The 115,343-nt window shown below is 70.9% G+C and carries 101 protein-coding genes, 1 tRNA gene, 1 CRISPR repeat array and 1 riboswitch (2 of these 104 running past the window's edge); of the genes, 26 read left to right on the forward strand and 76 right to left on the reverse strand.

What is annotated here, in order from left to right:
- Together KLK06_RS22950 and KLK06_RS22955 are read right to left on the reverse strand one after the other, a co-directional pair.
- Window positions 1–1,148, reverse strand: partial view of an ABC transporter ATP-binding protein gene (locus KLK06_RS22950; RefSeq protein WP_214637630.1) — the 5' portion only. It extends 637 nt beyond the left edge of the window; only the first 1,148 of its 1,785 coding nucleotides appear in the window; it begins with the start codon at window positions 1,146–1,148; the stop codon falls past the left edge of the window.
- Window positions 1,145–2,926: an ABC transporter ATP-binding protein gene (locus KLK06_RS22955; RefSeq protein ID WP_250905873.1), complete on the reverse strand. Its 1,782-nt coding sequence runs from the start codon at window positions 2,924–2,926 to the stop codon at window positions 1,145–1,147. Before KLK06_RS22955 ends, KLK06_RS22950 begins: the two co-directional genes overlap by 4 nt.
- Before the next feature lie 114 nt (window positions 2,927–3,040).
- Here KLK06_RS22955 and KLK06_RS22960 point away from each other — a divergent pair, with 114 nt between their 5' ends.
- The 3 genes from KLK06_RS22960 to KLK06_RS22970 all read left to right on the forward strand — a co-directional run bounded on the left by KLK06_RS22960 (window position 3,041) and on the right by KLK06_RS22970 (window position 5,427).
- The gene (locus KLK06_RS22960; RefSeq protein ID WP_214637632.1) at window positions 3,041–3,670 is read left to right on the forward strand and encodes a TIGR03085 family metal-binding protein; all 630 of its coding nucleotides are present in this window, start codon (window positions 3,041–3,043) and stop codon (window positions 3,668–3,670) included.
- 172 nt (window positions 3,671–3,842) lie between these two features.
- Entirely contained in the window at window positions 3,843–4,004 is a 162-nt protein-coding gene (locus KLK06_RS22965) for a hypothetical protein (protein WP_214637633.1), read from the forward strand.
- A gap of 61 nt (window positions 4,005–4,065) precedes the next feature.
- Window positions 4,066–5,427, forward strand: coding sequence for a glutamine synthetase family protein (locus KLK06_RS22970; RefSeq protein ID WP_214637634.1), 1,362 nt, complete (start codon window positions 4,066–4,068; stop codon window positions 5,425–5,427).
- Here the strand turns inward: KLK06_RS22970 and hisF are convergent.
- The 9 genes from hisF to hisD are packed head-to-tail and all read right to left on the reverse strand — an operon-like array spanning window position 5,424 to window position 11,419.
- Complete coding sequence (hisF, locus tag KLK06_RS22975; RefSeq protein ID WP_214637635.1) at window positions 5,424–6,185, reverse strand: imidazole glycerol phosphate synthase subunit HisF; 762 nt, start codon at window positions 6,183–6,185, stop codon at window positions 5,424–5,426. The two genes, KLK06_RS22970 and hisF, sit on opposite strands and share 4 nt — an antisense overlap.
- The gene (locus KLK06_RS22980) at window positions 6,182–6,574 is read right to left on the reverse strand and encodes a Rid family hydrolase (RefSeq protein WP_214637636.1); all 393 of its coding nucleotides are present in this window, start codon (window positions 6,572–6,574) and stop codon (window positions 6,182–6,184) included. Before KLK06_RS22980 ends, hisF begins: the two co-directional genes overlap by 4 nt.
- A gap of 28 nt (window positions 6,575–6,602) precedes the next feature.
- Complete coding sequence (priA, locus tag KLK06_RS22985) at window positions 6,603–7,325, reverse strand: bifunctional 1-(5-phosphoribosyl)-5-((5-phosphoribosylamino)methylideneamino)imidazole-4-carboxamide isomerase/phosphoribosylanthranilate isomerase PriA (RefSeq protein WP_214637637.1); 723 nt, start codon at window positions 7,323–7,325, stop codon at window positions 6,603–6,605.
- On the reverse strand, window positions 7,325–7,654 hold the full coding sequence (locus KLK06_RS22990; protein ID WP_214637638.1) for a hypothetical protein: 330 nt from the start codon (window positions 7,652–7,654) through the stop codon (window positions 7,325–7,327). Before KLK06_RS22990 ends, priA begins: the two co-directional genes overlap by 1 nt.
- Window positions 7,647–8,282, reverse strand: a complete 636-nt coding sequence (hisH, locus tag KLK06_RS22995; protein WP_214637639.1) for an imidazole glycerol phosphate synthase subunit HisH — start codon at window positions 8,280–8,282, stop codon at window positions 7,647–7,649. Before hisH ends, KLK06_RS22990 begins: the two co-directional genes overlap by 8 nt.
- The gene (locus KLK06_RS23000) at window positions 8,276–8,431 is read right to left on the reverse strand and encodes a hypothetical protein (protein WP_214637640.1); all 156 of its coding nucleotides are present in this window, start codon (window positions 8,429–8,431) and stop codon (window positions 8,276–8,278) included. Before KLK06_RS23000 ends, hisH begins: the two co-directional genes overlap by 7 nt.
- Window positions 8,428–9,021, reverse strand: a complete 594-nt coding sequence (hisB, locus tag KLK06_RS23005; RefSeq protein WP_214637641.1) for an imidazoleglycerol-phosphate dehydratase HisB — start codon at window positions 9,019–9,021, stop codon at window positions 8,428–8,430. The genes KLK06_RS23000 and hisB overlap by 4 nt, the downstream gene beginning before the upstream one ends.
- On the reverse strand, window positions 9,018–10,100 hold the full coding sequence (locus tag KLK06_RS23010) for a histidinol-phosphate transaminase (protein WP_308168394.1): 1,083 nt from the start codon (window positions 10,098–10,100) through the stop codon (window positions 9,018–9,020). Before KLK06_RS23010 ends, hisB begins: the two co-directional genes overlap by 4 nt.
- Entirely contained in the window at window positions 10,097–11,419 is a 1,323-nt protein-coding gene (gene hisD / locus KLK06_RS23015; protein ID WP_214637642.1) for a histidinol dehydrogenase, read from the reverse strand. The genes KLK06_RS23010 and hisD overlap by 4 nt, the downstream gene beginning before the upstream one ends.
- A 134-nt stretch (window positions 11,420–11,553) precedes the next feature.
- Between hisD and ligD the strand changes: the two genes are divergently transcribed.
- Window positions 11,554–12,543: a non-homologous end-joining DNA ligase gene (gene ligD, locus KLK06_RS23020; protein ID WP_214637643.1), complete on the forward strand. Its 990-nt coding sequence runs from the start codon at window positions 11,554–11,556 to the stop codon at window positions 12,541–12,543.
- On the opposite strand, the gene KLK06_RS23025 is transcribed toward ligD, so the two are convergent.
- Window positions 12,540–13,850 (reverse strand): MFS transporter, encoded by a 1,311-nt coding sequence (locus tag KLK06_RS23025; RefSeq protein ID WP_374197141.1) that lies wholly within the window; start codon window positions 13,848–13,850, stop codon window positions 12,540–12,542. The two genes, ligD and KLK06_RS23025, sit on opposite strands and share 4 nt — an antisense overlap.
- On the opposite strand from KLK06_RS23025, the gene KLK06_RS23030 reads away from it, so the two are divergent.
- Both KLK06_RS23030 and ybaK read left to right on the forward strand, forming a co-directional pair.
- Window positions 13,758–14,501, forward strand: coding sequence for a helix-turn-helix transcriptional regulator (locus tag KLK06_RS23030; protein WP_214637645.1), 744 nt, complete (start codon window positions 13,758–13,760; stop codon window positions 14,499–14,501). The genes KLK06_RS23025 and KLK06_RS23030 overlap by 93 nt on opposite strands.
- A gap of 20 nt (window positions 14,502–14,521) precedes the next feature.
- A complete protein-coding gene (gene ybaK, locus KLK06_RS23035; protein ID WP_214637646.1) occupies window positions 14,522–15,016 on the forward strand; it encodes a Cys-tRNA(Pro) deacylase in 495 nt (164 codons plus the stop codon).
- On the opposite strand, the gene KLK06_RS23040 is transcribed toward ybaK, so the two are convergent.
- Together KLK06_RS23040 and murA are read right to left on the reverse strand one after the other, a co-directional pair.
- Window positions 14,997–17,249: a transglycosylase domain-containing protein gene (locus KLK06_RS23040; protein WP_308168395.1), complete on the reverse strand. Its 2,253-nt coding sequence runs from the start codon at window positions 17,247–17,249 to the stop codon at window positions 14,997–14,999. The genes ybaK and KLK06_RS23040 overlap by 20 nt on opposite strands.
- 57 nt (window positions 17,250–17,306) lie before the next feature.
- Entirely contained in the window at window positions 17,307–18,617 is a 1,311-nt protein-coding gene (gene murA / locus KLK06_RS23045) for a UDP-N-acetylglucosamine 1-carboxyvinyltransferase (RefSeq protein WP_308168396.1), read from the reverse strand.
- Between the two features lie 75 nt (window positions 18,618–18,692).
- On the opposite strand from murA, the gene KLK06_RS23050 reads away from it, so the two are divergent.
- Window positions 18,693–19,190: a hypothetical protein gene (locus KLK06_RS23050; protein WP_308168397.1), complete on the forward strand. Its 498-nt coding sequence runs from the start codon at window positions 18,693–18,695 to the stop codon at window positions 19,188–19,190.
- Between the two features lie 19 nt (window positions 19,191–19,209).
- Here the strand turns inward: KLK06_RS23050 and KLK06_RS23055 are convergent, their stop codons facing one another.
- Window positions 19,210–20,577, reverse strand: a complete 1,368-nt coding sequence (locus tag KLK06_RS23055; RefSeq protein WP_214637649.1) for an amidase — start codon at window positions 20,575–20,577, stop codon at window positions 19,210–19,212.
- Window positions 20,578–20,911: 334 nt separating this feature from the next.
- Here KLK06_RS23055 and KLK06_RS23060 point away from each other — a divergent pair, with 334 nt between their 5' ends.
- Window positions 20,912–21,790 carry an SGNH/GDSL hydrolase family protein gene (locus KLK06_RS23060; RefSeq protein WP_308168398.1) on the forward strand — a complete coding sequence of 293 codons (879 nt, stop codon included), beginning with the start codon at window positions 20,912–20,914 and terminating at the stop codon, window positions 21,788–21,790.
- Between the two features lie 74 nt (window positions 21,791–21,864).
- Here KLK06_RS23060 and KLK06_RS63110 read toward each other — a convergent pair whose 3' ends face one another.
- On the reverse strand, window positions 21,865–22,770 hold the full coding sequence (locus KLK06_RS63110) for a chorismate mutase (protein WP_214637650.1): 906 nt from the start codon (window positions 22,768–22,770) through the stop codon (window positions 21,865–21,867).
- A gap of 285 nt (window positions 22,771–23,055) precedes the next feature.
- Here KLK06_RS63110 and KLK06_RS23070 point away from each other — a divergent pair, with 285 nt between their 5' ends.
- Genes KLK06_RS23070 through KLK06_RS23095 form a run of 6 tightly spaced genes read left to right on the forward strand, consistent with a single transcriptional unit; the run spans window position 23,056 to window position 29,702 of the window.
- Window positions 23,056–24,780 carry a serine/threonine-protein kinase gene (locus tag KLK06_RS23070; protein ID WP_214637651.1) on the forward strand — a complete coding sequence of 575 codons (1,725 nt, stop codon included), beginning with the start codon at window positions 23,056–23,058 and terminating at the stop codon, window positions 24,778–24,780.
- Between the two features lie 10 nt (window positions 24,781–24,790).
- Window positions 24,791–26,422, forward strand: coding sequence for a serine/threonine-protein kinase (locus tag KLK06_RS23075; protein ID WP_214637652.1), 1,632 nt, complete (start codon window positions 24,791–24,793; stop codon window positions 26,420–26,422).
- 5 nt (window positions 26,423–26,427) lie between these two features.
- Window positions 26,428–27,273 carry an AraC family transcriptional regulator gene (locus KLK06_RS23080; RefSeq protein WP_214637653.1) on the forward strand — a complete coding sequence of 282 codons (846 nt, stop codon included), beginning with the start codon at window positions 26,428–26,430 and terminating at the stop codon, window positions 27,271–27,273.
- Between the two features lie 11 nt (window positions 27,274–27,284).
- Entirely contained in the window at window positions 27,285–27,947 is a 663-nt protein-coding gene (locus KLK06_RS23085; RefSeq protein WP_214637654.1) for an AzlC family ABC transporter permease, read from the forward strand.
- Window positions 27,944–28,255 carry an AzlD domain-containing protein gene (locus KLK06_RS23090; RefSeq protein ID WP_214637655.1) on the forward strand — a complete coding sequence of 104 codons (312 nt, stop codon included), beginning with the start codon at window positions 27,944–27,946 and terminating at the stop codon, window positions 28,253–28,255. Before KLK06_RS23085 ends, KLK06_RS23090 begins: the two co-directional genes overlap by 4 nt.
- Window positions 28,256–28,265: 10 nt before the next feature.
- Window positions 28,266–29,702, forward strand: a complete 1,437-nt coding sequence (locus KLK06_RS23095; protein WP_214637656.1) for a serine/threonine-protein kinase — start codon at window positions 28,266–28,268, stop codon at window positions 29,700–29,702.
- Between the two features lie 7 nt (window positions 29,703–29,709).
- On the opposite strand, the gene KLK06_RS23100 is transcribed toward KLK06_RS23095, so the two are convergent.
- The 3 genes from KLK06_RS23100 to KLK06_RS23110 are packed head-to-tail and all read right to left on the reverse strand — an operon-like array spanning window position 29,710 to window position 31,563.
- Entirely contained in the window at window positions 29,710–30,639 is a 930-nt protein-coding gene (locus KLK06_RS23100; protein ID WP_214637657.1) for an RluA family pseudouridine synthase, read from the reverse strand.
- Entirely contained in the window at window positions 30,632–31,210 is a 579-nt protein-coding gene (gene lspA, locus KLK06_RS23105) for a signal peptidase II (RefSeq protein WP_308168399.1), read from the reverse strand. Before lspA ends, KLK06_RS23100 begins: the two co-directional genes overlap by 8 nt.
- On the reverse strand, window positions 31,174–31,563 hold the full coding sequence (locus KLK06_RS23110) for a TraR/DksA C4-type zinc finger protein (protein ID WP_214637658.1): 390 nt from the start codon (window positions 31,561–31,563) through the stop codon (window positions 31,174–31,176). Before KLK06_RS23110 ends, lspA begins: the two co-directional genes overlap by 37 nt.
- A gap of 437 nt (window positions 31,564–32,000) precedes the next feature.
- Between KLK06_RS23110 and ileS the strand changes: the two genes are divergently transcribed.
- A complete protein-coding gene (gene ileS, locus KLK06_RS23115; protein ID WP_214637659.1) occupies window positions 32,001–35,147 on the forward strand; it encodes an isoleucine--tRNA ligase in 3,147 nt (1,048 codons plus the stop codon).
- 184 nt (window positions 35,148–35,331) lie between these two features.
- Here the strand turns inward: ileS and KLK06_RS23120 are convergent, their stop codons facing one another.
- From KLK06_RS23120 to mraZ, 18 genes are all read right to left on the reverse strand, one after another.
- Window positions 35,332–37,650, reverse strand: coding sequence for a hypothetical protein (locus tag KLK06_RS23120; RefSeq protein ID WP_214637660.1), 2,319 nt, complete (start codon window positions 37,648–37,650; stop codon window positions 35,332–35,334).
- A gap of 41 nt (window positions 37,651–37,691) precedes the next feature.
- Window positions 37,692–38,567, reverse strand: coding sequence for a DivIVA domain-containing protein (locus KLK06_RS23125; RefSeq protein ID WP_214637661.1), 876 nt, complete (start codon window positions 38,565–38,567; stop codon window positions 37,692–37,694).
- A gap of 107 nt (window positions 38,568–38,674) precedes the next feature.
- Window positions 38,675–38,968 carry a YggT family protein gene (locus KLK06_RS23130; RefSeq protein WP_214637662.1) on the reverse strand — a complete coding sequence of 98 codons (294 nt, stop codon included), beginning with the start codon at window positions 38,966–38,968 and terminating at the stop codon, window positions 38,675–38,677.
- Between the two features lie 80 nt (window positions 38,969–39,048).
- Window positions 39,049–39,549: a cell division protein SepF gene (locus KLK06_RS23135; protein ID WP_214637663.1), complete on the reverse strand. Its 501-nt coding sequence runs from the start codon at window positions 39,547–39,549 to the stop codon at window positions 39,049–39,051.
- Window positions 39,550–39,691: 142 nt separating this feature from the next.
- A complete protein-coding gene (locus tag KLK06_RS23140) occupies window positions 39,692–40,414 on the reverse strand; it encodes a YggS family pyridoxal phosphate-dependent enzyme (RefSeq protein WP_308168400.1) in 723 nt (240 codons plus the stop codon).
- A gap of 312 nt (window positions 40,415–40,726) precedes the next feature.
- Window positions 40,727–42,163, reverse strand: coding sequence for a cell division protein FtsZ (gene ftsZ / locus KLK06_RS23145; protein WP_214637664.1), 1,437 nt, complete (start codon window positions 42,161–42,163; stop codon window positions 40,727–40,729).
- Between the two features lie 454 nt (window positions 42,164–42,617).
- A complete protein-coding gene (locus KLK06_RS23150) occupies window positions 42,618–43,280 on the reverse strand; it encodes a cell division protein FtsQ/DivIB (protein WP_214637665.1) in 663 nt (220 codons plus the stop codon).
- A gap of 195 nt (window positions 43,281–43,475) precedes the next feature.
- Window positions 43,476–44,876 (reverse strand): UDP-N-acetylmuramate--L-alanine ligase, encoded by a 1,401-nt coding sequence (gene murC, locus KLK06_RS23155; RefSeq protein WP_214637666.1) that lies wholly within the window; start codon window positions 44,874–44,876, stop codon window positions 43,476–43,478.
- A complete protein-coding gene (murG, locus tag KLK06_RS23160) occupies window positions 44,873–45,949 on the reverse strand; it encodes an undecaprenyldiphospho-muramoylpentapeptide beta-N-acetylglucosaminyltransferase (RefSeq protein ID WP_214637667.1) in 1,077 nt (358 codons plus the stop codon). The genes murC and murG overlap by 4 nt, the downstream gene beginning before the upstream one ends.
- Before the next feature lie 12 nt (window positions 45,950–45,961).
- Entirely contained in the window at window positions 45,962–47,257 is a 1,296-nt protein-coding gene (gene ftsW / locus KLK06_RS23165) for a putative lipid II flippase FtsW (RefSeq protein ID WP_308168401.1), read from the reverse strand.
- Window positions 47,254–48,633, reverse strand: coding sequence for a UDP-N-acetylmuramoyl-L-alanine--D-glutamate ligase (gene murD, locus KLK06_RS23170; protein WP_250905877.1), 1,380 nt, complete (start codon window positions 48,631–48,633; stop codon window positions 47,254–47,256). Before murD ends, ftsW begins: the two co-directional genes overlap by 4 nt.
- Window positions 48,618–49,676, reverse strand: a complete 1,059-nt coding sequence (mraY, locus tag KLK06_RS23175) for a phospho-N-acetylmuramoyl-pentapeptide-transferase (RefSeq protein ID WP_214637668.1) — start codon at window positions 49,674–49,676, stop codon at window positions 48,618–48,620. The genes murD and mraY overlap by 16 nt, the downstream gene beginning before the upstream one ends.
- The gene (gene murF / locus KLK06_RS23180) at window positions 49,673–51,331 is read right to left on the reverse strand and encodes a UDP-N-acetylmuramoyl-tripeptide--D-alanyl-D-alanine ligase (protein WP_250905878.1); all 1,659 of its coding nucleotides are present in this window, start codon (window positions 51,329–51,331) and stop codon (window positions 49,673–49,675) included. Before murF ends, mraY begins: the two co-directional genes overlap by 4 nt.
- Window positions 51,328–52,860 (reverse strand): UDP-N-acetylmuramoyl-L-alanyl-D-glutamate--2,6-diaminopimelate ligase, encoded by a 1,533-nt coding sequence (locus tag KLK06_RS23185; protein WP_214637669.1) that lies wholly within the window; start codon window positions 52,858–52,860, stop codon window positions 51,328–51,330. Before KLK06_RS23185 ends, murF begins: the two co-directional genes overlap by 4 nt.
- 40 nt (window positions 52,861–52,900) lie before the next feature.
- Window positions 52,901–55,450 carry a penicillin-binding transpeptidase domain-containing protein gene (locus KLK06_RS23190; protein ID WP_308168402.1) on the reverse strand — a complete coding sequence of 850 codons (2,550 nt, stop codon included), beginning with the start codon at window positions 55,448–55,450 and terminating at the stop codon, window positions 52,901–52,903.
- Window positions 55,447–55,971 (reverse strand): hypothetical protein, encoded by a 525-nt coding sequence (locus KLK06_RS23195; RefSeq protein ID WP_214638082.1) that lies wholly within the window; start codon window positions 55,969–55,971, stop codon window positions 55,447–55,449. The genes KLK06_RS23190 and KLK06_RS23195 overlap by 4 nt, the downstream gene beginning before the upstream one ends.
- A complete protein-coding gene (rsmH, locus tag KLK06_RS23200) occupies window positions 55,955–56,926 on the reverse strand; it encodes a 16S rRNA (cytosine(1402)-N(4))-methyltransferase RsmH (protein WP_214637670.1) in 972 nt (323 codons plus the stop codon). The genes KLK06_RS23195 and rsmH overlap by 17 nt, the downstream gene beginning before the upstream one ends.
- Before the next feature lie 214 nt (window positions 56,927–57,140).
- Window positions 57,141–57,572, reverse strand: a complete 432-nt coding sequence (gene mraZ, locus KLK06_RS23205; RefSeq protein WP_214637671.1) for a division/cell wall cluster transcriptional repressor MraZ — start codon at window positions 57,570–57,572, stop codon at window positions 57,141–57,143.
- 407 nt (window positions 57,573–57,979) lie between these two features.
- Here mraZ and KLK06_RS23210 point away from each other — a divergent pair, with 407 nt between their 5' ends.
- Genes KLK06_RS23210 through KLK06_RS23220 form a run of 3 tightly spaced genes read left to right on the forward strand, consistent with a single transcriptional unit; the run spans window position 57,980 to window position 62,708 of the window.
- The gene (locus KLK06_RS23210; RefSeq protein ID WP_374197143.1) at window positions 57,980–59,023 is read left to right on the forward strand and encodes an AAA family ATPase; all 1,044 of its coding nucleotides are present in this window, start codon (window positions 57,980–57,982) and stop codon (window positions 59,021–59,023) included.
- A complete protein-coding gene (locus tag KLK06_RS23215) occupies window positions 59,020–60,282 on the forward strand; it encodes a DUF58 domain-containing protein (RefSeq protein WP_214637673.1) in 1,263 nt (420 codons plus the stop codon). Before KLK06_RS23210 ends, KLK06_RS23215 begins: the two co-directional genes overlap by 4 nt.
- A complete protein-coding gene (locus tag KLK06_RS23220) occupies window positions 60,279–62,708 on the forward strand; it encodes a DUF3488 and transglutaminase-like domain-containing protein (protein WP_214637674.1) in 2,430 nt (809 codons plus the stop codon). Before KLK06_RS23215 ends, KLK06_RS23220 begins: the two co-directional genes overlap by 4 nt.
- Window positions 62,709–62,782: 74 nt before the next feature.
- On the opposite strand, the gene KLK06_RS23225 is transcribed toward KLK06_RS23220, so the two are convergent.
- From KLK06_RS23225 to KLK06_RS23235, 3 genes are all read right to left on the reverse strand, one after another.
- The gene (locus KLK06_RS23225) at window positions 62,783–63,178 is read right to left on the reverse strand and encodes a DUF3040 domain-containing protein (protein ID WP_214637675.1); all 396 of its coding nucleotides are present in this window, start codon (window positions 63,176–63,178) and stop codon (window positions 62,783–62,785) included.
- A 203-nt stretch (window positions 63,179–63,381) separates the two neighbouring features.
- A complete protein-coding gene (gene dinB / locus KLK06_RS23230) occupies window positions 63,382–64,623 on the reverse strand; it encodes a DNA polymerase IV (protein WP_214637676.1) in 1,242 nt (413 codons plus the stop codon).
- Window positions 64,624–64,665: 42 nt separating this feature from the next.
- Window positions 64,666–65,385: a methyltransferase domain-containing protein gene (locus tag KLK06_RS23235; protein WP_214637677.1), complete on the reverse strand. Its 720-nt coding sequence runs from the start codon at window positions 65,383–65,385 to the stop codon at window positions 64,666–64,668.
- Window positions 65,386–65,616: 231 nt separating this feature from the next.
- On the opposite strand from KLK06_RS23235, the gene KLK06_RS23240 reads away from it, so the two are divergent.
- Window positions 65,617–66,330 (forward strand): hypothetical protein, encoded by a 714-nt coding sequence (locus KLK06_RS23240; RefSeq protein ID WP_214637678.1) that lies wholly within the window; start codon window positions 65,617–65,619, stop codon window positions 66,328–66,330.
- A gap of 325 nt (window positions 66,331–66,655) precedes the next feature.
- On the opposite strand, the gene nusB is transcribed toward KLK06_RS23240, so the two are convergent.
- Genes nusB through KLK06_RS23255 form a run of 3 tightly spaced genes read right to left on the reverse strand, consistent with a single transcriptional unit; the run spans window position 66,656 to window position 68,702 of the window.
- Window positions 66,656–67,066, reverse strand: coding sequence for a transcription antitermination factor NusB (gene nusB / locus KLK06_RS23245; protein WP_214637679.1), 411 nt, complete (start codon window positions 67,064–67,066; stop codon window positions 66,656–66,658).
- A 1-nt stretch (window position 67,067) separates the two neighbouring features.
- Window positions 67,068–67,628, reverse strand: coding sequence for an elongation factor P (gene efp / locus KLK06_RS23250; protein WP_214637680.1), 561 nt, complete (start codon window positions 67,626–67,628; stop codon window positions 67,068–67,070).
- Window positions 67,629–67,652: 24 nt separating this feature from the next.
- On the reverse strand, window positions 67,653–68,702 hold the full coding sequence (locus KLK06_RS23255) for a Xaa-Pro peptidase family protein (protein ID WP_214637681.1): 1,050 nt from the start codon (window positions 68,700–68,702) through the stop codon (window positions 67,653–67,655).
- Window positions 68,703–68,804: 102 nt separating this feature from the next.
- Here KLK06_RS23255 and KLK06_RS23260 point away from each other — a divergent pair, with 102 nt between their 5' ends.
- Window positions 68,805–70,682 (forward strand): glycoside hydrolase family 9 protein, encoded by a 1,878-nt coding sequence (locus tag KLK06_RS23260; protein ID WP_214637682.1) that lies wholly within the window; start codon window positions 68,805–68,807, stop codon window positions 70,680–70,682.
- Window positions 70,683–70,704: 22 nt separating this feature from the next.
- Here KLK06_RS23260 and KLK06_RS23265 read toward each other — a convergent pair whose 3' ends face one another.
- From KLK06_RS23265 to KLK06_RS23280, 4 genes are all read right to left on the reverse strand, one after another.
- Entirely contained in the window at window positions 70,705–72,306 is a 1,602-nt protein-coding gene (locus KLK06_RS23265) for a serine/threonine-protein kinase (protein WP_214637683.1), read from the reverse strand.
- A gap of 232 nt (window positions 72,307–72,538) precedes the next feature.
- The gene (locus KLK06_RS23270; protein ID WP_214637684.1) at window positions 72,539–72,844 is read right to left on the reverse strand and encodes a hypothetical protein; all 306 of its coding nucleotides are present in this window, start codon (window positions 72,842–72,844) and stop codon (window positions 72,539–72,541) included.
- Window positions 72,845–73,051: 207 nt separating this feature from the next.
- Window positions 73,052–73,508: a CRISPR direct-repeat array (repeat unit 28 nt; unit sequence GGTTCACCCCCACGGGCGTGGGGAGCAC).
- A 622-nt stretch (window positions 73,509–74,130) separates the two neighbouring features.
- Window positions 74,131–74,207: transfer RNA gene (locus tag KLK06_RS23275), tRNA-Met, on the reverse strand.
- A gap of 59 nt (window positions 74,208–74,266) precedes the next feature.
- Complete coding sequence (locus tag KLK06_RS23280) at window positions 74,267–75,307, reverse strand: LLM class F420-dependent oxidoreductase (protein WP_214637685.1); 1,041 nt, start codon at window positions 75,305–75,307, stop codon at window positions 74,267–74,269.
- Window positions 75,308–75,411: 104 nt separating this feature from the next.
- On the opposite strand from KLK06_RS23280, the gene KLK06_RS23285 reads away from it, so the two are divergent.
- Window positions 75,412–76,299, forward strand: coding sequence for an endonuclease/exonuclease/phosphatase family protein (locus KLK06_RS23285; RefSeq protein ID WP_214637686.1), 888 nt, complete (start codon window positions 75,412–75,414; stop codon window positions 76,297–76,299).
- On the opposite strand, the gene KLK06_RS23290 is transcribed toward KLK06_RS23285, so the two are convergent.
- From KLK06_RS23290 to KLK06_RS23340, 11 genes are all read right to left on the reverse strand, one after another.
- Window positions 76,288–76,851, reverse strand: a complete 564-nt coding sequence (locus KLK06_RS23290) for an NTP transferase domain-containing protein (RefSeq protein ID WP_214637687.1) — start codon at window positions 76,849–76,851, stop codon at window positions 76,288–76,290. The two genes, KLK06_RS23285 and KLK06_RS23290, sit on opposite strands and share 12 nt — an antisense overlap.
- Entirely contained in the window at window positions 76,848–77,939 is a 1,092-nt protein-coding gene (locus tag KLK06_RS23295) for an XdhC/CoxI family protein (RefSeq protein WP_214637688.1), read from the reverse strand. Before KLK06_RS23295 ends, KLK06_RS23290 begins: the two co-directional genes overlap by 4 nt.
- A complete protein-coding gene (locus KLK06_RS23300) occupies window positions 77,932–79,002 on the reverse strand; it encodes a VWA domain-containing protein (RefSeq protein WP_214637689.1) in 1,071 nt (356 codons plus the stop codon). The genes KLK06_RS23295 and KLK06_RS23300 overlap by 8 nt, the downstream gene beginning before the upstream one ends.
- Window positions 78,995–79,861: a MoxR family ATPase gene (locus KLK06_RS23305; protein WP_214637690.1), complete on the reverse strand. Its 867-nt coding sequence runs from the start codon at window positions 79,859–79,861 to the stop codon at window positions 78,995–78,997. Before KLK06_RS23305 ends, KLK06_RS23300 begins: the two co-directional genes overlap by 8 nt.
- A gap of 93 nt (window positions 79,862–79,954) precedes the next feature.
- Entirely contained in the window at window positions 79,955–80,407 is a 453-nt protein-coding gene (locus tag KLK06_RS23310; protein WP_308168403.1) for a PH domain-containing protein, read from the reverse strand.
- 20 nt (window positions 80,408–80,427) lie between these two features.
- A complete protein-coding gene (gene ribH / locus KLK06_RS23315) occupies window positions 80,428–80,898 on the reverse strand; it encodes a 6,7-dimethyl-8-ribityllumazine synthase (RefSeq protein WP_214637691.1) in 471 nt (156 codons plus the stop codon).
- Window positions 80,895–82,112 (reverse strand): bifunctional 3,4-dihydroxy-2-butanone-4-phosphate synthase/GTP cyclohydrolase II, encoded by a 1,218-nt coding sequence (locus KLK06_RS23320; RefSeq protein ID WP_250905880.1) that lies wholly within the window; start codon window positions 82,110–82,112, stop codon window positions 80,895–80,897. The genes ribH and KLK06_RS23320 overlap by 4 nt, the downstream gene beginning before the upstream one ends.
- Entirely contained in the window at window positions 82,109–82,768 is a 660-nt protein-coding gene (locus KLK06_RS23325; protein ID WP_214637692.1) for a nicotinamide mononucleotide transporter family protein, read from the reverse strand. Before KLK06_RS23325 ends, KLK06_RS23320 begins: the two co-directional genes overlap by 4 nt.
- Entirely contained in the window at window positions 82,765–83,355 is a 591-nt protein-coding gene (locus KLK06_RS23330) for a riboflavin synthase (protein WP_214637693.1), read from the reverse strand. Before KLK06_RS23330 ends, KLK06_RS23325 begins: the two co-directional genes overlap by 4 nt.
- The gene (ribD, locus tag KLK06_RS23335) at window positions 83,355–84,587 is read right to left on the reverse strand and encodes a bifunctional diaminohydroxyphosphoribosylaminopyrimidine deaminase/5-amino-6-(5-phosphoribosylamino)uracil reductase RibD (RefSeq protein WP_308168404.1); all 1,233 of its coding nucleotides are present in this window, start codon (window positions 84,585–84,587) and stop codon (window positions 83,355–83,357) included. Before ribD ends, KLK06_RS23330 begins: the two co-directional genes overlap by 1 nt.
- Before the next feature lie 102 nt (window positions 84,588–84,689).
- Window positions 84,690–84,820: riboswitch (FMN riboswitch) on the reverse strand.
- 115 nt (window positions 84,821–84,935) lie between these two features.
- Entirely contained in the window at window positions 84,936–85,745 is an 810-nt protein-coding gene (locus KLK06_RS23340; protein ID WP_214637694.1) for an oxygenase MpaB family protein, read from the reverse strand.
- Between the two features lie 267 nt (window positions 85,746–86,012).
- On the opposite strand from KLK06_RS23340, the gene KLK06_RS23345 reads away from it, so the two are divergent.
- From KLK06_RS23345 to KLK06_RS23365, 5 genes are read left to right on the forward strand one after another with little or no spacing between them, the layout of a single operon-like run.
- On the forward strand, window positions 86,013–87,014 hold the full coding sequence (locus KLK06_RS23345) for an ABC transporter permease (protein ID WP_214637695.1): 1,002 nt from the start codon (window positions 86,013–86,015) through the stop codon (window positions 87,012–87,014).
- Between the two features lie 9 nt (window positions 87,015–87,023).
- Entirely contained in the window at window positions 87,024–88,811 is a 1,788-nt protein-coding gene (locus KLK06_RS23350; protein ID WP_214637696.1) for an ABC transporter substrate-binding protein, read from the forward strand.
- A 53-nt stretch (window positions 88,812–88,864) separates the two neighbouring features.
- Window positions 88,865–89,845: an ABC transporter permease gene (locus tag KLK06_RS23355; protein WP_214637697.1), complete on the forward strand. Its 981-nt coding sequence runs from the start codon at window positions 88,865–88,867 to the stop codon at window positions 89,843–89,845.
- Complete coding sequence (locus KLK06_RS23360) at window positions 89,845–90,858, forward strand: ABC transporter ATP-binding protein (RefSeq protein WP_214637698.1); 1,014 nt, start codon at window positions 89,845–89,847, stop codon at window positions 90,856–90,858. Before KLK06_RS23355 ends, KLK06_RS23360 begins: the two co-directional genes overlap by 1 nt.
- Window positions 90,855–91,886, forward strand: a complete 1,032-nt coding sequence (locus KLK06_RS23365; protein ID WP_214637699.1) for an ABC transporter ATP-binding protein — start codon at window positions 90,855–90,857, stop codon at window positions 91,884–91,886. The genes KLK06_RS23360 and KLK06_RS23365 overlap by 4 nt, the downstream gene beginning before the upstream one ends.
- Window positions 91,887–92,188: 302 nt before the next feature.
- Here the strand turns inward: KLK06_RS23365 and rpe are convergent, their stop codons facing one another.
- The 18 genes from rpe to carB form a co-directional block, all read right to left on the reverse strand.
- Window positions 92,189–92,857 carry a ribulose-phosphate 3-epimerase gene (gene rpe / locus KLK06_RS23370; protein ID WP_214637700.1) on the reverse strand — a complete coding sequence of 223 codons (669 nt, stop codon included), beginning with the start codon at window positions 92,855–92,857 and terminating at the stop codon, window positions 92,189–92,191.
- Window positions 92,858–93,049: 192 nt separating this feature from the next.
- Window positions 93,050–94,753, reverse strand: coding sequence for an RsmB/NOP family class I SAM-dependent RNA methyltransferase (locus tag KLK06_RS60055; protein ID WP_250905881.1), 1,704 nt, complete (start codon window positions 94,751–94,753; stop codon window positions 93,050–93,052).
- A gap of 8 nt (window positions 94,754–94,761) precedes the next feature.
- Entirely contained in the window at window positions 94,762–95,691 is a 930-nt protein-coding gene (gene fmt, locus KLK06_RS23385; RefSeq protein ID WP_214637701.1) for a methionyl-tRNA formyltransferase, read from the reverse strand.
- A 2-nt stretch (window positions 95,692–95,693) separates the two neighbouring features.
- Window positions 95,694–96,242, reverse strand: a complete 549-nt coding sequence (def, locus tag KLK06_RS23390) for a peptide deformylase (RefSeq protein ID WP_214637702.1) — start codon at window positions 96,240–96,242, stop codon at window positions 95,694–95,696.
- 36 nt (window positions 96,243–96,278) lie between these two features.
- Complete coding sequence (locus KLK06_RS23395; protein WP_214637703.1) at window positions 96,279–97,604, reverse strand: hypothetical protein; 1,326 nt, start codon at window positions 97,602–97,604, stop codon at window positions 96,279–96,281.
- Window positions 97,605–97,642: 38 nt separating this feature from the next.
- Entirely contained in the window at window positions 97,643–99,148 is a 1,506-nt protein-coding gene (locus KLK06_RS23400; protein ID WP_214637704.1) for a hypothetical protein, read from the reverse strand.
- A 49-nt stretch (window positions 99,149–99,197) separates the two neighbouring features.
- Window positions 99,198–101,783 carry a primosomal protein N' gene (locus KLK06_RS23405; protein ID WP_214637705.1) on the reverse strand — a complete coding sequence of 862 codons (2,586 nt, stop codon included), beginning with the start codon at window positions 101,781–101,783 and terminating at the stop codon, window positions 99,198–99,200.
- A 99-nt stretch (window positions 101,784–101,882) separates the two neighbouring features.
- The gene (locus KLK06_RS23410) at window positions 101,883–104,162 is read right to left on the reverse strand and encodes a LuxR C-terminal-related transcriptional regulator (RefSeq protein ID WP_214637706.1); all 2,280 of its coding nucleotides are present in this window, start codon (window positions 104,160–104,162) and stop codon (window positions 101,883–101,885) included.
- A gap of 137 nt (window positions 104,163–104,299) precedes the next feature.
- Window positions 104,300–105,487 (reverse strand): methionine adenosyltransferase, encoded by a 1,188-nt coding sequence (metK, locus tag KLK06_RS23415; protein WP_214637707.1) that lies wholly within the window; start codon window positions 105,485–105,487, stop codon window positions 104,300–104,302.
- A gap of 118 nt (window positions 105,488–105,605) precedes the next feature.
- Complete coding sequence (locus KLK06_RS23420) at window positions 105,606–105,974, reverse strand: hypothetical protein (protein ID WP_214637708.1); 369 nt, start codon at window positions 105,972–105,974, stop codon at window positions 105,606–105,608.
- Window positions 105,975–106,000: 26 nt separating this feature from the next.
- On the reverse strand, window positions 106,001–107,218 hold the full coding sequence (coaBC, locus tag KLK06_RS23425; protein WP_214637709.1) for a bifunctional phosphopantothenoylcysteine decarboxylase/phosphopantothenate--cysteine ligase CoaBC: 1,218 nt from the start codon (window positions 107,216–107,218) through the stop codon (window positions 106,001–106,003).
- 8 nt (window positions 107,219–107,226) lie between these two features.
- On the reverse strand, window positions 107,227–107,496 hold the full coding sequence (rpoZ, locus tag KLK06_RS23430) for a DNA-directed RNA polymerase subunit omega (protein ID WP_214637710.1): 270 nt from the start codon (window positions 107,494–107,496) through the stop codon (window positions 107,227–107,229).
- 5 nt (window positions 107,497–107,501) lie between these two features.
- Window positions 107,502–108,074, reverse strand: a complete 573-nt coding sequence (gene gmk, locus KLK06_RS23435; protein ID WP_250905957.1) for a guanylate kinase — start codon at window positions 108,072–108,074, stop codon at window positions 107,502–107,504.
- Between the two features lie 139 nt (window positions 108,075–108,213).
- Window positions 108,214–108,537: an integration host factor, actinobacterial type gene (gene mihF, locus KLK06_RS23440; RefSeq protein ID WP_214637712.1), complete on the reverse strand. Its 324-nt coding sequence runs from the start codon at window positions 108,535–108,537 to the stop codon at window positions 108,214–108,216.
- Window positions 108,538–109,610: 1,073 nt separating this feature from the next.
- Complete coding sequence (pyrF, locus tag KLK06_RS23445) at window positions 109,611–110,309, reverse strand: orotidine-5'-phosphate decarboxylase (RefSeq protein WP_214637713.1); 699 nt, start codon at window positions 110,307–110,309, stop codon at window positions 109,611–109,613.
- Window positions 110,306–111,283, reverse strand: coding sequence for a dihydroorotate dehydrogenase (locus tag KLK06_RS23450; protein WP_308168405.1), 978 nt, complete (start codon window positions 111,281–111,283; stop codon window positions 110,306–110,308). Before KLK06_RS23450 ends, pyrF begins: the two co-directional genes overlap by 4 nt.
- A gap of 108 nt (window positions 111,284–111,391) precedes the next feature.
- Window positions 111,392–112,258, reverse strand: coding sequence for a dihydroorotate dehydrogenase electron transfer subunit (locus KLK06_RS23455; protein ID WP_246652320.1), 867 nt, complete (start codon window positions 112,256–112,258; stop codon window positions 111,392–111,394).
- Between the two features lie 40 nt (window positions 112,259–112,298).
- Window positions 112,299–115,343, reverse strand: partial view of a carbamoyl-phosphate synthase large subunit gene (gene carB, locus KLK06_RS23460; protein ID WP_214637715.1) — the 3' portion only. The gene runs 252 nt beyond the window's last position; the window shows 3,045 of its 3,297 coding nt (coding positions 253–3,297); the start codon falls outside the window, past its right edge; the stop codon is at window positions 112,299–112,301.

A 115,343-nucleotide genomic window follows, 5' to 3' on the forward strand; every position in this document is an offset into this window, starting at 1 on the left:
GCGATGCGCGAGCGCGGCGGGATCGACAGCGTGACCTCGCGCAGCACGGGGACGCCGCCGGGGTAGTGGAAGTGCACGTCCTCGAAGGCGACGGAGATCGGGCCGCGCGGCAGTTCCACGCCGGAGTCGCCGGGGTCGGCCACGTCCGGCGGGGTGTCGAGGACGCCGAGGATGCGCCGCCAGCCGGCGACCGCGTTCTGGGCCTCGTTCAGCACCTCGGTGGCGGTCTGCAGGGGCGAGACGAACAGCGTGACGAGGAACAGGAACGCCACCAGCCGCCCGGCCGTGATCTCGCCCGACAGCCCGAGCCGGACCCCGAGCAGGACGATCCCGGAGATGGCCACGGCGGCCACGATCTCGGTCAGCGGGAACACGAACCCGACGATCGTCTGCGCCTTGATCTGCGCGGCCCGGTTGGCGTCGACGGCCGTGTCGATGCGGTCGGCGGTGCGCCGCTCGGAGGCGTACGCCCTGATGACGGTGGCGCCGACGACGGACTCGCTGACGGCGGCGAGCATGTCGCCGGTACGCTCGCGGACGGTGGTGTAGGCGCGCGACAGCCAGCGCTGGAAGCGCGGCAGCGCGATCACCAGCGGGATGAAGCAGACCCAGACCAGCAGCGTGAGCTGCCAGGAGTAGACGAACATCAGCACGCTGGCCACGAGCACCTGGCCGAACGCCACGATGATCATCAGCCCGCCCCACTGCATGAACGTGCTGATCTGGTCGACGTCGTTGGTGACGCGGGAGACCAGGGCGCCGCGGCGCTCGGTGTTCTGGGTGAGCACGGACAGGTCGTGCACGTGGCGGAAGCCGCGGACCCGCAGGGTGGCCAGTGAGGACTCGGTCGCCTTGTAGAGGCGAACGTTCATGACATATCCGGCGATGGCGGTAAGGATCACCGCGGCGGCGCACAGGGCGACGGCCCGCCAGATGTACGGCATGTCAGGGGTGCCGCCCTTGAGGCCGGTGTCGATGGTCTGCTGCACCGCGATCGGCACGATGATCTTGCCGACGGTGGCGATGACGGCCAGCGCCAGCGTCCCCATCAGGCCCCTGCGGAACTCCGGCGTGAGCGAGAACCCCTGGCGGATCGTGGCCAGCGCGGATCGCTCGGCGTTGCCGCGGATCCCCTGCTCCACGCTCATGCGCTGACCTCTTCCTCTTCGATCGTCTCGATCTCGATGGCGGCCCGTTCGGCTTCCTCCCGCTCGTAGGCGGTCACCAGGTTCCGGTAGCCCTCGCAGCGCCCCAGCAGCTCCTCGTGGCTGCCCCGGTCCATGACGCGTCCCCGGTCCAGGTAGACGATCTCGTCGGCCAGCGCGATCGTGGCCATCCGGTAGGCGACGACCACGACGCTCGACGCCGCGTCGCGCAGGCCGTACAGGATCTTGGCCTCGACCTGCGGATCGACGCTGGAGGTGGCGTCGTCGAGGATGAGCAGGCGCGGGCGGCGGACGACCGCGCGGGCCAGGGCGAGCCGCTGGCGCTGGCCGCCGGACAGTGACGTGCCGCGCTCGCCGACGCGCGTGTCGATGCCCGAGGCGAGCCTGCCGACGAACGCGTCGGCCTGGGCCACGCGCAGCGCCGCCCACACCTGCTCGTCGTCGATGTCCAGGCCGAGCGCGATGTTGCCGCGCACGGTGTCGTCGAACAGAAACGTCTGCTGCGGCACCAGCGCGACGGACTCGGCCAGCGCGCCGTAGGCGAGCCGCCGCACGTCGACGCCGTCGAGCAGCACCTGTCCCGAAGCCGGGTCGACCAGCCGCACGAGGAGCTGGATCAGCGTCGACTTGCCGGACCCGGTCGGTCCCACCAGCGCGATGGTACGGCCGGCGGGCACGCCGAAGGTGACGTCGTGGAGCACCGCGTCCGTGCCGTAGGCGTAGGAGACGCCCGACACCTCCAGCTCGGCGGGCCGGGACTCGCTCAGCGCGACCTCGCCGTACTCCATCGACCCCTCGGCGTCCAGCACGGCCTGCACCCGCTGCCAGCCGACGACGCTGCGCGGCAGCTCGGCCAGCACCCAGCCGAGCGCCCGGATGGGAAAGGACAGCAGCGTGAACAGGTAGGCGACCTGCACCAGCTCGCCCGAGTCGATCGAGCCGGTGGACAGCCGCAGCGCGCCGACGCCGAGCACCGCGAGCACGCCCAGCGTGGGCAGCGCCTCCAGCATGGGGTCGAACAGCCCGCGTACCCGGCCGACCGCGATGTTGGCATCACGCAGCTCGTGCGCGCGCCGCCGGAAACGCTCGGTCTCCGTCGCCTCCCTGCCCAGGGTCTTGACGACGAGCGCGCCGTCGAAGCTCTCGTGGGCGATCTCGCTGACCTCCGCGCGCAGTTGCTGGGCGCGGGTGGCGAGCGGGCTCAGCCGGCGCTGGTAGACCAGGTTCAGTACGGCGATCGCCGGGAAGATGAGGAAGCCCACCAGGGCGAGCATGGGATCGGTCAGCAGCATCCCGATCGCCGCGGTGAACAGCATGACGATCACGCCGACGGCCATGGGCAGCGGCGCCAGCGGCGCCCAAGCCGCCTCGGCGTCGGCACTGGCGTTGGACAGCAGTTGCCCGGTCGGGTGCCGGTGGTGCCACGACAGCGGCAACTGCAGATACTGCCGGGTGACCGCGCGCCGCGACCGGGCCTGCATCCGGTACTGCAGCAGCCCGGCCAGGATGCGGCGGCCCGCCACGCCGACCGACTTGAGCAGCGCCGCGCCCATGATGAGCAGCATCCCGGTCCACAGCGCGCCCGCCGCGGTGTCGCCCTTGTCGAAGGCGGGAAGTACGACGTTCTGCGTGGCCCAGCCGAGCGCCCAGGCGGAGGCCACGGTCATGCCTCCATACAGCGCGCTGGCCAGTACGGCCGCGGCGAACACCGCCTTCTCCGCGCGGACGGCCACCCCAAGGACGCGCAACCCTTGACGCATGACAGCCGAGGTGACCTTGCTCGCCACTCGTAAAGTTTCCTTTCCCCGCCTATTTCTACATATGTGACTATCACGGCTGATCATCACGTTATTCCCGCGGGTAGGGTTGGCGGCGTGACTCACGCTCGCAGCGAACGCGCCGCGCTATGCGACCTGCTCGACCGGCTCGGCCCGGACGCCCCGACGCTCTGCACGGGCTGGAACACCGCCGATCTGGCCGCCCACCTGGTCCTGCGCGAGCGCCGGCCCGACGCGGCGGGCGGCATCGCCCTCAAGCCACTGGCCGGCTACACGGCCTCGGTGCAGGAGGGGCTGAAGGCCAAGCACTCGTTCCCCGAGCTGGTCGATCTGGTCCGCACGCCGGGCGGCGTGTACGGCCTGCTCCCCTTCCTCGACGACGCCGTCAACACCCTGGAGTACTTCGTCCACCACGAGGACGTGCGCCGCGCGCAGCCGGAGTGGGAGCCCCGCGAGCTGCCCGCCGACCTGGAGCAGATCATGTGGAAGCGGGTCGCCAGCGGCAGCAGGCTGATGCTGCGCAGATCGCCTGTCGGCGTGGTGCTGCACCGCCTGGGCGGCGGCGTCACGCTGGGCGGCGCGCGCCAGGGCCCGAAGGTGGAGGTGACGGGCCGGGCGGGCGAGCTGGTGCTGTTCTGCTTCGGGCGCCAGGAGCACGCGAGGGTCGAGCTGAGCGGCGATGCCGACGCCATCGCCCGGCTCAAGAACGCCAGACTGGGTATGTGAACGGTACGCCAAGTTTCAGGGTTCGGTTAGGGGCCCGGCCGACACCTCTTAGCCTTACCATGGCGTGAGAATCGAGCCCCCCGGTTAGGATCAAGGAACGTCTTCACAGAAGATGCCAAGGATCGCCCAGATCCGGGTATATACGGCTGGGAATGGACTGCAGGAGGCCCCCATGCAGGTCAAGAAGGTGGTCACGTACGTTCTAGTGGCGTTCGTGATCTTCTACCTGTTCACCCGGCCGGCCCAGGCCGCATCCGCGGTCAACGGCGTGTTCGACGGGATCGTCCACGGCGCCAACCAGTTGGCCGTCTTCTTTACTAATGTGTTGACCTGACGTGTGGTTCTGTCTGCGCTAGACGCTTCCCCACGATGCCAGATCGTGTTACGCAGGCAGAATGAGAGATCGTCCGAGCGCCACCAAGATCAATCAGCCTGATCCCCACGTCCGGCGGGTCCTCGAACGCGCCGAGCTCGAGGGGATCGAGCTGATCCGCTTCCTGTACGCCGACCACGGAGGCGTCATCCGTGGCAAGGCGGCATCCCGGTCGCGACTCGCCGAGCGACTCAACACCGGGATCGGGCACACGGTGGCCATGATGGCGATGAACATGCTCGACCAGTTGCAGGAAGTCGAGCACCTCGGTCCGGTGGGCGAGGTGCGTATCGTCCCCGACCCCTCCACCTTCGTCCCCCTTCCCCACGCCCCCGGCGCCGCGGCCATGCTGTCCGATCTGCGCAACCCGGACGGCTCCCCCTGGGAGGCCTGCGCCCGTACCTTCCTCAAGGACGCCGTCGAGACGCTGGCGGACGCGGGCTACACGCTGCTGGCCGCCTTCGAGCCGGAGTTCACGCTCGGCCGCCGGCTGCCCGACCCGGCGGGCGGCTACGACCGGCTGGTGCCTCTCGACGACGCTCTCTGCTACGCCGGCACCGGCTTCGACACCGCCCACGACTACACGATCAAGCTGATCCGCGCCCTGGAGACGCAGGGCCTGCGGGTCGAGCACTATCACCCCGAGCTGGGCCCGGGCCAGCAGGAACTGTCCGTACGGCACGCCCCCGCGCTACGCGCCGCCGACAACCACGTCCTCTACCGCGAGACCGTGCGCGGGGTCGCGATGCGCATGTCGATGTGGGCGTCGCTGGCCCCCAAACCGCTGGCCGACCAGGCGGGCAACGGCGCCCACCTGCACCTGTCGCTCTGGAACGACACCCAGAACATGTTCGCCGACGACAGCGAGCTGCGGGAGTGCTTCATCGGCGGGCTGATCGCGCACCTGCCCGCCCTGACCGCGCTGACCTGCGGCAGCGTCAACAGCTTCCGGCGGCTGGCACCGCGCACCTGGGCCAGCGCGTACGCCGTCCACGGCCTCGACAACCGGGAGGCCGCGATCCGGATCTGCTCGCCACTCGGCGAGAGCGGCGAGCCGAACCTGGAGCTGAAGCCCTCCGACTCCTCGGCCAACCCCTACCTGTCGCTCGGCGCGGTCATCCACGCCGGGCTCGACGGGATCCGCCGCAAGCTGGACCCGGGCGAGGCCGTCGACGTCGACCCCGACACGCGGCCCGGCCGCTACCGGCGCCTGCCCGCCTCGCTGGACGAGGCGCTGGACGCTCTGGAGGCCGACGAACTGCTCATGGAGGCGCTCGGCCCGCTACGGCGTAGCGCCTATCTGGCCGTCAAGCGGTCCGAGGCCGCCGCGTTCGCGGCCCAGGACGCCCCCTATGAGCTGTTCCACCACATGCGAGTGTTCTAGCGGACCGGATATCCGGCCACCCGCAGCGTGTCCTTGACCTCGGAGATCTTCAGCGTCCCGAAGTGGAACACGCTCGCCGCCAGCACCGCGTCGGCGCCGGCCGCGACCGCCGGAGGGAAGTCCGCCAGCCGCCCGGCGCCGCCGCTGGCGATCACCGGCACCCGGACCGCGGCCCTGACCGCGTGCAGCATCTCGAGGTCGTAACCGTCGAGCGTGCCGTCGCCGTCCATCGAGTTGAGCAGGATCTCACCGACGCCGAGCTCCTCACCGCGCGCGGCCCACTCGACCGCGTCGATGCCGGTGCCGCGCCGGCCGCCGTGCGTGGTCACCTCGAAGCCGCTCGCGGTGCCGGGCGCCCGGCGCGCGTCGACCGACAGCACCACGCACTGCGCGCCGAAGCGCCGCGACGCCTCGGTGAGCAGCTCGGGCCTGGCGATCGCGGCGGTGTTGAGCGACACCTTGTCGGCTCCCGCACGCAGCAGCGTGTTGACGTCGTCGACCGTGCGGATGCCACCTCCCACGGTCAGCGGGATGAACACCTGCTCGGCGGTCCTGCGCACCACGTCGAGCATGGTGTCGCGCTCGCCCGACGAGGCGGTGATGTCGAGGAAGGTCAGCTCGTCGGCGCCTTCGGCGTCGTAGCGTCTGGCCAGCTCGACCGGGTCGCCCGCGTCGCGGAGGTTCGCGAAGTTGACTCCCTTGACCACGCGCCCCGCGTCCACGTCCAGACACGGGATCACCCGTACGGCTACCGTCATGCCCGCAACGCCTCTATCTCGATCTCGACCAGCATCTTCGGATCGACCAGCCCGGCGACCCGCACACCGGTGCAGGCGGGGCGTACCCGCCCGAACACCTCGCCGATCGCCCGCCCGACCTGGTCGAAGTGGCCGTGCTCGACCACGTAGTAGCGGACCATGACCACGTCCTCCCTGGTCAGGCCGCCCATCTCGACCGCTTCCAGGGCGATGTCCATGGCGGTCCTGCTCTGCAGGTAGGCGTCGCCGTCGTGACGTACCTCGCCGTCGACGGTGGCGGTGCACCCTGACACGATCACCCGATCGCCGACGACCACCGCCCGTGCGTAGCCGTACCTCTCCTCCCAGATGCCTCCGGAGAACACCCGTCCGGTGCTTTCCATACTCATGTTGCCCATCACGCCCCCTCCCGAGGAACTAAGCGCGTACCGCGATCAGTGCGCTCTCCAGCGTGAAAGCCTGAGCGTAGAGGGCCCGGCCCACGATGGCACCCTCCACTCCGTCCGGCACCAGGGAAGCCAGCGCGACCAGGTCGTCGAGCGAGGAGACGCCGCCGCTGGCCACGACCGGCTTGTCGGTGCGCTTGCAGACCTCGCGCAGCAGCTCGAGGTTGGGGCCGCGCAAGGTGCCGTCCTTGGTGACGTCGGTGACCACGTAGCGGGGGCAGCCGTCGGCCTCCAGCCGGTCCAGCACCTCCCACAGGTCCCCGGCGTCCTGGGTCCAGCCGCGGGCGGCGAGCGTGGTGCCGCGCACGTCGAGCCCGACGGCGATCTGGTCGCCGTGCTCGGCGATGATCCGGCGGCACCACTCGGGGTTCTCCAGCGCGGCCGTGCCGATGTTCACCCGGCGGCAGCCCGTGGCCAGCGCCGCGGCCAGCGAGGCGTCGTCGCGGATGCCGCCCGACAGCTCCACGTTCACGTCGAGCCGGCCGATCAGGTCGGTGATCAGCTCCCGGTTGGAGCCCCGGCCGAAGGCGGCATCGAGGTCGACCAGATGGATCCACTCCGCGCCCGCCTCCTGCCAGGCCAGCGCCGCGGCCAGCGGCTCGCCGTAGCCGGTCTCGGTCCCGGCCTCACCTTGGACGAGGCGTACGGCCTGGCCGTCCGCGACATCCACGGCAGGGAGCAATACGAGCGACATCAGGTCCTCCGGTCGAAAGCAAGAGTCATGACAACAGGCGCCAGCAGCAGGGAAAACACGAAAACCGTCAGGCTGAGGAACGGCGAGCCCCAATAGAGCCATGCCACCACCTGCACCAGCACGAAGACCAGCCCGAGCACGGCGTTCTGGCCTCGGCGGCGGCGGGCCAGCAGACCGCCCTGCCGGGCGATCCGGACCGGGCGCGGGATCAGCCGGGCCAGTAAGGCGCGGCGGCGCGCGGCGCGCGCCTGCCGTTGCTCGTTGAGCCGGACCGCGCGCGCCCGTTCGGCCTCACGCTCGGCCCGGCGGCGCGCCCGCTCCTTACTCAAGGGTGCCGAGCCAGTTGGACAGCAGCGCCGCCCCGGCGTCGCCGGACTTCTCCGGATGGAACTGGGTGGCCATCAGCGGGCCGTTCTCCACGGCCGCCACGAACGGCACCCCGTGCTCCGCCCAGGTGACCAGCGGGTCGGCGAAGCCCTCACCTGCCCGCAGCTCCCAGTCGCGCACGCCGTAGGAATGCACGAAGTAGAAGCGCGTCGCCTCGTCGATCCCGTCGAACAGCACGCTGGCCGCGGGTGCCTTGACGGTGTTCCAGCCCATGTGCGGCAGGACGGGCGCGTCGAGCCGCTCGACGGTGCCCGGCCACTCGCCGCAGCCCTCGGTCTCGACCCCATGCTCCACACCCCTGGCGAACAGAATCTGCATGCCGACACAGATGCCGAGCACCGGGCGGCCACCGGCCAGGCGCCGGCCGATGATCCGCTCGCCGTAGACGCTCCTGAGGCCCGCCATGCACGCCTCGAACGCGCCGACGCCCGGCACGACCAGGCCGTCGCAGTCGAGCGCGGCGGCGAAGTCGGACGTGACGGTCACGTGCGCGCCCACCCTGGCCAGGGCCCGCTCCGCGGAGCGCAGATTGCCCGATCCGTAGTCGAGCACGACGACGTTCTTCACCACCACATCACCCCCGCCGTGATCGCCAGCGCGGCGCCGACCGCGCAGGCGGCGGCACCGAGCTTGAGTCCCTGCCTGGCCAGCGAGAACACGCCGCCGATGAGGAACAGCCCGATGAACACCATGGCGATGGCGATCATGTTTCCGGTCATAGGACACCCTTGGTGCTCGGCACGCCCGTGGCGCGCGGGTCGAGCTCCGACGCCTCGCGCAGCGCCCTGGCCAGCGCCTTGAACTGGGCCTCGACGATGTGATGGGCATTGCGGCCGTAGGGCACGCGTACGTGCAGGCAGATCGCCGCCTGGGCGACGAACGACTCCAGGACGTGGCGCGTCATCGTCGTGTCGTAGTCGGGGCCGATCATCGGCGCCATGCCCTCGGGCTCGGTGTGCACCAGATAGGGGCGGCCCGACAGGTCGACGGTCACCTGGGCGAGCGACTCGTCCAGCGGGCACGACGCATTACCGAACCGCCTGATGCCCGACTTGTCGCCCAGAGCCTCGCGGAACGCGGCGCCCAGCGCGAGCGCCGTGTCCTCGATCGTGTGGTGCGAGTCGATGTGCAGGTCGCCCTCGGTCTTGACGGTCAGGTCGAACAACCCGTGCTTGCCGAGCTGCGCCAGCATGTGGTCGAAGAAGCCGACCCCCGTCGACACGTCAACCCGGCCCGTGCCGTCGAGACCCACCTCGACCAGGACCGACGTCTCCTTCGTTGCGCGCTCGACGCGGCCTACACGACTCACAGGACCCCCTCCAGAGCGGCACGGAACGCCGCCATCTCCTCACCGGTGCCGATCGACACCCGCAGCCATTCTGGCGGTCCCACCTCACGGATGAGCACGCCGCTCGCCAGCAAGGCCTCCCACACCTTCCGCCGGTCGGGAAAACGCCCGAACAGCACGAAGTTGGCGTCAGAGTCGGCCACGGTCAACCCCTTGCTTCGCAACCACTCCACGATGTCGTCCCGCTCCTGCCGGAGCGTGTCGACCGTGCCGAGCAGCTCGGCCCGGTGCCGCAGCGCCACGCGGGCCGCCGTCTGCGTGAGCGTCGACAGATGGTATGGCAGGCGCACCAGCAGCAGCGCGTCGATCACGGCCGGGTGCGCGGCCAGGTAGCCGAGCCGGGTGCCGGCCATGGCGAACGCCTTGGACATGGTCCGGGTGACGATCAGCCTCGGGTGGGCGGGCAGCAGGGTGAGCGCCGAGGGCGTGCCCTGCCGGGCGAACTCCGCGTAAGCCTCGTCGACCACGACCATGCCCGGGGCCACGTCGAGGACCCGGCTGATCGTCTCCATCGGCAGCGCGGTGCCGGTCGGGTTGTTGGGCGAGGTCAGGAACACGATGTCGGGCCGGTGCTCCTCGACCGCGGCAACCGCCTTGCCCGGATCGAGCGAGAAGTCGGGCTCACGGACGCCCGAGATCCACTCCGTGCTGGTGCCGGTGGTGATGATCGGGTGCATCGAGTAGGACGGCTCGAAGCCCAGCGCAGTGCGTCCGTAGGAGCCGAACGCCTGCAGGATCTGCTGAAGGATCTCGTTGGAGCCGTTGGCCGCCCACACCTGGTCCTTCGTCAGGCCGTGACCCAGGTAGCCGGCCAGCTCGGTGCGGAGCGCCTCGGCGTCCCTGTCGGGGTAGCGGTTGAGCTCGCCCGCGCTCGCCCGCACCTCCTCGGCCAGGTCGGCGACCAGGGCCGGGGAGGGCGCGTAGGGGTTCTCGTTGGTGTTGAGCTTGATGGGCACGTCGATCTGCGGAGCACCGTAGGGCGTGCGACCCCGGAGGTCGTCGCGGATCGGAAGGTCGTCGAGATTCACGTGCTGATTCACTGGGTCTCTTTTCGCGATGGAACCTGCCAGTCGAAGCGGGCGCGGATGGCGGCGCCGTGCGCGGGGAGGTCCTCGGCGTCGGCGAGCACCGTCACGTGCTCGGCCGCCCCGGCCAGCGCCTCGCGCGTGTAGTCGACGACATGGATGCCGCGCAGGAACGACTGCACCGACAGGCCGCTGGAGTGACAGGCGCAGCCCCCGGTGGGCAGCACGTGGTTGGACCCGGCCAGGTAGTCGCCCAGGGACACCGGTGCGTACGGGCCCACGAAGATCGCGCCCGCGTTGCGGACCCGCGCCGCGACGGCCGCCGCGTCGGCGGTCTGGATCTCCAGGTGCTCGGCGGCGTAGGCGTCGACGACCTTGAGGCCGTCCTCGATGCTGTCGACCAGCACGATGCCGGACTGCCGGCCGCCGAGCGCCTCGGTGATGCGCTGGGCGTGCCGGGTGGCGTTGACCTGCCCCGGCAGCTCCTTCTCGACGGCCTCGGCCAGCCGGACGCTGTCGGTGACCAGCACGGCCGCCGCGATCACGTCGTGCTCGGCCTGGCTGATCAGGTCGGACGCCACGTGCACCGGGTCGGCCGTCTCGTCGGCCAGGATCGCGATCTCCGTCGGTCCCGCCTCGGAGTCGATGCCGATGCGCCCCTTGAGCAGGCGCTTGGCGGCGGCCACCCAGATGTTGCCGGGCCCGGTCACCATGCTGGCGGCCGGGCACTCCTCGGTCCCGTACGCGAACATCGCCACGGCCTGGGCGCCGCCCACGGAGTAGACCTCCTCCACGCCCAGCAGCGCGCACGCCGCCAGGATCGTGGGGTGCGGCAGGCCGCCGTGGTCCTTCTGGGCCGGGCTCGTCACGGCCAGCGACGCCACGCCCGCTTCCTGGGCCGGGACCACGTTCATGACCACGCTCGACGGGTAGACGGCGCGCCCGCCCGGAACGTAGAGCCCCACGCGGTCGACCGGCACCCACCGCTCGGTCACGGTGCCGCCCGGGACGACCTTCGTCGTGACGTCAGCGCGACGCTGATCGCGGTGGACCAGCCTGGTGCGCCGGATCGCCTCCTCCAGCGCGGCCACGACCTCCGGCCGCAGTCGCCGCAGCGCCGCGTGGATCGCCTCCCGCGGGACGCGGGCCTGCTGGATCTCGACACCGTCGAACCTGGCGGTCAGCTCCCGTACGGCTGCCGCCCCGCGATGGCGCACCTCGTCGCAGATGGGCCGCACCTTCTCCAGGGCGGCCTCGACGTCGAGATCGGCGCGGGGCAGCACGTCGCGCAGGTTCGCCGGGAGGGAACCGCGCATGTCAATACGGGAAATCACCATCCCAGTTTACGGAGTCCCACCCCTGAATCCGGTTCTGTCCATCATCCGGGACGCAGACCGTCTCCCTATTTGACCATCTGCAGACCTCCGCCCCCTGGTGCCGATCATGAGGCAGGGGTATGCCAGGGGTCATGGCCCAGCTGCCGGTCTACGCGCCGATGCTGGCTCAGCTCGGCTCCCTGCCGTCGGTCCGCGGGGACGAGTGGGCCGTCGAGATGAAGTGGGATGGCGTGCGCGCCCTCGTCTACCTGGAGGAGCGCGGCGTACGGCTGATGTCGCGCAACGGCAAGGACGTCACCGTGGCCTACCCCGAACTGCAGCTGATGGCCGGGGCGAGCGGCGGGCGGGCGGCGGTCGTCGACGGGGAGATCGTGGCCTTCGACGAGGCGGGCCGGCCCAGCTTCGGCGCGTTGCAACCACGGATGCACCAGCGCCACCCGGCCAAGGTCGCCGAACTCGTCAGGGCCGTGCCGGTGACGTTCATGGCGTTCGACCTCCTGCACCTCGACTCCACCAGCACCGTCAGCCGGCCGTACACCGAACGCCGTGAGCTTCTGGAGCAGGTCCTGACGCCCGGATTCCGCTGGCAGGTGCCGGTGTGGTTCCACGATCACGCCGAGCGCGCGCTCCACTCCTCTCGTCAGCTCGGGCTGGAGGGCGTGGTGTGCAAGCGCCTGTCGTCGCCGTACCGGCCGGGCAGGCGCAGCGCCGAGTGGACGAAGGTCAAGAACCTCACGGTCGTCGAGGTGGTCATCGGCGGGTGGAAGGCCGGCGCGGGCCGGCGGGCGGGCACGATCGGCTCGCTGCTGCTCGGCGCGCACGACCGGGACGGGCGGCTGCTGTTCGTCGGCCACGTGGGCACCGGCTTCACCGAGGCGATGCTGAACGACCTGTACGAGCGCCTCACCCCGCTGGAGCGGCCCGAGCCGCCGTTCGACGTACCGGTGCCCCGCGAGCACGCCCGCGACGCGCACTGGGTCGAGCCGCGCCTGGTGGGCGAGGTCCGCTACGCCGAGATGACCGGCGACGGCCGCCTGCGCCACCCCGCGTGGCGCGGGCTCCGCCCCGACCGCGAGCCGGACGAGGTCCGGCTGGACAGCGGCGACTGGGCCACCGGCTAGTCACCGGAGGCTGAGCTGCGCGCGGGGCTCGGCTCCGCTACGACCGGAGCGGGGTCCTTGAGCGTGCGGGCCAGCAGCCAGGACAGGGCCGGAAAGACGATCAGGCAGGCAAGCGCGACCCGTAGCGAGAAGGCCTCCGCCACCGCCCCGACCAGCGGGCTGGTCAGACCGCCGGCACTCACCGCCAGGCCGAGCGTGACGCCGCTGGCCGTGCCCAGCCGGTTGGGCAGGAAGTCCTGCCCCAGCGTCACATGCAGCGAGAACGGCGCGTACAGGGTGATCGAGGCGGCCGCGATGAAGACGTAGGCGGAAAGACCCGGCGCGAGCACCACCCCGGCGACGGCGGGGACGGCCGCCGCGTAGGCCACGCGCATGGTGCGGACCCGGCCCCAGCGGCCCGCGAGCCGGCCGCCGAGCACCGTCCCCACGGCACCCCCGGCGAACAGCACGAACAGCGCCACCGCCCCCGCCGCGCCACCACCCATGTAGAGGGCGACGAACGCGCTCAACCCCACGTACGCGATCGACCGGAAGACGATCACCAGCGTGAGCCGGACGAACGACGGCCAGTCGTCACGCCCGGCGGACCGCGTGCCCGCCCGAGCCCGCTCACCGTGACGGGAGAGCGAGCGGATCACGGTCAGCGTGAGCAGGGCGCCCACCACGGCCGGCACGACCAGGAGCGGCGAGGCGCCGAGCCCCCACAGCGACAGCAGCGGCGTGACGATGATCGGCGCGGTGGCGAAACCCAGCGTGCCGCCCAGCGAGAACCAGCTCATCCGCACATGACTGCCCTCACTGGCGATCCTGGCCAGGCGGGCCGACTCCGGGTGGTAGGCCGCCACGCCGAGACCCGACAGCGCCACCGCCAGCCAGGTGAGCACGTACCCGTCGGTGACCCCGCTGAGCGCCACCCCGAGCCCGGCCGTGAGCATGCTGACCGGGATGAGCCACGGCATCCGCCGGCGGTCGGTCAGCGCGCCGAAGACCGGCTGCACGATCGAGGACAGCAGCGTCGCGGCCAGCACGATGCCCGACGCGGCGACGTACCCGTAGCCGCGCTGCGCCACGAGGAAGGGCACCAGAGCCGGGACCGCCCCCTGGTACACGTCCACACCGGCATGGCCCACGGCCAGCATCACGATCCTGTTCGCCTTCACGTTCCGATCGTCGCCCCGTGACCAGGTGGCCCGCTTCCGATAAAATGCCAACCCATGATGGAAATCCGCCATCTTCCGGAAGCGCCCACCGGGATACGGCCGCTGGCGCCGGGCACCGGGATCGACGCGCACCGCCACGACACCCACCAGATCGCCTACGCCTGCCAGGGCGTCCTGTCGGTGACGACGAGCGCGGGCACCTGGGTGGCCCCGGCCAACCGGGCCGTCTGGGTCCCGGCCGGCACCGTCCACGAACACCGCGCGCACGGCGACACCGACCTGCGGGTCGTCGGCCTGCCCGTCGCCGACAACCCCCTGGACCTCCGGCGGCCCGCCGTACTCGCCGTCGGCCCGCTGCTCCGCGAGCTGATCATCGCCTACACCCAGGACCCCGACGACGGCGGCGCTGAGCGGCTGCGGCTGCGGGCCGTCCTGCTGGACCAGTTGCGCCGCTCCCCCGAGCAGCCGTTCCACCTGCCCACGGCCAGGGACCCGCGGCTGGCCGCCGTCTGCGCGATCCTGCACGACGACCCGGCCGACCGCCGCACGCTCGCGCAGCTCGGCAGGCAGGCCGGCACCAGCGACCGCACGCTCGCCCGGCTCTGCCGCGGCGAGCTGGGGATGACGTTCCCGCAGTGGCGTACGCAGCTTCGCCTGCATCACGCGTTGCTGCTGCTGGCCGACGGCACCGCGGTCACCACCGTCGCGCACCGCTGCGGCTGGTCCTCCGCCAGCGCGTTCATCGACGCGTTCCGGCGGGCCCTGGGGTACACCCCGGGCCGCGCCTTTACATTGTAGATTCGCTACAATGGCGTCCTGTGAGCAGAGCGAAAGCCCCAGGGGGCACCCCGGCCACGGTGGCGCTGGCGAAGGCCAAGGCGGAGTTCACCCTTCACCCGTACGAGCATGACGCCAACGCGCAGGCCTATGGCGAGGAGGCGGCCGACGCGCTCGGCGTGCCGCACGAGCGGATCTTCAAGACGCTGGTGGCCGAGGTCGAGGGCGGGCTCGCGGTGGCGGTCGTGCCGGTGTCGGGCAAGCTCGACCTCAAGGCGCTGGCGGCGGCGCTCGGCGCCAAGAAGGCGGCCATGGCCGACGCGGCGAAGGTCGAGCGCGTCACGGGTTACGTCGTCGGCGGCATCAGCCCGCTCGGCCAGCGCAAAAGGCTGCCGACCGTGGTCGACGCGTCGGCTCTGGAGTTCGGCACGATCTACTTCTCCGCGGGCAAGCGGGGGCTGCAGATCGAGACCGCGCCGGCCAACCTGATCTCGCTGACCGGTGCCGTCACCGCCGCTATCGGAAGCCCCAGTTGAGCCTGTGACGTCGATGGCGCTGTCCCGGGACGTCACGGCGATGCCGTGGTTCCAGGAAGTCGCGGCGACGCCACCGTGGTCCTCCGAACGTGAAGCGCTGACGGTGGGCGATCGTCCGGTGCTTGCGGTTCTCCTCCTCGCGGCGCTCCGCCTCCAGAGCCTCCTTCAGGCCCGGCGTGAACCCGCCACCGAAGCGGGACATGTCAGGACCGGGGAAACCCGACGGACGGGTCCGCCGCAGAGCCGCCCGCATCGAGTCGATCCAGATCGGGCCCGGTAGCGACGCGCCCTGCACGGCCCCGTAGTAGTCGTCGCCGATCTCGATGTCCCGCAGGGGGTAGCGGTAGGCGCCCCTGATGTCGCCGACGCTGACCGCCGCCGCCAGATCCGGGGTGTAACCGGCGAACCACGCCGAGGTGTAACCGTTGTTCGTGCCCGTCTTGCCCGCCGCGGGGCGGTCGAGGCTCTGCCCGCGCATGGTGCCCTGGGTGAAGACGCCGCTCAGCACCCAGTTGACCGCGTCGGCCACCTCCCGCTCGATGGCCTGCTCGCAGGCGGGCGGCACCTGGGTGCGTTCGCCGGCCCGGCCGGTGATCTCCACGATCGCCAGCGGCCGGCAGTACCTCCCCCTGGCCGCGAACGCCGCGAACCCCGCCGCCACCGTCACCGGGTCCATCTCGTTCACCCCGAGCGTGAACGTGGGCACCTCGCGCAGCGGCGTCCCGTCGGCTCGGGAGATGCCCAGCGCCTTGGCGGTCTTGACCACGTTGCACAGGCCGACCTTGCGCTCCAGCATCATGTAGAAGATGTTGACCGACTTCCAGGTGCCGGTCTCCAGGCTGTGCGGGCCGCCGGTGCCCTCACCGCTGGCGTTGTAGACGGTCGTGCGCGGGTCGTTGACGCGCCTGCCCTGGCAGTCGCGATAGCCCTGATCGGGCGTCAACTGCCCGGGAGTCTGGAACCCGTCGCCGAACCGCCACCCCTGCCGCAACGCCGTGGCCAGGGTGAACACCTTGAACGTGGAGCCCGCCTGGAACCCCTGCCCGCCACCGTGCAGCACGTCGGCCGCCAGGTTGAACGTGGTCCTGGCCCCGTTCTTCCGGTTGCCCGGGTTGCGGCCGAAGCGCTTGCTGGCCGTCATCGCCGTGATCCGCCCGGTGCCCGGCTCGACCATGGCCTCGGCGGCCACCTCGGTGTCCTCGGGCCGTACCCGCTGCTGGATGGCCTGCTCGGCGGCCCGCTGCGCCAGCGGGTCGAGGCTCGTACGGATCACCAGCCCGCCCCTGCTCATCCTGGCCTGCCGCTTGGCCGCGGTGTTGCCGAACGCCGGGTTGGTCAGCAGCTCCCGCTGAACGTAATAGCAGTAGTACGGGTAGGCGCTCTGCGCGCAGCCGCCCGGCTCCGGCCGCAGCCGCAGGCCGAGCCCGGTCCGCTGGGCCGCGGTCGCCTCCTGCCGGGTGATCAGGCCCACCTCGGCCATCCGGTCCAGCACGATGTCGCGCCGCTGCCGCAGCCGGGCCTGCTGCCTGTCGCCCAGCGAGGGATCGGTCGAGTACGGCACGCGGACGGCCCCCGCCAGCGTGGCCGCCTGGGTCAGGGTGAGGCGAGCGGCCGTGGTCGAGAAGAACCGCCTGGCGGCCGCCTCGACACCGTGGGCGCCGGCACCGAAGTACGCGATGTTCAGATATTTCTCAAGAATCTCGTCCTTGCGGTACTTCTCCTCCATCGCCAGCGCGTACCGCAGCTCAGTGATCTTCCTGCTCAGGTTGGGCGCGCGGGCCCGGTCGCGCTCGGCGTCGGTTCGGGCGCCCTCCACCAGGATGTTCTTCACCAACTGCTGGGTGAGGGACGAGCCGCCCTGCTTGATGCCGCCCGCCTGCGTGTTGGTGAGCAGCGCCCGGATCGTGCCCTTGACGTCGAGGCCGCCGTGCTCGTAGAACCGGGCGTCCTCGATGGCCACGATCGCCTGGCGCATCACGGGCGCCACCTGGTCGAGCCGGATCGTCGTCCGGTTGGCCTCGTAGAACTGGGCGAACTGCTTGCCGTTCCGGTCGAGGAGCCTGGTCACCTGGGAGAGCGGCTCCTCACGAGGCGCGGGCGGCAGGTCGACGAACGTCAAGGCGACGTTCTTGGCGGACAGGCCCGCCCCGGTCACCACCGGCGCGGCCAGCGCCGCCGCCAGGAAGCCACCGATCGCCCCGGCCACGGCGAGCACGCCGACGGATCTGAGCACAGTCACTCAGATGATCTGCGGCCCGGGGAACACCGGCAAACACCGGCTTCCCCGTCTTTACTGTTGTCTGCGGATATTCAGACCAAGTGACGCGAACTGCTCGAACGGCTGGTGATAGCCGCGCTCGATGTGGTTGACGCCGCGCAGCGTCGAGGTGCCGTCGGCCACCGCGGCGGCCAGCACGGCCGAGAACCCGGCCCGGATGTCGGGCAGCGTCACGTCCGCGCCCCGCAGCTGCGACACGCCCCGCACGACGGCCGAGTGCCTGGCGTTGGTGTCGTGGTAGCGGCAGGCCGGGCCGCCCAGGCACTGGTCGAACACCTCGATCTCGCAGCCCATCTTCTGCAGCGCCGGGACGTACACCAGGCGGTTCTCGAAGACGGTCTCGTGCAGCACCGACATGCCCTGGCTCTGCGTGAACAGCACCATGAGCGGCGTCTGCCAGTCGGTCATGAACCCGGGGTGCGTGTCGGTCTGCACGGCCGCGGCGCGCAGCCCCTCGGGCGGCGCCGTGGCGCACAGGTACTCGTCGTTGATGGCGAACTGGGCGCCCATCCTGGCCAGCGTGGTGATCGCGGTGACCAGCCGGTCCTGCGGGCAGCCGTGCACGCGCACCTCGCCGCCGGTGATCAGGCCCGCGGCGAGGTACGAGAACGCCTCGATGCGGTCGCCCGCCAGCCAGATGGAGGCTCCGTGCAGCCGCTCGACGCCCTCGATGACGATCCTGCGGTCGGGCGAGAGCTCGATCCTGGCGCCCATCCGCTGCAGGAACAGCGCCAGCTCCACGACCTCGGGCTCCATCGCCGCGTTCTTCAGCACGGTCTTGCCCTCGGCCAGCACGGCGGACATGAGGATCGTCTCGGTCGCGCCGACGCTCGGATACGGCAGCTCCAGCCGGGTCCCGTTCAGGCGCTTGGCCTTGGCGAAGATCCCGGTGTCGCCCACCTCGACCTCGGCGCCCATCGCGCGCAGCGCCTCGACGTGGAAGTTCACCGGCCGCCGGCCGATGGGGTCGCCGCCGACCAGCGGCACGAACGCCTCCCCCGCCAGGTGCAGCAGCGGGCCCAGCATGAGGATGGGGATGCGGTTGAGCCCGGTGAAGGCGTCGGGCACCCGCGGTCTGATCTCCGGGCCCTGCCCGATGCGGATCTCCGACGGGGTGATCTCCACGTTGATGCCCAGCGCGTCGAGCATCGCCGCGGTGATGCCGACCTCTCCGACCTCGGGAACGTTGTGGATGATGCTCTCCCCGGTGCCCAGCATGGCCGCGACCATGTGCTTGGACACGGCGTTCTTGGAGCCGCGTACTTCGACGTCACCCCTGAGGGGGCCGGAGGGTTCGATCAGCCAGACCTTGTCTTCAATCACGACGTGAGCCTAGCCGGGAGATACGATCGATCCCATTAAGACGTGAATGTGAGGGGGAGCTGCGTGGCGAGGCATGTGCGCGCATTTGCGGTTACTGTCCTCACGCTCGCCGCCCTGGCCGTACTGGCCGGGTTGCTGTGGTCACACCTGTCTCCCCGCGCGCCGTACCAGGTCACGGCGGACGGGCCGATGCTGGCGGACCCGTCCACACAGGCGCTGATCAGCGCTGACGGATGGTACGCGGTGATCACCGGCGGGCTCGGGCTGGCCTGTGGCGCGCTCGCGTGGTTCCTCGGCCGGCGGCACCAGCTCGCCGTGCTGCTGGGGCTCGGCGCCGGCGGGGTGCTGGCGGCGTTCCTCACGCTCTGGGTGGGGTCGACGTTCACGTTCGGGGTGGTGGTCGTGGAGGCGGCGGCCGCGCCCGGGGTGAAGATCGTTCCCGGGTCGCTGACGCTGACGGCCACGGGGGTGATCGTGGCCTGGCCGCTGGTCGCGGTGGCCTTCTTCGGGCTGATGGAGGGCATGCACGGGTATCGCGAGTCGCCGCTGCGCAAGCCGTACGGACTCGACTGACGCGGTTCACCGTCAGCGCTCAGAGGGGCGGGCGGCGCTGGCCGTGTTCGGTGGCCTGCTCGAAGGCGCGGGCCGCGCGCAGCACCATGGCGTCGGCGAACGGCCGGCCGATGATCTGCACACCGACCGGCAGCCCCGACGGCGTGAACCCGGCGGGGACGGACGCGGCGGGCGCGTGCAGGACGCTGATCCAGTAGGCGGACCGCATCCATGCCAGGTAGTCGGGCAGCAGCACCCCGTTGATCTCACTCACGTAGGGGTCCTCGACGGGGAACGGCGGCACCTGGCTGACGGGCGCGATCAGCACGTCGTAGGTGTCGAAGAAGGCCGCCATCCGGTGGTAGAGGCCGCTGCGCAACCGTTCGGCCCTGGCCAGGTCGGCGCCGGTGACCTGGCGGCCCTGCTCGACGTTCCAGCGGGTGTTGGCGCCCAGCCCGTCGAGCTCGCCGAAGGCCAGCGCGTAGTACCACGCCCGGTAGACGCGGAAGGCGTCGTCGGCGTCGGACAGGTCCAGTTCGACCTGCTCGACGCGCGCGCCGAGCCGCTCGAACACACCGGGCGCGGTCGCTGTGACCGCCGCCGTCTCGGGGTCCACCGGCAGCCCGCCCAGGTCAGGGCTCCAGGCCACGCGCAGCCCCGCGACGCCACGCTCGTCGGGGGTGAAGTCCTCGGTGATCGAGTACGGCGACCGAGCGTCGAATCCCGAAACAACCGACATCATCAGCGTCAGGTCGTCGACCGTCCTGGCCATCGGCCCCTGAACGGACAGCGTGTACCAGGCCGCCTGCTCCGACAGGGCGGGCACCCGGCCCGGCGTCGGCCGCAGCCCCACCACGTTGCAGAACGAGGCCGGGTTGCGCAGCGACCCGCCCATGTCGGATCCGCCGGCCAGCGGCACCATCCCGGACGCCAGCGCCGCCGCCGCCCCGCCGCTGCTGCCTCCGGCGGACCTGGTCAGGTCGTAGGGGTTACGGGTGGCCCCGAACACCTCGTTGACGGTGTGGGAGCCGGTGCCGAACTCCGGCGTGTTGGTCTTGCCCACCAGGATCGCCCCGGCCGCCCGGAGCCGCTCCACGATCACGTCGTCCTTGTCGGGAACGTGGTCGGCGTAGAGCGGCGAGCCGTAGGTGGTGCGGATGCCCTTGGTGTCGACGAGGTCCTTGTGCGCCACCGGCACCCCGTGGAGCGGCCCCGTCGCCTCGCCGGCGTCGGCCGCCCCGGCCGCCTCGAGCGCCTGCTCGGCGACCAGCGTCACGATGGCGTTGACCTGAGGGTTGACCTGCTCGATGCGGTCGAGGTGGGCCTGGAGCAGCTCGACGGCGCTCACCTGGCGGGTCTTGACCAGGTGGGCCATCTCGGTCGCGGTCAGGTAGTGCAGTGCGGTCACGTTCCGATTGTCGCTCAAGCCCCCAGGCAGGCGGGACCGAGGAGCCGCTCGGGAATCGGGATCCTCACCCTCAGGGACGGGGCCGCGTCGATCACTCGTCGATTAGGCTTCCTGGCGGACTTGTCGCCACGTTGTCGCCGCTCGGGAGGCCGCGCTGAACGGGACGAGATGGAAGATCGTCCAGGTCGCCGCGGCCGCGCTCCTCGGCGCCGCGCTGGCCCTGGCGGGGGCTCCCCTGGGCCTCTACACGTCGCTGGCCTGCGCCACCATCGGCGCGGGCTGCCCCGCCGGGCCACCCCACGGCCGGCTCCCGGTCCTGACCCGCCTGACGCCGGTGCAGGCCGCGCAGAACGGCACGTACGTGGCGCTGGGCGACTCCTACTCCTCCGGCGAGGGCGTCTACGACCGCGCCGCGCGGCCGATCAACAGCGGCGCCGACCGCTGCCACCGCTCGCCGGGCTCCTACGTCCCGCTCGTCGCGGGCGCCCACCGGTTCGGCGGCGGCAGCGCCTTCTGGGCCTGCAGCGGCGCCACCACCGGCCAGCTCTTCTCCGGCCAGTACGGCCAGCAGCCGCAGATCGAGCGCGTGGGCGCCGCCGCCAGCCTGGTGACGCTCAGCATCGGCGGCAACGACGCCGGCTTCACCAGCGTGCTCACCGGCTGCATAGTCAAGCTGCCCTGGTCCTCGGCCTGCCTCGACCAGCAGTCCGAGGTGACCAAGCGGATCGCGGCGCTGCGGCCGAGCATGACGAAGGTGCTGCGGGAGCTCAGGAGCCGGGCCCCGAGCGCGCGCATCATCGTGCTCGGCTATCCCCGTCCGTTCCCCGCCGCGCCCCCGGACGGGATCGACAACCTGACCGTCGAGGACCAGCTCTGGCTCAACGGCATGACGCGGCGGCTGAACGACGTCGTGGCGCGGGTGGCCGCGGAGTTCGACCGGGAGATCGTGGCGTTCGGAGGTGCGGGGAGCGTCGAGTACATCGATGCCTACGACGCGTTCGACGGGCATGAGACGGGGCGGCCCGACCCGTACCTGAACGGGCTGGCGCTGGACCTGGACGAGCTCGTCGTCAACAGCCGCAGCTTCCATCCGACCGGGGCGGGGTACCGGCGGTTCGCCGAGCTGATCAACGCGCGGATCGCCGCCGGGCCGGGGCGGTCGATGAACAACTTCCGCCTGACGACCCCGAACCCCACCGACGGCCGCTTCTAGCCGGTCGCTTCCACCGGCGGCGGGGGGCAGCGCAGCCCTGGTCAGCAACTCGGTGGCGGCGTTGGTCGGTGGCTCTAGTCGGTGGCCGATCCTTCCTCGGCAAGGCTCAGGCCCGCCTCGATGACGGCGTTCATGATCGGGGCCAGCCGGGCCTCACCCAGTGCGGGGGCGCGATTGGCCATCCGGGCGACGAGCGCGCGCTCACGCCCCATGTCGCGGCCCGCGAAGCCGCCGACCGGCTTGAGGGTCTGGACGATCCCGGCGAGCGCGGCGCGGCGTTCCAGCAACGTGGCCAGCGCCGCGTCCACCCGGTCGATCGCCTGCCTGCACTCGGGCAGCGTGGCGGGGGTCTCGGGACGGACCAGCGGACCGACGAGCGTGACCGCCTCCTCCGCCAGCCGTGCGCCCGCCTCACCGGCGGACCCGCGCTCATCGCTCCGGTGAGCCGAACCGCTCTCCGGCCCGTCCCCCGGAGGGCGGGACACGATCAGGCCGTCGGCGCCCGCCGCCACCACCGCCGCGGACAGCCCGACGTCCCCGCTCACGTCCGCCAGCACCGGCCGCCCCGACGCCGCCCGCGCGGCCCGCAGCAGCCCCAGGTCCAGCCGTCCCGTCTCGCACAGGATCACCCGGTCGTCGCACTCCAGGGCGCAGTAGTCGGCCAGCCCGAGCCACTCCTCCAGCGTCGCCGACGCCCGGCGCTCCACCACCACCGGCAGCCCCAGCCCGGCCACGGCCCGCACCAGCGGGATGTCGCGCGTCCACGCCGATCCGATGACCACCCCGTCGGCCGCCCCGGCGATCGCCGGCAGATCGGCCGCCGAGCCCGGCTCGACCAGCGTCACCCCGTCCCGCGCGCGCCACATCTCGGCGGCCCCGCCCGGCCCGCGCAGGCTGATCCGGCTGATCACCACGGCCGGGCCGTCGCCCACCCGCAGCCCGCCCACGGCGACCACATGCCGTTCCAAGGTCGATGACATTTCGGCTCCCCACATCGGCCGGCTCCCCTGGAACCGGCGGGAAATCAAAAAAGGCAGAGACGACGGCGTCTCTGCCTGTTGCCGACTCCGGGTGGTCGCTAGCCGACCGGCTCTCCCGGAGCCGGCTCGGTAAACGCGTAGCGACAAGTCATGTATGAACCCTACACCCGGTCCTCCACCTGCTGGACTCCGCTTCTCACATAGCGGACTAGCCTTCAGGCGAGTCGCCGTTGATCCCTCGCTATGGGAGTATTTCTTGGCCTAGAGGAGGGTACGAGGCCGTTGATGTCGGATCGCAAGCGGGACGGACGCCGCATCGCCGGTCGTTACCAGCTGCAGGAACCCATCGGCAGGGGTGGCATGGGCATCGTCTGGCGAGCCCATGATGAGCTTCTCGATCGCACGGTCGCGGTCAAAGAGGTCAGATACGCCGCCGCCCTGGGTGACGAAGTGCAGCTGCTGAACCGGCGCACGATGCGCGAGGCGAGGGCCGCGGCCAGGTTCGAGCACCCCAACGTGATCGTCGTCCATGACGTGATCGAAGAGGACGGACGTCCCTGGATCGTTATGCAGCTCGTCCAGTCACGCTCCTTAGGAGCAGTGATCAAGCAGGACGGGCCACTGCCGCCCAAACGGGTGGCGGAGATCGGCCTGGCCGTACTCGACGCGCTGCAACGCGCGCACGAGGCAGGCGTCCTGCACCGGGATGTCAAGCCGGAGAACGTGCTGCTCGCCGATGACGGCCGGGTGGTGCTCACCGACTTCGGCATCGCGACGCTGGAAACGGAGACGCAGCTCACGGTGACGGGGCTGGCGGGCACTCCGGCGTTCATCGCGCCCGAGCGGCTCAAGGGGCTGCCCGCACGGCGCGAGTCAGATCTGTGGTCGCTCGGCGCGACCCTGTACACGGCGGTGGAAGGCCGCTCGCCACACGAGCGTGGCATGGCGCTGGCGACCATGCACGCCGTACTCACCGACGAACCAGACCCGGCGCCCCACGCCGGGCCGCTCTCCGGCGTGATCAGCGGCCTGCTGACCAAGGAGCCGGTGCAGCGCCTCGGTTACGAGGAGACCGGCGAGTTGCTGCGGGCCGTCATCACGCAGCAACGGTCACGGATGTCCCCGATGTCGGCGCCCGCGCCGACATCGGTGATCCCGCCCGTGGACGACACCCCGACGGACCCCAACCTGGTGGTGGCCGCCCCCGTACCCGAGACCGGTGCGCGGCTCACCCCGGCGACCGGCGCACATCCCGAGGAACCCCTCCAGTCCACCCGGAACGCCGTCAGACACGACGGCCGCCGGTGGGGCCCGATCGTCGGCGTGATCGTCGCGGTCGTGCTCGTGGCCGGCCTGGGCGGCTATCTCGGCCTGCGCTCGGCCAAGACCAGCCCGGAAGACGGCGACACGAAGTCCGCGTCCGTCACCTCATCTCCCAAGGAGTCCGCCAAGCAGCCGACGGCCAGCGCCGACCCGACGAAGAATCCGCCCAGCAGCGCCCCGCCGTCCACCCCACCCCCGTCTCCGACCGCGACGCCGACGGCGAAGCCCACCAAGCCGGCCGCCTCGGTGCCGAAGGGCTGGAAGATGTACACCAACAAGAAGCTGAAGTTCTCCGTCGCGCTGCCGAAGGGCTGGACGAAGTACAGAAGCGGCAGCAACCAGATCGCCTTCCACGGCAAGGGCGCGGGCAGCAACGCGTACATCATGTTCGAGATGACGGAGCACCCCGGCAAGGACCCCGTCAAGGATTGGAAGCAGCAGGAGCGGACCGCCAAATACGGGTTCGGCGGCTACAAGAAGCTCAGCATCAAGGCGGTCGACTACATGGAGGGCGCCGCCGACTGGGACTTCACCTGGAACACCAACACCGGCCCGACCAGGGTCCGCAACCGCGGCTTCATCGCCAACGGCCGCGGCTACGCGATCTACTGGCACAACCTGTCCAGCCGGTGGAAGAAGGACAAGCACTTCTTCGACACGTTCGCCGCGACCTTCATCCCGAAGTAGGCTTTTCTAGGTGGAAAGGCAGGTCAGCAACCGCTACCGGCTCATCGAACCGCTCGGCGAGGGCGGCATGGGCGTGGTCTGGCGTGCCTACGACGAACTGCTCGACCGTACGGTCGCGATCAAGGAGGTCCGCTACACCGGCGTCGGCGACGACAAGCGGGCCGAGCTCAATCGCAGGACCATCAGGGAGGCCAGGGCGGCTGGCCGCCTCGACCACCCCTCGGTGATCGTCATCCACGACGTCGTCGAGGAGGACGGTCGCCCGTGGATCGTCATGCAGCTGATCCGCTCGCGGTCACTGGCCGAGGTGATCCGCGAGCACGGGCCGCTGCCGGTCGCGCAGACCGCGCTGATCGGCGGCCGGGTGCTCGACGCGCTACGGGCCGCGCACGCGACCGGGGTGCTGCACCGCGACGTGAAGCCCGAGAACGTGCTGCTCGCCGACGACGGCCGGGTGGTGCTCACCGACTTCGGCATCGCCTCGCTGGAGGCCGAGGCCGGTCTGACCGCCACCGGGGGCCTGGTGGGCACGCCCGCCTACATGCCGCCCGAACGCCTCAACGGCGAGCCCGCCCGGCCCGAGTCCGACCTGTGGTCGCTGGGCGCGACGCTGTACGCGGCCGTCGAGGGCGTGCCGCCGTTCAAGCGTGACTCGTGGGCGGCCACGGTCGCGGCGGTGCTGCGCGACCTGCCCGGGCAGCCGGCCAGGGCGGGCGTGCTGGGCCCGGTGATCATGGGCCTGCTGCAGAGGGACCCGGCCGCGCGAATGTCCGCCGACGAGGCCGCCCACCTGCTGCGGGCCGCCGCGTCCGAGCCCGCCCCGTACGGATATGTCGGACCTACGACGCCCCATCCAGGTATGCCGGGACCTGGCATGCCTGCCGTGTCCGGACACGGCACGTCTGGCCCTGGCACGTCCTGGTCGGGCGTGACCGGGCCTGGCATGCTGGGGCCTGCGGGGACCGTTTCCCTACGGGCCCGGCGGCGTGGGTGGTTCCTGGCCGTGCCCGCGGCCGTGATCGCCGTCGCGGCGCTGGGCACGGGCGGCTGGTACGTCGTCACCACCTCCCAGTCGCCCTCGACGAGCACCCCCACCCCGGCACCCACCTCGACTTCCGCCCCCACCCCCAGTCGCGAGACGACGTCGTCCACCCCCGAACCGTCCGCGACCCCCACCGCGCCACGCCTGCCCGAGGGCTGGCGCCCGCTCGCCAGCTCCGCAGGGCGCTTCTCGATCGGCATCCCCCAGGGCTGGCAGGCCAAGAAGAACCCCAGCAGGGACAGCGTCACCATCACCGGCCCCGGCACGCCGGGCATGCTGATCGTCGAGTGGACCGTCCCCGAGAAGCCTCGGACCGACCCCGCGCTCCGCTGGGCGGAGCTGGAGAAGGAGATCCAGGCCAAGGGCGAGTTCGATGGCTACAAGCGGATCGGCATCAGGCCCACGACCTACCTCGGCCGGCCGGCCGCCGACTGGGAGTTCACCCGGCTGCGCGGCGGCACGCTGATCCACGTGATCAACCGGGGCTTCCGCACCGCCGACGGCCGCCACTTCGCCCTCTACTGGGACACGACCGACTCGCGCTGGGACCAGGACCGGCACTACTTCGACCAGTTCGTCAAGACGTTCAGGCCGGAGTGAGAGACATGGAGCCGGAGCAGGCGCACTTCTGGCGGCACCCGGCGGTGCCCCAGGTGGACCTGCTCAAGGCCCGATACGTCACCCACCGCTTCGCCCGGCACGTCCACGACGGCTACGCGATCGGCCTCATCCTCCAGGGCGTGGAGGAGTTCGACTACCGGGGCAGCCTGCACCGGGCGGGCGCGGGCGAGGTGGTGCTGGTCAACCCGGACGCGGTGCACACCGGCCAGGCGGGCATGGCGGGCGGCTGGTCGTACCGGATGCTCTACCCGTCGGTGGAGGCGCTCGCGGGGCTCGCGGCCGAGCTCGGCCTGCCGTACGCGACGCCGTACTTCCCCGAGCAGGTGGTGCGGGACCCGGCGGTGGCGGCGCTGCTGAGCCGGGCGCATCTGACCGCCGAGCGCGGGGACGCGCTGGCCGCCCAGTCGCTGATGCGGGACTTCTTCGCCCGCCTGCTGATCCGGCACGCCACGCCGCGCCCGTCCGCCGTGCTGCCCGCCGAGGGCGGGCGGGCGGTCGCCGAGGCGCTGGACCTGCTGCACGAGAGTCTGGTGGACCCGCCGTCGCTGGACGATCTCGCGCTGACCGTCGGGGCGCGGCCGTTCCCGCTGCTGCGCGCGTTCAAGGCGGCGACCGGCCTACCGCCGCACGCCTACCTGACCTCGCTGCGGATCCGCCAGGCGCGCCGCCTCCTGGACTCGGGCGTACGGCCGGCGCAGGTGGCCGCCGAGGTGGGCTTCACCGACCAGGCCCACCTGAACCGCCACTTCAAGCGCATCGTGGGCGTTCCACCCGCGGCCTACCAACGGGCGGCAGGAACGTACAAGACTGGCGATACCCACTTCACCTAGCGTCACGTGGCATGGAACAGACAACACACCGTTCCGCCGCCGTACGGGACGGTCTTGGCGTGGGCCTGGCCGTGGGGCTGTCCGGGCTCGCCTTCGGCGCCGCGGCGATCACTGCGGGCCTCAGCGTGGCGCAGGCGTGCGTGCTGAGCCTGCTGGCGTTCACCGGCGCCTCGCAGTTCGCCCTGGCCGGTGCGGTGGGCGCGGGCGGCGATCTGATGGCGGCCGCCGCCGGCGCGCTGCTGCTGGGCGGCCGCAACACCCTCTACGGGCTGCGCCTGGCCGACCTGCTGCGGGTACGCGGCCCGCGCAGGCTGCTCGCCGCGCAAGGCGTGATCGACGAGACCACCGCCGTCACGCTCGCCCAGCCGTCGCCAGAAGCGGCGCGCGTCGGGTTCACGACCACGTTCGCCAGCCTGTACGTCACCTGGAACCTCACCACCCTGGCCGGGGCGCTCGGCACGTCGTTCCTCGGCGATCCGGGGATGTTCGGGCTGGACGCGGTCGGCCCGGCCACGTTCCTGGCCATCCTGTGGCCGCGCCTGGCGGGCAGCGTCCAGCTCAGGTGGCTGGCGGTGGCCGGCGCGGCGGTCGCGCTGTGCGCCACCCCGTTCTTCCCGCCGGGCGTGCCGGTGCTGCTGTCGGCGGTCGTCGTCCTGGCGGTGCTGGCCCGATGACGCTGTGGTGGGCGATCGCGGCGGTGTGCGCCGGGTGTTACGCGCTCAAGCTGGCCGGGCTGGCGGCGCCGCGCCGGGTGCTCGACCATCCCCGGGTCCGCCGCTTCGCCGAACTGGTGCCCGTGGCGCTGCTGGCCGCGCTGATCGCGGTGCAGATGTTCGCCGAGCACGGCGAGCTGCGCTTCGACCCCGCCCGTACGGCCGGGCTGTGCGCGGCCGTGGTGGCGCTCGTGCTGCGCGCCCCATTCCTGGTCATTCTGGCCACAGCGGCAGCCGTCACCGCGCTTGTCCGGGTCTTTATGGGGTAGACGCGGAGGCATGTCCGATTCTGCGCTGCTGGTCGGTGGACGATACCGGCTGATCAAGACCATCGGCCAGGGTGGGATGGGAACCGTCTGGCAGGCCCACGACGAAGTGCTCGGCAGGGACGTGGCGGTGAAGGAGATCCATCCCCCTCCAGACCTGACCGACCCCGAGCGAGACGTGTTCAGCGTGCGTACCTTCCGCGAGGCCAGGGCCGCGGGGCGGGTGGCGCATCCCGGCGTCGCCACCGTGTACGACGTCCTCGAAGAGCACGGCCACCCGTGGATCGTCATGCAGCTCATCCACTCACGCACCCTCGGCGAGCTGGTGCGCGACGACGGCCCGATGCTGCCGGCCGACGCCGCCGACATCGGGGTGCAGCTGCTGGAGGCGCTGCGGGCCGCGCACGCCGCCGGGGTCCTGCACCGCGATGTCAAACCGGACAACGTGCTGCTGACCGAGGACGGCCGGGCGGTGCTCACCGACTTCGGCATCGCCACCACCGAGGGAGAGGCGCCCGTCACCAGGACCGGGGTGCTGCTCGGCACACCCGCGTTCATGGCGCCCGAACGGGCGGCGGGCGGCGAGGCACGCGTCGCCTCGGACCTGTGGGCGATGGGCGCGACCCTGTACTTCGCCGTCGAGGGCCACTCGCCGTTCCAGCGCCCGCACGCGCTGGCCACGCTGGGCGCGGTCCTGCACGCCGAGCCGGCCCCGATGGCCCGCGCGGGCATGCTGGCCCCGGTCATACTCGGGCTGCTGCGCAAGGACCCGGCCGAGCGGATGACGCTGGACGAGGCCGAGCACCGGCTGCAGCGGGTAATGATCAGCAGTTCCGTGGAGTCCACCGCGCCGGTGGTCATCCCGGTGCCGCCCGAGGTGCCCGTGCGGGACGCGGCGGCGGAGGCGGGCGCGATGGCCGGGCCCGGCGCCATGTCCGCGCCCGGCCCAGTGGACGAAGCGGACCCGGCGGCAGGCCCCGCCACAGCCGCGCCCAGGAGGCAACGCAGGCCGCCGCTGACCGCGGTGGCGGCGTGCACGGTCGCCCTGGCCGTCCTGACCGCGGGCGCGGCGTGGTGGACGAACCGGCAGGCCGGCGTCCGCACGCCGACGACGGTCCCGGCCGTGGTACGCACGTCCAGCGTCAGCCCTTCGGGCCCGACCCCCGCGGCGACGCGCGCGAAGACGCAGCCGACTACCTCTCCGACGACCTACCGGAACCCGGTACGGCAGGGCACCGCGCCCCCCACGGGCCGGACCGGCGAACCCACCCCGACCCCGACCGGCACACCGACGAAAAAGAAGCCGACCGAGAAGGCGTCGGCCACCCCCAGCAAGACCCCCAAGAAGAACACCAAGACAGCGGCCAAGCCCACGACGAAGGCCACCACGAAGGCCACCGGCCCCGCCGAGGTCCCCCCTGCCGACGACGCCGAGGAAGCCGCCGAGTAGACGCCGGTCAGGACTCGTCGCGCACGATGTCGAGAGCCCGCCGCAGGTCATCGGGGTAGTCGGTGGAGAACGACATCCACTCGCCCGAACTCGGGTGCTCGAAGCCGAGTGACACCGCGTGCAGCCACTGCCGCGTGATGCCCAGCCGGGCGGAGATCGTCGGGTCGGCGCCGTACATCAGGTCGCCCACGCACGGATGGCGCAGCGCGGCCATGTGCACCCGGATCTGGTGTGTGCGGCCGGTCTCCAGCTTGATGTCGAGCAGCGAGGCCGCCCGGAACGCCTCGATCGTGTCGTAGTGCGTGACCGACGGCTTGCCCCCGGCGACCACGGCGAACCTGCCGTCACCGGACGGGTGCCGGTCGATGGGCGCGTCGACCGTACCCCTGAACGGGTCGGGATGGCCCTGCACGAGCGCGTGGTAGCGCTTGTCGACCGTCCGCTCCTTGAAGGCGCGCTTGAGGTGGGAGTAGGCGTGCTCGCTCTTGGCCACGACCATGGCGCCGGTCGTGTTGGCGTCGAGCCGGTGCACGATGCCCTGCCGTTCGGCCGCGCCGCTGGTGGCGACCGTGTGGCCGGCGCCGAGCAGGCCGCCGATCACGGTCGGTCCCGTCCAGCCGACCGTCGGGTGGGCGGCCACCCCGATGGGCTTGTTGACCACGACGATGTCGTCGTCCTCGTACACGATCGCCATGCCGGGAACCGGCTCGGCGACCGGCATCGGCATGCTGACCGGCGGCGGGAGCGTCACGTCGAGCCAGGCGCCGGCGTGCACGCGGTCGGACTTGGCGGGCGCCCGGCCGTCGACGAGCACCTCGCCCGCGACGATCAGCTCGGCGGCGCGGGTGCGGGAGAAGCCGAACAGCCGCGAGATCGCGGCGTCGAGCCGCTCACCCTCCAGCCCGTCGGGCACGGCCAGACTACGCTGGTCAGCCACGCTTTCCCTCCCTGGTGCCATCGATCTGGTAGCCCCGCCAGGCCAGGATCACCGCGAGGATCCCGCCGCACACGATGGCCGAGTCGGCCACGTTGAACACGGGGAAATAGTCGATCACCGGGAAGTGCCCCGGCAGCACCTCGATCCAGTCGACCACGTGCCCCTGGAACTGTACGGACCTGCCGAGGCCGGAGGGGTAGCGCAGCAGCCGGTCGGTCAGGTTGCCCAGCGCCCCGCCGAGCAGCAGCCCCAGCGTGATCGCCCACGGCAGGCTGCGCATCTTGCTGGCCGTACGGAGGATCGCGACCACCACACCCGCCGCGATGAACGTGAAGACGATCGTCATCCCGGTGCCGACGCTGAAGGCGGCACCGGAGTTGAAGATCACCCGGAGCTGCAGCACATCCTGGATCACCACCAGGGGCGCCTTGCCCTCGAGCGCCCGCAGCACGATCGTCTTGCTGATCAGATCGGCCGCGTAGATCACGACCGCCAGCACGACGAGGACCGCGAACAGGCGGCCGCGCCGCCCCTCTACCGGCGCTCCTCCTTCTGCTTGCAGGTCACGCACAGCGTCGCCCTCGGGAAGGCCTGCAGGCGTTCCTTGCCGATCGGCTTGTGGCACGATTCGCACACTCCATAGGTCCCTGCGTCGATCCTGGCGATCGCACGTTCGTTCTGCGCGACCAGGTCGCGTGCATTCAGGGTAAGGGCGATCTCGCGTTCGCGCTCATACGTCTTGGCACCCGCGTCCGCCTGGTCGTCCCCCGCCCCCTGGGTGACGTCACCCGAGGCGATCTCCGACTCATGGCGAAGAATGTCGGTGTTGAGCTCGTCGATCTCGCTCTGCAGCTGGCCGCGGACCTCGGCGAGCTCCTCCTCCGACCACATCGGCGGTGTAGCGGTCTGCGTGACTGGCGTCATGGTGCTACCTCCAGGCTGAACCAAGGCCGTAAACGGTGCGGGCAGCTTAGGTCTCCCATAACAGAACAGCAAACGACCCGCCGGACGATTTACCTGTCCCGTACTATCCCGGCTCGCCCGTTCAACTCCTCCACAGCCGTGCACGTTCCCACAACTTTGTCGGGTTTTACGAGATCGCTACCTGCTCCCTGCAAAGCCGGAAGCTTTGCGGTCCACTCTGCGTTATCGTGTGAAGCTGCAAGGCGTTGATGGGGCCCTGTGAGGGATATCACCCCGGAGTCGCCGGAAGAACGGCTCTCGCGAGCTCACTAGACCCGGCCGCAGCGACAATGAAGAGGGCCTCACTCGAGGCCAAGAAGGGTGGTACCGCGGAGCCGCATGGCTTCGTCCCTTCACGCCGACCTGTCAGCCAGTGATCGCGTGGAGGCCCGCCCGAGATGTCTTCCCCTTCTTTCCGCCCTCTTCCCGCGCAGGTCGACCTGCCCGCGCTCGAACGCGAGGTCCTCGACCGCTGGCGGGACGGGAAGATCTTCGAGCGCTCCGTCGAGCAGAACGACGGCAACCCCTCCTGGACCTTCTACGAGGGCCCGCCCACCGCCAACGGCCTGCCCGGCGTCCACCACGTCGAGGCCCGGGTGTTCAAGGACCTGTTCCCCCGCTACAAGTCGATGCGCGGCTTCAGCGTGCCGCGCAAGGCGGGCTGGGACTGTCACGGCCTGCCGGTCGAGGTCGGCATCGAGCGAGAGCTCGGCCTCACCGGTAAGAAGGACATCGAGGAATACGGCATCGCGGAGTTCAACGCCAAATGCCGCGAATCTGTGCTGCGCCACGTCGACGCCTTCGAGCAGATGACCGAGCGGATGGGCTACTGGATCGACCTGTCCACCGCCTACCGGACCATGGACCCGTCCTATATCGAATCGGTCTGGTGGTCGCTCAAGGTCGTCTTCGACAAGGGCCTGCTGTTCAGCGACTTCCGCATCACTCCTTACTGCCCGCGCTGCGGCACCGGTCTGTCCGACCACGAGCTGGGCCAGCCCGGCGGCTACGAGAACGTCTCCAGCCCGTCGGTCTACGTGCGCATGCCCGTCACCTCCGGCCCGTTGAGCGAGCTCGGTGCCGCCCTGCTGGTGTGGACGACGACGCCGTGGACGCTGGTCTCCAACACGGCCGTGGCCGTACACCCCGAGGTGACCTACGTCGCGGCCCGTACGGCCGACGGCGAGGTGCTGGTCGTCGCCGAGCCGCTGCTGTCGGTGCTCGGCGAGGGCGCGACCGAGGTGGCCCGCTTCACCGGCCGTGAGCTGGAGCACACCTCCTACACGCGGCCGTTCGACCTGGTCGACATCCCCGGCGCCCACTACGTGGTGCTCGGCGACTACGTGACGGTCGAGGACGGCACCGGGCTGGTCCACCAGGCTCCGGCGTTCGGCGCCGACGACCTGGCCGTGACCAAGCGTTACGACATGCCGGTCGTCAACCCGATCGGGCCCGACGGACGCTTCCTGGACGACGTGCCCATGGTCGGCGGCCAGTTCTTCAAGGACGCCGACGAGGGCCTGACCGAGGACCTGCGGGTCCGCGGCCTGCTGTTCCGCGGCGGCCACTTCGAGCACAGCTATCCGCACTGCTGGCGCTGCCACACGCCGCTGCTCTACTACGCGCTCCCCTCCTGGTACATCAGGACCACCGCGGTCAAGGACCAGATGCTGGCCGAGAACGCCAAGACCAACTGGTACCCCGACACCATCAAGTGGGGCCGCTTCGGCGAGTGGCTGCGCAACAACGTCGACTGGTCGCTGTCGCGCTCCCGCTACTGGGGGACCCCGCTGCCGCTGTGGGTGTGCACCGCCGACGAGTCCCACGTGACGTGCGTCGGGTCGATGGAGGAGCTGGGCACGCTCGCCGGCCGCGACGTCTCCGCGCTCGACCCGCACCGCCCGTACGTCGACGACGTCACCTTCCCCTGCCCGTCCTGCTCGGCCGAGGCCCGCCGCGTGCCCGACGTCATCGACGCCTGGTACGACTCCGGCTCCATGCCGTTCGCCCAGTGGGGCGCGCGGGGCAAGCCGGAGGGCGTCTACCCGGCGCAGTTCATCTGCGAGGCGACCGACCAGACGCGTGGCTGGTTCTACTCGCTGATGGCCGTGGGCACGCTGGTGTTCGGCCAGTCGTCCTACGAGAACGTGCTCTGCCTCGGGCTCATCCTGGCCGAGGACGGCCGCAAGATGAGCAAGCACCTGGGCAACATCCTGGAGCCCATGCCGCTGATGGACGAGCACGGGGCCGACGCGCTGCGCTGGTTCATGGCCTGCGGCGGCTCGCCGTGGGCGGCCCGCCGCGTGGGGCACAACGCCCTTGAGGAGATCGTCCGCAAGGTCCTGCTGACGTACTGGAACACGGCCTCCTTCTTCACCCTCTACGCCAATGCCGAGTCGTGGACTCCCGACCGGCTGGCGCAGGCGACACCCGCGGCCGAGCGTCCGCTGCTCGACCGCTGGGCGCTGGCGGAGCTGCACAGGACGGTGGCCGAGGTCACGAGCGCGCTGGACGAGTTCGACACCCAGCGGGCCGGCCGCCGACTGGCCGAGTTCCTCGACGATCTGTCCAACTGGTACGTACGCCGCTCGCGCCGCCGGTTCTGGCAGGGGTCGGCCGACGCGTTCGCGACGCTGTACGAGTGCCTGGAGACGGTCACGCGGCTGATGGCGCCCATCGCGCCGTTCGTCACCGACTACCTGTGGGACGTGCTGCGCGCCGACAGCGCCCCCTCCTCCGTACACCTGACCTCGTGGCCCACCGTACGTGACAACCTGCTCGACCCCGCGCTGTCGGAGCGGATGGCCCTGGTACGGCGCCTGGTGGAGTTGGGCCGCTCGGCCCGCGCCTCGTCGGGCGTCAAGACCCGCCAGCCACTCGGCCGGGCCCTGGTCGGCGCACACGGCTGGCCCTCACTCCCGCCGGAACTGCGTGACCTGATCGCCGACGAGCTGAACGTCCAGGCTCTCGAGGACATGTCCGGCTTCAGCGCCGATCTCGTGTCCTACACCGTCAAGCCCAACTTCCGGGCCCTCGGCAAGAGATTCGGCTCGCAGACCAAGCTGGTGGCGGCCGCCGTCGGCACGGTGGACGCGGCCTCCCTGGCCCGCACCCTCCGCTCCGGCGCCTCCGCCACGGTGGACGTACCGGAACTGGGCACGGTGTCACTCGGCCCCGACGACGTGATCGTCACCGAGCAGCCCCGCTCCGGCTGGGCCGTCGAAACCGGCGCCGTCGACACAGGCACCGGCGAGACGGTGGCCCTCGACCTGGAACTGACGGACGAACTGCGCCAGGCCGGCCTGCTGCGCGAAGTCATCCGCCTGGTGCAGGAGGCCCGCAAGTCAACCGGCCTGGCCATCACCGACCGCATCTCCCTGTGGTGGTCGGCCTCCGACCCGGCCGTGACGCAGGCACTGCGCTCGGGGTGGCAGGCGGTGGCGGACGAGGTTCTCGCCACAACCGTCACAGAGGCCATCGAGGCCGGCCTGCCGTCACACGCGGAGCCGGACCTGGGCCTGACGTTCCAACTGCGCCGCGCCTGACGCCCGACCGAGCCATACGTTGTGGGACGCGCCATGCGGGCGCGTCCCACTCGGCCGACGGCCTCCCGGCCCGCTGTGGCACAGCAACTCTCGGTCGCCCGCCTCACAGACTCGCAGTCATCCCGGGACAGCCGACTCACGGTCGCCCAGCCGACGGACTAGGCGCAGACCCACTCGCAGTCGCTCAGCCGACGGACTCGCGCTCGTGCTGGCAGACGGAGCAGCTCGTCAGGCCGGCCGACTCGGCTTGTGTGATCGTCATGGTCTCCACGCCGGTTTCGCCCGCGCCCCGGATGAGGGGGCAGGCGGTGCTGTGGTAGCGGCGGGTGCCCACGATGACCTTCACAGTGGCCGACCGTCCGGTCTTCGGCGCGCCTTCTCCGTCGGACTTGCCCTTGGCCGTCGTTTCCTTGGCGGGAGCGGTGTCTCCCCTGCCTGGGGTCTCCTGGCCGGACGCGGGGCCGCCGGGCTTGGCAGATGCACTGTCCGGCTTGGCGGGCGCGGGCTCAGGCGTACTGGCCGCTGCCTTGGCGCTTTCAGCCGCTTTGGCGCTCTCGGCCGCCTTAGCGCTTTCAGCCGCTTTAGCGCCTTCGGCGGGCGTGCTCTCCGCAGGCGTCGCACCCGCAGCGGGCTTCGCGCCGGACGGGCGCGCCCCGCTCGTAGGCTCGACCCGCTCCGGCTTGGACGTCGCCCCGGAGGCCGGTCCGGACTGCACAGGCATGATCACGGTCCCGCCCACCGATTCGGCCCGCTCCCCCTTGGCCCCGGACACCTCGCCCCCGGATCCGGGACGCTCGGGCTTGGCCGTCTGCGAACCCGATTCGGACCTGCCAGGCTTGGCTCCTTCGGGCCTACCAGCTTTGGCACCGGCTTCCTGCGGACCACTACCCGGCCCGCTAACCCCGCTGCCGGGCTCAGGCCGCTGGGGCTTGCCGGACGCGCTCGGCCCCTTAGGCAGGGGGCCCTGAGGCTTGGCAGCGGACTCGGCCGACGAGGCGGGACGTTCGGGCACCACAGCGGGGCGCTCGGACGGACCCGACGACGGGGGCCGACCGGCCTTACCCAGTGCGGACCGCTCCGGTGCGGGGTCGCCCGGCTGTATGGCACGCTGAGGCGCCGTCGCAGGCCCCGAGTCGTCAAGGTCCGGGGCAGCATCACGATCCCGACCAGGCCGCTCAGAGGCGCCACGGTCCTGACCAGCGCGCTCGGAGGCACCACGGTCCGGGCCGCCACGGCTCTGGTCCCGGGCCTCTGCGGCAAAAGCCGACGGACGCTCTCCGGACCCAGGCTTGCCGCTCCCGGGCTTACCGAACGCCGGTTGGTCCCCCGCGGACTGCCCCACCCCGGACCGGCTGGAAGATGGCTGGCCACCCCTGGACGGACCGGAACCGGCCTGCTGGGACGACGACTGACCGCCCCTCGACGGACTCGCCCCGGACTGGCCGGACGCTGGCTGATCACCTCTGGACTGACCGGACGGCTGCCCCGCCCCAGACGACGCCGGACCGCCTCTGGACGGGCCAGCCCCGGACTGGCCGGACCCTGGCTGATCGCCCCTGGACGGGCCGGACGCTGGCTGATCACCTCTGGACGGGCCGGACGACGGCATGGTGGTGACGTAAGGGGCGAGCCTCGGGCCTGCGGAAGGGTCGGCGGCCGGGGGTTCCGTGCCGGGCCCCGGAGTGGCGGGCTTTCGCGTGCCGCTCGACGGGGCGGGCTCCGCCGGGGGGCGGGCGAACCATCCGGTCGGCTCGGCCGGGTCCGGGGCGGGGGTGGAAGCCTTTGAGTCGGGCTTCGGCTGGGCCGCACCGGCGGACACCGGGGGGCGCAGGTCGCGCGTGGGCCCGGGCGCCTCGGCCCGGAGGTCCGCGAGGACCTTGGGAGCCGATGAAGGCTCGGAGCCGGGCTTGGGGGTGACGGCGGGGTCAGGGCCGCCGGGCTTGGGGGTGACGGCGGGCTCGGGGCCGGCGGCAGGCGGCAGCTGCCGTCCGCCGAGCGCTGCGTCCGGCAGGCACGCCGTGCAGGGCGTGAAGCCCTCCTCGCGCGCCTCCTCGTACGTGAGCTCCTCTTGATCCCGTCCGATCAGCTGGCGGCAACCCGGGACGTGGTAACGCTTGCGTCCGGGGATCACCAGGACCAGCGCGTCCGGGGAGATGCCGCGCACCGCGGGACGGCGTTGCGCCGGTGCGGTGACCGTCTGCTGGAGCGTCGGAGGACGCGGCGACGGCGGCGCTCCCATAGGGACACCCATCGCGCCCTGCTGGGTCTGGCCGTGCTGCATGCCGACGGGCGTGAGCCCCACCGGCGGGGTGGCCGGCGCAGCGGCCCGCCCACCACCGGGAAACAGCTCGTGACGCCGCAGCAGCGCCCCGATCACCAGGAACAGCGCGGACAGCACGCTGACCACGATGGACCACATGATCAGGAACGGCTTTGCCAGAACGAAGCCCGCGATCAGCAAGACAACCGCCGCGAGCACCAAACCAGCACTGATTAGGATCACTAAGGGCTCTTTCGAGTGACGGGTCCAGTTGACCCGCTACTTTACCGGCGGTCGTTGTGCGGACCGTCACCGCCGGGGAAAGCGCCCTGCGGGGATTCACCGCCGAAGGGGTTGGGGCCACCGGGCAGAGGCTGCTGACCACCCTGAGGCACCGCGTGCGACATGGCCGGAGCAGCCGCCGAAGGACCGCCGCCCGTCATGACGGGGAAGCCACCGCTGCCTTCCGCGGAGACGTTCAGCTCGGCGAGCTGGTTCTCCAGGTAGAGCTTGAGGCGGCTGCGGTATTCGCGTTCGAAGCTACGCAGCTCCTCGACCTTGCGCTCCAGCTCGTCGCGGGTCTGGACGAGGGAACCCATGGCCTGACGGTGGCGCTCCTGCGCGTCGCGCTCGAGCGTCTCGGCGCGGGCGCGGGCGTCGCCGATGACCTGCTCGGCCTGGCGGCGAGCCTTGGTCAGGATCTCGTCGGCCTCGCGGCGGGCGCGGGTGACGGTCTCGTCCGCCTCGCGGCGGGCGTCGGAGATCGCCTGGTCGGCGGTCTGCTGGGCCAGCGCGAGAACGCGGGCCGCGGTGTCCATGTTGTCCTCGGCCGGAGGCATGTTCATGGCAACGGGGACCGGCTGGGGCTGCTGCTGCGGCTCGGGGGCCCGCATGGGCTCCGGCTGCGGCGGCGCCATCATCTCGGGCTTCGGCTGCTCCTGCACCGGCGCGGAGGCCATGGGCATGCTCATGCCCCCGGGCACCTTCCCGCGCAGGCACTCGGCCAGCTTCGCGCGGAGCTCCTCGTTCTCTTGGATCAGGCGGTCCAGCTCAGCCTCGACTTCGTCGAGGAAGGCGTCGACCTCTTCCTCGTCGTAGCCCGGCCGTAGCCGGGTGGTACTGAACTGCTTGTTCCGCACATCAGCGGGCGTCAGCGGCATCTTTTGGTCTCCTTGGCGCGCTTGGAGTCTGTCCGGAGGGACGGTTAACCCGAATCACTTCAGCGCGGACACGAGTTGGATCACGACCGGGGGGACACGGCCCTCCGTCACCGCGCGCCCAGCGATCCAACGATCTGGATCAAGATCAGAACGACGATGAAGAGGACTGTGAAGCTTAGGTCAAAGGCCACCGTACCCAACCGGAGCGGGGGAATGAAACGGCGGAGGAACTTGAGAGGTGGGTCGGTTGCGGTGTATGTGGCCTCGGCAAGCACCAGCACGACGCCCGAGGGGCGCCACTGCCTGGCGAACGCCTGAACCGTCTCAAAGATCATCCTGCCGATGAGCAGCACCAGATACAGAGACAGGACTACGACCAAGATCTGACTTACGATCCCCACGGCGTGGCCGCGCCTCCACTTCTGATGTGCCCGCCCGGCCTCGGTGAGACCGGGTTGGGTGCGATAGACATACAGAGACTCTAACTCTGGTTGAAGAACCCGCGTTCCGCGATTCGAGCCTTGTCCTCGGCGGTCACCTCGACATTGGCTGGGGACAACAGGAACACCTTGTTGGTAACACGTTCAATGCTGCCATGTAGGCCAAAGACCAGACCTGCCGCGAAATCGACCAGGCGTTTTGCGTCGCTGTCAACCATCTCGGTCAGGTTCATGATGACCGGGGTGCCGTCGCGGAAGTGCTCGCCGATCGTCCGGGCCTCGTTGTAGGTCCGGGGATGGAGCGTGGTGATGCGCGCCAGATCGGTCGTACGGCGCTCCAGGACGGTCGTGGATGGCCTCGGCGCGGGGACCCCTGTATCGGTCTCATCGTCGCGGTCCTGGACCGCTACGGCCCGCTCCTCGCCGGTTCGGGGGGGCTCATCCTCGTAGGCGTACTCGTCCGGGTAGGTCTCGTACCTCTCGTAGCGGTCGTCCTCCACGAGACCGAGGTAGACCGCCATCTTGCGCATCGCGCCGGCCATCGCTACGTCGTCCTCCTGCTCATGGTCGCACTCGCTCGGGCCTGTCGCCGGGTCCGAGGCGGCAGCCGTACCCCCCTGGAGCTCACCGCTGATCGACCTCTACTGGGTAGTGGCGGGCCTGTAAGACCCACTTGACGGGACATTACCTGACGAAGGGCTTGCGACGACCGAGCAACGCCGTACCGACCCGAACGTGTGTCGCGCCATGCGCGACGGCCGCGCCGAGGTCATCGCTCATGCCCGCCGACAGCATCGTGGCATGGGGGTGGCGATCCCGTACGGCGGCGGCCAACTCTCGCAGCCGGGCGAACGCCTTGCCCGGCTCCTCGCCCAGCGGCGCCACGGCCATCACCCCGCCCAGCCACAGGTGCGGAGCCGCGGCGATCAGGTCGGCGAGCTCCGGCACGTCCACGGGCCTGGCGCCGCCTCTGGCCGGGTCGTCGTCGAGCGCCACCTGTACGAGGCAGCCGACCTGGCGCCCCTGCTTGCCGGCCTCGCGGCTGATCACCTCGACCAGCCGGGCCCGGTCGACCGAATGGATCACGTCGGCGTAGGAGACCACGGAACGGACCTTGTTGGTCTGCAACTGGCCGACGAAGTGCCAGGTCAGCGGCAGGTCCTGGCATTCGCGCGCCTTGGGGGCGGCCTCCTGGTCGCGGTTCTCGCCGACCTCGCGGACGCCGAGCTCGCACAGGAGACGTACGTCGGAGGCGGGGTAGGTCTTGGTCACGGCGATCAGGGTCACCTCGGCGCGATCACGCCCGGCCGCCCGGCACGCCTCGCCGATCCGCCCCTGCACCTCCGCCAGCGCGGCCGCGATCTCATCCCGCCGCGTCCGCCGTCTCTCGTCCGCACTCACGCTCACGTCCACCTCTTCGTTCGGCTCGTGTGTCTCTGTGCCGCAGGCGCGCCGCCCGTGTGGTGCGGCACTCTTCTTTCCGGTACGGCAAGCCCGGTGGGCCCCACCCGCCGCACGGGGCCGGGGGCCTCCAGGAAGACGGCCGCTGACCCCGCACGGGGCCGGCCGCCGTGACGAGGTACGTGAGTTCGATCACTCCGGCACCCCGGGCCGACGCCATGAGCGACGTCCCGAACCGACCCCGGACGCGGCTGCGCCGCTCCATTCCCCCGGTGAGGCCCGTGAAGACCGGTGAGGAAGGAGCGGCGGAGAGTCGGGCTACTTGAGGAAGTCGGGGACGTCGAGCTCCTCCTCCTGCTCTTCGAAAACCACCGGACGGCGTTTGGCGGGCTCCGACATGCGGGAGGTGATGGGCGTGGGCGGATTGGCGGGCTCGGGCGTGGGGCGAGGGATCGAGACGGGGCCGGAAGGCTCGTCGGCGATCGCCTCGTGGACCGGCTCGGGCGTGTTGTCCACCGGGCGCACCGGCTCGGGCCGATGGTCGGAGCGCTGCTCGGCTCGGAAGTCGGACCGGTGGTCCGGGCGAGGCGGTTCGGGGTGGAGGTCGGCGCGCGGCTCGGGGCGAGGCTCCGGCCTGAAGTCGGGACGCGGTTCGGGACGGGGCTCGGGGCGCGGGTCGAAACGCTGCGGCGCGGGCTCGGCCTTCACGCTGGGCACGCTGGGCCGTACCGGCGACGACACGGGCGGGGCCGCGGGCGCGGCGGCCGGGCGGCTCTGCGGGCGCGGCAGCGGCTTCTCCACCGGCGGCGGCACGTCGTCGAACCCGGCGGCGATCACGGTGACCCGCACCTCGTCGCCGAGCGCGTCGTCGATGACCGTACCGAAGATGATGTTGGCGTCGAGCGCGGCCGCCATCGACACGAGCTGGGCGGCCTCGTTGATCTCGAACAGGCCGAGGTCGGAGCCGCCGGCGATCGACAGCAGCACGCCGTGAGCGCCGTCGATGCTGGCCTCCAGCAGCGGGCTGGAGACCGCCATCTCGGCCGCGGCGACCGAGCGGTCGTCACCGCGTGCGTGGCCGATGCCCATCAACGCCGAACCCGCGCCGGACATGACCGACTTGACGTCGGCGAAGTCGAGGTTGATCAAGCCGGGCGTGGTGATCAGATCGGTGATGCCCTGTACACCGGACAGCAGCACCTGGTCGGCCGCCTTGAACGCGTCGAGCACGCTCACCTGCCGGTCGGAGATCGACAGCAGCCGGTCGTTGGGAATCACTATCAGTGTGTCGACCTCGTCGCGCAGGGTCTCGATGCCGGCCTCGGCCTGGGAGGCCCTGCGGCGGCCCTCGAAGCTGAACGGCCGGGTCACTACGCCTATCGTGAGCGCGCCGAGCGATCTGGCGATGTTCGCCACGACGGGCGCGCCGCCGGTGCCGGTGCCGCCTCCCTCGCCCGCGGTCACGAAGACCATGTCGGCCCCCTTGAGGACCTCCTCGATCTCCTCACGATGGTCTTCGGCCGCCTTGCGCCCCACATCGGGGTTGGCGCCGGCACCCAGCCCGCGCGTGAGCTCACGGCCCACGTCGAGTTTGACGTCGGCGTCACTCATCAGCAGCGCCTGGGCGTCGGTGTTTATCGCGATGAACTCGACGCCCTTGAGTCCCTCCTCGATCATCCGGTTGACGGCGTTCACTCCGCCGCCGCCAATGCCGACGACCTTGATGACCGCGAGGTAGTTCTGCGGTGCTGCCACGACGAGGGGCCTTTCCGCTCGTTGACTTGCCATTTCGGTGCGGATCGTCTCCGCGTTCGCTTGCTTCGTTAACTCTCAACCTCAAGTTGAGATTCAGATTTATGTCAACCTGAGGATTGATACGGACAGTAGGAGTTACGCTCCAGGCGGGTCAACTAACCGCGCCGCAAGCACGTCCGGCGTGTCGCGGGCTGTCCGTTTCGCTCCGTCGTCACGCCTGGTCGGGGTCCTCCTCTGCCACGCGCCGTGTTAAGGCTCTCACGCCGGGACCCCCATCCCGGACAGGCTCGGCCATCGCCCGGCGCCACAATTGGGGCACTTTGCCGAGCGCGTTGCCCTTTATGCGACACATGTCCCCTAGGACGCCCCAACTTCACTTGCGGATCACGCTCATGGCGAACCCCGGCGACCTGCCTCGGCCCCAGCGGCTTCCGTCGCGGCGCTGGAGCCTGGCTCACTTGAGCGTCACCACGTCGGGTGAGCTCACGTCATAGACGTCGGCCTTGCGCCGCAGGAGCGTCGCCAGGATGCGGGCCTTGTCCGCGCCCCGGTCGGACCCGCCCCAGACCACGCTGCGGCCGTCGGAGAGCTCCAGCGACACGCCCTCGGGTGAGGAGGCGCGGACCAGGCGTACCTTGGCGGCGAGATCGTCGGGCAGCGACTGGATCACCTGGAGCGCGGCCATGGTCGTGGGGTCTCCGGCGGCCGGGCGGTCCAGCTTGAGCGTCGGCAGGCCGGGCGGGACCATGTCCCTGATCTCGATGACGACGCCCGTCTTGTCGATCAGCGCCGCCTTCCCGCCGGCCGTGACCGCGGCGACCGGCTCGCGCTCGACCACCTCGATCCTCAGCGTGCCCGGCCAGACCCGGTCGACCTTGGCCGAGGCGAGCTGCCTGATCTTCATCACGCGGCCCTCCACCCCGGCGAGGTCGACGGTGGCCAGCGGGTGCAGTTGGGGCACTCCGGCCTGCTGTTCGATGCGCTCAGCAGGCACTGTGACATTTCCCACGATGTCGATCGAACGTACGCCGAGCACCGGTGAGAAGAACACCAGCCAGGCGGCGGTGCCGACCACTCCGGCGGTCAGCAGCACCAGGAAAGCGTCGCGCGCCTTCATCGCCCTCCCAAGGTCGCCCGCCTCGCGCAACCGACACGCCGTGCGCCACCGAACCTACGCCGCCCGCGGCCACCGCCCACGGCGCCACGCCCAAGCCACCACCCGACCGCCCACGACCACCGGGCCGACCACCCACCGACCGGCCGCACCCGGCCACCGACCGTACGGGAGCGCGGACCCTGAGGGACCGCGGTGTCATCCCGCGGAGAGCTCCGCGAGGATCTGCGGGCCCAGCTCCGTCACGTCGCCCGCCCCCATCGTCAGCACGATGTCGCCACCCCGGGCCCGGCCCGCCACCAGGGCCGGCACGGAGGCGCGGTCCGGAGCGTAGACCACCTGCGAGGCGGGCAGCCGCACGCGGCCCGCCACCATGGCCCCTGAGACGCCAGGCTCGGGATCCTCACGGGCCCCGTAGACGTCGAGCACGATCGCCTCGTCGGCCAGCCCGAGCGCCGTCCCGAACTCGTCGGCGAAGAACCTGGTGCGCGAGTAGAGATGCGGCTGGAAGACCGCGATGACCCGCCCGGTGCCCGAGTAGGAGGCCACCACGTCACGCGCGGCCCGCAGGTCGGCGGCCAGCTCGGTCGGGTGATGGGCGTAGCTGTCGAACACCGCGACCCCGCCCGCCTCGCCCTTGGCCTCGAAGCGCCGCTTGGCCCCGGTGAAGGTCGCCAGCCCGTCCCTGATCTCCTCGAACGGCAGCCCCAGCGCCACGGCCACGGCGACCACGGCGGTGGCGTTGAGCGCGTTGTGCGCCCCGGGGACGGCCAGCCGGACTTCGCCCATGCCCTCGATGGTGAACGTGGTGCCGAACCCGTCGGGCCGGACATCGCTCACGCGGTAGTCGCCCGTCTCGCCGTACGTGATGACCTTGAGGCCGCGCGCCCGCGCCACGTCGGCGAGCTCCGCCGAGCCGGGGTCGTCGGCGCAGACGATCAGCAGCGACGCGATGCGGTCGGCGAAGCGGGCGAAGCTGTCGTGCACGGCCCGCGGATCGCCGTAGTTGTCGAGGTGGTCGGCCTCGACGTTGGTCACCACGGCGATGTCGGGCGCCAGCATGAGGAACGAGCCGTCGCTCTCGTCGGCCTCGGCGATGAACACTTCGCCCGACCCCTCGTCGGCCCCCAGCCCGGTGGTGACGAGTTGGCCGCCCACGCAGTAGGACGGGTCGGCGCCGCACTTCTGCAGCGCCACGGTCAGCATCGAGGCGGTGGTGGTCTTGCCGTGGGTGCCCGCGACGGCGACGCCGGTGCGCCCGGCCATCACCGAGGCGAGCGCGGCGGCCCGCGGGATGATCCGCAGCCCCTGCTTGAGCGCCTCGCCCAGCTCGGGGTTGGAGTCGCGGATCGCGGTGGACACCACCACGGTGTCGACGTCCCTGATGTGGGAGGCGGCGTGGCCGATGTGCACGATCGCGCCCAGCTCGCGCAGCTCGCTCACCTGCTCGGTGCTGCGGGCGTCACTGCCGGACACGCGCACCCCGCGCTTGAGCAGGATGCGGGCGATCCCTGACATCCCCGCGCCACCGATGCCGATGAAGTGCACGCGCCCCAGCTCTTCTGCGGCGACGGGATCGACCAGCTTGACGAGACTCATCGGGCTATCTCCAACACTTTCCTGGCCAGAATGATATCGGCGTCCTTCCGCCCGAGCCTGGAGGCGGCCTCCGACAGGGCCACGACCCGCTCGGGACTGTGGAGCACCGGAAGGACGTTATGGACGATCCAATCAGATGACAGCTCGGCGTCGCCGACCACGAACCCGCCGCCGCCCGCGGCGATGCGCTCGGCGTTGATCCGCTGCTCGCCGTTGCCGTGCGGCAGCGGCACGTAGGCGGCGGGCAGCCCGACCGCCGTGAGCTCGGCGCAGGTCAGCGCGCCGCTGCGGCACAGGGCGAAGTCCGCGGCCGCGTACGCGAGATCCATGCGATCGACGTAGGGCAGCAGCACGTATTGGGGGTCGCCCGGCGGCGGCTCGCGCTCGACGGTGTTCTTGGGGCCGATCACGTGCAGCACCTGCACCCCCGCCGAGCGCAGGATGGGCGCGGCGGCCAGCGCGGCCTCGTTGAGCGACCTGGCTCCCTGGGAGCCGCCGAAGACCAGCAGCGTGGGCCGGTCGGTCTGCAGCCCGAACCAGGAGCGCGCCTTGTCGCCCATCGACAGCCGGTCGAGCGTGACGATCTCGCGGCGCAGCGGGGTGCCGATGTATTCGGCCTTGCCCAGCACGTGGTCGGGGAAGCCGGTGAAGACGTGGTCGGTGAGCCGGGCGCCCAGCCGGTTGGCCAGGCCGGGCCGCGGGTTGGCCTCGTGCACCACGATCGGCAGGCCGCGCCGCTTGGCCGCCAGGTAGGCGGGAGTCGCCACATAGCCGCCGAAGCCCACCAGGATGTCGGCCTGGACCCGGTCGAGTATCGCCGCCACCGCGTTGACCGCCCCGGCCAGCCGTCCGGGCACGGTCAGCAGCCGCGGCGTGATCGCCCTCGGCAGCGGCACGGCCGGCACCAGCTCGAGCTCGTATCCCCTGGCCGGGACCAGACGGGTTTCGAGCCCGCGTTCGGTGCCCACGCAGGTTATGCCGATGCGCTGGTCAAGATGGCGCAGCGCGTCCGCAAGGGCGAGAGCCGGCTCGATGTGCCCGGCCGTCCCGCCACCGGCGAGGACCACCCTCATGTCGGTCACTCCCTAACGTCTCACTCGGCCTTTGGTCGTTCCCCCCAGGCCAAGCCAGCTTAGGGCCCGTGCGGCCGGTCCGGGGCCACGAGCCGCCAGTGCCTCGCGCGCGCCCGGCTCACGTTTCGCGAAGGACAGCAGCATCCCCAGGGCCGCGAGAGTGGGCAACAGCGCCGACCCCCCGTAGGAGACGAGCGGCAGCGGGATGCCGGTGATGGGTACCACGCCGAGGACCGCGCCCATGTTGACGATGGCCTGGCCGACGATCCAGGCCACGATGGCGGCGGCGGCGAGCCGGACGAAGGAGTCCTTGACCCGGGAGGCGACCCGCAGGCCCGCGTAACCGAGCAGCCCGAACAGCACCACCACGATCAGGGTCCCCATCAGCCCGAGCTCCTCGCCGAGGATGGCGAAGATGAAGTCGCTCTCGCCGTGGGGCAGCCAGCTCCATTTCGCCCGGCTGCTGCCCAGGCCGAGCCCGAACCAACCACCGGAGCCCATCGCGATCTGCCCCTGTACGGCCTGGTAGCCGTCGCCCTGCGCGTCGGCCCACGGGTCGAGGAAGGCGCCGATGCGCGCCATGCGGTACGGCTCCACCTTGATCATGATCAGCGTGGCCAGCACGGCCAGGGACAGGATGCCACCGAACAGCTTCACCGGCGCCCCCACCACCCACAACAGCGACAGGAAGATCATGAACAGCACCAGCGTGGTGCCCAGGTCGCGGCCCAGCATGACCATGACGGCCAGGAGCACGGTGCCCGGCATGAGCGGGATCAGCAACTGCCGCCACTCGATGCGGCCGTGCCGCGCCCTGCGGGCCAGCAGGTCGGCTCCCCACAGCGCGAGGGCCAGCTTGGCGGGCTCCGACGGCTGGATGCTGTACGAGCCGACGTCGATCCACCGCTGCGCGCCCAGCTGGGACGTGCCGATGAACAGCACCATGACCAGGCCGATGAACGACAGCGCCATCAGCGGGTAGCCCGCCCAGCGGAAGAACTTGTGCGGCAGCCGCGAGCAGGCCCACATGATCAGCACGCCCAAGCCGGCCGACAGCGCCTGCTTGGCGAACCAGGTGAACGGGTCCAGGGTCTTCTGCATCGCCTCGATGCTGGAGGCGGACAGCACCATCATCAGCCCGAGCGGCAGCAGCAGCCCGCAGCAGCCCAGGATGAGGTAGTAGGTCGTCAGCGGCTTCTCCAGCAGCTCCTTGACCACGGCGAGCTGGTCGCGGATCCAGCCGATCGGCCCTTCGACCGCGCTCTGCGGGGGCCGCTCCGGAGCCTGCGGCGTGGTGGTCGTGCTCACGTGGCCGCCTCCAGGCCGTGGACGGCTCGCGCGAAGGCCTCCCCTCGGGCCGGGTAGTTGGCGAACATGTCCAGCGACGCGCCGGCCGGGGACAGCAGCACGGTGTCCCCTGGGGAGGCGAGCCTGGCGGCTTCGGTGACGACACGGTCCATCGCACCAGTGTCTTGGGCGGAGATGTCCACGACGGGGACATTCGGCGCGTGTCGCGCCAGAGCTTCGGCGATCCGGGCGCGATCCACGCCGAGCAGCACGGCGCCGCGCAGCCTGGGCGCCGCCCGGCGTACCAGGTCGTCGACGTCGGCGCCCTTGAGCTGGCCGCCCGCGATCCACACGATCGACGGGTACGACGACAGGGCCGCGGCGGCGGCGTGCGGGTTGGTGGCCTTGGAGTCGTCGACGTAGTCGACCTCGCCGACCCGCTCGACGTACGCCATGCGGTGCGGGTCGGGCACGAAGTCGCGCAGGCCCTGCCGTACGGACTCGGTGGGGACGCCGAGCGTGCGGGCCAGCGCGGCGGCGGCGAGCGCGTTGGCCACGTTGTGCGGCGCGAGGGGGCGCACGTCGGCGAGCGTCGCGAGCTCCTCGGCGGACTCGGCGGGGTTCGGCACGAACGCCCGGTCCACCAGCAGGTCCTCCACCACGCCGAGCTGGCCCGGCTTGGGCACGAGCAGCGTGAAGCCGACCTTGTCCGGGTAGGGCGCGGCGAGCCGGGACGCCTCGGGGTCGTCGGCGTTGTAGACCACCGTGCCCGCGCGCTCGAAGATGCGGCCCTTGGCCGCTGCGTAGGCCTCCATCGAGCCGTGCCAGTCGAGATGGTCGGGCGCCACGTTGAGTATCGCCGCGGCGTGCGGGGCGAGCGTGCTCGACCAGTGCAGCTGGAAGCTCGACAGCTCGACGGCAAGGACGTCGTACGGCTCCGCGACGGCCTCTACCACGGGCACGCCCACGTTGCCCACGGCCAGTGCCTTGCGCCCGGCGGCGAGCAGGATGGAGGTGAGCATGCGCACGACGGTCGTCTTGCCGTTGGTGCCGGTCAGCGCGAGCCAGGGAGCCGCCTGGGCGGGCCGCAGCCGCCAGGCCAGCTCCACCTCCCCGACCACCTCGACGCCCGCCTCCAGGGCGGCGGCGATCAGCGGGTGGTGCGGCGCCCAGCCGGTGGTGACGAGCCGGGTGACGCCTTCAGGCAGCTCCATCGGGCCGAAGCGCACCTCGACGCCGAGCCCGGCGAGCTCGGCGGCCACGGCGCGCTGGCGGTCGCCCTCGACGCCCTCGACCACGACGACGGGCTCGCCCCGCGCGGCGAGCACCCGCGCCACGGCGGTGCCCGACACGCCGAGCCCGGCCACGCAGGTGAGGGTCATTACTTGGGCATCCATTCGACGTAGAACAGGCCGAGCCCGAGGGCCGCGCACAACATGGCGATCAGCCAGAAGCGGACCACGATCGTGGTCTCGGCCCAGCCCTTGAGCTCGAAGTGGTGCTGCAGCGGCGCCATCCTGAACACCCGTTTACCGGTCATCTTGAAGAAGCCGACCTGAATGATCACCGACATCGTGATGATCACGCACAGCCCGGCGAGGATGATGAGCAGCAGCTGGGTGCGGGTGGTGATGGCCAGCCCGGCCAGCACGCCGCCCAGGGCCAGCGAGCCGGTGTCGCCCATGAAGATCTTCGCGGGCGGGGCGTTCCACCACAGGAACCCGATCAGCGCCCCGAGCACGGCCGCGGCCACCACGGCCAGGTCGAGCGGATCTCGTACCCAGTAGCAGTTGGGGCCGAGCTGGTCGATGCAGTTGTTGCGGAGCTGCCAGTTGCCGATCAGCACGTACGCGCCCAGCACCACCCCGGTAGCGCCGCTGGCCAGGCCGTCGAGGCCGTCGGTGAGGTTCACCGCGTTGGAGAAGCCGACGATCATGATGAGGACCCAGATGGTGAAGCCCACGAGGCCGATCGACGGCGGCCCGAAGTCGCGCAGGAACGACAGCCGGGGCTCGGCGGGGGTGATGCCGTAGACGTTGGCCTGCCGGGTCACCAGCACCGCGAAGATCGCGCCGATGACGAGCTGGCCGAGCGCCTTGGCGCCGCTGCGCAGGCCGAGGCTGCGCTGCTTGTAGATCTTGATGAAGTCGTCGAGGAAGCCGACCGCGCCGAGTCCGGTCATCAGGAACAGCACCAGCATCCCCGAGACGGTCGGCGCCGCCAGCGTGGCGACGTGGGACCCGGCGTAGGCGAGCAGCGACGCCAGCACGATCACGGTGCCGCCCATGGTGGGCGTGCCCCGCTTGTCGTAGTGCCCTGACGGGCCCTCCTCGCGGATCTCCTGACCGTAACCGCGCCGGGAGAACAGCCGGATGGCCAGGGGCGTCCCGAGCATCGAGAGGATCAGCCCCACCGCACCGGCGATGACGATATCGATCACTGTCTGGCCCCCCCGAGCAACAGCTCGGCCGTCCGCTCCAGGCCCATCGCCCGGGGCCCCTTGACCAGCACCGCGTCACCCGGACGCAGCCATCCGGCCAGCTCGGCCGCCGCCGCGGCGGCGTCGGGCACGTGCAGGATGAGCGTCTGCTGCGGCTGCGCGGAACCGCCCGCGCCCGGTGGGCCCCCGACGACCGGCGGAACCGGCGCGCCCTGCGGGAACCCCGGAGCGCCCACGGGGGGCGGGACGTGCGGTCCACCCACGTTAGGCGGAACCTGCGGTCCGCCCACGGTCTGAGGGAACGCCGGAGCGCCCACGGGGGGCGGGGCCTGCGGTCCCCCCACGGGGAACGGGGGCCCGCCCGGGGCCGGCGGCGGGAAGGGCGGTGCTCCCGCGAGCGGTGGGCCCGCGGCGGAGGCCTCCTGGACGGCCGCGTAGGCGCCCTGGAGCACCGGCTGGGCGTCGGGGCCGGCGACGATGAGGCCCGCCAGTCCCGAGCCGCCCGCCAGGCGCCCCAGCTCCTCGTTCAAAGCGGCGCTCTCCTCGCCCAGCTCGCGCAGGGCGGCGATGACGGCGAAGCGGCGGCGGCCCTTGCCGAGCACGCCGAACGCCTCGAACGCGGCCCGCATCGAGTCGGGGTTGGCGTTGTAGGCGTCGTTGACGACCGTGACCCCGTCGGGCCGGTCGGTGACCTCCATCCGCCACCGGCTGACCGGCGTGGCCTCCGACAGCTCCGCGGCGATGGTGGCGACGGGCAGGCCGAGCTCGTAACCGGCCGCGGCGGCGGCCAGGGCGTTCTCCACGGCGTGCGCGCCGTACAGCTTGAGCCGGACCTGTCCGGAGCCCGAAGGGGTGCGCAGCGTGAAGGAGGCGCGCCCGCGCTCGTCGACGGTGACGTCCTCGGCGCGGATCGCGGCGGCCTCGGACCGGCCGAACAGCGTGACCCTGGCGTCGGTGCGCGAGGCCATCTCGAGGACCAGCGGGTCGTCGGCGTTGAGCACGGCCACGCCGGTCCGCGGCAACGCCTCGACCAGCTCGCCCTTGGCCTTGGCGATGGCCTCCTTGCCGCCGAACACGCCGATGTGCGCGGTGCCGACGTTGAGCACCACGCCGATCTGCGGCGGCGCGATGCGGGCGAGGTCCTGGATGTGGCCGATGTTGCGGGCGCTGAGCTCCAGCACCAGGTAGCGGGTGTCGGCGTCGGCCCTGAGCACGGTCAGCGGGTGGCCGAGCTCGTTGTTGAACGAGCCGACGGGCGCGATGGTCGGCCCGATCCGCGCGGTCAGCCTGGCCAGGAGGTCCTTGGTGGAGGTCTTGCCCGCCGAGCCGGTCACGCCGATCACGGTGACCTGGGGCAGCGCGGCGACGTGGGCCCTGGCCAGGTCCGCGAGCGCGGCGGCGGCGTCGGGGACGATCACCGTGGGCGCCTCGACCGGCCTGGTGGCCAGCACGGCGACGGCGCCGGCCCGGATGGCCTGGGCGGCGAAGTCATGGCCGTCGACCCGCGCGCCCTTCAAGGCGACGAACAGGGATCCCGGTTCTACGCCCCGCGAGTCGATCACGACGGGACCGCGCACCACGGCGCGAGGGTCGGCCATGCCCGACAGGGCGCCCGAGGTTATCTCGGCGATCCTGGCCAGAGGCAACGGGATCATTCGTGCTTCCTGCTTTCCTTACGTGCGTCGATCGCTCCGGCGACCACTTCGCGATCGTCGAAGGGGATCACCTCGCCTGAAACGTACTGGCCCTGCTCGTGACCCTTGCCTGCCACGACGATCACGTCGCCGCGCCCGGCCCGGCCGATCGCCAGGTCGATCGCGGACGCGCGGTCGGGCTCAATGATCACATGAGCGCGGTCATGCTGCGGAACGCGGAGCGCTCCCTCCATCATCGCGGCCAGAATGTCCAAAGGGTCCTCGGAACGAGGATTGTCGCTCGTGAATATGGCCACATCGGCCAGCCGCGCGGCGGACTCACCCATGACCGGCCGCTTGCCCGTGTCGCGCTCGCCGCCGCAGCCGAGCACGACGACCAGTCTGCCCGCGGTGACCTCGCGCAGCGAGCGCAGCACCGACTCGACCGCGGCGGGCTTGTGCGAGTAGTCGACGATCGCCTGGAACTCGTCGCCCGCGTCCGTGATGCGCTGCATGCGGCCGGGGACGCCGGTGAGCGTGCCGACGCCGTGGACCGCGGTCTGCAGCGGCACCCCGGCCTCGACGAGCGTGACGATCGCGCCGAGGGTGTTGGCGACGTTGAACGGACCGGGCAGCGAGATCTGCGCGTCGGCCTCGACGCCGCCCGGACCGGTCACCCGGAACGTGCTGCCGTCGGCGCCCAGCCGCACGTCGAGCGCGCGCCAGGCGGCTTCGGCCGCGCCCAGCGCGGAGAAGGTGGTCATCGGCACCTTCGCGATCGACAGCAGCTCGCGGCCGTAGGGGTCGTCGAGGTTCGTCACGCCCACGCGGGCCAGATCGGGCTGGAAGAGCCTGGCCTTGGCGGCGAAGTAGTCGTCGAAGTCCTTGTGGAAGTCGAGGTGGTCCTGCGACAGGTTGGTGAACAGGGCGACGTCGTAGTGGAGCCCGTCGACCCGGCCGAGCGCCAGGGCGTGGCTGGAGACCTCCATGGCCGCCGCGGTGACGCCTACCTCGCGCATGAGCGCGAACAGGCCGTGCAGCTCGGTGGCCTCGGGGGTGGTGAGCCGGGGCTCGAAGCTGAGGTGGCCGGCGCGGATCTCGACGCCGCCGACCAGCCCTGTGCTGTGGCCCGCGGCACGCAGGCCGGCTTCGAGCAGGAACGTGGTGGTGGACTTGCCGCTGGTGCCGGTGACGCCGAGCAACTGGATGTGGTCGGCCGGCCGGCCGTACACCCAGGAGGCGACCTGCCCGAGCACGGCCCGGACGTCGGGCACGACGAGGACCGGCAGGCCGGTCGCGCCGGCGGCCGCGCGGCCGCCGGGATCGGTCAGGACGGCCACGGCGCCGCGCGCCATGGCCTCGGCGGCGAAATCGGCGCCGTGGGACTGATTGCCCGGCAAGGCCACGTAGAGATCTCCGCGCCGGACCTGGCGGGAGTCGATCGTGACACCGGTGAGCGGGGCATGTGGCGACCGCGACGTGCCGGAATCGGCGTCGAGCATGGTCGCCAGCCCGGTCAGCGGGCGGGGCGGACTGGTCGTTGGACGCATAGACGACGGGGGACGCACGGCGGCAGCGTACCTTCCCTGGTCACTGTCCCGCGCCCGCCCGCACCGCGGGCGCGGTGGAGCCGGTCGGCGGAATCTTCTTGCTCTTGATGGCGAACGTCATCACGTCCTTGAAAACAGGGGCGGCCACCAGGCCCCCGAAGTGGTCTTTCTTCGGATTCTGCAGCACGGACAGCACGACGAGCCGAGGCGCGTCGGCGGGGGCGAATCCGGCGAACGACGCCGTGTAGCCGTCGTAGCGGCCGAGCTGCGCGTCGTAGCGGTTGGCCGTGCCGGTCTTGCCCGCCACCCGGTATCCGGGGATGGCGGCCAGCTCGCCGGTGCCCTCCGCGCTCACCGCGGTCTCCAGCATGGTGGTGATCTCCTTGGCGGTTCTGTCGCTGACCACCCTGGTCTTCTTACCGGGAGCGGACGGTACGAACCTGCCCGACGTGTCCGTGGTGCCCGCGACGATCTGCGGCTCGATCTTGACGCCGCCGTTGGCGATGGTCTGGTAGACGCTGGCCATCTGCAACGCGGTCACCGAAACGCCCTGCCCGTAGGCGATCGTGCAGCTCTGGCTGCCCGACCAGTTCTTGTAGTTGGGCAGCAGACCGGCCTCCGCGTTCGGTACGCCGCCGCCCGGCTGCGCGCCGAAGCCGAAGGCTTTCAGCATCTGGTAGAGCCGCTCGCTGCCGACCTTGCGCGCGGCCATGATGGTGGCGACGTTGCTCGACTCGGCCACGGCCTGGCGGTAGGTCATCGGCTCGGGCTTGTGCGGGTGCGCGTCGTGCAGCACCCGGTCCGCGCACCTGATGTTGTCCTTGACCTGGAAGACCGTGTCGGGCGTGACGGCCCCGGCTTCCAGGGTGGCGGCGGCGGTGATCACCTTGTTGGTGCTGCCGGGCTCGAAGACGTCGGAGGCGGCCCGGTTGATGTACTGGGTGGCGGGGGCGTTGCGCCAGTTGTTCAGGTCGAGCTCGGGGGCGTTGGCCATGGCGACGATCTGCGCGGTGCGCACGTCCATGACGATGACCGTGCCGCTGCTCGCCGCGGAGTCGGTCACCTGCTGGGCCACCGCCTGCTGGGCGGCCCACTGGATGTCGCGGTCGATGGTCAGCCGCACGTCGGCGCCGTCGACGGGGATCGTGCGCTGGCTGCTGGTCATGGGGATGCGCTGGCCGTCGCGGCCCGTCTCGACGCGCTGCTCGCCGTCGCGCCCCTTCAGCAGGGTGTTGCGCGCCTGCTCGATGCCGCCCAGGCCGCTCTGCTCGTCGCCGACGAACCCGATCAGGCTGCCGGCCAGGTCGCCGCCCGGGTAGACGCGGCGGTAGGTCTTCTTCGCGGTCAGCGCGGGCACCTCGGACTTGAGCAGACGGCTGGCCACGACGGGGTCGACGTCTCTGGCCAGGAGCTGGTATCGGGTGTCTACCCTGGCCAGCTTGGCGGCCATCTCCTGCGGGGTCCTGCCGAGCTGCGTGGCGAGCAAGGCGGCGACCTTCGCCCGGACCGTGTCCTTGATCTTGGTGGGGTCGATGGCGATCTCGCGGGCCTCGACGGTGACGGCCAGCGCGTGCCCCTTGACGTCGGTGATGGTGCCGCGCTTGGCCGGGATGTCCTCGGTCTGCGTGCGCTGGCCCACGGCCCGCGCCTCGTACACCTTGGAGTCGAGGCCCTGCATCTGGATGAGCCTGCCGCCGAAGATCGACAGGATGAACGTCATGCCGATCAGGCCGATGTTGATGCGCCTGCGCGGGTTGCCCAGACGCAGCACGGGCGGCGGCTTGGGCGGGCGCGGCGGCGCGGGGGGCCTGCGGGGCGGCCCCTCGCCCCCGCGCCGCCCGAAGCTCTGCGCGCGCGTGCGCTCGTCGTCACCGGTACGGCGCAGCCTGGCGTCGTCCCGGCGGCCCTCGTCGCGGGAGCGCCGGACGTCACGGGGGGCTTCTTCGCGGGTACGGCGCAGCGGGCCGTCGTCCTGGCGGCCCCGGGACCGGTCGTCCCTGGCCTGCGGGACGCGGCCACCGGGGCGTTCGGCCTCCGGGCGCGGGCGTACGGAACGCTGGCGGGCACGGTCCTTGGCGGCGTCGTCCCCGTCAGGCCTGGAACGCCACCTCGGCCCGTCGCCACCCGGCCGGGGACGCCCGCCGACCCCGTCCCCGCCGCCCGAGCGCGACCGCCCACGCGAACCCTCGTCCTCGCGAGAGCGCCCACGCGAGGCATCGCCGTCACGAGGCCGGTCGCGGGACCCGTCGCGCTCGTCGCCACGGGATCGGCTCCGCGGGCCGTCGGACTCGTCGCCGCGGCCCCGGCCGCGGGACCCGTCAGCCGGGTCCTGCGGGCGTCGGGCGCGGTCCTCCGCGTCGTCGCGGCCGTCGTCCCGGCCGAAAGGACCGAAGGGGAGGTCCAGCGGGTCTGGCTTTCTCGGCTCCTTGGGTGGATTGTCGGGCCGGCCCGCCCCCTCCGAGCGAGCCGACCCCGCTTGCCGGCCCTGCCGACCGGGCCCTCCCGGGGTACGGCGAGCGGCGCCGGGCCCTCCCTGAGAACCGGCGCCGCCGCGGCCGGGACCCTGCCCCCTGCCGCCTGTCTCTCTCACCGTCCCTGGTCCACCTGGCTGCTGTCGGCGCCGGCGTCGGTCAGGACGTTGGGCTTGTCCCAGTCACGGTGCTCGCCCTGGAACTCGGCCTTCTCGGCGAGCTGCCCGGGACCCATCTCCTTCTCGTTCGCGAGCTTGGCCTCCTCGTTGGCCTGCCGCGCCACCGCGATCTCGTCACGCAGGTTGGCCGCGGTGATGGAGTCCTGCGCGAGAACGGTGTTGAGCAGCAGCAGGCTCACCAGGCCGCCGCACATCAGCCCGACGACGAGCAGCACGAACGGAGCCCGCTGGCGCCCGCGCGACGGACGTCGCTTGAGTGCCGGCCGCGCCCGCTCGGGGCTCGCCGGGATCTCGCCGTCGCCGGGACCGGTCGTCTCCGGTCCGCCGGGGCGCGAGCGCGGGATGGGCTTGGACTGGTGAGGCACGCCGGGCCCGCGCGGGCCGGTCTTGGGCGCCGTCTTCAGCGGGACACCGCGGACGGCCGCGGCCCGCCTGCTGTCCTGCTCAGTCCTGGTGGTCAACACGGATCCTCTCTGCCGCCCGTAGCCGGGCCGAGGTCGCCCGCGGGTTGCGGGCCACCTCTTCTTCGCTTGGGAGCTCAGCTCCCCTCGTCAACAGGCGGAACCGCGGCTGATGGGCCGGCAGCGGGACAGGCAGCCCGGGGGGGCCGGTGTCCTTGGTTCGCGCCGCGAGGACCTGCTTGGTGAGCCGGTCCTCCAGGGAGTGGTAGGAGAGCACGACGACTCGCCCACCGAGCATGAGCGCGTCGAGTGCCGCGGGCAGCGCCGCCTCCAGGGCGGCGAGCTCCGCGTTGACCTCGATGCGCAGTGCCTGAAAAGTTCGCTTGGCGGGGTTGCCCCCGGTGCGCCGGGTGGCGGCTGGAATGGCCTGACGAACGATCTCGGCCAGCCGCTTAGTCGACGTTATGGGGTCCTTGGCCCTTTCCTTGATAATTAGGCCAGCGACACGCGGTGCGAACCGTTCCTCTCCGTAAACACGGAGGATGCGGGTTAGCTCCGCAGCCGAGTAGGTATTGACCACCTTCTCGGCGGTGAGCTCTTGATCCGTATCCATCCGCATGTCGAGTGGAGCGTCATAGGAATAGGCGAACCCGCGTTCGGCCTCGTCGAGCTGCGGCGAGGACACCCCCAGGTCGAACAGCACCCCGTCGATGGCGGTGCGGCCCGCGTCGGCGAGCACGTCGGCCAATTCGTCGGACGAGGCGTGGACCAGCGTGGTCCGGTCGGCGTAGGGGGCGAGCCTGCGCGTGGAGAACTCGATCGCGAAAGGGTCGCGGTCGATGCCGATCAGGTGAAGAGACGGATGAGCGGCGAGCAGGGCCTCCGAGTGGCCACCGAGGCCGAGGTTGGCGTCGACGACGACGGGCTCCCGGCCGGTCAGCGCCGGAGCCAAGAGCTCCAGTACGCGGTCGAGCATGACCGGAACGTGACCGCCTGTGCCTGTGTTGTCGTACATCTCCAACCCCCCTCTCGCGTCCTTGCTCGCGGACGACGCGTCCGGACGATCATCGGCCCACCTGGCCCCCACCCGGCGCCGTCCGGCCAGGTCCCCATCCGCACCCTCTTCGTGGAGCCTGCCATCTGACACCGGGGAAGGTGCATCAGCTGGCGAGCAGTGGTTGCGGGTGGAGACCTCGCCGAACGACATCTCCGACGGATCGACCGTGGCTCTAGAGAATCCCTGGCAGCACCTCCTCCGACAAATCGGCGAACGCCTGCTCCTGCGCGTCGAGATAGGTATCCCAGGCTTGGGCGTCCCAGATCTCCAGCCGGGTGTTGGCCCCGATGACCGCGCAGTCACGCACGAGGCCCGCGTATTGGCGCAAGCTCTGCGGGATCGTGATGCGCCCCTGCTTGTCAGGCGTCTCGTCGGACGCGCTGGCGAAGAAGACGCGGCTGTAGTCGCGCACCGCCTTGGCGGTGACCGGGGCGGTGCTGAGAGCCTCGGTAATGCGCTGGAACTCCTCTACGGGAAAGACGTAGAGGCATCGCTCCTGGCCTTTGGTGATCACAAGACCCTCCGCCAGCTCCTCACGGTACTTAGCCGGCAGGAACAGCCGTCCCTTGTCGTCCAGACGCGGCTGATGGGTGCCGAGGAACATCGGCCCCACCTCCCGTGCCTAGCGAAGCGCTCAGCGCTGGCGCACCGGGCCCTCCACTGCGCACCACCATACTCCACTTCTCCCCACCGTCAACTGATTCCGACACGCTTGATCGCCCGTCCGCCGAGCGTTTCCGCAGTTCAGAGCCATGACGTCGGGTGGGGGGCGCCGGGGCGCGGCCCAACCCTCATGGGCGTGTCGAGGGTTGAAATGACCATGGAATTAGCGGATCGCGCGCTGCGCGAAGCGCCGCGTGGTGGAAAGTGAGCGCGCCGTCAGGGCGACTGTCACGAGATTCGACCCCGTATGCCACAAGAACCGGAACCTTGGGCAGGTTCTCTGGAATATCGGTAAAAGTCGCTCCAGAACCCACAGCGTCGTAGGGTCGTACACACAATGGAAAAGGAATGGCATGGCTCCCGCTATCGCACTCTCACGCGCGGGACTGCCGTAGCACTTCTCATGGAGGCCTGGTGGCAGTAACCCATGACGTCCCGAGCCGGCTCGACGAGCTGGTCTCCACCGCGCACCGGATTCGGCAGGCCATCGAGTCGGTGATCGAGGGCAAAGGGGACGCCGTCCGCCTCACACTGACCGTCCTGCTGGCCGAGGGCCACCTGCTGATCGAGGACGTTCCGGGGGTCGGCAAGACCATGCTGGCCAAGGCGCTGGCGAAGTCCATCGACTGCCCGGTCCGGCGCATTCAGTTCACGCCGGACCTGCTGCCCAGCGACATCACTGGAGTGAGCGCCTACAACCAGCAGACCAGGGAGTTCGAGTTCAAGCCGGGACCCGTGTTCGCCAACATCGTGGTGGGCGACGAGATCAACCGGGCCTCGCCCAAGACGCAGTCGGCGCTGCTGGAGTGCATGGAAGAGCGCCAGGTGACAGTTGACGGAGTGACCTACCAGCTCGACCTGCCCTTCATGGTGATCGCCACGCAGAACCCGATCGAGATGGAGGGCACCTACCCTCTGCCGGAGGCGCAGCGCGACCGCTTCACCGCGCGGGTCGCGATGGGCTACCCGGAGCCGTCGGCCGAACTGGAGATGCTCGACGTGCACGGCGGCACCCCGCCGCTGGACAAGCTGGAGCCGGTCGCGACGACCGCCGAGGTGCGCGCGCTGATCGACGCGGTGCGCGGCGTCTACGTCTCGCAGCCGGTCAAGAAGTACGCCATCGACCTCGCGGTCGCCACCCGCCACTCCCCCGACCTGCGGCTGGGCGCCTCGCCGCGCTCGACGCTGCAGCTGGTCAGGGCGGCCAGGGCGAACGCGGCGCTGTCCGGGCGCGACTACGTCATCCCGGACGACCTGCAGGAACTGGCCGTGCCGGTGCTCGCGCATCGGCTGCTGCCCAGCATCGAGGCCCAGGGCCAGCGCCGCCTGCCGGAGCAGGTGGTGGCCGAACTTGTCAGACGCGTGCCCGTGCCGGAGACGCGAGCGTCGTGAGAGACGGACTGCGGGCGCTGACCTCCAGGGGACGTTCGTTCCTGGCCTCCGGGGTGGCCGCCATGCTGATGGCCTTCCTGCTGGGCGAGAACGATCTGTTCAGGATCGGGGTGCTGGTGACGGCGCTGCCGCTGCTCGCCGCGATGGTGGTGGCGCGCACCCGCTACCGGCTGAGCTGCGCGCGGCGTCTCGACCCGGCCAGGGCGGAGGTGGGCGGCGAGGCGACCGTGACGCTGCGCCTGGAGAACGTCACCCGGCTGCCCACCGGGCTGCTGCTGATCGAGGACACCGTGCCGTACGCGCTGGGTGTACGGCCCCGGTTCGTGCTGGACCGGGTGGAGTCGCGCGGGGTCCGGGAGATCGACTACCGGGTCCGCTCCGACCTGCGGGGCCGCTACACGATCGGCCCGCTGTCGGTGCGGATCACCGACCCGTTCGGGCTGGTGGAGCTCACCCGCGGGTTCACGATCAGCGACACCCTGGTGGTGACGCCGCAGGTGGTGGCACTGCCCCACGTACGGCTGTCGGGCGAGTGGACCGGCGGCGGCGACAGCCGCACCAGGAGCGTGGCGGCGGCGGGCGACGACGACGTGGCCCCACGCGAGTACCGGCAGGGCGACGACCTGCGCCGGGTGCACTGGCGCTCCACCGCCCGCCACGGCGAGCTGATGGTGCGGCGCGAGGAGCAGCAGTGGCAGAGCCGCGGCGCGCTGCTGCTCGACACGCGCCGCTACGCCCACCGCGGCGAGGGCCCGCGCTCCTCCTTCGAGGTGGCGGTCTCGGCCGCCGCCTCGATCGGCGTGCATCTCGCCCATGAGGGGCTCGGCCTGCGGCTGGTGACCGACCAGGGCGCCGAGCACCTGACCGACACCGGGCTGAGCTGGTCGCTGCTCGACACCCTCGCGGTGGTACGGAACAGCACCGCCCGCTCGCTGGAGATGGGCGTGTCCGCGCTCCGCCAGGGCGGCGGCGACGGGCTGATCGTGGCGGTGCTCGGCTCGCTGGACCCGGAGGAGGCCAGGGAGCTGGCCAGGCTCCGGCACAGCAGCATCACCGGCGTGGCCGTACTCCTCGACGTGAGCACATGGGACGGCGGCGAGCCAGGCTCCACGGAGAACTACGAGGTGGTGCAGGGAGTGCTCGCCGGTTACGGATGGCGCATCGTGCGACTGCCCGCCGGTGTCTCGGTCGCCTCCGTCTGGCAGGACGCCGCCAACCGCGGCAGGTACGCGCTCAGCCCGGCGGGAGGTGCGGCATGAGGCTCTCGGTCGCCGCGGCGGTGGCCACGTTCTGCGCGGCCGTCATGCTCTATCCGCTGTTCCAGGGCGGCTTCTGGTTCTGGGGGTCGCTGGGCGCGGTGCTCGCGGTGATGTGCGCCGGCCTGGTGAGCGGGCGGCTGTCGCTGCCCGCGTGGGCGGCGGCCCTGGTGAGCGTGGCCGCGCTGTGGATCTACCTGACCCTGGCCTTCGCCGCCGACAAGGCGTGGGCGTGGGTGGTGCCGACCAAGGGGTCGGTGGTGGAGCTGGCCAAGCTGCTGGGCACCGGCTGGGCCGACATCCAGCGCTTCGCCGCGCCGGTGCCCAGCACCGAGGGCATCGCGCTGCTGACGGCCGGCGGCGTGGGGCTCATCGCGATCGTGGTAGACCTGTTCGCCGCCCGGTTGCGGCGGGCGGCGCTGGCGGGGCTGCCGATGCTGGCGCTGGCGACGGTGCCGGCCACGATCCTGCCGGATCCGATCAGCTGGCCCGCGTTCATCATCGCCGCCCTCGGCTTCACCAGCCTGCTGATCGCCGACGGCCGCGAACGCATCGGCCACTGGGGCCGCGCGGTGCTGGTCAGGCGGACCCGCATCGCCACCTCGCCGGTGCCGGGCGCCGAGCGCGAGACGGCCGACACGCGGGGGCTGCGCCTGTCGGGCAAGCGCATCGGGTTCGCCGCGATCGCGCTGGCGGTCCTGGTGCCCGCGGCGCTGCCGGCGATGGAGCCGGTGTCGTTCTTCAGCTTCGGCGTGGGCGGCAGGGGCTCGGGCAAGGGCAACTCGATCAGCATCCCGGACCCGATCGCCGGCCTGAAGGGCCAGTTGGAGCTGCCGGAACGGCGCACCGTGCTGTCCTACACCAACAGCGATGACAAGCCCCGCTACCTGCGGATCTACGCGCTCGACACGTTCGACGGCGAGAAGTTCGGCATGACGGAGCCGAAGGGCGCGCCGGACAACAAGACGGAGAACGGCCCGCTGCCCACTCCGTCCGGCCTGTCTCCGGCGACCAAGGTCTCGAACGTGACGACCAGGGTCCAGATCAGCGACGAGATCGAGGGGCTGGTGTTCCTGCCCCTGCCGTACCCGGCGCGGCAGATCCGCATCGACGGCGACTGGCGCGCGGACGTCGGCACGCTGATGGTCTTCTCCACCAAGGACGAGGCCGCCGGCCTCGGCTACGACGTGCTCACCACCGAGCCCGACGTGACCTCGGACCAGCTCGACGCGCTGCCGCAGGCCAGGGCCGCGGCCAGTGACCCGCGTTACCTGAAGCTGCCGGAGAACCTCCCCCCGGAGATCAGGGACCTGGCGCTCAAGGTGACGGCGAACGCCCGGACGAGCTACGAGGCCGCGGTGAAGATCCAGGAGTTCTTCACCAAGACCGGCGACTTCACCTACAGCCTCAGGACGCAGGGCTCCGGCAACTCCGCGCTGAAGGACTTCCTGCTGCGCAGCAGGGCGGGTTACTGCGAGCAGTTCGCCGCGTCGATGGCGGTGCTGGCCAGGATCGCGGGCATCCCCGCCAGGGTGGCGATCGGCTACACGGGAGGTACGAAGGTCGGCGACAGGTGGATCGTCGGCACGAACGACTCCCACTCGTGGCCGGAGCTGTACTTCGACGGCGTGGGCTGGCTGCCGTTCGAGCCCACTCCGACGGGCTCGCTCGGCCAGGGCAGCGCCCGGGTGCCCGCCTACACACAGCCGCCCCCCCGTTCGACGAGTGACAACTCCACGCCGACGCCCGGAGCGACCAGCTCGGCCGACGACTCACCGCTCAACCCGCAGAACCGGGAGAACCCCCGCGCACTCGACCGCGAGGCCACCCTCGCCGACAGCGGGCTGCCCGCGGACGACTCGATGCCGCTGATCGGCAAGCTCGGCATCGGCGCGGGCGTGCTCCTGCTCATCCTGCTGATCCCGGCCGGGATACGGCTGGTCACCAGGAGCAGGCGGGTCCGCGCGCTGAGCTGGAAGGTGTCCGAGCCGTCGGACGAGGTGACGGCCAAGGTGGTGGCGGGCAGCCACCCGTCCGTGGCGGCCGCCTGGGCGGAGCTGGACGACGTGCTGTTCGACTACGGAATGGCCCGCCGGCCCAGCGAGACGCCCCGGGCGCTGGCGCGGCGGCTAACCGAACGGTATGAGTTCGACGCCGAGTCGGCCGCGTCCATCTCGGCGATCGCCTCCGCGGTCGAGCGGGCGCTGTTCGCGCGGGACATCGGCGAGCTCGCGCCCATGCGGAAGGACCTGCGGAGGGTACGGCAGGCGCTGGCGGCCACGGTGTCGCGCTGGCGGCGGGTGCGGGCCCTGCTGCTGCCCCCGTCGACGCTGCGGCGGCTACGGCTGATGGGCGAGCGGGTGCTCGACGGATTCGACCGGCTGGAGAACATCAGGTTGCGGCGGACGGCGGCCCATAAGGGCTCATGACCGTCTGACTCGACCGTGCGGTCGTTCCCCCTCGCGGGGGGCGGCCGCACGGTCGTCTGGAGGCTCTTTCGCGCTCAGCGCTCGTCGTGACGACGGCGCCAGCGCTCTTCCATGCGCTCCATGAAGCTGCCACGGTTGCCCCGGCGGGCCGGCTTGCCCGATACGGACGCCCCCGAGGCGGGCGCGGCGTCGCCGAACCCGTTCATGCGTTTCCAGCTCGACAGACCCCACAGACACGCGGCGAGCATGACCACGAAACCGCCGACGCCGAGCGGAATCAAATTGATCACTACGCCGACCATCAGCAGGACGACGCCGAGGGCAAAGCCGATGGAGGCCTTGATGAGGCGACGCTTGTAATGGCTGCGCGGGTCACTGATCCTTACGGTGTTGGCCCACTTCGGGTCCTCGGCGTAGAGGGCCTGCTCGATCTGGTCGAGCAAGCGCTGCTCGTGCTCAGAGAGCGGCACGGCGCCTCCCAAGGACGGCCCCAGGACGGGGAAGACGGCAACGGACGACACGGGGTGTCCGAACCTCGCGGTCGGTTATCCCCAGAATACGAGGCTGTAGGCGTGGGCGAAAGCAAACGCCCAACGCAGACCAAACCGGAGGTGACGTCATGACTCCATTGTGGGTCATCCGCCGCCCCTCCCCAGAAATCCTGACATTGACGTCATGCCTCCATTTCATCAAGTCTGCCGCGTACAAGCGACGCTGGGAGCACCGCATCAGGACCAAATCTTCGGATCGCCTGATCCATGGCTTGCTCGGCCTCCCGCCAGCCGGTCTCCCGATCGCCCAGGCCGAGCTGGCGCGAGGCCGAATCGGCGGGGCGGAGGTTCTCCATCCTGACCCCGACGAGGCGCAGTCGCACCCGCTCAAGCCCTGCCGCCTCGAAGAGCTCGCAGGCGGTCGCGTAGATCTCCTGGGCCACGTCGGTCGGCTCTCTGAGGGTCCTGGACCGGTTGATGGTGGAGAAATCGGCGCGGCGCAGCTTCACACTCACAGTCCTGCCCACGTGGCCGGCCTTACGCATCCGGGAGGCCACTCGCTCGGACAGACGCAGCAACTCGCGTTTGATCACTTCGGGGTCGTCGATGTCGGCCGCGAAGGTCTCCTCGTTGCCGATGCTCTTGTCGGGCACGTGCGCGGTCACCGGGCGCTCGTCGCGGCCCCAGGCCAGCGCGGCCAGATGGCCTCCCACGGCCTGTCCCAGCTCGCGCTGGAGGGTGGCGACGGGGACCCTGGCCAGATCGCCGACCGTGCGGATGCCGAGGCGCACCAGGGACTGCTCTGTGCGCTCACCGACGCCCCACAGCGCCGAGACGGGCAGCGGGTGGAGGAAGTCCACCACCTCGCCCTCGGGCACCACCAGGAGGCCGTCAGGCTTGCACTGTTTTGAGGCGAGTTTTGCCACGAACTTGCTGCTCGCCACACCCACCGAACACGTGATGCCGTAGCGCTCCAGCACCTGGGCCCTGATCATCGAGGCGATCGTGACGGGCGAGCCCAGTCTACGCCGGGCACCGCCGACGTCGAGGAACGCCTCGTCGGACGCGATCGGCTCGACCATCGGGGTGATCGCGTGGAAGACCTCCATGACGCCCTTGGAGACCTCGGAGTATTTGCTGTGGCTGGGCGGGATGATCGTGGCCTGGGGGCACATCCTGCGCGCCCTGCTCATCGGCATCGCCGAGTGCACGCCGTAGGACCTGGCCTCATAGGTGGCGCTGAGCACCACGCCGCGCCCGGCCGGCGAGCCGACGATCACCGGACGCCCCCGCAGCTCAGGGCGGTCGAGCAGCTCGACGCTGGCGAAGAAGGCGTCCATGTCGACATGCAGGATCGGGCAGCCGCTGTCATCGACCCCGGTCTGTGGAGCGGGGCCGATGCCCGTGATCTGCTTACGAGACACGCCACCATTCTATCCGAACACGCGTTCTATTGTAGGAGCCGGTCAGCCACGATGGCCGAGGACGTGAAGCTGAGTGGCGATGTCACGCAGCACGGGATGGGCGGCGGCGGCCTGTTCGAGAGCGACGAGGGCCTCGGCCGCGCCTGGTTCGCCGTCGACCAGCCTGCTGGGCACCAGGTCGGCGAACACCCGCACGCCGTGCACCTCCCCGACCGTGAAGCCGGTCGCGGCCAGTAGCTGGGAGAGCGTCTCGGCGGTGTAGCGGCGCGGTGTGGGGTCGCGGTCGCCCCAACTTCCCCGCGGGTCGCTCAGCACGGCCCTGGCCTCGTCGAACTGCCCCGCGAGCGCCCGGTGGATGGCACTGGCCACCGGGTTGGCGGCCAGCACGCTGACCGCGCCGCCCACGCGCAGCACGCCGGCCACGGCCGTCAGCGCGCTGATCGGGTCTTCCACGTATTCGAGCACGCTGTGGCACAGGACCAGGTCGACGCTGTCGTGGTCGAGCAGGTCGCCCAGGTCGGCGGCGTCGCCCTGCAGGGCGCGTACGCCCACGCCCTTCTCCTTGGCCCTGCGCTCCAGCGCGGCCAGCGAGTCGGGACTCGGATCGACCACGGTGACCGTGTGGCCCAGCTCGGCCAGCGGCACGGCGAACCCGCCGGTCCCGCCGCCGGCGTCGACGATGTCGAGATCATCGCGCCCCGTGGCGGCCGCCCGCTCGGCCAGCACCGCCCGCAGCGCTTCCCAGACGACGGCGGTCCGCACCGCCGGAGTCCTCGTGACGCCTGCGGCACGTCCTTCAGCACGCAACGTCGGCTCGCCTCCCTTTGCTCCACGAACCTGTCCCCGGCTTCGCTCCCACAACCCCGCCCCAGACTACGCGGTGTGGGAGATCGCCCGCTCCGCCTCCTCGCTTCCAGGATCGTCGAAGCGCGCTCGCAAGTGGCGTCTGATGCGGTGGGGTCAGCAGCGACTTATCTACATTCAGAGGGAACTATGAGGATTTTGTGGCGAATCTCGCTGTTTGCGGTGGTGCTGGGGTCGCTGCCGGCCGTACCGGCTCAGGCGGAGACGGCGGGTGAGGACTACGGCGCGTACTCGCGTATGACCTCGCGCAGCGCCGGTCAGTTCTGGGCCGATGGGCGGGCGGCCGGGCAGTGGGCCTGGAAGCCGCTGTCGGCCACCACGTCGGAGATCAGCTGGGGCGACCCCGCCAAGTGGCCGCCGAGCTACGCGGAGAAGTTCGTCCACGACGGCGGCTGGGTCATGCTCGACGGCTGGCGCGACAACGGCACCTACTACCGCCTGCGGATCACCAAGGAGCAGATCGGCGACGCCACGTGCGGGAACCTGCGCACGCTGGCCACCGGCGGCCGGCAGCACTACGTGAAGTGGGACATCCCCAGCCAGACCTACTGCCTCAAGGCATGGGGCACCATCACCGAGGAGTCGTCGGGCAAGGTCGTCGACTTCGGCCACACGCAGATCTGGTCGCCGCCCGCGCCCTGCGCCAACCCGACGTACGGCACGCGGACCTGCGTCAAGCAGTGGGAGTCCTGGTGGGACAACCAGGGCCGGCCCGGCAAGCCGATCACCAGGAAGCTGGAGCGCGACCAGTTCGTCGCCCGGGGCATCGGCATGGCCTTCGCCATCCGGCAGTACTTCCCCAAGGCGTGGCAGGCCGACGCGCACTCCGACTGGACCTGGTAGGAGCCGGTGCCCCGCCGGCTGGGATGGACCGGCGGGGCTTTTTGTGGGGCGTCGGCGCCCATGGCCAGCGCTGAGTTCCTGACGCGGGACGGGACCGGGGCGGGTGGGCTCCTGTCGAAGCCGCACGGTCAACCAGGCGCCGGCAGGCGCCGAACGGCTGACCGTGCGGTGTACACGTCCCTCGCCTAGCGCAAGCCGTGCAGGCCGCGTGTCTGGAACGTACCTCGCCCATATGTACGGCTTTCGGGGCAGAAGTAGGAACTTCTTCTACCCGGAGGGACAGGAATCCCCCGGCGGTAGAACCGGATTCACCTGAAGAGGGTGTCTAAAGGGTGATACTTGGCTTCAGCTGCTTGAAGCGGGCCAGCAGCCCGTTCACGAACTGGGGCGACTCATCCGTGGAGAGCTCGCCCGCCAGGTGCACCCACTCGCTGATGACCACGCCCTCGGGGACGCCGGGCATCCACAGGAGCTCGTAGGTGCCGCCACGCAGCAGGTTGCGGTCGACCGCGGGCATGCGGTCGAGGGTCCAGCCTTCGGAGTAGGTGGTGATGAGCTCGTCGATGCGGGCCTGGTGACGGGCGACGCCCTCGACGATGGTCGAGGTGTATTCGTTGACCGGGGGGTCCTGCCGTTCGACCCGCTCGGCGAGGATCCGCAGGGGATCCTCGCTGCGGAGTTCGGACTCGAAGAGGATGTCGAGCGCGCGCCTGCGTGCTTTGCCTCGTGCCGACACCTCAGGCCCGGCCGAGGTATTCGCCGCTGCGCGTGTCGACCTTGATCTTCTCGCCGGTGGTGATGAAGAGCGGGACCTTGACCTCGGCGCCGGTCTCCAGCGTGGCGGGCTTGGTGCCGCCGGTGGAGCGGTCGCCCTGCAGGCCGGGCTCGGTGCTGGAGATGGTCAGCTCGACCGCAGCGGGCAGATCGACGTAGAGCGCGGAGCCCTCGTTGAAGGCGATCGTGGCCAGGGTGTTCTCGAGCATGTAGTTGGCGGCGGAGCCGACCGTGCCGGTGGGCACGTTGACCATGTCGTAGGTCTCGGTGTCCATGAAGACGAAGTCGTCGCCGTCCTTGTAGGAATATTGCATCTCGCGCTTGTCGACGTTGGCCACGTCGACCTTCACGCCGGCGTTGAAGGTCTTGTCGACGACCTTGCCCGAGAGCACGTTCTTGAGCTTGGTGCGCACGAACGCGCCGCCCTTGCCCGGCTTGACGTGCTGGAACTCCACAACGGCCCACAGCTCACCGCCGTCGAGCTTCAACACCATGCCGTTCTTGAGGTCGTTGGTCGTCGCCACTCGTATTCTCCCGCGTGTGGCCGCTCAAAGGACGAGCAGCTCCTTGGTCGTCTTCGTGAGGAGTTCCGGCCCGCCCGTGCGTGTGACAAGGGTGTCCTCGATGCGAACACCGCCCCGGTCCGGAAGGTAGACCCCCGGCTCGACGGTGACAGGAACTCGATCCTCTAGTCTACCGGTCCGCAACGGGCCCAGGAACGGGTCCTCGTGGATCTCCAGGCCGACGCCGTGACCGAGCCCGTGCCTGAAGTGAGCACCGTGGCCGGCCGCCTCGATGACCGAACGGGCGGCCGCGTCCACCTCCTTGGCCGTCGCCCCCGGCGCCAGGGCCCTGCTGCCCGCGCGCTGCGCCTCGGCGACCAGGTCGTAGATCTCCCGCTGCCAGGCGGCGGGGGCGCCCAGGGCGACCGTACGCGTCATGTCGGCGTGGTAGCCCTGGTAGCAGGCGCCGAAGTCGATGGTGATCAGGTCGCCCGTGCGCAGCTCCCTGCCGCCGGGCGCGTGGTGCGGGATGGCGCCGTTCTCGCCCGCCGCGACGATGGTGGCGAAGGCCGGCCCGTCGGCGCCGAGCTCGATCATGCGGGCTTCGAGCAGCCGGGCGACGTCCCGTTCGGTGACGCCGGGGCCGATGTTGCCCGTGACGTCGGCGAACGCCTGGTCGCTGATCGCGCAGGCCGTACGGAGGAGCTCGAGCTCGTCGTCGTCCTTGACCGCCCGCAGCAGCTCCACGAGCGGCTCCAGGGGCACCGGCCCGCTCTCCAGCAGGCTGCTCAGCCGGTTGAACGTCGCCACGGTCATGCTCGCCGCCTCGATCCCGATGCCGGGCGCGGCCAGCCTGGCCGCCACGTCGGACGCCTCGACGGCCGCCACGTCCAGCCCGCGCGTCTTCTCGATGTAGCGGTTGTCGGTCACCAGCAGCGCGGAGCCGTCGGCCTTGATCAGCACGGCGGCGTTCGAGCTCTCCAGCCCGGTGAGGTAGCGCACGTTGACGCCCGAGGTGACGAGGATCGCGTCGACCTCGCGCGCGGGCAGCATTTCCGCGACTCGCGCCCGGCGTTCCGGATAATTGACGGTCATTTCGTCAATGTACGTGTATTAACCCTCGCGCCACTATTGACCTCCCCTGTCACACGCGAATACCGTGCCGAACGCTGTTCACATAATTCCATGGAGCGCCCCATGATGAGGTACGCCTTAGCTGTCGCCTTGACCGTCCTGACCATGGGGAGCACCCCGGCGGTTGCCGCACCGCCCCCACCCGGTCACATCCGGGTCGATCAAGTGGGTTTCGCGCCCGCCGAGTCCAAGCACGCCTTCCTGATGACCCGCGCGGGGTCCGCGGGCGCCCGCTTCAGCGTCGTCCGCGACGACGGACGCGAGGTGCTCGAGGGTACGGCGGGCGGCGACCTGGGCTCGTGGAACGGCACGTACAAGCACGTGTACGGCCTGGACCTCACCCCGCTGAAGGAGCCGGGCCGCTACCGGATCAAGTCGGGCACGCTCACCTCCCCCGCCTTCCGGATCGCCCCGGCCTCGCCCACGTCGAAGATCCTCACCTTCTTCGAGGGACAGCGGGACGGCGGGCGCCGGCACCACAACGACAAGGCGGCCTCTGTCTATGACTGGCCCGTGTTCACCGGGCCGGACACCGACGAGATCAAGGGCGGGCTGACGAAAATCGCCGGCCCGGTGGACGTCGAGGGCGGCTGGTTTGACGCGGGTGACTATCTCAAGTTCACCCACATCCTGGCTTATGTCGACACGCTGCTCTGGGCCTCGGCACGAGACGGCGGACCCGACCCACGCCTCAACCTCGAAGCCACCCACGGCCTGAAATATCTGGACAAAATGTGGGACGGCGCTTCCAAGACCCTCTACATCCAGGTCGGCATCGGCGCGGGCAACGAGAAGGCCTCCTACGTCGGCGACCACGACGTCTGGCGGCTGCCCGAGTCCGACGACTCCTCCCGGCACCGCTTCCTGCGCAACCGGCCGGTCTTCCGCGCGGCCGGCCCCGGCAAGCCGATCAGTCCCAACCTGGCCGGCCGTACCGCGGCGGCCTTCGCGCTGGCCGCGCAGGTGGAGCCGTCTCACGAGCGGGCGGCGGCGCTGCTGGGCAAGGCGGCGGCGATCTACGCGATGGCCAAGACGGAGAAGGTGGGGCAGCTCGTCACGTCGCTGCCGCACGCCTTCTACCCCGAGACCGCCTGGCGCGACGACATGGAGCTGGGCGCCGCCGAGCTGGCGCTGGCGGCGCTGCGGCTGGGCGACGACCGGGCCGCGGGCTGGCTGGGGCAGGCGGCGCGCTGGGCCGGGCAGTACCTGGAGCACGAGGCCGGGGACGACACGTTCAACCTGTACGACGTGAGCGCGCTCGCCCACACCGACCTGATCAAGGCGATCCGGCAGACGGACGCGTCCAGCCCGGTTCAGGCCATCGAGGTGACGGGCCCCGACGGGCAGCCGGCGCTGGTCGGCACGTCGGGTCAGCAGCAGATCTCCGATGGGCTCGCCGTCTCCGAGTGGCAACTGGTGGACGATCTGCGGGCGCAGTTGGAGATCGGTTCCGCGCGGGCCGGGAAGGATCCGTTCCGTGCGGGGGCCGCCTACTCCGAGTTCGACGCGGTGCCGCACGCGTTCGGAATGGCGGCGACGTCGCGGCTGTACCGGTCGGTGAGCGGGGACCGGACGTATGACGCCTTCGGGACGCGGCAGCGCGGGTGGGTGTTCGGCGCCAACGCGTGGGGCGTGTCGTTCGTCGCCGGGGCGGGTGAGAACGCGATCCGGTGCCCGCACTACCAGATCTCCGACATCACCCGGAAGCCCGCCACGGGGGCCGTGGTGAACGGGCCGAACGACGCGTCACTGTTCCACGACGGGCTGGGCGACCATCTGGAAGGGATGGTGCCGTGCCCGAGGGACGGCGTGGACCGGTACGCGCCGTTCACCGGGCGGGGCAGCCGGTTCGTGGACGATGTGCGGTCCTGGCAGGCGTCGGAACCGGCGGACGACTTCGCGGCCATCGGCGTCTACGCGCTGACGCTGATGGCGCGGTAGTCGCCGCCACCGGTTGCCGGGGTCAGGGTTTCCAGTCGTCGAGGAACTCCGCGAGGGGCCCGGAGGAGGGCACATCGCCCTTCGCCTGGGCCTTGCGCAGGTCGCGCATGACGTCCGCGATCTGGTTGAATGCCGGGCCGTCGTGATTCTCCAGGAGTTTCCGGCCGGCCTTCCTGATCTTTTCGTGGGCCTTTCGGGCAACGCCGGGCTCGATGTCGCCGATGGTCTCCTGAGAGGTCACGGCCGCGTCGAACTCGCCCAGCCAATGCGCCCAGCCGCCGGACGGGACGCTGTTTCCCAGGGTCCCCTTGGGGGCGGGTGTGGGCCCGACCGGATCGGTGGGAAGGGGCGCGACGGACGTGCTCGGTTCGGGGGTCTCGGTCGGCTCCGGGGCCGGGGCGCTGGTAGTGGGCGTCGGTGAGGGCGTCGGCCCGGCCACGGGCTCGCCACGTGATCCCGACCACAGGATCAGGCCCACGGTGACCGCCGCGATCGCGACCAGAGCCACGCCCAGTTGCACGAACAGCCGGCGGTTGGGCGGCGGTCCGGGTGGCGGCGCATCGTAGATCGCGGTGTCGCCCTTGCGCGGGCCACCACCGTCGTGGAATACAGCGGGAGGCATGGCCTGAGTATCACCGATGCCCGCTCCGCTCAGGTGGGCGATCGGCTGGCCGGGCTGGGGCGCGCCGCCCGGGTAGGACATGGCCTGACCCGTCTGGGGTGCGCCGCCCGGGTAAGGCGTGGCCTGACCGCTCTGGGGCGCCGGATGGGGGGTGGCCTGGGGGCCCGTGGCCGGGTGGGACTGGGGTGCTGTGGACTGGCCGCCGGGCTGGGGGCGGGGTGGCCGGGCGATGGCGGCCAGCGCTCGGCGTACCGGCTCGCCACCGGCCGGTCGGGCAGCGGGGTCCTTGGCCAGCATGGCCAGCACCAGCCGGTCCAGCTCGCCCGGCACCTCCGCCCGATGGCTGCTCGGCGGGGCGGGCTCCGCGTGCAGGTGCCGCTCGCCGACCTCTTCCGGCGACCCGTCGAACGGCGGGCGCCCGCACAACACCTCGTAACAGACGCACCCCAGCGCGTACAGGTCGGCGGGGGCCTCCCCGCCGCGTCCGTCGATCACCTCGGGCGCCCGATACCGTACGCCGTCGTCCGACGGCACCTGGTCGGCCAGCCCGAACCCCACGACCTTGAGCACCCCGCTCCCGGCCCGCCGGAAGCTGTCGGGCCCGATCTGGCCATGCACCACCCCGGCCCGGTGCGCCGCCTCCAGCCCGGCGGCCGCCTGCCCGATGAGGTCGCATGCCTCCACGATGGGCAACGGCCCCTGCCCGGCCACCTCCTCACCGAGGCTCTCCCCGGTGAGGAACTCCATCACCAGGAACGGCGCCCCCTCGTGGTCGCCCACGTCGAGCACCATGGCCACGTTCGGGTGGATCACCCGGGCCACGGCCTGGGCATGCTGCCGGAGCACCTCGGGCGTGGCCGCCCGCGTGTCCAGCATCTTCACGGCCACGGTCCAGTCGGCGCGCTGGTCGTACCCGCGCCACACCTCACCCGTCGGACCGCTGCCGATGAGCTCATCAAGCCGGTACCGCCCGGCGATCAAGGACGGCGTCGCGTCGGACATATCTCCGCCAATAACTACAGAAACGGCAATTTCCGCCCCACACTAGGCCCCCACGGGCCTCACCCGCCCCACAACACGGCCCAAAGTGATCAGGTCCCGGCGCGGCCCCTGTCAACCCACCGGTTCGCGAAGGCGTCTCACAACGCGGAGCCGGTGCGGCCCATGGCGATCGAAGGACGGTGGTGCGCAGATTCCAGGACGTTCGCCGTACGGCATGTGACGGGCCCGGGCCTCACGCCCGGGGCGCATCGTCCTCGGGCCAATCCTCGGCGTAGATCAGCGCGAGCTCCTGCCACACCTCGTCCACCGGCCGTCCCTGCACCCGCGCGAGGTGCCGTACGAGCAAGAGGATGAGATGCAGGGAGGCCATCGCGGCGACCTCGCGTGGAACGTCGTTGATGACCCGGCCGATCACCTGCAGGCCGACGGGGTCACTGGTGTCGCCGCTCTCCCGTGCTTCCAGAGCGACGGTGACCATCGCCAGCACGGCGTTCATGTGCTCTTTGAGGAAAGCGCCCCGCTGAGGGCTGCCTGTCATGACTCATGCACCTTCCGGCATGGAGGGAGTGGCGCCCTTGGGCGCCCGAACCAGCATGCCGTCTCGGCCGGTGCGATGCGCATCGATTCGCCCAGGAGACCGCTTACCGTCACGGGCAGTCTTTCTCACCTCACACCCGCCACGCCAACTGCCGGACGCTCGGCTTCGGTGACGCGCCGCCGGCATCCGCCCACGGCCTTGTCCGCGGGTTCTCCCCCACGTACGTGGGAGCCACCCGGAAATCCAGGTGTCCGGTATCGAGCACCACGAGGTTCACCCCCACGGGCGTGGGGACCACGACTCCGACGACACCCGGTACCAGAAGCGCACCGGTTCACCCCCACGGGTGTGGGGAGCACCGCTTGCGCCGCCCTTCGGCTTCGATCTTCCACGGTTCACCCCCACGGGCGTGGGAAGCACGTGATCTTCACCCAGATCCCGTAGGTGACGCCCGGTTCGCCCCCACGGGCGTGGGGAGCACCGCCGGCCACGCCTTCTTCAGCTCTGGCGAGCTGGTTCACCCCCACGGGCGTGGGGAGCACGGCCGCAGCTCGCGCCGCAGCTCGATCGGGACCGGTTCACCCCCACGGGCGTGGGGAGCACGACGTAGTTGATGTGCCGCGCCGCATGGAGACCGGTTCACCCCCACGGGCGTGGGGAGCTCACTTCGTGAGCAGCCATAATAAACGCGACCTGCGGCTACGCGCATGTCGGGGTTTGTTGCGGCACGACAGGCTCCGCCAGCGAGCTTGGCACGCAGCGTCGCATAGCGGCCACCAAACCGGTACCAGACACGGACAGGAAGCGTCGCCCCCGCTCCCGCCCCCGGCTCCACCACAGCGAAATCGTAGGCATGCCGCCGCCCCTCTGGCACGAAGGCCTCCATGCAGGCATGCATGCGACGCGGACATTAACTACTTCAACCAAAAATCTCATGAGCCTGATAGAGCGGGCCACGAGTTGTAGGCCTTGGAGATCGAGGTCCGGGCGAGTGATCATGGCCGTCGACTCCGGCCAACAAGCGGCCGCAAGCGCCGACCGTAAGGGGGTTGCGCGCCGAAGGCGCGCCTGAGAAAGGCAGTCCGAGCGGAGCGAGGCCCTTCAGGGGTCGGGGCTGGGCCCGACTGGAGACCATCGTCTGAGCCCCAAGCGCGAAGCGCGCCAAACGAAGCCCTTTGTGCGCCGGCACACGGCGCCTCCAGAAACACAGCCCGAGTGAAGCGAGGCCCATTGTGCTTGGACGCGCAAAAGGCCCTTCAGGAGGACCCTGAAGGGCCTTTTTGTCTTGGTAGCGGGGGCAGGATTTGAACCTGCGACCTCTGGGTTATGAGCCCAGCGAGCTACCGAACTGCTCCACCCCGCGTCGCAAGAGAAAGACTATCGGGTCCTGGGAGTGCTTCAGCCCGCCAGCCCGAAAAGGTGTCAGGAGGCGATCTCCTTGATCTTCTCAATCAGCTTGACCCTGTCCTCGTGCGTCGCCCCGAACGGCGCGACGTTGAGCGTCGTCACCCCCGACTCCTTCATCGCCGCCACCCGGTCCCGCACGAACCCCTCACTCCCGATGAGCGACATGCTCTCCAGCAGCTCGTGCGGCACCAGCGCCGCCGCCTCCGTCTTCTTCCCGTCGAGGTACAGCTCCTGGATCGCCGCCGCCTCCTTCTCGTAGCCGTAGCGCCGCGCGAGGTCGTTGTAGAAGTTGCGGCCCTTGGCGCCCATCCCGCCGATGTACAGCGCGGCCATCGGCCGGCCGAACTCCAGCAGCCCCGCCACGTCGTCGCCGATCGCCAGCGACGCCTGTGCGATCACGTCCAGCTCGCCCAGCTCGTCCTGCCGCTTGGCCCGCCCGGCGGCCAGCGACGGGCCCCACACGTCGGCGGCCTTCTCGGGGACGTAGAAGATCGGCTGCCAGCCCTCGGCGAGCTCCGCGGCCAGTTCGACGTTCTTGGGGCCGATGGCCGCGACCACGATCGGGATGCGGGGGCGCACCGGATGGTTGATCAGCTTCAGCGGCTTGCCGAGCCCGGTCCCCTGGTCGGGCGGCAGCGGCAGCGTGTAGTGCTTGCCCTCGTACTCCAGCCGCTCGCGCCGCCACACCTGGCGGCAGATCTCGATGATCTCCCTCGTACGGCCCAGCGGCGCGGTGTACGGCACGCCGTGGAAGCCCTCGATCACCTGCGGCCCCGACGCGCCCAGGCCCAGCGTGAAGCGCCCGTCGGAGACGTAGTCCATGCCCGCCGCGGTCATCGCCAGCAGCGTCGGGGTGCGCGAGTAGATCGGCAGGATCCCGGAGGCGATCTCCAGCCGCTCGGTCTTGGCGGCGATGTAACCCATCTGGCTCACGGCGTCGAAGCTGTAGGCCTCGGCGACGAAGACGATGTCGAGACCCGCCTTCTCGTAGTCGGCCAGCTCGGCCACCGACTCCTTGAAACCGCCGGAGTAGTTGAGTGCCATACCGATGCGCATGCCGGGCTCCCGATGAACCGAAAGATGAACCGAATGTTGTTCCGTTGCGACGGCAACAGGTTAGCGCGCCGCGTCCCCGGCAGCGAGCGGCTAGCCTGGGTCGAATGCTGAAGCGCGTCGTCATCGTCGTGGCAGCCGTGCTCGCCGTGAGTCTGGCGGGGCACCGGCTGATCCCGGTGCTGGGTGGGTTCACCCCGGTGATGGAGAGCCTGCTGCCCTGGTTCGGGCTCATCGTGCCGCTGCTGATCGTGGGTGCCCTTGTGGCCCGGTCCACGGTGGCCACGGTGGCGGCGCTCGTGCCGGGGGTGGTGTGGGCGGCCATGTTCGGCGCCACGCTGATGCGCACCCCGCCCGGCGGCCAGAGCGACCTGGCGGTCGGCACGGTGAACGTGGGCGTCACCAACAACGCCTCGGGCGAGGCCGTACGCCGCATCGCCGAAGACCTCGACCTGCTGGCGGCGCAGGAGCTCACCAGTGGCGGCCCGGCCGCCAAGCAGCTCAACAAGATGTTCAAGTACCACTATCCGGTGAGCACGGTCGGCCTGTGGAGCCGCTACCCGATCACCGAGACCAAGCCGCTCGACGTCGGCATGGGCTGGCCGCGCGCGCTGCGGGCCGTGGTGGCCACGCCCAAGGGCAAGGTCACCGTGTACGTCATGCACCTGGCCTCCGCCCGCCCCGGCATGACCGCCTCGCGCGATGAGTCCCTGGCCTCCGCCCGCAAGCTCATCGACGCCGACCCGAGCCAACGGATCCTGCTGCTCGGCGACCTCAACACCGCCACCACCGACCGGGGCATGCAGGGGCTCACCCCGCCGCTGATCGACGCGCAGCTCACGGCGGGCGACGGTTTCGGGTTCACCTGGCCGTCGGAGTTCCCGGTCACCAGGCCCGACCATATCCTGTTCAAGGGGATGACGGCGACCAAGGCGGGGGTGGCCCCGGCGACGGGCAGCGATCACCGGGCGGCAGTGGCCTCGCTACGTCTCTAGGAGTGACAGGTCCCCCGGTGTGTCGATGTCCGCCGGGTCGCCCAGGCCGTCGCACGGCACCTCAGTGACCAGCTCGGGATGCGCCTTCAGGAACGGCCGTGCGCCCACGTCACCCACGGCCAGCGCGGCGACCGCGCCGAAGTGGCGGCGGGCGATCAGCACGGGGTTCCTGCGCTTGCCGCCGTAGGTCGCCACGGCCACCTCGGCATGGCCGGCGATCAGGGCGCGGACCGCCTCGGGCCTGATGAACGGCTGGTCCACCAGCGCGATGACCACCGACTCGGCCTCCTCGGGCAGCGCGGCCAGCCCCACTCTCAGGGACGAGCCCATGCCCGTCGGCCAGTCGGGATTGCGCACCGTCACCGCCCTGCGCACCTGTACGGTCGCCGCGCCGAGCACGACCACCACGGGATGGCAGCCGCCCTCCTCCAGCAGCCGCACGCCCCGGTCCACCAGCCGTTCGCCCTCGTACTCGACCAGCGCCTTGGGCGTGCCCAGCCGGGCGCCCTGCCCGGCGGCGAGCAGCAGTCCGGCCACCCGGGCATCTCTCATGGTGTCTCCTGGTGGATGCGCCCCTCGGTGTGGGTCAGCGGCCGTCCCGAACCACCCCAGCGGAGCTGGATCAGCTCGGCGGCGATCGACACCGCCGTCTCCTCCGGGGTCCGGGCGCCCAGGTCGAGGCCGATGGGCGACCTCAGCCGGGCCAGCTCGTCCTCGGTCAGGCCCGCCTCGCGCAGCCGGTCCAGCCGGTCCTCGTGGGTGCGGCGGGAGCCCATGGCGCCGACGTAGCCCGCGCCGGTGCGCAGCGCCACCTCCAGCAGCGGCACGTCGAACTTGGGGTCGTGGGTGAGCACGCAGATGACCGTGCGCTCGTCCACCTGGACCGAGGCGAGGTAGTCGTGCGGCCACTTGACCACCACCTCGTCGGCCTCGGGGAAGCGCTTGGGGGTGGCGAAGACGGGCCGCGCGTCGCAGACGGTCACGTGATAGCCCAGGAACTTGCCCACCCGCGCCACCGCCGCGGCGAAGTCGATCGCGCCGAACACCAGCATGCGCGGCGGCGGCGCGAAGGAGTGCACGAACACCGCGAGGTCGTCCAGCCGCCGCTCGCCCTGCCCGCCGTAGTGCCTGATGCCCGTCGCGCCCTGGGCCAGCATGCCGCGGGCGTCGTCGTCGACGGCCTCGTCGAGGCGGTCCACGCCGAGCGTGCCCGAGGAGCGGTCCGGCCAGATGACGCGGCGGGCGCCCATCCGGCCGGGGCCGGAGACGATCGTGGCGACCGCCACGGGCTCGTGCGCGTTCACCGACGCCGAGATCTCCCCCAGCTCGGGAAACGTCTCGATCGAGACCGGCTCGACGAGGATGTCGATGATGCCGCCGCAGGTCAGCCCGACGGCGAACGCGTCGTCGTCGGTCACGCCGTACCTCTGCAGGACTGGCGTGTCGATCTCGGTGGCCAGCTCGAACACCGCGCCCTCGACGCACCCGCCGGACACGCTGCCGACCACCTCGTCGCCGCGTACCGCCATGGACGCGCCCGGCGCTCGGGGCGCGCTGCTGAACGTGCTCACCACCGTGGCGAGCCCGAACCTGAGCCCCGACCTCCACCAGGGCATGATCTCCGACAGCACATCACGCATGGGCGAGCCTCTCGCTCAGTTCCTCGAAGGCGGCCAGGCTGTGCCCGGCCACCAGATCGTCCAGGTACGGCAGAGCGGCTCGCATGCCGCCGGTCAGCGGCTGGTAGTCCGCGTACCCCTTGTGCGGGTTGACCCAGATGACCCGGTGCGCCTGGCGGGCCAGCCGGGCCATCTGCGTGCCCAGGAGCTCCGGATCGCCCCGTTCCCAGCCGTCCGAGGCGATCACCGCGATCGCCCCCCGCGCGCTGGACCGGGTGAGGTACTCCCTGAGCTCCTCGCCCAGCCTGGTCCCGCCGCTCCAGTCGGGCACGGCCTTGGACACCTCGTTGAGCGCCGTGCCGGGGTCGCGGTGGCGCAGCTCGGCGGTGATCGGGGTGAGGCGCGTGCCGATCGAGTACACCCGGGTGGCCCGCGGCTCGCTCCTGACCAGGGCGTGCGCGAAGCGCAGCAGCGTCTCGGCGTAGGGCGCCATGGAGCCACTGACGTCCACGAGCAGCACGACGCGGCGCGGCCTGGTGGCGTGCCGCTTGCGCCGCAACCGCGCGACGTCGCCCTTCCTGAGCGCGTCCCGGATCGTGCGCCGCTGGTCCAGCACTCCCCGGTGCGCGGCCGTGAACCGCCGCGAGCGCCGCTGCGCGCGCCGGCCGCGCAGCATCGACAGCATCCGGTGCACCTCCGCCCGCTCGGCCTCGGTCAGCCTGGCCACGTCCCGGTGCCGCAGGATCTCGATAGGGCTGGCGGTGCCGGGCACGGCGTCCGCCTCGCCCTCCTGCTCGTCCTGGTCGGCCGCGGCGGTGTGCCGGGTGACGGTCGTGGTGCTCGTACGGCTGACCTTCGCGGTCCTGCCGCCGAAGTAGGCGGCGAAGCAGCGGTCGTACCTGGGCAGGTCGTCGGGGGTGGCGCAGAGCGTGAAGCGGCCGGCCCAGTAGACCTCGGCCGGGGCGGTCACGTCGAGGTGGTCCAGGGCCAGCAGCAGGTTGCGGGTCCGCTCGTGGTCGGCGGCGACGCCCGCGGCGCGCAGCGTCCTGGCGAAGCCCGTCATGGTCGCGGCCAGCTCATCCATGGTTGAGCAGCCCGTTGTTCAGGACGTTCTCGACGTCTTCGCGGTATTTCAGCGCGGCGCCCAGCGTGGCGGCGGCGCGGCCGGGGTCGAGCTCCTTCGCGCCCAGCGTGAGCAGCGCCTCGGTCCAGTCGAGCGTCTCGGCGACGCCCGGCGGCTTGACCAGCCCGGCCCGCCGCAGCCGCGCCGCCGCCTGGGCCACCTGTACGGCCAGCGTCTCGGTGCAGTCGGGCAGGCGGCGCAGCAGGATCGCCACCTCCCTGTCGAAGTCCGGGTGCTCCAGCCAGTGGTAGAGGCAGCGGCGCTTGAGCGCGTCGTGCACCTCACGTGTCCGGTTGGAGGTGACGACGACCACCGGCGGCGTCTTGGCGCTGATCGTGCCCAGCTCGGGGATGGAGATCGTGAAGTCGGACAGCACCTCGAGCAGGAACGCCTCGAACTCGTCGTCGGCCCGGTCGATCTCGTCCACGAGCAGCACGCTGGGCTGCGTCTCGACGGCTTTGAGCAGCGGCCTGGCGATCAGGAACCGGCGGTCGTAGATCTCGCCTTCGAGCCGGCCCACGTCGGTGATCCCGGCGGCCTCGGCGGCCTTGAGGTGGAGCAACTGGCGGGCGAAGTCCCAGTCGTAGAGCGCCTGGGCGGCGTCGAGCCCCTCGTAGCACTGCAACCGGATCAGCGGCGCCTTCAGCAGCGCGGCCAGCGTCTTGGCCAGCTCGGTCTTCCCTACCCCCGCCTCCCCTTCGAGGAACAGCGGCCGTCCCATCCTGAGCGCCAGGAACGCGGCCGTGGCCAGTCCCTCGTCGGCCAGGTAGGCGTGCCGGTCGAGCAGCTCGATGAGCTTCTCCGGAGACTCGATGTCCATTGACCTGATTGTCCGCCGCAGCACGCCTTCAGGCTACGCGCTGCTCGGTCTTCGCGAGACTTCGCTCCTTCGATCGGACGCGGAGACGGAGGCCTACTCCTCCCGCGCCTCACCGCGCTCGCGGATCAGGGCCGCCAGTTCGGCTGTGGCTCGGCGGGCGCGGGCCTTCTCCGAGCCCTGGATGCCCATCGCGCCGATGCTGCGGCCGTCGGAGAAGTCCAGCTTGGGCCACGGCTCGCCGACCAGCAGAGTCACGTCCAGGACCTCAGGCCAGCTGTAGCGGTGCGTACGGATGGCGTTGACGATCGTCAGGCCCGTCTCGTCGGCCTCGACCCGCACCCGGCCCAGCAGGTGCAGGACGAAGGCCACGAGACAGCCGAACAGCACGAGCCCGATCCGGTCCGGCAGTTCGAACGGCTCGGCGATGAGGACGGCCATCACCACCGAGCCGAGGACGACCAGCGTCGCGAAGCCGTACGCGACGATTCTCCCCCGGCGGGGACGCCAGGTGATGGGCAAGGACGGGGGAGGCAGCGGATCGGACACGAACGGAAACCTACCGCAGGTCAGTGGAGGTCCCGCAGGAGGAGGGCGGTCTCCAGTGCGGCGACGGTCGACTCATACCCCTTGTCCTCCTTGCTGCCCGGCAGGCCCGAGCGGTCGAGTGCCTGGTCGAGCGTCTCGCAGGTGAGTACGCCGTTGCCGACCGGGGTCTCCTCGTCGAGCGAGATCCGGGTCAGGCCGGCGGTCACCGAGTCGCAGACGTACGCGAAATGCGCGGTCTCGCCCTTGATCACCGCGCCCAGCGCCACCACCGCGTCGCAGCGGCGGGCCAGCGCCTGGGCGATGACCGGGATCTCCAGCGAGCCGGGCACCCGTACGACGGTGGCCGTGGCGCCGCTGTCCTCGCACGCCTGCAGGGCCCGTGCGAGGAGCTGGTCGGTGATCTTGGCGTGCCAGGCAGCGGCGACCACGCCCACCGTCAGGCCCGCGGCGTCCGGAACGGCGGTTGCCGCGGGACGTCCCTGCCCGCTCATGAAGCCTCCGAGATGTCATGGCCGAGGCGGTCGCGCTTGGCCTTCAGGTAACGCTCGTTGTAGGGGTTCATCGCCACCGGCATGGGCTCGCGGCCGAGCACCTTGATGCCGTAGCCGTCCATGCCCTTGAGCTTGGCCGGGTTGTTGGTGAGCAGCCGCACGGACTTGACGCCGAGGTCGGCCAGGATCTGCGCGGCGTTGGAGAACTCACGGGCGTCGACCGGCAGCCCCAGTTCGATGTTCGCGTCGACGGTGTCGCTGCCGTTGTCCTGCAGGCTGTAGGCCCTGAGCTTGGCCAGCAGGCCGATGCCCCGGCCCTCGTGGCCGCGCAGATAGACGACGACGCCGCGGCCCTCCTCGGCGATCGCGGCCATGGCGTGCTCGAGCTGGACGCCGCAGTCGCAGCGCAGTGAGCCGAACACGTCGCCGGTCAGGCATTCGGAGTGGGCGCGGACCAGGATGTTCTCGCCGTCGGACAGGTCGCCATAGGCGAGTGCGATGTGCTCGCCGCCGTCGAGCGCGCTGGCGTAGCCGTAGGCCCGCCACATCCCGTACGCGTTGGGCACGTTCGTCTCGGCGACCCTGGTGACCATGCTCTCGGTCCTGCGCCGGTAGTCGACCAGTTGCTCGATGGAGATGAGCGCCAGGTCGTGCTCGTCGGCGAAGGCCCGCAGCTCGGGCAGCCTGGCCATGGTGCCGTCGTCGTTGACGACCTCGGCCAGGACACCCGCGGGGGACAGCCCGGCGATTCTGGCCAGGTCGACGGCGGCCTCGGTGTGGCCGCGCCGGCTCAGCACGCCGCCCTCGTGGTAGCGCAGCGGGAAGATGTGGCCCGGCCGGACCAGCTCGTAGGGCTCGGTCGCGGAGTCGGCGAGCGTCCGGATCGTCCTGGCGCGGTCGGCGGCGGAGATGCCGGTGCTCACTCCGTCGCGGGCGTCGACGCTGATCGTGTACGCGGTGCGCAGCCGTTCCCGGTTCTGGAACACCATGAGGGGCAGGCCCAGCCGGTCCAGCTCCTTGCCCTCCATGGGCACGCAGATGACGCCGCTGGTGTGCCTGATCGTGAACGTGAGCAGTTCGGGAGTGGCCTTGGAGGCGGCGAAGATGATGTCGCCCTCGTTCTCCCTGTTCTCGTCGTCGACGACCAGGACGGGCTTGCCGTCGCGGATGTCCTCGATCGCCCGTTCGACCGGGTCGAGAATGGTCTCGGTCATGACGCCACCACCAGGTCCCTGGGAGCACTCTGGTACTCCCTCAGCCACTTCACGAAGCCGATCAGCACGAGTACGAAGAACACGCCATAGACGGCGCCGGAGACGACCAGCCCCGAGCTGAACGCCAGCGGCACGCCGACCAGGTCGACGGCCACCCACACGATCCAGAAGTCGACCAGTGCCCTGCCCTGCGCCCAGGTGGCGACCGCGCTGCCGACGAAGATGTAGGCGTCGGCGGCCACCAGGAACGCGCCCTTGGGCAGCGGCACGGCGGCTCCCCACGACAGATGCGTGACGAAGAACAGCACGCCGACGAGCGCGGTGCCCAGCACCATCGCGGTGATGTAGCCGCCCCGCTCGCGCGCCGTGGCCGGCCGCACGGCGAGCTGCTTGCCGTCCTGCGTGCCGCGCCGCCACGCCCACCAGCCATAGACGGCCAGCGCCCCGAACATCGCCTGCTTGAGCGCGTTGCCGGTGATGTTCGCGTTGATCGAGGCGATGAACAGCAGCACCGAGCCGGTCAACTGCACCGGCCACGTCCACATCGACTTGCGCATCGCCAGCAGGACGGTGCTCAGCGCGGCGATGTTGCCGACCAGGTCCGTCCAGAGGACGTGTGTCCCGAATACCTCGAATCCGGCGTCAGCCCAGTTCACTGCTTGCCCACCAGCCTTTCCACATACTTCGCGATCACGTCGACCTCGATGTTCACCATGTCGCCCACTTCGAGCTCGCCCAGCGTGGTCAGCTTCAACGTGGTGGGGATGAGGCTCACGCCGAAGCTGTCGTCGTCAACCGTGGTGACCGTCAAGCTGATTCCGTCGATGGCGATCGAGCCCTTCTCCGCCACGTACCGGGCGAAGGATTCGGGGAGGGAGAAGCGGAGGTTGTCCCAGTTCGCTCCAGGTTCCCTGGACCGCAGGACGGCGGTGCCGTCGACGTGGCCCTGCACGATGTGGCCCCCGAGACGCTGGTCGGCCCGTACGGCGCGCTCCAGGTTCACCGCGGAGCCCACGTCCAGGGCGCCGAGGGAACTGCGGTCGAGCGACTCCTTGATCACGTCCACGGTGAACACGTCGCCCTGGACGTCAACGACCGTCAGGCAGACGCCGTTGACGGCGATCGACTCGCCGTGACGCGCGTCGGAGGTGACGATCGGGCCGCGGACGGACAGCAGCGCCGAGTCGCCCACCGCCTCGACGGCCACGATGTCGCCCTTTTCCTCGATGATTCCGGTGAACATCAACTCTCCTTGCGTGGTGGTGCGAGCACCGGCCGCGCGGTCAGCCGCAGGTCCGGTCCAATGGGGGAAATGTCGTCGAAGACCAGCCGATGGGTGTCGGCGATGGTCGCCACGCCCGCGTCGCCGAGCGCGGCGGGCCCGGCGCCCAGCAGGGCCGGGGCCAGGTAGGCGATGACGCGGTCGATCAGGCCCTGGCGCAGGAACGAGCCCGCGAGTGTCGGACCGCCTTCCAGGAACACGCTGACGACCTGGCGCGCGGCCAGCTCACGGAGGAGCGCGTGCAGGTCGAGGCCGCCGTCGTGACGGGGCAGCCGGATCAGGTCTGTCTTGTGGCCGGCCTCGCCGAGATCGGTCTCGGCGAGGTCGGTCTGGGCGAGGTCGGTGCCGATGTCGTCGGCGATCGCGATCAGCGTGGGCGCCTCGCCATCGAGCACCCTGGCGCCGGGCGGGGTCCGCGCCTCGGAGTCGACCACGACCCGCAACGGCACCCGCGCGGCGGGGCTGGTCGGGCGGGCGGTGAGGCGTGGGTTGTCGGTGAGGACTGTGCCGATGCCGGCGATGATCGCGTCGGACTCGGCGCGCAGCCGGTGGACGTCGGCTCGGGCCTCGGGGGAGGTGATCCACTGGCTGGTGCCGTCTTGGGCGGCCGACCTGCCGTCGAGGGTGGCGGCGAACTTCCAGGTGACGTACGGCCTGCCGAGCCGGGCGTACGTGAGCCACTCGGCGTTGACCCGTTCGGCCTCCTCGGCGAGCAGCCCGAACTCCACGGCGACCCCGTGCCCGTTTAGCCGCGCGCCCCCGCCGGCGGCCTTCGGGGTGGGATCGGCGACCGCCACGACCACCCGCGCGATGCCCGCGTCGAGCAACGCCAGACTGCACGGCCCGGTCCGGCCGGTGTGATCGCACGGCTCGAGCGTCACGTACGCGGTGCCGCCACGTGCCCGCTCGCCCGCCTCACGCAACGCGACGACCTCGGCATGCGGACCACCGGCGTAGGCGTGAAAGCCCTCACCCGCGACATTCCCCTCCACGTCGAGCACAACGCAGCCGACCACGGGGTTAGGGCTGGTGGCCCCCCGCCCACACCCGGCCAGCTCGACGGCCCGCGCCATGTGCACGGCGTCTGAAGCGGCCTGCGCCTCGGGAGCGGCGTCGGAGACGGCATGCGCCTCGCGTGCGGCATCGGTGACGGGGCGCGCCGAATGCGCGGTGTCCTCAGCGGGTGTCTCCACCCCGGGCCTCCTACTCGCCAGTAGCTCTAAGCCACGGCGGGCCCCGGGGGGTATGGCGGTGCGCGTACGCACCACTGCGGCGCCCGGCTCGACACCGGACACCCGCGCGCTTCCTCCCATCCGGACTTTAACCGTCGGTCCCGGAATTTCACCGAGTCAACCGGCCGATGGCATCGGACGGGTCGCGGACTGTAACCGCCGGTTCGGAATTTCACCGACCCCGGAGCACGCTAGCTCTCTTCTCGCACCAGTCTGCCATGCCGGAAAAAGCGCATGCGACCACCCCCCACTATGACAAACAAGCGCTCGCTTGGTCAACGGGTTCAGCGGTCAGGCGAGGGCGGGATGTCAGGCGGCCATGAGGCGGCGGGCGAGCCGGGCGGCCGGGCTGTAGCGGACCTGCGCCGGGACCAGCCCCAGCCCGGTGTGCAGCGCCTTCAGCGTGGCCGTCGCCCACAGGTCGCCGACCGGCGTCGCGGGCAGGCCGTACAGCCGCCTCGCCCAGCGCGGGAGCGTCGCGAACGCCAGCAGCGTCACCCCCGGCACGACCGGCTTGAGCGGGGTGAGCAGCAGCGGGAGCGGTGCGTTGAGCGACAGGCGCAGCGGGTGCGCCGCCTCGGGGACGAACCGCAGGCCGGGGCGCTCCCCCTCGATGTAGTCATGCAGTTCGCCCACCGTGCCGGGGACGGAGGCCGGGTCGAGGCCGACGACCTCGGCGGCCCGTCGCCATTCCGCCACGAACGTGTCCGCCTCGGCGTCCGTCAGCTTCACACCGCCCCGGCGGGCCACCGACAGGTAGGAGTCGACCTCACCCGCGTGCACCCAGCGCAGCGCGGCCGGGTCGTCCAGGCGGAAGCGCTCGCCCGTGTCGGGATCACACGCGGTCAACGTGGCGTGGATCTTGCGGACCCGGCGGCCGGCCCGTTCGACCTCTTCGCGCGTGCCATACGTGCGAACGCGGACGAATTCCGTCGTCCGCACGAAACGCGACCACGCCTCATGGGGATCCATGAGCGAGGAGTTCTGCAGTACGCCGCGCATCGCCCTGGGGTGCAACCCCTGCATCAGCAGCGCACGGAACCCGCCTATCAGCAGGATCGGCTCGCCCATGACCCGCCAGGTCACCGAGCGGGGCCCGAAGAGCCCATGGTCCACCATAAGTGGACAGTTACCCAGGTGAGCCCAACTTCATGTCACGACAGCATCTTGTTTGTGCCTTGATTCCGTGATTAAGCAGGCTTTACCTATATAGATCATGACATCCCATATAGGAACGGGTCAACGGTATATATGGCACGACCGGGTCGACATTGCACAACGAAATAGTGAAGCCTCCGGAAAGCATTGCCCCCGGGTGATCTGACCTGCAAATGTGCCATATGGCCTGATACTTCCAGTTCTGGCATTGCTTGGGGGCCCTGTTAGATGACCACACCGACGTCCACCGCACCAGAGATCGACGCGACGTCCGTGACCGAAACACCGGAGGCCGTAGGCCGCTCGCCCGGCCAGCTCATGTGGCTGCGCTTCCGGCGGGACCGTACCGGGGTCATCTCGGCCGTGATCGTGATCTTGTTCTTCCTGGTCGCCATCCTCGCACCTGTCATCTCCGCGGTGTACGGCAAGGACCCGTACACCCTGTACGGCCAGGACAGGCCCGGACTGCTCAACGACTTCGGGTACGCGCTGGCGCCCAACGGCGGGATCAGCTCGGAGTTCTGGTTCGGCATCGAGCCCAACCTGGGCCGTGACGTGTTCATGCAGCTCGTCTACGGGATCAGGACCTCGCTGCTGATCGCGGTGGTGACGGCGGTCCTCACGACCATCATCGGCGTCGTGGTCGGCATCGTCGCCGGGTACGCCGGCGGCAAGACCGACTACTTCATCGGCCGGGTCATCGACCTGATGCTGTCGTTCCCGCAGATCCTGTTCATCATCGCGTTCACTCCGGTGGTCGACCAGTTCCTGGTGCCCTCCAACGAGGAGACTCCGGTGTGGCTGCGGGCGGTCACGCTGACCATCCTGCTCACCGTCTTCGGCTGGGCCGGGCTGGCCAGGCTGCTGCGCGGCCAGGTGCTGTCGATGCGCGAGCGTGAGTTCGTGGAGGCGGCCAAGGTCACCGGCGCCTCCCCCGCCAGGATCGTGTTCAAGGAGCTGCTGCCCAACCTCTGGACCCCGATCCTCATCCAGTCGACGCTGCTGCTGCCCGCCCTGGTCACGGCCGAGGCGGCGCTGTCCTTCCTGGGGGTCGGGATGGGCGAGCAGGTCCCCGACTGGGGTCGGATGTTCCTGCGCGCCACGCAGGTGTACCAGAACGACATCACCTACCTCATCTTCCCCGGCGTCGCGCTGCTGATCTTCGTCATCGCCTTCAACTTGCTCGGTGACTCGGTCCGCGACGCCTTCGACCCCAAGATCAAACGCTAGAGGAGAGAAATGAATCACCGCAAACGGTCGGCTCTCGCGGTTGTCGCGGCGGCCTCGCTGGCGTTGGTCGGCGCCTGCGCGCCGGGAAACGCGGGCGCCCCGTCGAGTGCCCCCGCCAGCGCGGGCGCCTCGTCGGCGCCGGCGGCGGAGGCATACAAGCCCCCGACGATCACCCTGGGCACCGCGGAGGACTCCAAGGGCCCCGCCATCCCGCCGGAGGGCGTGGTCAAGGGCGGCACCGTCACCATGATCGACCGGGATGACTTCGCCCACTTCGACCCGGCCCAGATCTATGTGAACACCGACGCGAACTTCGGCCTGCTCATCAGCCGCGGCCTGACCGGTTACAAGCGGGTCGCCAAGGGCGACTACAAGCTGGTGGGCGACCTGGCCACAGACGCGGGCACGGTCTCCGACGGCGGCAAGACCTGGACGTTCACCCTGAAGGACGGGGTGAAGTGGCAGGACGGCAGCCCGATCACCTCCGCCGACGTGAAGTGGTCCGTCGAACGGATGTTCGCCCCCTTCGTCACGTTCGGGCCGAACTACATCCAGACGTGGCTCACCTCCGAGAACTACAAGAAGGACTACCCCGGCCCGTACGGCGGCAAGGAACTTGACAACATCGAGACTCCGGACGCCAAGTCCATCGTCTTCAAGTTCAACTCACCGCACGCCGACGCCAACTACGCCTTCGCCATGGCCGGCTACAACATCGTGCCCAAGGCCAAGGACACCAAGGAGAAGTACGACAAGGAGCCCGTCTCCTCCGGCCCGTACATCATCAAGTCGCACGTCGTCGACAAGTCGCTCGAGCTGGCCCGCAACCCCAACTGGGACGCCGCCACCGACCCGATCCGCGGCGCGTACCCGGACGTGTGGAAGATGGAGTTCGGCCAGGAGGCCACCCAGGTGACCGACCGCCTGGTGGCCGACTCGGGACCCGACCAGACGGCGTTCACGTTCTACTCCAACACCCCGGCGGAGCGGCTGCAGCAGGTGCTGGGCGACGCGAGCCTGGCCGACCGCCGGATGATCAGCCCTTCGCCGTATGGCAACTACTACTACTTCAACCTCGACCGGGTGAAGGACCAGAAGATCCGCCAGGCGATCAACTACGCCTGGCCGGCCAAGCAGATCCAGCAGGCCCTGGGCGGCCCGCAGGCCGTGGCGCTGCCGACGACGATCCTCAACGAGAACACCACGGTCGGCTACAAGCCGTACGACCTGTTCGGGAAGCTGGCCAAGCCCGAGGGCGACATCGAGAAGGCCAAGCAGCTGCTGGCCGAGTCGAGCAACCCCCACCCGACCATCGTCTACGCCTACAACAACCTCCCCACCCAGGAACCGGTCACCTTGGTGATCAAGAACGCCCTGGAGAAGGCCGGGATCAAGGTCGTTGCCAAGTCGCTGGACCGTAAGACGTACTACGACTCGATCAGCCAGACCAAGAACGAGTTCGACCTGTACTGGGGCGGCTGGGGCGCCGACTGGCCGTCCGGCTCCACCGTGATGCCGATCATCTTCGGCCCGGTCTCCGACGGCGGCCAGAACATGAGCCACCTCAACGACCCGACGGTCAAGGCCGAGATGAAGAAGATCGAGGAGAACCCCGACATCGACGCGGCCAACGCGGCGTGGATGAACCTCGACAAGCAGATCCAGGAGACGATCACCCCGATGGTCGTGGCCGAGAACCGGATCGGCACCTTCCTGCACGGCTCCAAGGTGGGCGGCGCCGAGATCGATCCGCAGCAGTGGATCGTCTCGCCCAACACCATCTTCGTGAAGCAGTAGCACCCCTGCTCCGGGCGCCGCCACGGCGCCCGGAGCACCCTTTTGGAGATCTCGTGCTTCGATTCCTGACCCGTCGCGTCATCGGCGCCGCGGTCATCCTCGTGATCATCTCGGGGGTGACCTTCTTCCTGTTCTTCGTGATCCCCGCCGATCCGGCGCGGCTCGCGTGCGGCAAGGTCTGCCCGCCAGAGACCCTGGCGCAGGCCAGGCACAACCTGGGCCTCGACCATCCGGTCGCGGTGCAGTTCGTGTCGTGGCTCGGGGGGATCTTCGTCGGCCGGGACTACCCGGGCCTCGGCAACTGTCCCGCGCCCTGCCTCGGCTACTCCTTCGTCAACCGGGCCCCGGTCTTCGAGACCATCATCGACCGGCTGCCCGTCACCATCGCGCTGACGATCGGCGCTTCGGTCATCTTCCTGACGTTCGGGGTGGCCACCGGCATCATCGCCGCGCTGCGCCAGGGCAAGGCGCTCGACAAGATCGCCAGCATCTCGTCGCTGGTCGGCGCGTCGATGCAGATCTACTTCGTCGGCACGCTGGCCATGTACTTCTTCGTCTATCAGGCGCACATCTTCCCGCAGCCCAAGTACATCCCGATCACCGAGGATCCGGTCGGCTGGTTCAACGGGCTGCTGCTGCCCTGGATCGTGCTGGCGATCATCTTCACCGCCAACTACACCAGGATGACCCGCTCCACGATGGTGGAGAACCTCAGCGAGGACTACGTCCGGACCGCCAGGGCCAAGGGCATGTCCGGCAGGAGCGTGGTGATGCGCTTCGCGCTGCGCGGCACGCTGACCCCGATCATCACCATCTTCGGCGTGGACCTGGGCCAGCTCATCGGCGGCGCGATCATCACCGAGACCACGTTCGGGCTGCAGGGGATCGGCCGCCTGTCGGTCCGCGCGGTCGACTACTCCGACCTGCCCACCCTGATGGCCACCGTCCTGGTCGCGGCGGGCGCGATCGTGGGGATGAACATCGTCGTCGACGCCCTGTACGCCGTCATCGATCCCCGCGTGAGGCTGAGCTGATGTTTCTTGAGGTCAACGAGCTCACCGTCGACTTCCACACCGAGGACGGCGTGGTCCACGCGGTCGACCGGCTCTCGTTCCAGGTGGAGCGCGGGACCACGCTCGGCATCGTGGGAGAGTCGGGCTCGGGCAAGTCGGTGACGAACCTGGCCGTGCTCGGCCTGCACAACCCGGAGACGGCGAAGATCTCCGGCAGCATCGCCTTCGACGGCCAGGAACTGATCGGCGCGTCCAGGTCCTCGATGGAGAAGCTGCGCGGCGACCGAATCGCGATGATCTTCCAGGACCCGCTGACGTCGCTGTCGCCGTTCCACACGATCGGCGCGCAGATCGCCGAGGTGTACCGCAAGCACAAGGGCGTCTCGCGGTCGTCCGCGCGGGACCGGGCGATCGAGATGCTGGACCGGGTCGGCATCCCGCAGCCCAAGCTCCGCGTCGACGACTATCCGCACCAGTTCTCGGGGGGCATGCGCCAGCGCGCGATGATCGCCATGGCGCTGGTCTGCGACCCCGGACTGCTCATCGCCGACGAGCCGACCACCGCGCTCGATGTCACCGTACAGGCACAGATCCTCGACCTGCTGAGCGAGCTGCAGGAGCAGTCGGGCACGGCGATCGTCCTGATCACCCACGACCTGGGCGTGGTGGCCAACACCGCGCACAACGTGCTGGTCATGTACGCGGGGCGGGCCGTGGAACGGGGCACGACGCACGAGGTGCTGCGTGAGCCGCGCCATCCGTACACGTGGGGCCTGCTGGGCTCCATGCCCAGCCTGCGGCGCCCGGTGGACCTGCCGCTGGCGCCGGTGCGCGGCACCCCGCCCAGCCTGATCCACCTGCCGTCCGGCTGCCCGTTCCACCCGCGCTGCGACTACCTGAAGCTGCTGGGCAAGGAGGTGTGCGCCGGTGACCGGCCCGAGCTGTCGCCGGAACACGGCCACGGCGACGCCTGCTACCTGACGCTCAAGCAGAAGGCGGAGCTACGCGAACGACCTGTTGAGGAGACGAAGTGACGGAGAAGCTGCTGGAGCTGTCCGGGGTGGTCAAGCACTTCCCCGTCAGAGGCGGCTTCCTGGTCAAGCACCAGGTCGGCGTGGTGCACGCGGTGGACGGCATCGACCTGACCGTACACGCGGGCGAAACGCTCGGCCTGGTCGGCGAATCGGGCTGCGGCAAGTCGACGACCGGCCGGCTGGCGGCCCGCCTGCTGGAGCCGACCGGCGGCAGCATCACCTACGACGGCCACGACATCACCCACGCGGGCCGCCGCGAGCTCAAGCCGATCAGGCCCGAGATCCAGATGGTCTTCCAGGACCCGTACTCGTCGCTGAACCCCCGGCACACCGTCGGCTCGATCATCCGCGGCCCGATGGACATCAACGGCATCAACCCGGCCGGCGGCCGGGAGGCCCGGGCCAGGGAGCTGCTGGAGATCGTCGGCCTGAACCCTGAGCACTACAACCGCTTCCCGCACGAGTTCTCCGGCGGCCAGCGGCAGCGCATCGGCGTGGCCCGCGCGCTGGCCCTGGAGCCGCGGCTGATCGTCGCCGACGAGCCGGTGTCCGCGCTGGACGTCTCGATCCAGGCTCAGGTGATCAACCTGCTGCAGCAGTTGCAGCGGGACATGGGGATCGCGTTCCTGTTCATCGCGCACGACCTGGCGGTGGTCAGGCACTTCTCGCAGCGGGTCGCGGTCATGTACCTGGGGAAGATCGTCGAGATCGCGGACCGGGACTCGCTGTACGAGCGGCCGCGCCATCCGTACACGCACGCGCTGCTGTCGGCGGTGCCGGAAGCGGAGGTGGAGGGGCCCGCGCGGCAGCGCATCCGGCTGGCGGGGGACGTCCCGTCGCCGCTCAACCCGCCGTCGGGGTGCCGCTTCCGTACGAGGTGCTGGAAGGCGCAGGAGAAGTGCGCGGTGGAGGAGCCGCCGCTGACGCGGCTGTCCGGCAACCACGAGGGCCACCTGACCGCCTGCCACTTCCCCGAGGCCCCAACCACTCAAGGCGAAGACGTAGTGCTGGACCCGGCGCTGGCGTGACCGCGGGCCGTGCGTCGTATTTTTCACCAGCGTTTTCTCGTAACGGCCCGCCGCACTCTCACGGCGGGCCGTACGTCTTGTCTTTCACCAGCGTTTCTCGTTCCGGCCCGCCTTACTCCCGCTGCGGGCCGTACATCTCTCACCAGCGTTCCTCGCACCGGCCCGCCGCACTCCTGCTGCGGGCCGTACGTCTTTCACAAGCTTTTTCTCTTGTACGGCAAGCATGGGCAACCCGCCACCCACCGACCGGGGCTGAGGGCCTCCAGGAAGACGGCCTCTGACCGGATGGTGGCCGGGCGCCGCTACGACCCGCCGGCAGCCCGTTCGGCCTGGGACCGGAGGGCCTCGACCGCTGCCGCCGGGTCGGAGGCGCCATAGACGGCGCTGCCCGCCACGAAGACGTCCGCGCCCGCCACCACGCAGCGTTCGATGGTGTCCGCGTCCACACCGCCGTCCACCTGGAGCCAGATCTGGCCACCGTGCCGCTCGATCAGGGCACGCGCCCGGCGGATCTTGGGCAGCACCATGTCGAGGAACTTCTGCCCCCCGAAGCCCGGCTCGACCGTCATCAGGAGCAGCATGTCGATCTCACCCAGCAGGCCCTCGTAGGGCTCGATCGCCGTCGCCGGATTGAGCGCAAGACCCGCCCTGGCGCCCAGCGAACGGATCTCGCGCAGCGTCCGCACCGGGGACTTCGCCGCCTCCGCGTGGATCGTGACGCTACCCGCGCCCGCCTCGGCATAGGGCGGGGCCCAGCGGTCGGGATCCTCGATCATGAGGTGGCAGTCGAGCGGCGTCGAGGTCGCCTTGCGCAGCGACTCGACCACGGGCAGCCCGAGGGTCAGGTTGGGCACGAAGTGGTTGTCCATGACATCCACGTGCAGCCAGTCGGCGTTGGGGACGGCTGCGGCTTCGTCGGCGAGCCTGGCGAAGTCGGCGGCGAGGATGCTGGGAGAGATCTGTAGGGCCATGATGCTCCGAGTCTATTGAACGGCGCCCACCTGAGTCGCCCGCACCCCGATCCCGAGCCTGACGAACGCCGCAGCTCTCTCTGGCCTCTCTGATTGAGCCGCCTCAGAGCGGCGCTTGCGCAGAAGGACCAAGATCGGTTGAGGCACCTCAGAGGCCGCTTGCACAGAAGGGCCAGGACTGGTCGAGGTACCTCAGAGCGGACGTTTGCGCAGAAGAGCGAGGAACATCGCGTCGGTGCCATGACGGTGCGGCCAGAACTGGGCGTACGGACCGTCACCCAGCCCGTCGATCTCCGGCAGGTAGTCGCGCGCGTCGAGCTCCTCCACGTCACCGCGCCGACCGGCGACGTCACCGACGACGACCCGGGTCTCGGCGAGGTGCGGCGAGCAGGTGACGTACGCGACGACTCCGCCGGGCCGTACCGCGTCGAGCGCGGCGTCGAGCAGGCGCCGCTGCAACCGGCCCAGCTCGGCGATGCCCCCGGGATCGCGACGCCACCGCGCTTCGGGGCGACGGCGCAACGCTCCCAGCCCGGTGCAGGGCGCGTCGAGCATGATCCGGTCGAACGTCCCCGGCCGCCAGGCAGGCTCGGTCCCGTCAGCGGTGACCACGGCGGCATCCCGGGTGGTCTGCCAAACCAGCCGCGCCCGGTGATACTGCACATCAGCAGCCAGCAACCGCGCCCCACCCGGATAAGCCACCGCCCGACCACGGGAACCCGGCCGATCGCCTGAGCCCGCCCCGGCGCTGGACCCGGCATCGTCGCCCGAGCCTGCACCGCTGAAACCCGCACCATCGTCCAAGCCCGCACCATCGTCGGAGCCCGCACGATCGCCGGAGCCCGCACGATCGCCGGAAGCGGGGATGTTGCCGGCGGCATCACGGTCGCCATAATCGGAGAAGTCGTGGCCGCCGGAAGCCGCGAGGTCGCCGTAGGTGGCTATGGCGTCGAGGAGGCCGGCCTTGCCACCCGGTCCGGCGCACATGTCGAGCCACAGCTTGTCCCGGCCGTCGAGCGGCACGCGCGTCAGGGCGAGCGCCACGAGCTGGCTCGCCTCGTCCTGGACGGCGGCGCGGGTCTCGGCGACCGCCGGGATCCTGCCCGGGTCGCCTTCCGTCAGGTAGGCGGCGTACGGCGAGTAGCGGCCGGGGTCGGCGCCGCTCTCCGTCAGCTCCTCGACCGAGCTGCGGCCGGGCCTGGCGACCAGCGTCACCAACGGCCGTTCGTTGTCGGCGGCGAGCAGGTCGGCCACCTCACCGGCCCGGCCACCCAGAGCGTCACGGAACGCGCTCACGATCCACCGCGGATGGCTGTAGGCGACGGAGAGGTGCCCAGCCGGGTCGCGGGCCTCGTCGGGGGCCACGATCGGGATCCACTCTTCGATGGTCCGCGACCCGATCTTGCGCAGCACGGCGTTGGCGAACTTGGCGGCACCCGCCCCGATGCGCAGCCGTACGAGATCGACCGTGGTGCCGACGGCGGCGTGCGGTGGGACGCGCATCTTGAGCAGTTGATGGGCACCGAGCCGCAGAGCGTCACGCACGTCGGGATCGGGCGCCCGGTCGACGCACATCTCGATGATCGCGTCGTACGTCCCGAGCCCGCGCAGCGTCCCGTAGGCCAGCTCGGTCGCCAGCGCCGCGTCACGCCCCTTCACACCGCGTTCTCGCAGGAGTCGAGGCATCAGCAGGTTGGCGTACGAGTCTCGCTCGTCGACGGCCCGCATGACATCGAAGGCGGCATTGCGCGCCTGATCACGCGCCGGCCCCCGCGACCGGCCACGCGCCTGTCCCCGGCCACCGCCCTGACCACCCCGGGCACCGCCCTGACCGGCCCGGCCACCGCTCTGCCCGGTCGGCGTTCCCTCGTTGCGGCGGCGCGGGCCTTGTCCCATGTCGTTTATCACTCGAACCTGTCGTCGCTCTCAGGACGCACACCGCGCGCCCACTCCCCCGCGCTCATCAGCCGCTTCCCCTGCGGCTGGAGCTCGCCCAGCTCGACCGGATGGGTCGCGGTGCCGACCAGCACGGTGTTCTTGGTGACGGCGAAGGCGCCGGGGGCGAGCGGCTCGGCCGAGGGGACGATCCGGATCGGGCCGAGCTTCAGCCGGTGGCCGCGGAACTCGCTCCAGGCGCCCGGGTTGGGCGTGCATGCGCGGATGAGGCGGTCGACGCGCATGGCGGGCGCGGACCAGTCGACCCGGGCGTCGGTCACGTTGATCTTGGGTGCGACGCTGATCCCGTCGGCCGGCTGGGGACGGGCCTCCAGCTTGCCGTCGGCCACTCCGTCGAGCGTGGCCGACAGCAGCTCGGCGCCCGAGAACGACAGCCGTTCGAGCAGGGTGCCGCTGGTGTCGTCGGGCCGGATCTCCTCGGTGACGACGCCGTAGACGTCGCCGGCGTCGAGCTCCTTGACGATCTGGAACGTCGAGGCGCCGGTGATCTCGTCACCGTGCAGGATCGCGTGCTGGACGGGCGCGGCGCCCCGCCAGGCGGGCAGGATCGAGAAGTGCAGGTTGATCCAGCCGAGCCGCGGCACGTCGAGCGCGGACTGCGGCAGCAGCGCCCCGTAGGCGACCACGGGGCAGCAGTCGGGCTCCAGCCCGCGCAGCCGGTCGAGGAACTCGGGGTCGCCGGCCTTGACCGGGCGCAGCACCTCGATGCCCGCCTCCTCGGCCAGCTCGGCGACCGGCGACGGATGCAGCTTGCGACCGCGCCCCGACTGGGCGTCGGGCCGGGTGACGACCGCGACCACCTCGTGCCGTGGCGAGTCGATCAGTGTGCGCAGTGACGGCAGCGCCGTCTCGGGCGTGCCCGCGAAGACCAGGCGCATCGTCAGAGTGCCCTCCCGCCCGTGATGTGCGGGGAGAACTTGACCGCGGGAACGGACAGGCCGCTCCACTCCGCCTCGCGGACGGCCTTCATCGCCAGCTTGCGCTGTTTGGAGTCCATCCGGTCGATGAACAGGATGCCGTCGAGGTGGTCGGTCTCGTGCTGGAAGCAGCGGGCCATCAGGTCGGTGCCCTCCAGCGTGACCGGCTCGCCGTACATGTCGAAGCCCTTGGCGACGGCGCGGATGGCCCGCGGCGTCGGGAACGACAGGCCGGGGAAGGACAGGCAGCCCTCCTCGCCCTCCTCGTCGATGTCGGCGGAGAGGTCGAGATCGGGGTTGATCAGGTGGCCGAGCTGCTCGTCGACGTAGTAGGTGAACACCCGCAGCCCGACACCGATCTGCGGGGCCGCCAGCCCGGCACCGGGGGCGTCCATCATCGTGTCGGTGAGGTCTTTGACCAGCTTGCGGAGCTCCTTGTCGAAGTCGACGACCGGCGCCGCCGCGGTGGTCAGCACCGGGTCTCCGAACAGGCGGATCGACTGGATCGCCAAGGGGGTCACTCCGTTTCGTCAGTGGGTCAGCCCAGTTTAGTGCGCCAGCGATCGGGCTTTCATCGCGGCTTTGCGGGCTGCCTTGACGACGGCCTTGTCGTCGTGGGCGGTGGCGAGCATGTCGAGCACCGCGATCGTGTCGGGGTGGCCTACGGCGGGCATCGCGGTGACGAGCCGGATGAGGTCCTCGCCCGGTTCGGGCGTGTCCAGGCGGCCCGCGGCGGGGGCGGACAGGTGCATGAGGGCGGCCAGCGAGTCGACCGCGATCCAGGTGTGGTCAGCGGTGCTGAGCGTGGGGGCGTCGAGGTCGCGGATGTGCAGCCAGGACGCGGCGTAGCGGCGCATCAGGGGCAGGCCGAGCGCCTCGCGGACGGGGGCCTCGGCCTCGGGCCCCAGCTCCTCGAGGATGGCGCCGACGGCGCCGCGCTGCCCCGCCGTGCCCTCCGCCGCGATCTTGATGAGGTCGTGCGCGGCCTGGGCGGGCGGACGGCGCTCCAGCCAGCCGGCGACGGCGCTCTGCGTGGCGGAGCCCTTGACGAGGGCCTCGACGAGCTCGGCGGCGGACAGGTCGGCGAACACCTCGACCTCGGCCGTCGTCGGCGCGTCGTGCCCCTCGCGCAGCAGGTCCCTGCGGATGGCCCAGACACCGAGCGGGGTGAGCGCGGTGCGCCCGGCCGCGGTCTGCTCGACCAGGCCGCAGTAGGCCAGCAGCGACAGCGCGTCGAGCAGCTCGGCGGGCAGCGAGGCGGCGAGCCTGCGCATCTCGACGGCGCCCGGCTCGCAGGCGACCTCGTGCGACTGCAGGATGCCCCTGGCGAGGTTGGCGATCGCGACGCCCGAACGTACGGAGTAGACAGTGGCCAGCATCTCGGCCAGGTGCTCGTCGACGACGGCCGAGCCGGTCAGCCCGTCGTCGGCGCGGTCGAGCACGTCCATGACCACGCCGTCCCAGAACTCCAGCGTGGCCTCGGTCGTGAGCCGCTCCGGCAGCGGCCCGCGCGAGGCTCGGCCGCCGGCGATCTGGAGCAGCCCGGTGTTGACGGCGACGATCCAGACCAGGCGCAGCCGGGCGTCGTCGATGCCGAGCCCGGCGGCGGCGGCGCGGGCGTCGGCCTCGGCCGGCAGCCCTTCCGGGGTGACCTCGCGGGTGCCGGTCCAGCTCATGAGCCGCATCGCGTCGGCGACGAGCGGCACCGTGGGGACGATCTCGGCCAGCTCGGCATCGGAAGCCAGCAGGACGGGCGGGAAGGTCAGCGCCTCTTGCTCCACCACGGGAGTCTCCTCAGGTGGCCGTGGGGGCACGGCGGCCTGCTCATCGATCAGCTTCCGCAGCTCGGCGAGGTCGAAGACATTGTTTGCCACCCCACGAAACTTACTGCACACGAGTCACATGAACGTACTCAACGGATGGCTCGGGAGCGCGCTTTGAAGGCGGCCTTGCGCGCGGCCTTGGCCACCGTGCCGTCGGGCAGCGAGCGTCCGAGCAGCTCCAGCACGTCCACGACGTCCGGGTGGTCCACCCGCCACATCTCTTCGATGAGGTGGGCGGGCGGGCCGGAGGCGGCCATGTTCTCGGCGAAGATCTCGGGGTCCTCTTCGGCCGCGGGCAGGGCCAGGGCCAGCATGTCGATGCTGACCCACAGCAGCTCCTCCTGGCTGAGCTGCGGGGCGGCCAGCCCTCTGGCGGTCAGCCAGTGGATGGCGTGCGGGCGCAGCTCCTGGTCCTCCAGGCAGGCCCGCACCTCGGGCTCCGCCTCGGCGCCGAGCCGGTCGACGATGGTCACCGCGATGCCGCGCGCCACGGCCGGGGCGCCGGACGCGGCGGCGAGCAGCTCGGCCGCCGCCGTGATCGGGGTGCGCCCGGCCAGCCAGCGGCTGATGTCCTCTTCGGCCAGCTCGGTGGGCATGCCGTCGAGCAGCCCCTCGATCAGCCCGGTCGCGTCGGCCTCGGCCAGGTCGGCGGCCTGCGGGGCGTCGAGTCCGAGCGCCAGGTAGTGTTCGCGTAGGCCCCACACCGTCAGCGGCGTGAGCCCGGCGGTGTCGCCCTCGACCACGACCATCCCGCACCAGGCCAGCCGGTCGAGCACCGCGCCCAGATCGGCGCCGCCCGCGTCGGCGACCTCCTCCAGGTAGTCGCCGATCACGGTGACGGGCACGGGCGCCCGCAGCCGGTAGAGCATGTCGAACAGGTCGTAGAGCTCCTCGTCGAGCTCGGCCGAGCCGGTGATCGTGCCGCGCGTGTCGCGTTCGACGACATGGGCGACGATCTCGGCCCACGTCTGGAGCGGATCGTCACCGACGTCGCGCCACAGCTCTTCTCGCAGCTCTTCGTACGGTCCGGCGTCCGCCCCGGCCAGGAGCGGCACGGTCGCCAGCTCGGCCACGAGCGTGCCGGGCTCCGCCAGCCGTACGGCGGGCAGCGGGGCGCACCCCGGGCAGTCGCAGGGCGCCTCTCCCAGGTCGGGCAGCTCGCCCGAGGGGATGGCGACCGACTGCTCCAGCGACTCGGGGCCGATGGAGCTGAACAGGCTCTTGGCCATGCCGAAGTTGGCCGTGTCGGCGAGCGCCTCGGGCATCTTCGGCTCGATGCCGGCGAGCTCCTCACGCATCGCCGCCGCGGTCTCCGTGTCGACCGCGCCGGACTGTTGCAGGTAGTCGACGAGGGTACGGGCGGCGGCGACGGTCTCCTGCGCGCTCTCGGGCGGCGCGATGACCTTGCGGGGGTAGATGGACAGCAGCAGCTCGTCGAAGGTCGCGGGAGTGAAGTCGCCCAGTTCGTTGACGTTGAGATAGTCGCTGGCGTAGTCGCAGAGCAAGCGGACCTCGTCCGCGTCCACCACGACGCCCCGCGCACGCCCCCAGGCACGGAGGTCGTCGATGGCCTGGTTCACCCATTCGATCGACACAGGGGCACGCTAATGGCTGGCTTACAGATGAGCGAATCGGGGAAACTGCCTAAATCAGGTCTAGGGGGTCAACACTCACCCGGACGACATCAGGTGCCTTACGCGCCGCGCGTACCCCGCTGGCCCCTTTGAGCGCGGCGGCCAGCGCCGCGCCGCCGCCGCGCGGAACGCGGATCATGGCGCGTTCCCTGCCCGACTCGTCCACCGGCACGGGGCCGAGCACCTGCGCGCCGTCCGGCAGGCGCGTCTCGTCGAGCATCTGCCGGACCGCGGCGGCCGTACCCGTGAGCGTGGCCATCCGTACCGCGGGCGGGAAGCCCAGCTCGGCGCGTTCGGCCAGCTCGCGCTCGGCGTGGGTGATCGGGTCCCAGCGCAGCAGCGCCTGTACGACCGGCAGCCCGGCGTCACCGAGCACCACCACCTCGGCGCCGGGCCGGAGCAGGGCGGCGGCGTTCGTCCAGCGGCGCAGCGCCTCCTCGGCGGCCCGCAGGTCGGCCCGGCCGAGCAGCGCCCATCCGTCGAGGAGCACGGCCGCCGCGTAGCCGCCCTCGGCCACCGGCTCGGCGCCGGGCGTGGCGACGACCAGGGCGCGGGTGGCGGGCACGGTGGCGAGAACGCCGTCGCGGCCGGACGTGCGCACCGGGACCGACGGGAACGCCCTCCCCAGCTCCTCGGCGGTACGGCGGGCGCCCACGACGACGGCACGGAGCCGGCGGCCACCACAGTTCGGGCACCGCCAACCGGCGTCCACGCGGCCGCACCAGCGGCAGTAGGGGGCGGTGTGACCGCCTCGGAGGGCGAGCGGGCCATGACAAGACGGGCTCTGCGCCCCCTCGCTCACGGAGGCGGGCTCGCCGACCCTCTCAACCGGTCCGCGATCGGATCCCGGCCCTTCGCCCGGCCTGTCACGCGCCCCCGGCCGGTCGGCCGATCGGTCACCGGACCTCGGCCCTTCGCCCGGACGGTCACCGGACCCCGGCGCCTCGCGCGACCCGCCGCTTGACCCCGGCCTTTCGGCCGACCTGTCGCTGATCCCCGGCACATCGGTCAGCGCATTGCCGAGCCACAGCCCTTCCGCGGATCCACCGCCAGAACCCGATCCCGCGGCCGGTCCACCCGCGTCCTTCGCCGCTGCGCGCCTCGTTCCTCCGTGTCCGTTTTTCGTCCCTCCGGCCGACCTACGGCCGGCCGTCGTCACCGCCGCGTGCGAGTCGTTCGCCTGGGCGCCGGGAGCGGTGGGGCTGCTGAGGCGGGTGGGCGGGAGCGCGCAGCGGGCGGGGGCGCGGCAGTTCTGGCAGGCCAGTGCGGGCAGGTAGCCGCGCCGGGGCACCTGGACCAGCACCGGACCGGACTCCAGCCCCTGACGCAGCGCCCGCCAGGCCAGGCTGGGCAGCCTCGCCTGCCGTGCGGCCTGGTCCTTGGCGAGTTCGGCGTCCTCTCCGGCGGGATGTACGCGGGGGGCGAGGCTTCTGATCGTGGCGCGGGCGGCGACGATCGGCCTGGCCCAGCGGCTGGCGATGAGCTGCGTGGCCTCGGCGGTACGCGTGTAGCCACCGATCAGCATGGCCGCGCCCGTACGGTGGGCTCTCAGGGCGAGGACCTCGCGGGCGTGCGGGTAAGGGGCCAGCCGTTCGGCGTGAAGGTCGTCTCCGTCGTCCCAGATGGCCACCAGGCCGAGCGCGGCCACGGGGGCGAACATGGCGGCCCGGGTCCCCACGACCGCCCGTACCTGCCCTCTCAGGACGCGCAACCAACGCCGGTAGCGTTCCGCCGGACCGAGGTCGGCGGTGAGCGCAACGTGCATCCCGTCGCCGAGCACCCGGGTCAGCTCGGCGTCGGCCAGCGCCACGTCCTTGCCGTCGGGCACCACGACGACCGCTCCCCGCCCACCGTCGAGCGTCGCCCGCACCGCCTCGGCCACCGCCCCGACCCACCCCTTGGCCCCTGGCAGCGCCGACCAGACGGCCCTGGGCGCTCTGCCGTTCCGGAGCGCGTCGAGAAACGACGGCCCCATCGGGTAGTCGTCCCAGGGTCCGGCGGACGCACGATCAGAGCCGTTCCCGACCTCGACCCCCGCACTCCGAGGCCCACTTTCCACGGCCGGGAGACCGTGCCCGCTGTCCGGAGCGCCTCCAGGCGCATCGGTGACCAGCCCGCTGCGCTGGGCCGGCGAATTCGCAGGCGTGCTGGCGGGCTTCGGGGTGCTCGCTTCGGCTCTGGCGTGGCGGGGTGGGATGGCCAGGCGGAGGACGTCGGCGAGCGTGCCCGCGTAGCGGTCGGCGACCGCCCTGGCCAGGCCCGCGATCTCCCCGGTCAGCACCCGCTCTCCCGACACGACCCGTTCAAGGGCGGTGAGCTTGCCCGTGTGGTCGCTCTCTTCGACCCGTTCGAGCACGAACCCGTCCACCAACTGCCCCGCGAACCGCACCCGCACCCGTACCCCCGGCTCGGCCGTCTCGTGCATCGACGCCGGCACCAGGTAGTCGAACGGCCGGTCGAGGTGCGGCAGCGGGTTGTCGACCGCCACCCGGGCCACCGGCCGCGAAGGAGCGGGGACCGGTGCTCCCTTGGCGGGCTTCGACGGCTCTACCCTCCGCACGGCGTCGAGCGGCAGGAGGGCATCGGAGTCGGTCACGCATTACGTCTACCAGACCCAGCCCGTAGGCAACGCCCGTGTACCTCTGGGACCAGTGGCTCCGCAAGCCGCGATCGAGTCCCTAGGAGGCCCTCAGGCTCAGCCATGCCCCTGCTGTCGCCGCCCGATCACCCACGCGGCGACCTGACCCCGTCCGGAGAATCCGAGTTTGGCGAAAATGTTCTCCATGTGAGAGTCCACTGTGCGCCGGGCGACGAGCAGCCGCTGCGCGATCAGCCGGTTGGTCAGCCCGTCGGCGACCAGTTCGGCGACGTCCGCCTCGCGCGGGGTGAGTGGCGACCAGAACGGCACGACCGCGACCGGAGGGGTGCCGCCCGCGGACAGCGCCTCGGCGATCACCTGCTCGGCCGACATGGCGCGGCCTTCCGCGACGGCCTTGCCGTACTGGCGGCCGAGGGTCTCGCGTAGTTCCCGCTGGTCGGGGTCGCGTTCGACGGCGAGGATCGGCGCGCCGAGCAGCGGGTTCACCTCGTACCCCCACAACCGTTGCACCGCGCTCAGCAGCCGTACGGCGCGCGCGGGCCGCCCCTGGTCGGCGGCGAGCCTGCCGAGGACCTCGACGCAGAGCGCCCGCCCGAACGTGATGTGCGGCGACACCTGCGCCCGCAGCGCCGCCGTGGCCAGGGCGTCCGCCTCCGCGTACTGGCCGGCCGCCCGCCGGACCAGGGCGAGCGCGAGCTCCGTCCAGGCGGCGGTGGCGCCGTCGCCTGCTCTCCGGCAGAGCGCGCGGGCTCGGGTGAGGACCTCGTCCGCCTCGCCGGTACGGCCGGCGAGCATGAGCGTGATGCCCAGTTCGACGGTGGCGTTGACCAGGTGGACGCCGTCCTCGGGCGACAGGCCGTTGATGCTCTCGGTCAGGTGGCGTTCGGCCGCTGCCAGATCGCCCTCGCAGAGGCTGACCGTGCCGCGCATCTTGGTCATGTGGCGGTCGCCGCCCACACGAGCCGCCGGCGCCTCGGCCTCGTCGAGTGCCTTGCGCGCCGCGGTCAGGTCGCCCTCACCCGCCGCCAGCTGGGCGACCTGCAGCAGGGCGCGGAGCCGTACCGAATCCGGGCACGCGGTGATGGGCAGCAGGCGCGTCATGTAGCGCCGGCCGTATCGAGCCGACCCGCCGAACGCCCACAGGTAGCCCAGCCGCAGTCCCATCCTCAGCCCGCGCTCGCGAGTGGCCGGGTCGGCGGCGAAGGACTCAAACGCGGCCCGCAGGTTCGCCCAGTCGGCCCTGACCCGGACGACCTCCACAGCCCGATCGCCGCCCGCTCCCTTCGCCCGGTCACTGCCCGCCTTCTTGGCGCCGATCTCCCCGGCCCAGTCGCCGCCCGACCACTCGGCGCCGACTGTCTCGGCGACGGCGTAGTAGTGCTCGCGGTGGCGTGTCCGTAGCCGTTCCTGCTCGCCGGTGCCCTCCAGGCGGGCGGCGGCGAACTCGCGCACGCTGTCGGGCATGCGGTACGCCGTGCGCCCCTCCTCCCGCTCCCTGGTCACGATCGACTTCTCGACCAGCGCCGCCAGCGTGGGGTGCACCCGTGCGGCGGGCAGCGCGTCGCCGGAGCAGACGGCCTCGACCGCCGACCGCTCGAAGGTCCCCGCGAACACGATCAGCCGCTCCCACAGCAGGCGTTCCTCGGGCGAGCAGAGCTCGTGGCTCCACGCGATCACCGCCTGCATGGTCGAGTGCCCAGCACCCGCGTCCGGCAGCGTCAGCAGTTCGTCCACGGGCAGTTGCCGCGCACGGACCGCCACCAGCTCGATGGCCAGCGGGATGCCTTCCAGGCGGCGGCAGACCTCGGCGACGGCCGCCGCGTTCCGCTCAGTGATCTCGAAGCCGGGATCGACGGCCGCGATCCGGTCCAGGAGAAGCGACACCGACTCGACGCGCGCCACGTCGGCGGGCGCCGACTCTCCACCTGGTACGGCCAGCGGCCGGACGATGACCGCCTGCCCACCGGGGACGCGCAGCGCCTGCCTGCTCGTGGCCAGCACGTGCAGGCCGGGGGCGGCGCGCAGCAGCGACCGTACGAGGCCGGAGCACGCGTCGGCCAGGTGTTCGCAGCCGTCGAGCACCAGGAGCCGGCGGCGGCGCGACAGGTGCGCGGTCAGGTCACCCGTGACGTCCAGGGTCTGGGCGATGATCTGTTCGAGGGATTCGGGGTCGGTGTGCCCGGACAGCTCGACGAACTCGATGCCGTCGGTGAAGGCCCGCCGCATGAGCTGCGCCGCCCGGATGGCCACCCGGGTCTTGCCCACCCCGGCGATGCCGGTGACGCTGACGAGGCGGCTGCGCTGCAGCATCCGCCGGACGTCCGCGACCTCCTGACGGCGACCCACGAAGCTGGTCGGCGTGGCACGCCATGGCATGATCCATTCCTCAGTTTCCGGAAGATCCAAGAGAACCACGTTACGTGCTCCCTGGTTCGCCTCCGAGGACGGCCCCTGCCGTGAACGCGCAGATGCCGCACCCCACAACCGGGGATGCGGCATCTAGCGGAATCGCGTCACAGACCGGCGGCGGACCTCAGCGCCTCGGCGCGGTCGGTCGACTCCCAGGAGAAGCCCTCACGGCCGAAGTGCCCGTAGGCGGCGGTCTCCGAGTAGATCGGGCGCAGCAGGTCGAGGTCGCGGATGATCGCGGCCGGGCGCAGGTCGAACACCTGGAGCACAGCGGCCTGGATCTTCTCGACCGGCAGCTTCTCGGTGCCGAAGCACTCGACGAACAGACCGACCGGCTGAGCCTTGCCGATGGCGTACGCGACCTGGACCTCGCAGCGGTCGGCGAGCCCGGCGGCCACGACGTTCTTGGCGACCCAGCGCATGGCGTAGGCGGCCGAGCGGTCGACCTTGGACGGGTCCTTGCCGGAGAACGCGCCGCCACCGTGGCGGGCCATGCCGCCGTAGGTGTCGATGATGATCTTGCGACCGGTGAGGCCGGCGTCGCCCATCGGGCCGCCGATCTCGAAGCGGCCGGTCGGGTTGACCAGCAGGCGGTAGCCCTCGATGTCGATGTCGAGGCCCGCGAGCACGGGGTCGACCACGTGCTCCTTGATGTCGGGCGTCAGCATCTCCTTGAGGTCGATCTCGGCCGCGTGCTGCGTCGAGACGACCACGGTGTCGAGACGGACCGGCTGGTCGCCGTCGTACTCGATGGTGACCTGGGTCTTGCCGTCGGGACGCAGGTAAGGGACGGTGCCGGACTTGCGCACCTCGGACAGGCGCTGGGCCAGCCGGTGCGCGAGCATGATCGGCAGCGGCATCAGCTCCGGCGTCTCGCGGCACGCGTAGCCGAACATCAGGCCCTGGTCGCCCGCGCCCTGACGGTCGAGCTCGTCGATGTCACCGTCGACGCGGTGCTCGTAGGCGTCGTCGACGCCCTGGGCGATGTCGGGCGACTGCGCTCCGATGGACACCGACACGCCACAGGAGGCGCCGTCGAAGCCCTTGTGGGAGGCGTCGTAGCCGATTTCCAGGATCTTCTCCCGGATGACGCCGGGGATGTCGACGTAGGTCTCGGTCGTGACCTCGCCTGCGACATGGACCTGGCCGGTAGTGATCATCGTCTCGACGGCGACCCGGCTCTTGGGGTCGTCCTTGAGCATGGTGTCGAGAATCGCGTCACTGATCTGGTCGGCGATCTTGTCCGGGTGGCCTTCGGTGACCGACTCGGATGTGAACAGGCGACGTGACAACTCAGTGGCTCCTCATGCAGCGGCTGCTGACGGACGTGCGGGCTCCGGCGACTGTACACCCCGGCCAGTGCCTCGCCGAAGTCTAGCCCTACCCACCGGCATGTCGCGAAACGGCCCGTCAAAGATCGGGCAGGGGATCGGGGGGCAGCGTCTCCGGCGCGAAGATCTCCGCGTCGGCCGCGGCCACCACGGCGGCGTACTCCTCCTCGAACTCGAAGGCCATCACGCCCAGCTCGATCACCGGCAAGGAGGCCTGCATGATCGGCCCGAGCCTCGTGTGGCGCGGGAACGTCGCGTGGACCGCGACCGGGCGGTCACTCCTGAGCATCCTGGTGGCGAGGACGGAGATGGCCTTGTCGGTGACCACGATCAGGAAATTGGCCGTGCCCTGCGGCCCTAAGGACAGCGCGGGGAAGACGTAGCGGATCTCCCCCTGTGCGCCGAGCAACGTCCTGCAGCGATCCCTGACAGCGGAACTCACCGGCATTCCCCGCCCCCTTTTGTCCCCTTTGCCTAAGTATCGGCAGGCGTTCGGGGATGCCGCAACCGGTTGGAGACTTGGTCCCAGACGGCGTCGGCGACGTCGTCCTTGGGACCGCGCGGGATCTCCACCGGCTCGCCGCCCGCGACGAGCACGGTCGCGGCGTTGTCGGGCGTGCCGAAGGCCAGGTGGGGGCCCACCTGGTTGACGACGAGCAGGTCGCAGCCCTTGCGGGCGAGCTTGGCCTGTCCGTTGGCGAGTACGTCGTCGGTCTCGGCCGCGAACCCGACGATCACCTCGGGCTTTGGCCCACCGGCGCGTCGGCGCTCCCCCAGCTCAGCCAGGATGTCCGGATTTTTCACCAGATAGAGGGGGTCGGGCTCGCCGTCGGACTTCTTGATCTTGGAGTCGTGCCGGGCGGCGGGCCGGAAGTCGGCCACGGCCGCCGCCATCACCACCACGTCCGCGGCGTTAGAGGCGGCCAGCACCGCCTCACGCAGCTCGGCCGCCGACTCCACCCGCACCACGTCGGCCCCGGCCGGATCGGGCAGCGACACGTTGGCCGCCACCAGGGTCACGTGGGCCCCGCGGGCGACGGCCGTGCGGGCCAGGGCGTAGCCCTGCAGCCCGGAGGACCGGTTGCCCAGGTAGCGGACCGGATCGATGGCTTCGCGGGTGCCGCCGGCGGAGACGACGACATGTCGGCCGGCCAGGTCGCGCGGGCGCCCGGCCAGTACGCGCAGGCAGACTTGGAAGATCTCGGCGGGATCGGGCAGGCGCCCGGGCCCGCTGTCGGCGCCGGTGAGACGCCCGACCGCGGGATCGATCACCACGGAGCCCCGCTCGCGCAGTGTCGAGACGTTGGCGCGGGTGGCGGGGTGCTGCCACATCTCGGTGTGCATCGCGGGCGCGAACACCACCGGGCAGCGCGCGGTCAGCAGCGTGTTGGTGAGCAGGTCGCCCGCCAGGCCGTGGGCGGCCTTGGCGAGCACGTCGGCGGTCGCGGGCGCCACCACGACGAGGTCGGCCCGCTGGCCGATCCGCACGTGGGGCACCTCGTGAACGTCGTCCCACACATCGGTCGTCACCGGGTTGCCGGACAGCGCCGCCCAGGTGGGCTCGCCCACGAATCGCAGGGCGTCGCGGGTCGGGACGACCCGCACCTCGTGCCCGGACTCGGTGAACAGGCGCAACAACTCACACGCCTTGTACGCGGCGATGCCCCCGCTGACGCCCAGGACGACCTTCATTTAACGGGTCAGACCGCGCCTTCGATGGGCTCGGCGTTGAGCAGGCCCTCGGCGACCTCGCGCAGCGCGATGGACAGCGGCTTCTCCTGCGCGTGCGTCTCGACCAGCGGCCCGACGTATTCGAGCAGGCCCTCGCCGAGCTGAGAGTAGTAGGCGTTGATCTGGCGGGCGCGCTTGGCACCCATGATCACCAGGGAATACTTGCTGTCGACGATGTCGAGCAGCGCGTCGATCGGCGGGTTGGTGATGCCCTCTGCGACCGGGGCAATTCCTGCCACGATTGTCAGACCTCTCGGTTGGTGGTTTTGATGACCCCCTGAGGGTCAGTCATCAAGGCTATCAGCCGACGGCACACCTCTTTGACACTCGTGTTCACCAGGGTGAGATCGAACTCCTTCTCGGCCGCCATCTCGACGTGCCCGGCCTCCAGCCGGCGGGCGATGACGTCCTCCGGCTCGGTGCCGCGGCCTCGGAGCCGCTTCTCCAGCTCCTCCCAGGTGGGCGGGGCCAGGAAGACCAGGAGGGCCTCCGGCATGCTCCGGCGTACCTGCCTGGCGCCTTCCAGGTCGATCTCGAGCAGCGTGGGCACGCCCGCGGCGAGCCGGTCGAGCACGGCCGCGCGCGGCGTGCCGTACCTGTTGCCCGCGAACTCCGCCCACTCGAGCAGCTCACCCGACTCCACGAGCCGGTCGAACTCCTCGCCGTCGACGAAGAAGTAGTGGATCCCGTGCACCTCGCCGGGCCGGGGTCTTCTGGTTGTCACCGAGACCGACAGCCACACCTCAGGGTGTGCCCGCCGAATCTCGGCGACGACCGTTGACTTACCGACGCCCGACGGTCCCGACAGGACCGTCAGGCGCCGCTCGCTCGAGGGGAGGAAGTCGCCGACCCTCGTTCCAGATCCAACTGCCTCATGGGCCCAAACACTGCCAGACCTGGACCGGTCGGTCACTTCCTACCCCCCATTGAACCTGCGCTTTCGTGTGGAACCGAGATTAGCTCTCGTTGCCACCGAACTCGCGCTCGAGGGAGGCCCTCTGGTTCGCACCGAGACCCCGCACGCGGCGGGACTCGGCAATGGCAAGTCGCTCCATGAGCTGCTTGGCGCGGACTTTGCCCACGCCTGGGAGCGATTCCAACAAGGCCGACACCTTCATCTTGCCGATGACGTCGTCGGTCTGCCCATCCTTGAGCACCTCAGCCAGAGAAACCGCGCCATGCTTGAGCCGGTTCTTGACCTCGGCACGCTCTTTACGGGCCTTGGCAGCCTTCTGCAGGGCTGCGGCGCGCTGCTCAGGGGTCAGGGGAGGAAGAGCCACGCCGGGTCACCTCGAATTTCTGTCGATGTACTCGGACGGGAAGGGAAACTAGCTGGTCATCGCCCCCTAAGCAACGTCAAACCCAGTTTCTCTCCTCACAAAATCCACTTCATCACTCTCTGTGTCTGGAAAACTACAGACTGCTGATCAAATCGCCTTCACTTCCCGCTTCTTCCTTACACACAGGAAGCGCGGCCGGGGTACGATGATGATCACCTACCCGTCAGGGAGAGGTGTCCGAAACGTGCGCGGGATCGGGTCCGAAACCCCGTCCGAGGTGGGCGTCCGCGCGCGCTGCGGGAGTGTTTTCACGATCGTGTACGGTCGGTGTGAGGCATCCCCGGGCACCGCCATCCCTCCGGAGAGGCGCTCACCGTGCGTACACGGCCACCCGCCGTGACGCGTGTCCACGGGGGCGGCCCGCCATGAAACGGGTGGCACCCGCTGAGCCAAAGTCGTCTCCGCTTGCCGTACGCGGGCCAGAGCCTCCTCGGCTCGCCGTACGGGGGGCCGAGTCGTCCGAACCGCCCTACGCGGGCCCGCGTCGCCGTGGGCTCGAGCCGTACCCGCCAGCCCTGCGGTGGCGCACAGGGCACCACCGCACGACGTCCGGCCAGCCCGGCACCCCTGCCCCAACGGTGACCCGAGCCACACGCGCCGGTCGGCCCGCCAGAGGGCGGCGCGTCTGGCCATAGGCGCACGACGTCCAGGCGGCCTTGCGCGGGGCTGAACGCGCACCACGGACGGGAGCGGCTCCCCGGCTTGCCCGGGGTCCGAGCCTCACACGACCGCGCGTGGGCAGTCCTCTCACGCCCTCGGACCGGCCCCACGGATACGCGCCCGCCCTCACCAACGGGCCCTCATCCTCACGGGCGGGCCTTCACGAACAGACCCTCACCCTCACGGGCGGGCCCTCACCTTCCGGGCGGCCCCTCACGAGCAGGCCCCCGCCCTCACAGACGCGCCCTCACCCTCCGGGCGAGCCCTCACGAACGGGTCCTCGCCCTCACGAACGCCCCTCATGTCCGGACCCCTATGGAGAAGGACCGTTCACGAGCGGCCCCATGGGCCCCTCAGGAGGGGATCGTGCGGCGCAAGGAGGACGCGATGGCGGCCGCCGTGGCGCCCGGGTCCGGGGAGGCGGTGATCGGGCGGCCGATGACCAGGAGGTCGGCGCCGTCCGCCAGCGCCTGCTCGGGCGTCGCGACCCGCGCCTGGTCCTGGGTGTCGGCCCCGACCGGACGTACGCCGGGTGTGATGAGCGTGATCCCCGGCCCCACCTCCGACCGTAGGTCTACGACCTCGTGCGGCGAGCACACCAGGGCGGTGGCCCCCGCCTCGACCGACAGGGCGGCCAGGCGGCGGACCGCGTCCGAGGCGGGGCCCGCGAGCCCGATGCGGCTCAGGTCGGCCTCCGACAGCGACGTGAGAACGGTGACCGCCGCGATCTGGGTGTCCGGAGCCGCCTCGACGGCCGCGCGGATCATCGCGGGGCCGCCCGCCGCGTGGACCGTGAGGATGGCCGGGCGCAGGCGGGAGACCGCCTTGGCCGCGCCGGCGACCGTGTTGGGGATGTCGTGCAGCTTCAGGTCCAGGAAGACCTGTACGCCGCTCGCGCCGCGGACCGAGGCGATCACGTCGGGGCCGTAGCGCAGATAGAGCTCCAGCCCGATCTTCACCGTGGTGACGTGCGGTGTCACCAGGGCGGCCCATCTGGCGGCGGTCTCCAGGTCGGGGGCGTCGAGGGCGACGGCAATGGGTGCGGGCGTCAAGGGGAGCTCTCCTCGGAGTCGACGAGCAGGTGCCGGGGGGCGCTCCCCGGCGGACGGTGGGCCAGGCCGACCGCGTCGGCCAGGCGCTGGAAGCCGCGTGCCCTCAGCAGGTCCTCAAGCTCTCGCTCGATGCGCAGGCACGCGTAGGGGTCATGGAACAGCGCCGTCCCCACTCCGACCGCGCAGGCGCCCGCCAGGATGAGCTGGAAGGCATCCCTGCCGGTCGTCACGCCGCCGACGCCGATCAACGGCACCCCGGGCAGGGCGGCGTGCACCTGCCACACGCACCGTACAGCTAGGGGCAGGATGGCCGGTCCCGACAGCCCGCCGGTCACGGCCGCGAGCGAGGGGCGCAGCGCCTCGGTGTCGATGGCCATGCCGAGCGGGTTGTTGATCATGGACAGCGCGTCGGCTCCGGCGTCGACGCAGGCTCGGGCGACCGACACGATGTCGGCCACGTCGGGGGCGAGCTTGGCGACCACCGGCACGTCGTACCGCATGATGGACCGCACCGACGCGATCACCTCGGCGGCGGCGCTGCCCTCGCGGGCGAAGACCCGGCCGCGGTCCTCGATGTTCGGGCAGGACAGGTTCACCTCCAGCGCCGTGACGCCGGGCGCGTCGGCCAGCCTGCGGGCCAGCGCCGAGTACTCGGCCATGGTGCCGCCGCCGATCGACACGATGGTCCTGATGCCGCGCTGGGCCAGCCAGGGCAGCTCGCGTTCGAGGAAGGCGTCGATGCCGGGGCCCTGGAGGCCGACGGCGTTGAGCATGCCTGAGGGGGTCTCGGCCATCCGGGGGGTGGGGCGGCCGGCGCGCGGGGCCATGGTGATCGAACTGGTGGTCAGGGCGCCCAGGCGGTGGAGGTCGAAGAACTGGGCCAGCTCGCGGCCCGAGGCGGCGCAGCCGGCGGCGGTGGTGATGGGGTTGGCCAGCTCGACGTGCGCCAGGAAGGTCCGCATATCTACCGACACGTCAGGTCACCGCCGCAGAGAGAACAGCCACCGGAGAGGAGTGACCGCGCCACCGCAAACGAGAGCGCCGTAAGGAGCGGAGGTCCTTCGGGGCGCGGGCGGCAGGGGTCAGCCCGCATGGCGAGCACCGCCCCCGGGCGCCCCCAGCGCGTCGAACGGGATCGTCCCCACGTCCTCGAACCGCACCCGCTCCCCCCGGAACACCGGCCCCTCGGCGCAGGCCCGCACCATCCGGGTCACCCCGTCGTCGCCGATGACCGGCAGCACGCACGTCATGCAGACCCCGATCCCGCAGGCCATCGCCTCTTCCACCGCCACCTGCACCGGGATGTCGAACTCCATCGCCACCGCCGTGACCGCCCGCAGCGTCTCCATGGGCGCGCACGCGTAGACCACGTCCGCCCGTGTGTCGGCGATCACCGCGGGCAGCGCGTCGGTCACCCTGCCGCGCAGCCCGAGCGAGCCGTCCTCGGTCGTGAGCGTGGTGGTCTGGGCCATCCGCCTGGCCCGCATGGCGCCGAACACCCGGTCCGCGCTGGCCCCGCCCAGGACGAAGTCGACCCGGCAGCCGCGTTCGATGAGCTGGTCGGCCACCGGGAACAGCACCGCCGAGCCGTACTCGGAACCGACCAGCACGCAGTGGACCGGGTCGCGGGGCAGCGGGAAGGGCCGGCCGAGCGGTCCGACGAGGTCGATCGTGTCACGCGCGCGGCGTTCGGCCAGCCACGCGGTGCCGGGCCCGCGCACGGTGAAGACGAGCTCCACCGTGCCGCCGTAGTCGGGCTTGACGTCGTGGATGGAGAAGGCCCGCCGCGTCACCATGGACGTGTGAGCCCCGCCCACGGCGACGGACACGAAGTGGCCGGGGCGGTAGCGCTCGGCGATGCCGGGCGCCACCACGGTGAGGGCATGGTAGGCGTCGACCCGGCGCGTCGTCAGCACCGTGCCCGTCACCTGCACCGGGGTGCCGGCCAGTCCTCTTCACCTCCCGCGGGAGCCTGCCGTCGATCGAGCCCTACGCCCCTGCCGCCCGCAGCGCCCGCGCGTGCTCCTGGAGGGACCGTACGCCGACATCACCCCGCACGATGGCCTGGATGCCCGCGGCCGCGGCGGCGAGCCCGGCGACCGTGGTGATGCACGGAATGCCGCGCAGCACGGCGGCGGTGCGGATGTCGTAGCCGTCGAGCCGCGGACCCGACTGGCCCGGACTGCCGAACGGCGTGTTGACGATCAGGTCGACCTCGCCGTCGAGGATGTACTGCACACTGGTGGGCTCACCTCCGGGTCCGGGCCCCTCGCTCTGCTTTCGCACGATCTTGGCATGGACACCGTTGCGGCGCAGCACCTCAGCGGTCCCCTCGGTGGCCAGGATCTCGAAACCGAGGTCGGCCAGCGCCCGCACCGGGAAGATCATCGCACGCTTGTCCCGGTTGGCCACGGACACGAACGCCCGCCCCTTGGTGGGCAGCTCGCCGTAGGCGGCCGCCTGCGACTTGGCGTAGGCGACGCCGAAGGACTCGTCGATGCCCATGACCTCGCCCGTGGAGCGCATCTCGGGGCCGAGCACGATGTCGACGCCGCGGAAGCGGTTGAACGGCAGCACCGCCTCCTTCACCGCGATCGACGCCTCCAGCGGCAGGGTGCCGCCGTCTCCGGTGGCGGGCAGCATGCCCTCCTCCCGCAGCGAGGCGATCGAGGAGCCCAGCATCACGCGGGCCGCCGCCTTCGCCAGCGGCACCGCCGTCGCCTTGGAGACGAACGGCACGGTACGGCTGGCGCGCGGGTTGGCCTCCAGGACGTACAGGACGCCGGCCGACATGGCGTACTGGACGTTCAGCAGCCCGCGGACCCCGACGCCGCGGGCGATGCCCTCGGTGGCGGCGCGGATGCGCTTGATGTCGTTGCTGCCGAGCGTGATCGGCGGCAGCGCGCACGCCGAGTCGCCGGAGTGGATCCCGGCCTCCTCGATGTGCTCCATGACGCCGCCCAGATAGAGCTCCTCGCCGTCGAACAGCGCGTCCACGTCGATCTCGATGGCCTCGTCGAGGAACTTGTCGACCAGCACCGGATGGCCGCCCTCCTGGGCCGCCATGTAGGTGCTCAGGGTCGCGTCGTCGTAGACGATGGCCATGCCGGCGCCGCCGAGCACGTACGAGGGCCGGACGAGCACGGGGTAGCCGATCTCCTCGGCCACGGCCAGCGCCTCGGCCACGGTCGTCGCGGTGCCGTGCTTGGGCGCGGGCAGCTGCGCCTCGGCGAGCACCCGGCCGAACGCGCCGCGCTCCTCCGCCAGGTGGATCGACTCGGGCGAGGTGCCGACCACGGGCACGCCCGCGTCCTTGAGCGACTGCGCCAGGCCCAGCGGCGTCTGCCCGCCGAGCTGCACGATCACGCCCGCGACCGGGCCGGTCTGCTGCTCGGCGTGGACGACCTCCAGGACGTCCTCCAGGGTGAGCGGCTCGAAGTAGAGCCGGTCGGAGGTGTCGTAGTCGGTCGAGACCGTCTCCGGGTTGCAGTTGACCATGACGGTCTCGAACCCGGCCCGCGACAGCTCGAAGGAGGCGTGCACGCAGGCGTAGTCGAACTCGATGCCCTGGCCGATGCGGTTCGGTCCGGAGCCGAGGATGATGACCTTCTCCCGCTCGCCGTACGGGACCTCGCTCTCCTCGTCGTAGGCCGAGTAGAGGTAGGGGGTCTTGGCGGCGAACTCGGCGGCGCAGGTGTCGACCGTGTTGTAGACGGGCCGCAGGCCCAGCGCGTGGCGCAGGTCGCGTACGCGCGCCTCGTCGATGCCGCGGATCTCGCCGAGCTGGGCGTCGCTGAAGCCGTGGCGCTTGGCCCGCTCCAGCACCTCGGCGGTCAGCTCGGTCGCCTCGCCGACGGCCCGCGCCTCCTCGTCGAGCAGGAACAACTGGTCGAGGAACCAGGGGTCGATGTTGGTGGCCTCGAAGAGCTCCTCGGCGGTGGCGCCGGCGCGGATGGCCTGCTGCATGGTGCGCAGCCGGCCGTCGTGCGGGACGCGCGACTCGTCGAGCAGCTCGGCCTTGGGCCGCGGGGAGCCGGTCCAGGAGAAGGAGGAGTCCTTCTTCTCCAGCGACCGCAGCGCCTTCTGCAGCGCCTCGGGGAAGGACCGGCCGATGGCCATCGCCTCGCCCACGGACTTCATGTGCGTGGTGAGGGTCTGGTCGGCGCCCTTGAACTTCTCGAAGGCGAACCGCGGCACCTTGACCACGATGTAGTCGAGCGTGGGCTCGAACGACGCCGGGGTCTCCTTGGTGATGTCGTTGGGGATCTCGTCGAGCGTGTAGCCGATGGCCAGCTTGGCGGCGATCTTCGCGATCGGGAAGCCGGTGGCCTTCGAGGCCAGGGCGCTCGATCGGGACACGCGCGGGTTCATCTCGATGACGATCATGCGGCCGGTCGCCGGGTTGACCGCGAACTGGATGTTGCAGCCGCCGGTATCGACGCCGACCTCGCGGATGACCGCGATCGCGACGTCACGCATGTTCTGGTATTCGCGGTCGGTCAGCGTGAGCGCGGGGGCGACGGTGACGCTGTCGCCGGTGTGGACGCCCATGGGGTCGATGTTCTCGATGGAGCAGACGATGACCACGTTGTCATGCTTGTCGCGCATGACCTCGAGCTCGTACTCCTTCCAGCCGATGATCGACTCCTCCAGGAGCACCTCGGTGGTCGGCGAGGCGTCCAGCCCGGCTCCGGCGATGCGCAGCAGGTCGGTCTCGTCGTAGGCGAACCCGGACCCGACGCCGCCCATCGTGAAGGACGGCCGCACGACCACCGGGTAGCCCAGCTCTGTCGCGGCGGCCAGGCACTCGTCCATCGTGTGGCAGACGACCGAGCTGGCCGACTCGGCGTTCAGGCCGTGCTCGCGGGCGACCTTGGCGACGATCCCCTTGAACAGCTCGCGGTTCTCGCCCGCCTGGATCGCGTCGAAGTCGGCGCCGATCAGCTCGACCTCGTAGCGCTCCAGCGCGCCCGACTCGTGCAGCGCGACCGCGGTGTTGAGCGCGGTCTGCCCGCCCAGCGTCGGCAGCAGCGC

Origin of the sequence: Nonomuraea sp. NEAU-A123 (genome assembly GCF_018603905.1) — a bacterium.
Classification (GTDB): Bacteria; Actinomycetota; Actinomycetes; order Streptosporangiales; family Streptosporangiaceae; genus Nonomuraea.

Bases quoted from the DNA above. Each gene is read 5' to 3' on its own strand.
- hisF (WP_214637635.1), bottom strand. From the start codon at position 6,185: ATGACGGTAGCCGTACGGGTGATCCCGTGTCTGGACGTGGACGCGGGG.
- KLK06_RS23285 (WP_214637686.1), top strand. From the start codon at position 75,412: ATGCTGAAGCGCGTCGTCATCGTCGTGGCAGCCGTGCTCGCCGTGAGT.
- KLK06_RS23110 (WP_214637658.1), bottom strand. From the start codon at position 31,563: ATGACGCCAGTCACGCAGACCGCTACACCGCCGATGTGGTCGGAGGAG.
- murD (WP_250905877.1), bottom strand. From the start codon at position 48,633: ATGGATGCCCAAGTAATGACCCTCACCTGCGTGGCCGGGCTCGGCGTG.
- KLK06_RS23345 (WP_214637695.1), top strand. From the start codon at position 86,013: ATGACCACACCGACGTCCACCGCACCAGAGATCGACGCGACGTCCGTG.
- KLK06_RS23095 (WP_214637656.1), top strand. From the start codon at position 28,266: ATGTCCGATTCTGCGCTGCTGGTCGGTGGACGATACCGGCTGATCAAG.
- ileS (WP_214637659.1), top strand. From the start codon at position 32,001: ATGTCTTCCCCTTCTTTCCGCCCTCTTCCCGCGCAGGTCGACCTGCCC.
- KLK06_RS23420 (WP_214637708.1), bottom strand. From the start codon at position 105,974: ATGCCGGTGAGTTCCGCTGTCAGGGATCGCTGCAGGACGTTGCTCGGC.
- coaBC (WP_214637709.1), bottom strand. From the start codon at position 107,218: ATGAAGGTCGTCCTGGGCGTCAGCGGGGGCATCGCCGCGTACAAGGCG.
- priA (WP_214637637.1), bottom strand. From the start codon at position 7,325: ATGTCGCTCGTATTGCTCCCTGCCGTGGATGTCGCGGACGGCCAGGCC.
- mraZ (WP_214637671.1), bottom strand. From the start codon at position 57,572: ATGTTCCTCGGCACCCATCAGCCGCGTCTGGACGACAAGGGACGGCTG.
- KLK06_RS23280 (WP_214637685.1), bottom strand. From the start codon at position 75,307: ATGCGCATCGGTATGGCACTCAACTACTCCGGCGGTTTCAAGGAGTCG.
- KLK06_RS60055 (WP_250905881.1), bottom strand. From the start codon at position 94,753: ATGGGACAAGGCCCGCGCCGCCGCAACGAGGGAACGCCGACCGGGCAG.
- fmt (WP_214637701.1), bottom strand. From the start codon at position 95,691: ATGCGCCTGGTCTTCGCGGGCACGCCCGAGACGGCGCTGCCGTCACTG.
- ligD (WP_214637643.1), top strand. From the start codon at position 11,554: ATGGCCCAGCTGCCGGTCTACGCGCCGATGCTGGCTCAGCTCGGCTCC.
- KLK06_RS22970 (WP_214637634.1), top strand. From the start codon at position 4,066: ATGAGAGATCGTCCGAGCGCCACCAAGATCAATCAGCCTGATCCCCAC.
- KLK06_RS23260 (WP_214637682.1), top strand. From the start codon at position 68,805: ATGATGAGGTACGCCTTAGCTGTCGCCTTGACCGTCCTGACCATGGGG.
- ribH (WP_214637691.1), bottom strand. From the start codon at position 80,898: ATGAGCGGGCAGGGACGTCCCGCGGCAACCGCCGTTCCGGACGCCGCG.
- KLK06_RS23255 (WP_214637681.1), bottom strand. From the start codon at position 68,702: ATGACCGTCAATTATCCGGAACGCCGGGCGCGAGTCGCGGAAATGCTG.
- KLK06_RS23000 (WP_214637640.1), bottom strand. From the start codon at position 8,431: ATGACCGGAAACATGATCGCCATCGCCATGGTGTTCATCGGGCTGTTC.
- KLK06_RS23220 (WP_214637674.1), top strand. From the start codon at position 60,279: ATGAGGCTCTCGGTCGCCGCGGCGGTGGCCACGTTCTGCGCGGCCGTC.
- KLK06_RS23270 (WP_214637684.1), bottom strand. From the start codon at position 72,844: ATGACAGGCAGCCCTCAGCGGGGCGCTTTCCTCAAAGAGCACATGAAC.
- KLK06_RS23080 (WP_214637653.1), top strand. From the start codon at position 26,428: ATGGAGCCGGAGCAGGCGCACTTCTGGCGGCACCCGGCGGTGCCCCAG.
- KLK06_RS23330 (WP_214637693.1), bottom strand. From the start codon at position 83,355: ATGTTCACCGGAATCATCGAGGAAAAGGGCGACATCGTGGCCGTCGAG.
- KLK06_RS23300 (WP_214637689.1), bottom strand. From the start codon at position 79,002: ATGGATGAGCTGGCCGCGACCATGACGGGCTTCGCCAGGACGCTGCGC.
- murF (WP_250905878.1), bottom strand. From the start codon at position 51,331: ATGATCCCGTTGCCTCTGGCCAGGATCGCCGAGATAACCTCGGGCGCC.
- rsmH (WP_214637670.1), bottom strand. From the start codon at position 56,926: ATGTACGACAACACAGGCACAGGCGGTCACGTTCCGGTCATGCTCGAC.
- KLK06_RS23340 (WP_214637694.1), bottom strand. From the start codon at position 85,745: ATGGTGGACCATGGGCTCTTCGGGCCCCGCTCGGTGACCTGGCGGGTC.
- KLK06_RS23210 (WP_374197143.1), top strand. From the start codon at position 57,980: ATGGCATGGCTCCCGCTATCGCACTCTCACGCGCGGGACTGCCGTAGC.
- KLK06_RS23350 (WP_214637696.1), top strand. From the start codon at position 87,024: ATGAATCACCGCAAACGGTCGGCTCTCGCGGTTGTCGCGGCGGCCTCG.
- murG (WP_214637667.1), bottom strand. From the start codon at position 45,949: ATGAGGGTGGTCCTCGCCGGTGGCGGGACGGCCGGGCACATCGAGCCG.
- KLK06_RS23290 (WP_214637687.1), bottom strand. From the start codon at position 76,851: ATGAGAGATGCCCGGGTGGCCGGACTGCTGCTCGCCGCCGGGCAGGGC.
- KLK06_RS23090 (WP_214637655.1), top strand. From the start codon at position 27,944: ATGACGCTGTGGTGGGCGATCGCGGCGGTGTGCGCCGGGTGTTACGCG.
- KLK06_RS23305 (WP_214637690.1), bottom strand. From the start codon at position 79,861: ATGGACATCGAGTCTCCGGAGAAGCTCATCGAGCTGCTCGACCGGCAC.
- KLK06_RS23265 (WP_214637683.1), bottom strand. From the start codon at position 72,306: ATGTCCGACGCGACGCCGTCCTTGATCGCCGGGCGGTACCGGCTTGAT.
- KLK06_RS23320 (WP_250905880.1), bottom strand. From the start codon at position 82,112: ATGACCGAGACCATTCTCGACCCGGTCGAACGGGCGATCGAGGACATC.
- KLK06_RS23240 (WP_214637678.1), top strand. From the start codon at position 65,617: ATGAGGATTTTGTGGCGAATCTCGCTGTTTGCGGTGGTGCTGGGGTCG.
- KLK06_RS23125 (WP_214637661.1), bottom strand. From the start codon at position 38,567: ATGCCGCTGACGCCCGCTGATGTGCGGAACAAGCAGTTCAGTACCACC.
- KLK06_RS23295 (WP_214637688.1), bottom strand. From the start codon at position 77,939: ATGCGTGATGTGCTGTCGGAGATCATGCCCTGGTGGAGGTCGGGGCTC.
- KLK06_RS63110 (WP_214637650.1), bottom strand. From the start codon at position 22,770: ATGTCATCGACCTTGGAACGGCATGTGGTCGCCGTGGGCGGGCTGCGG.
- KLK06_RS23030 (WP_214637645.1), top strand. From the start codon at position 13,758: ATGATGGAAATCCGCCATCTTCCGGAAGCGCCCACCGGGATACGGCCG.
- KLK06_RS22965 (WP_214637633.1), top strand. From the start codon at position 3,843: ATGCAGGTCAAGAAGGTGGTCACGTACGTTCTAGTGGCGTTCGTGATC.
- KLK06_RS23360 (WP_214637698.1), top strand. From the start codon at position 89,845: ATGTTTCTTGAGGTCAACGAGCTCACCGTCGACTTCCACACCGAGGAC.
- KLK06_RS23085 (WP_214637654.1), top strand. From the start codon at position 27,285: ATGGAACAGACAACACACCGTTCCGCCGCCGTACGGGACGGTCTTGGC.
- KLK06_RS23185 (WP_214637669.1), bottom strand. From the start codon at position 52,860: ATGCGTCCAACGACCAGTCCGCCCCGCCCGCTGACCGGGCTGGCGACC.
- murC (WP_214637666.1), bottom strand. From the start codon at position 44,876: ATGAGTCTCGTCAAGCTGGTCGATCCCGTCGCCGCAGAAGAGCTGGGG.
- KLK06_RS22980 (WP_214637636.1), bottom strand. From the start codon at position 6,574: ATGAGTATGGAAAGCACCGGACGGGTGTTCTCCGGAGGCATCTGGGAG.
- KLK06_RS23410 (WP_214637706.1), bottom strand. From the start codon at position 104,162: ATGCCATGGCGTGCCACGCCGACCAGCTTCGTGGGTCGCCGTCAGGAG.
- KLK06_RS23135 (WP_214637663.1), bottom strand. From the start codon at position 39,549: ATGGCCGGCGCGATGCGCAAGATGGCGGTCTACCTCGGTCTCGTGGAG.
- KLK06_RS22955 (WP_250905873.1), bottom strand. From the start codon at position 2,926: ATGCGTCAAGGGTTGCGCGTCCTTGGGGTGGCCGTCCGCGCGGAGAAG.
- KLK06_RS23150 (WP_214637665.1), bottom strand. From the start codon at position 43,280: ATGAAGGCGCGCGACGCTTTCCTGGTGCTGCTGACCGCCGGAGTGGTC.
- KLK06_RS23070 (WP_214637651.1), top strand. From the start codon at position 23,056: ATGTCGGATCGCAAGCGGGACGGACGCCGCATCGCCGGTCGTTACCAG.
- rpe (WP_214637700.1), bottom strand. From the start codon at position 92,857: ATGGCCCTACAGATCTCTCCCAGCATCCTCGCCGCCGACTTCGCCAGG.